Source organism: Murinocardiopsis flavida (assembly GCF_003014485.1).
GTDB lineage: Bacteria > Actinomycetota > Actinomycetes > Streptosporangiales > Streptosporangiaceae > Murinocardiopsis > Murinocardiopsis flavida.
Genome location: NZ_PYGA01000011.1, coordinates 113,848 through 228,902, shown reverse-complemented (window position 1 = coordinate 228,902; position 115,055 = coordinate 113,848). Strand labels below are relative to the sequence as shown.

At 72.7% G+C, this 115,055-nt stretch carries 99 protein-coding genes, 1 pseudogene and 1 riboswitch (2 of these 101 only partly in view); of the genes and pseudogenes, 58 read left to right on the top strand and 42 right to left on the bottom strand.

The window, feature by feature from the left end; translation table 11 throughout:
* The 3 genes from CLV63_RS16850 to CLV63_RS16840 all read right to left on the bottom strand — a co-directional run.
* Positions 1-308, bottom strand: the 5' end (the start) of a protein-coding gene (locus CLV63_RS16850) for a hypothetical protein (RefSeq protein ID WP_106583975.1). 349 nt of this gene lie to the left of the window's left edge; the window shows 308 of its 657 coding nt (coding positions 1-308); it begins with the start codon at positions 306-308; the stop codon falls past the left edge of the window.
* Between the two features lie 271 nt (positions 309-579).
* The gene (locus tag CLV63_RS16845; protein WP_106583974.1) at positions 580-2,367 is read right to left on the bottom strand and encodes a substrate-binding domain-containing protein; all 1,788 of its coding nucleotides are present in this window, start codon (positions 2,365-2,367) and stop codon (positions 580-582) included.
* 332 nt (positions 2,368-2,699) lie between these two features.
* Entirely contained in the window at positions 2,700-4,412 is a 1,713-nt protein-coding gene (locus CLV63_RS16840; protein ID WP_106583973.1) for a substrate-binding and VWA domain-containing protein, read from the bottom strand.
* Between the two features lie 352 nt (positions 4,413-4,764).
* On the opposite strand from CLV63_RS16840, the gene CLV63_RS16835 reads away from it, so the two are divergent.
* Positions 4,765-5,268 (top strand): hypothetical protein, encoded by a 504-nt coding sequence (locus CLV63_RS16835; RefSeq protein WP_106583972.1) that lies wholly within the window; start codon positions 4,765-4,767, stop codon positions 5,266-5,268.
* 186 nt (positions 5,269-5,454) lie between these two features.
* Positions 5,455-6,282, top strand: a complete 828-nt coding sequence (locus tag CLV63_RS16830) for a TrmH family RNA methyltransferase (protein ID WP_106583971.1) — start codon at positions 5,455-5,457, stop codon at positions 6,280-6,282.
* Here CLV63_RS16830 and CLV63_RS16825 read toward each other — a convergent pair whose 3' ends face one another.
* Positions 6,283-7,185, bottom strand: coding sequence for a diacylglycerol/lipid kinase family protein (locus CLV63_RS16825; RefSeq protein WP_106583970.1), 903 nt, complete (start codon positions 7,183-7,185; stop codon positions 6,283-6,285).
* A 271-nt stretch (positions 7,186-7,456) separates the two neighbouring features.
* Here CLV63_RS16825 and CLV63_RS16820 point away from each other — a divergent pair, with 271 nt between their 5' ends.
* Positions 7,457-8,353 carry a 2-hydroxyacid dehydrogenase gene (locus tag CLV63_RS16820; protein WP_106583969.1) on the top strand — a complete coding sequence of 299 codons (897 nt, stop codon included), beginning with the start codon at positions 7,457-7,459 and terminating at the stop codon, positions 8,351-8,353.
* Between the two features lie 780 nt (positions 8,354-9,133).
* On the opposite strand, the gene CLV63_RS16815 is transcribed toward CLV63_RS16820, so the two are convergent.
* Positions 9,134-10,510 carry a hypothetical protein gene (locus tag CLV63_RS16815; protein WP_146165578.1) on the bottom strand — a complete coding sequence of 459 codons (1,377 nt, stop codon included), beginning with the start codon at positions 10,508-10,510 and terminating at the stop codon, positions 9,134-9,136.
* Between the two features lie 273 nt (positions 10,511-10,783).
* Between CLV63_RS16815 and CLV63_RS16810 the strand changes: the two genes are divergently transcribed.
* Together CLV63_RS16810 and CLV63_RS16805 are read left to right on the top strand one after the other, a co-directional pair.
* Entirely contained in the window at positions 10,784-11,809 is a 1,026-nt protein-coding gene (locus CLV63_RS16810) for a glycerophosphodiester phosphodiesterase (RefSeq protein WP_106583967.1), read from the top strand.
* 187 nt (positions 11,810-11,996) lie between these two features.
* Complete coding sequence (locus CLV63_RS16805) at positions 11,997-12,884, top strand: glycerophosphodiester phosphodiesterase (RefSeq protein WP_106583966.1); 888 nt, start codon at positions 11,997-11,999, stop codon at positions 12,882-12,884.
* A 92-nt stretch (positions 12,885-12,976) separates the two neighbouring features.
* On the opposite strand, the gene CLV63_RS16800 is transcribed toward CLV63_RS16805, so the two are convergent.
* Together CLV63_RS16800 and CLV63_RS16795 are read right to left on the bottom strand one after the other, a co-directional pair.
* Positions 12,977-14,587: a beta-N-acetylhexosaminidase gene (locus tag CLV63_RS16800; RefSeq protein WP_106583965.1), complete on the bottom strand. Its 1,611-nt coding sequence runs from the start codon at positions 14,585-14,587 to the stop codon at positions 12,977-12,979.
* 110 nt (positions 14,588-14,697) lie between these two features.
* Positions 14,698-15,597, bottom strand: a complete 900-nt coding sequence (locus CLV63_RS16795) for an Lrp/AsnC family transcriptional regulator (protein WP_106583964.1) — start codon at positions 15,595-15,597, stop codon at positions 14,698-14,700.
* Positions 15,598-15,917: 320 nt separating this feature from the next.
* On the opposite strand from CLV63_RS16795, the gene CLV63_RS16790 reads away from it, so the two are divergent.
* The 5 genes from CLV63_RS16790 to CLV63_RS16770 all read left to right on the top strand — a co-directional run bounded on the left by CLV63_RS16790 (position 15,918) and on the right by CLV63_RS16770 (position 21,950).
* A complete protein-coding gene (locus CLV63_RS16790; RefSeq protein WP_106583963.1) occupies positions 15,918-16,865 on the top strand; it encodes an NAD(P)-dependent oxidoreductase in 948 nt (315 codons plus the stop codon).
* Positions 16,866-17,134: 269 nt separating this feature from the next.
* Positions 17,135-18,619 carry a fused MFS/spermidine synthase gene (locus CLV63_RS16785; protein ID WP_106583962.1) on the top strand — a complete coding sequence of 495 codons (1,485 nt, stop codon included), beginning with the start codon at positions 17,135-17,137 and terminating at the stop codon, positions 18,617-18,619.
* A 580-nt stretch (positions 18,620-19,199) separates the two neighbouring features.
* The gene (locus CLV63_RS16780; RefSeq protein WP_106583961.1) at positions 19,200-20,108 is read left to right on the top strand and encodes a DMT family transporter; all 909 of its coding nucleotides are present in this window, start codon (positions 19,200-19,202) and stop codon (positions 20,106-20,108) included.
* 29 nt (positions 20,109-20,137) lie between these two features.
* Entirely contained in the window at positions 20,138-21,412 is a 1,275-nt protein-coding gene (locus CLV63_RS16775) for a glycosyltransferase (RefSeq protein ID WP_211301346.1), read from the top strand.
* A gap of 127 nt (positions 21,413-21,539) precedes the next feature.
* On the top strand, positions 21,540-21,950 hold the full coding sequence (locus CLV63_RS16770; RefSeq protein ID WP_245928866.1) for a hypothetical protein: 411 nt from the start codon (positions 21,540-21,542) through the stop codon (positions 21,948-21,950).
* Positions 21,951-21,974: 24 nt separating this feature from the next.
* Here CLV63_RS16770 and CLV63_RS16765 read toward each other — a convergent pair whose 3' ends face one another.
* Positions 21,975-22,919 (bottom strand): LysR family transcriptional regulator, encoded by a 945-nt coding sequence (locus CLV63_RS16765; protein WP_106583959.1) that lies wholly within the window; start codon positions 22,917-22,919, stop codon positions 21,975-21,977.
* Positions 22,920-23,057: 138 nt separating this feature from the next.
* On the opposite strand from CLV63_RS16765, the gene CLV63_RS16760 reads away from it, so the two are divergent.
* From CLV63_RS16760 to CLV63_RS16750, 3 genes are all read left to right on the top strand, one after another.
* Positions 23,058-24,362 (top strand): pyridoxal phosphate-dependent aminotransferase, encoded by a 1,305-nt coding sequence (locus CLV63_RS16760; protein ID WP_106583958.1) that lies wholly within the window; start codon positions 23,058-23,060, stop codon positions 24,360-24,362.
* Between the two features lie 173 nt (positions 24,363-24,535).
* Positions 24,536-24,790: a DUF6457 domain-containing protein gene (locus tag CLV63_RS16755; protein ID WP_106583957.1), complete on the top strand. Its 255-nt coding sequence runs from the start codon at positions 24,536-24,538 to the stop codon at positions 24,788-24,790.
* A 197-nt stretch (positions 24,791-24,987) separates the two neighbouring features.
* Positions 24,988-26,448, top strand: a complete 1,461-nt coding sequence (locus tag CLV63_RS16750) for an alanine/glycine:cation symporter family protein (protein ID WP_106583956.1) — start codon at positions 24,988-24,990, stop codon at positions 26,446-26,448.
* Between the two features lie 159 nt (positions 26,449-26,607).
* On the opposite strand, the gene thiD is transcribed toward CLV63_RS16750, so the two are convergent.
* On the bottom strand, positions 26,608-27,432 hold the full coding sequence (gene thiD / locus CLV63_RS16745) for a bifunctional hydroxymethylpyrimidine kinase/phosphomethylpyrimidine kinase (protein WP_245928865.1): 825 nt from the start codon (positions 27,430-27,432) through the stop codon (positions 26,608-26,610).
* A riboswitch (TPP riboswitch) is annotated at positions 27,422-27,517 on the bottom strand. It overlaps the preceding gene by 11 nt.
* Before the next feature lie 115 nt (positions 27,518-27,632).
* On the opposite strand from thiD, the gene CLV63_RS16740 reads away from it, so the two are divergent.
* From CLV63_RS16740 to CLV63_RS16720, 5 genes are all read left to right on the top strand, one after another.
* Entirely contained in the window at positions 27,633-28,022 is a 390-nt protein-coding gene (locus tag CLV63_RS16740; RefSeq protein ID WP_106583955.1) for a hypothetical protein, read from the top strand.
* On the top strand, positions 28,013-28,540 hold the full coding sequence (locus tag CLV63_RS16735; RefSeq protein ID WP_106583954.1) for a DUF6879 family protein: 528 nt from the start codon (positions 28,013-28,015) through the stop codon (positions 28,538-28,540). Before CLV63_RS16740 ends, CLV63_RS16735 begins: the two co-directional genes overlap by 10 nt.
* Positions 28,541-28,549: 9 nt before the next feature.
* Complete coding sequence (locus CLV63_RS16730; protein ID WP_106583953.1) at positions 28,550-29,392, top strand: helix-turn-helix domain-containing protein; 843 nt, start codon at positions 28,550-28,552, stop codon at positions 29,390-29,392.
* A gap of 86 nt (positions 29,393-29,478) precedes the next feature.
* On the top strand, positions 29,479-29,748 hold the full coding sequence (locus CLV63_RS16725; protein ID WP_245928864.1) for a hypothetical protein: 270 nt from the start codon (positions 29,479-29,481) through the stop codon (positions 29,746-29,748).
* The gene (locus CLV63_RS16720; RefSeq protein ID WP_106583952.1) at positions 29,745-29,939 is read left to right on the top strand and encodes a hypothetical protein; all 195 of its coding nucleotides are present in this window, start codon (positions 29,745-29,747) and stop codon (positions 29,937-29,939) included. The genes CLV63_RS16725 and CLV63_RS16720 overlap by 4 nt, the downstream gene beginning before the upstream one ends.
* Before the next feature lie 129 nt (positions 29,940-30,068).
* Here CLV63_RS16720 and CLV63_RS16715 read toward each other — a convergent pair whose 3' ends face one another.
* From CLV63_RS16715 to CLV63_RS16700, 4 genes are all read right to left on the bottom strand, one after another.
* On the bottom strand, positions 30,069-30,383 hold the full coding sequence (locus tag CLV63_RS16715) for a hypothetical protein (protein ID WP_106583951.1): 315 nt from the start codon (positions 30,381-30,383) through the stop codon (positions 30,069-30,071).
* A 276-nt stretch (positions 30,384-30,659) separates the two neighbouring features.
* Positions 30,660-31,601 carry a DUF368 domain-containing protein gene (locus CLV63_RS16710; protein ID WP_106583950.1) on the bottom strand — a complete coding sequence of 314 codons (942 nt, stop codon included), beginning with the start codon at positions 31,599-31,601 and terminating at the stop codon, positions 30,660-30,662.
* Positions 31,602-31,906: 305 nt separating this feature from the next.
* A complete protein-coding gene (locus tag CLV63_RS16705) occupies positions 31,907-33,157 on the bottom strand; it encodes a serine/threonine-protein kinase (RefSeq protein ID WP_106583949.1) in 1,251 nt (416 codons plus the stop codon).
* 2 nt (positions 33,158-33,159) lie between these two features.
* Positions 33,160-34,977, bottom strand: a complete 1,818-nt coding sequence (locus CLV63_RS16700) for an AMP-binding protein (protein WP_106583948.1) — start codon at positions 34,975-34,977, stop codon at positions 33,160-33,162.
* A gap of 392 nt (positions 34,978-35,369) precedes the next feature.
* On the opposite strand from CLV63_RS16700, the gene rocD reads away from it, so the two are divergent.
* Positions 35,370-36,659 carry an ornithine--oxo-acid transaminase gene (rocD, locus tag CLV63_RS16695; protein ID WP_106583947.1) on the top strand — a complete coding sequence of 430 codons (1,290 nt, stop codon included), beginning with the start codon at positions 35,370-35,372 and terminating at the stop codon, positions 36,657-36,659.
* Positions 36,660-36,705: 46 nt separating this feature from the next.
* On the opposite strand, the gene CLV63_RS16690 is transcribed toward rocD, so the two are convergent.
* Entirely contained in the window at positions 36,706-37,818 is a 1,113-nt protein-coding gene (locus CLV63_RS16690) for an SGNH/GDSL hydrolase family protein (RefSeq protein ID WP_245928863.1), read from the bottom strand.
* Positions 37,819-38,277: 459 nt separating this feature from the next.
* On the opposite strand from CLV63_RS16690, the gene CLV63_RS16685 reads away from it, so the two are divergent.
* A complete protein-coding gene (locus tag CLV63_RS16685) occupies positions 38,278-40,248 on the top strand; it encodes an acetoacetate--CoA ligase (protein WP_106583945.1) in 1,971 nt (656 codons plus the stop codon).
* 167 nt (positions 40,249-40,415) lie between these two features.
* On the opposite strand, the gene CLV63_RS16675 is transcribed toward CLV63_RS16685, so the two are convergent.
* Complete coding sequence (locus CLV63_RS16675; RefSeq protein WP_106583944.1) at positions 40,416-40,829, bottom strand: VOC family protein; 414 nt, start codon at positions 40,827-40,829, stop codon at positions 40,416-40,418.
* A 141-nt stretch (positions 40,830-40,970) separates the two neighbouring features.
* On the opposite strand from CLV63_RS16675, the gene CLV63_RS16670 reads away from it, so the two are divergent.
* From CLV63_RS16670 to CLV63_RS16655, 4 genes are all read left to right on the top strand, one after another.
* Positions 40,971-41,522: a TetR/AcrR family transcriptional regulator gene (locus CLV63_RS16670; protein ID WP_106584046.1), complete on the top strand. Its 552-nt coding sequence runs from the start codon at positions 40,971-40,973 to the stop codon at positions 41,520-41,522.
* A 92-nt stretch (positions 41,523-41,614) separates the two neighbouring features.
* Positions 41,615-42,856: a heparan-alpha-glucosaminide N-acetyltransferase domain-containing protein gene (locus CLV63_RS16665; protein WP_245928861.1), complete on the top strand. Its 1,242-nt coding sequence runs from the start codon at positions 41,615-41,617 to the stop codon at positions 42,854-42,856.
* Positions 42,857-43,141: 285 nt separating this feature from the next.
* Positions 43,142-43,996 carry a DUF1206 domain-containing protein gene (locus CLV63_RS16660; protein ID WP_106583943.1) on the top strand — a complete coding sequence of 285 codons (855 nt, stop codon included), beginning with the start codon at positions 43,142-43,144 and terminating at the stop codon, positions 43,994-43,996.
* A 76-nt stretch (positions 43,997-44,072) separates the two neighbouring features.
* Entirely contained in the window at positions 44,073-45,446 is a 1,374-nt protein-coding gene (locus tag CLV63_RS16655; RefSeq protein WP_211301342.1) for an FUSC family protein, read from the top strand.
* A gap of 49 nt (positions 45,447-45,495) precedes the next feature.
* On the opposite strand, the gene CLV63_RS16650 is transcribed toward CLV63_RS16655, so the two are convergent.
* Positions 45,496-46,158 (bottom strand): TetR/AcrR family transcriptional regulator, encoded by a 663-nt coding sequence (locus CLV63_RS16650; RefSeq protein WP_106583942.1) that lies wholly within the window; start codon positions 46,156-46,158, stop codon positions 45,496-45,498.
* A gap of 179 nt (positions 46,159-46,337) precedes the next feature.
* Between CLV63_RS16650 and CLV63_RS16645 the strand changes: the two genes are divergently transcribed.
* Positions 46,338-47,915 (top strand): MFS transporter, encoded by a 1,578-nt coding sequence (locus CLV63_RS16645; protein ID WP_106583941.1) that lies wholly within the window; start codon positions 46,338-46,340, stop codon positions 47,913-47,915.
* A 200-nt stretch (positions 47,916-48,115) separates the two neighbouring features.
* Here CLV63_RS16645 and CLV63_RS16640 read toward each other — a convergent pair whose 3' ends face one another.
* On the bottom strand, positions 48,116-48,586 hold the full coding sequence (locus CLV63_RS16640; RefSeq protein ID WP_106583940.1) for a PTS sugar transporter subunit IIA: 471 nt from the start codon (positions 48,584-48,586) through the stop codon (positions 48,116-48,118).
* 304 nt (positions 48,587-48,890) lie between these two features.
* Here CLV63_RS16640 and CLV63_RS16635 point away from each other — a divergent pair, with 304 nt between their 5' ends.
* Positions 48,891-49,580 carry an HAD family hydrolase gene (locus CLV63_RS16635; RefSeq protein ID WP_106583939.1) on the top strand — a complete coding sequence of 230 codons (690 nt, stop codon included), beginning with the start codon at positions 48,891-48,893 and terminating at the stop codon, positions 49,578-49,580.
* A 1,573-nt stretch (positions 49,581-51,153) separates the two neighbouring features.
* On the opposite strand, the gene CLV63_RS16630 is transcribed toward CLV63_RS16635, so the two are convergent.
* Positions 51,154-51,834, bottom strand: coding sequence for a hypothetical protein (locus CLV63_RS16630; RefSeq protein ID WP_106583938.1), 681 nt, complete (start codon positions 51,832-51,834; stop codon positions 51,154-51,156).
* A gap of 384 nt (positions 51,835-52,218) precedes the next feature.
* On the opposite strand from CLV63_RS16630, the gene CLV63_RS16625 reads away from it, so the two are divergent.
* The 9 genes from CLV63_RS16625 (at position 52,219) to CLV63_RS16585 (ending at position 63,143) form a co-directional block, all read left to right on the top strand.
* Positions 52,219-53,214, top strand: a complete 996-nt coding sequence (locus CLV63_RS16625; protein ID WP_106583937.1) for a substrate-binding domain-containing protein — start codon at positions 52,219-52,221, stop codon at positions 53,212-53,214.
* Positions 53,215-53,296: 82 nt separating this feature from the next.
* Positions 53,297-54,463, top strand: a complete 1,167-nt coding sequence (locus CLV63_RS16620; protein WP_211301341.1) for a galactitol-1-phosphate 5-dehydrogenase — start codon at positions 53,297-53,299, stop codon at positions 54,461-54,463.
* Between the two features lie 2 nt (positions 54,464-54,465).
* On the top strand, positions 54,466-55,977 hold the full coding sequence (locus tag CLV63_RS16615; RefSeq protein ID WP_106583936.1) for an FGGY-family carbohydrate kinase: 1,512 nt from the start codon (positions 54,466-54,468) through the stop codon (positions 55,975-55,977).
* The gene (locus CLV63_RS16610; RefSeq protein ID WP_211301340.1) at positions 55,974-56,975 is read left to right on the top strand and encodes a sugar-binding transcriptional regulator; all 1,002 of its coding nucleotides are present in this window, start codon (positions 55,974-55,976) and stop codon (positions 56,973-56,975) included. The genes CLV63_RS16615 and CLV63_RS16610 overlap by 4 nt, the downstream gene beginning before the upstream one ends.
* The gene (locus CLV63_RS16605) at positions 56,972-58,474 is read left to right on the top strand and encodes a sugar ABC transporter ATP-binding protein (protein WP_106583935.1); all 1,503 of its coding nucleotides are present in this window, start codon (positions 56,972-56,974) and stop codon (positions 58,472-58,474) included. The genes CLV63_RS16610 and CLV63_RS16605 overlap by 4 nt, the downstream gene beginning before the upstream one ends.
* Entirely contained in the window at positions 58,471-59,490 is a 1,020-nt protein-coding gene (locus CLV63_RS16600) for an ABC transporter permease (RefSeq protein WP_106583934.1), read from the top strand. Before CLV63_RS16605 ends, CLV63_RS16600 begins: the two co-directional genes overlap by 4 nt.
* Positions 59,483-60,427, top strand: a complete 945-nt coding sequence (gene deoC / locus CLV63_RS16595) for a deoxyribose-phosphate aldolase (RefSeq protein WP_106583933.1) — start codon at positions 59,483-59,485, stop codon at positions 60,425-60,427. Before CLV63_RS16600 ends, deoC begins: the two co-directional genes overlap by 8 nt.
* A 198-nt stretch (positions 60,428-60,625) precedes the next feature.
* Positions 60,626-62,050, top strand: a complete 1,425-nt coding sequence (locus CLV63_RS16590) for an aldehyde dehydrogenase family protein (RefSeq protein ID WP_106584038.1) — start codon at positions 60,626-60,628, stop codon at positions 62,048-62,050.
* Positions 62,051-62,294: 244 nt separating this feature from the next.
* Positions 62,295-63,143, top strand: a complete 849-nt coding sequence (locus tag CLV63_RS16585) for an aldehyde dehydrogenase family protein (protein WP_106584037.1) — start codon at positions 62,295-62,297, stop codon at positions 63,141-63,143.
* 738 nt (positions 63,144-63,881) lie between these two features.
* Here the strand turns inward: CLV63_RS16585 and CLV63_RS16580 are convergent.
* Together CLV63_RS16580 and CLV63_RS16575 are read right to left on the bottom strand one after the other, a co-directional pair.
* Positions 63,882-64,547 carry an HAD family hydrolase gene (locus CLV63_RS16580; RefSeq protein ID WP_106583932.1) on the bottom strand — a complete coding sequence of 222 codons (666 nt, stop codon included), beginning with the start codon at positions 64,545-64,547 and terminating at the stop codon, positions 63,882-63,884.
* Positions 64,548-64,906: 359 nt separating this feature from the next.
* On the bottom strand, positions 64,907-65,878 hold the full coding sequence (locus CLV63_RS16575; RefSeq protein ID WP_106583931.1) for a phosphotriesterase family protein: 972 nt from the start codon (positions 65,876-65,878) through the stop codon (positions 64,907-64,909).
* A gap of 424 nt (positions 65,879-66,302) precedes the next feature.
* On the opposite strand from CLV63_RS16575, the gene CLV63_RS16570 reads away from it, so the two are divergent.
* Positions 66,303-66,836 carry a GNAT family N-acetyltransferase gene (locus tag CLV63_RS16570; RefSeq protein WP_106583930.1) on the top strand — a complete coding sequence of 178 codons (534 nt, stop codon included), beginning with the start codon at positions 66,303-66,305 and terminating at the stop codon, positions 66,834-66,836.
* A 621-nt stretch (positions 66,837-67,457) separates the two neighbouring features.
* Here the strand turns inward: CLV63_RS16570 and CLV63_RS16565 are convergent.
* Positions 67,458-67,952: a DUF2000 domain-containing protein gene (locus tag CLV63_RS16565; RefSeq protein ID WP_245928860.1), complete on the bottom strand. Its 495-nt coding sequence runs from the start codon at positions 67,950-67,952 to the stop codon at positions 67,458-67,460.
* A 141-nt stretch (positions 67,953-68,093) separates the two neighbouring features.
* On the opposite strand from CLV63_RS16565, the gene CLV63_RS16560 reads away from it, so the two are divergent.
* Complete coding sequence (locus CLV63_RS16560) at positions 68,094-68,588, top strand: Lrp/AsnC family transcriptional regulator (protein ID WP_106584034.1); 495 nt, start codon at positions 68,094-68,096, stop codon at positions 68,586-68,588.
* Between the two features lie 144 nt (positions 68,589-68,732).
* Here the strand turns inward: CLV63_RS16560 and CLV63_RS16555 are convergent, their stop codons facing one another.
* Together CLV63_RS16555 and CLV63_RS16550 are read right to left on the bottom strand one after the other, a co-directional pair.
* Positions 68,733-69,389, bottom strand: coding sequence for a response regulator (locus CLV63_RS16555; RefSeq protein ID WP_245928874.1), 657 nt, complete (start codon positions 69,387-69,389; stop codon positions 68,733-68,735).
* Between the two features lie 88 nt (positions 69,390-69,477).
* On the bottom strand, positions 69,478-70,902 hold the full coding sequence (locus tag CLV63_RS16550; protein WP_211301338.1) for a sensor histidine kinase: 1,425 nt from the start codon (positions 70,900-70,902) through the stop codon (positions 69,478-69,480).
* A gap of 168 nt (positions 70,903-71,070) precedes the next feature.
* Here CLV63_RS16550 and CLV63_RS16545 point away from each other — a divergent pair, with 168 nt between their 5' ends.
* The 5 genes from CLV63_RS16545 (at position 71,071) to CLV63_RS16525 (ending at position 77,255) form a co-directional block, all read left to right on the top strand.
* The gene (locus CLV63_RS16545) at positions 71,071-71,991 is read left to right on the top strand and encodes an ABC transporter ATP-binding protein (protein ID WP_106584030.1); all 921 of its coding nucleotides are present in this window, start codon (positions 71,071-71,073) and stop codon (positions 71,989-71,991) included.
* Positions 71,991-72,791 carry an ABC transporter permease gene (locus CLV63_RS16540; protein WP_106583928.1) on the top strand — a complete coding sequence of 267 codons (801 nt, stop codon included), beginning with the start codon at positions 71,991-71,993 and terminating at the stop codon, positions 72,789-72,791. The genes CLV63_RS16545 and CLV63_RS16540 overlap by 1 nt, the downstream gene beginning before the upstream one ends.
* Before the next feature lie 526 nt (positions 72,792-73,317).
* Positions 73,318-73,920 (top strand): signal peptidase I, encoded by a 603-nt coding sequence (gene lepB / locus CLV63_RS16535; protein WP_245928859.1) that lies wholly within the window; start codon positions 73,318-73,320, stop codon positions 73,918-73,920.
* A gap of 891 nt (positions 73,921-74,811) precedes the next feature.
* Positions 74,812-75,603 carry a purine-nucleoside phosphorylase gene (locus CLV63_RS16530; RefSeq protein WP_106583926.1) on the top strand — a complete coding sequence of 264 codons (792 nt, stop codon included), beginning with the start codon at positions 74,812-74,814 and terminating at the stop codon, positions 75,601-75,603.
* A complete protein-coding gene (locus CLV63_RS16525) occupies positions 75,603-77,255 on the top strand; it encodes a phospho-sugar mutase (RefSeq protein ID WP_106583925.1) in 1,653 nt (550 codons plus the stop codon). Before CLV63_RS16530 ends, CLV63_RS16525 begins: the two co-directional genes overlap by 1 nt.
* Positions 77,256-77,268: 13 nt before the next feature.
* Here CLV63_RS16525 and CLV63_RS16520 read toward each other — a convergent pair whose 3' ends face one another.
* On the bottom strand, positions 77,269-78,768 hold the full coding sequence (locus CLV63_RS16520) for an MFS transporter (RefSeq protein ID WP_245928858.1): 1,500 nt from the start codon (positions 78,766-78,768) through the stop codon (positions 77,269-77,271).
* 88 nt (positions 78,769-78,856) lie between these two features.
* Here CLV63_RS16520 and CLV63_RS16515 point away from each other — a divergent pair, with 88 nt between their 5' ends.
* Positions 78,857-79,564 (top strand): TetR/AcrR family transcriptional regulator C-terminal domain-containing protein, encoded by a 708-nt coding sequence (locus tag CLV63_RS16515; protein ID WP_106584029.1) that lies wholly within the window; start codon positions 78,857-78,859, stop codon positions 79,562-79,564.
* A 97-nt stretch (positions 79,565-79,661) separates the two neighbouring features.
* Complete coding sequence (locus CLV63_RS16510) at positions 79,662-80,984, top strand: HNH endonuclease (RefSeq protein WP_106583923.1); 1,323 nt, start codon at positions 79,662-79,664, stop codon at positions 80,982-80,984.
* Between the two features lie 137 nt (positions 80,985-81,121).
* Here the strand turns inward: CLV63_RS16510 and CLV63_RS16505 are convergent, their stop codons facing one another.
* Positions 81,122-81,967: a TIGR02452 family protein gene (locus CLV63_RS16505; protein WP_245928857.1), complete on the bottom strand. Its 846-nt coding sequence runs from the start codon at positions 81,965-81,967 to the stop codon at positions 81,122-81,124.
* 590 nt (positions 81,968-82,557) lie between these two features.
* Between CLV63_RS16505 and CLV63_RS16495 the strand changes: the two genes are divergently transcribed.
* Positions 82,558-84,267, top strand: a complete 1,710-nt coding sequence (locus CLV63_RS16495; protein ID WP_245928856.1) for a serine hydrolase — start codon at positions 82,558-82,560, stop codon at positions 84,265-84,267.
* Between the two features lie 15 nt (positions 84,268-84,282).
* Here CLV63_RS16495 and CLV63_RS16490 read toward each other — a convergent pair whose 3' ends face one another.
* The 3 genes from CLV63_RS16490 to CLV63_RS16480 all read right to left on the bottom strand — a co-directional run bounded on the left by CLV63_RS16490 (position 84,283) and on the right by CLV63_RS16480 (position 86,700).
* Complete coding sequence (locus CLV63_RS16490; protein ID WP_106583920.1) at positions 84,283-84,687, bottom strand: VOC family protein; 405 nt, start codon at positions 84,685-84,687, stop codon at positions 84,283-84,285.
* A 194-nt stretch (positions 84,688-84,881) separates the two neighbouring features.
* Entirely contained in the window at positions 84,882-86,162 is a 1,281-nt protein-coding gene (locus tag CLV63_RS16485; RefSeq protein ID WP_106583919.1) for a thymidine phosphorylase, read from the bottom strand.
* Between the two features lie 76 nt (positions 86,163-86,238).
* Positions 86,239-86,700, bottom strand: a complete 462-nt coding sequence (locus CLV63_RS16480) for a TetR/AcrR family transcriptional regulator (RefSeq protein ID WP_245928855.1) — start codon at positions 86,698-86,700, stop codon at positions 86,239-86,241.
* An 18-nt stretch (positions 86,701-86,718) separates the two neighbouring features.
* On the opposite strand from CLV63_RS16480, the gene CLV63_RS34600 reads away from it, so the two are divergent.
* Positions 86,719-86,985: a rhodanese-like domain-containing protein gene (locus CLV63_RS34600; protein WP_245928854.1), complete on the top strand. Its 267-nt coding sequence runs from the start codon at positions 86,719-86,721 to the stop codon at positions 86,983-86,985.
* A 276-nt stretch (positions 86,986-87,261) separates the two neighbouring features.
* Positions 87,262-87,582, top strand: coding sequence for a hypothetical protein (locus CLV63_RS16475; protein WP_106583917.1), 321 nt, complete (start codon positions 87,262-87,264; stop codon positions 87,580-87,582).
* 67 nt (positions 87,583-87,649) lie between these two features.
* Here the strand turns inward: CLV63_RS16475 and CLV63_RS16470 are convergent, their stop codons facing one another.
* The 10 genes from CLV63_RS16470 to CLV63_RS16420 form a co-directional block, all read right to left on the bottom strand.
* Positions 87,650-88,051 (bottom strand): cytidine deaminase, encoded by a 402-nt coding sequence (locus tag CLV63_RS16470; RefSeq protein WP_211301337.1) that lies wholly within the window; start codon positions 88,049-88,051, stop codon positions 87,650-87,652.
* Positions 88,052-88,137: 86 nt separating this feature from the next.
* Complete coding sequence (locus CLV63_RS16465) at positions 88,138-89,412, bottom strand: ABC transporter permease (protein ID WP_106583915.1); 1,275 nt, start codon at positions 89,410-89,412, stop codon at positions 88,138-88,140.
* A complete protein-coding gene (locus CLV63_RS16460) occupies positions 89,409-90,848 on the bottom strand; it encodes an ABC transporter permease (protein ID WP_106583914.1) in 1,440 nt (479 codons plus the stop codon). The genes CLV63_RS16465 and CLV63_RS16460 overlap by 4 nt, the downstream gene beginning before the upstream one ends.
* Positions 90,845-92,560, bottom strand: a complete 1,716-nt coding sequence (locus CLV63_RS16455) for an ABC transporter ATP-binding protein (RefSeq protein ID WP_106583913.1) — start codon at positions 92,558-92,560, stop codon at positions 90,845-90,847. Before CLV63_RS16455 ends, CLV63_RS16460 begins: the two co-directional genes overlap by 4 nt.
* A 239-nt stretch (positions 92,561-92,799) precedes the next feature.
* Positions 92,800-93,867 carry a BMP family lipoprotein gene (locus tag CLV63_RS16450; RefSeq protein ID WP_106583912.1) on the bottom strand — a complete coding sequence of 356 codons (1,068 nt, stop codon included), beginning with the start codon at positions 93,865-93,867 and terminating at the stop codon, positions 92,800-92,802.
* A 528-nt stretch (positions 93,868-94,395) separates the two neighbouring features.
* Complete coding sequence (locus CLV63_RS16445) at positions 94,396-95,106, bottom strand: alpha/beta fold hydrolase (protein ID WP_106583911.1); 711 nt, start codon at positions 95,104-95,106, stop codon at positions 94,396-94,398.
* A 203-nt stretch (positions 95,107-95,309) separates the two neighbouring features.
* Positions 95,310-95,675 carry a biotin/lipoyl-containing protein gene (locus CLV63_RS16435; protein WP_106583910.1) on the bottom strand — a complete coding sequence of 122 codons (366 nt, stop codon included), beginning with the start codon at positions 95,673-95,675 and terminating at the stop codon, positions 95,310-95,312.
* Between the two features lie 129 nt (positions 95,676-95,804).
* The gene (locus CLV63_RS16430) at positions 95,805-96,848 is read right to left on the bottom strand and encodes an alpha-ketoacid dehydrogenase subunit beta (RefSeq protein WP_106583909.1); all 1,044 of its coding nucleotides are present in this window, start codon (positions 96,846-96,848) and stop codon (positions 95,805-95,807) included.
* Positions 96,848-97,798, bottom strand: coding sequence for a thiamine pyrophosphate-dependent dehydrogenase E1 component subunit alpha (locus CLV63_RS16425; RefSeq protein WP_245928873.1), 951 nt, complete (start codon positions 97,796-97,798; stop codon positions 96,848-96,850). Before CLV63_RS16425 ends, CLV63_RS16430 begins: the two co-directional genes overlap by 1 nt.
* A gap of 481 nt (positions 97,799-98,279) precedes the next feature.
* Complete coding sequence (locus CLV63_RS16420; RefSeq protein ID WP_106583907.1) at positions 98,280-98,639, bottom strand: hypothetical protein; 360 nt, start codon at positions 98,637-98,639, stop codon at positions 98,280-98,282.
* Between the two features lie 373 nt (positions 98,640-99,012).
* Between CLV63_RS16420 and CLV63_RS16415 the strand changes: the two genes are divergently transcribed.
* From CLV63_RS16415 to CLV63_RS16380, 9 genes and pseudogenes are all read left to right on the top strand, one after another.
* Positions 99,013-99,498 (top strand): Lrp/AsnC family transcriptional regulator, encoded by a 486-nt coding sequence (locus CLV63_RS16415; protein WP_106584025.1) that lies wholly within the window; start codon positions 99,013-99,015, stop codon positions 99,496-99,498.
* Positions 99,499-99,574: 76 nt separating this feature from the next.
* Positions 99,575-100,666 (top strand): helix-turn-helix domain-containing protein, encoded by a 1,092-nt coding sequence (locus tag CLV63_RS16410; protein WP_106583906.1) that lies wholly within the window; start codon positions 99,575-99,577, stop codon positions 100,664-100,666.
* Positions 100,659-101,210, top strand: a complete 552-nt coding sequence (locus CLV63_RS16405; RefSeq protein WP_106583905.1) for a hypothetical protein — start codon at positions 100,659-100,661, stop codon at positions 101,208-101,210. The genes CLV63_RS16410 and CLV63_RS16405 overlap by 8 nt, the downstream gene beginning before the upstream one ends.
* A 141-nt stretch (positions 101,211-101,351) precedes the next feature.
* Entirely contained in the window at positions 101,352-103,070 is a 1,719-nt protein-coding gene (locus CLV63_RS16400) for an acyclic terpene utilization AtuA family protein (protein ID WP_106583904.1), read from the top strand.
* On the top strand, positions 103,067-104,665 hold the full coding sequence (locus CLV63_RS16395) for an acyl-CoA carboxylase subunit beta (RefSeq protein WP_394339785.1): 1,599 nt from the start codon (positions 103,067-103,069) through the stop codon (positions 104,663-104,665). The genes CLV63_RS16400 and CLV63_RS16395 overlap by 4 nt, the downstream gene beginning before the upstream one ends.
* A 237-nt stretch (positions 104,666-104,902) precedes the next feature.
* Positions 104,903-106,201, top strand: a pseudogene (locus CLV63_RS35250) (ATP-binding protein); the annotation flags it as partial.
* Positions 106,202-106,213: 12 nt separating this feature from the next.
* A complete protein-coding gene (locus CLV63_RS35245; protein WP_394339786.1) occupies positions 106,214-107,455 on the top strand; it encodes a biotin/lipoyl-containing protein in 1,242 nt (413 codons plus the stop codon).
* Positions 107,452-108,630 (top strand): acyl-CoA dehydrogenase family protein, encoded by a 1,179-nt coding sequence (locus tag CLV63_RS16385; protein ID WP_106583901.1) that lies wholly within the window; start codon positions 107,452-107,454, stop codon positions 108,628-108,630. The genes CLV63_RS35245 and CLV63_RS16385 overlap by 4 nt, the downstream gene beginning before the upstream one ends.
* A 107-nt stretch (positions 108,631-108,737) precedes the next feature.
* Entirely contained in the window at positions 108,738-109,343 is a 606-nt protein-coding gene (locus CLV63_RS16380; RefSeq protein ID WP_106584023.1) for a TetR/AcrR family transcriptional regulator, read from the top strand.
* Positions 109,344-109,458: 115 nt separating this feature from the next.
* Here CLV63_RS16380 and CLV63_RS16375 read toward each other — a convergent pair whose 3' ends face one another.
* Complete coding sequence (locus CLV63_RS16375) at positions 109,459-111,159, bottom strand: serine/threonine-protein kinase (protein ID WP_106583900.1); 1,701 nt, start codon at positions 111,157-111,159, stop codon at positions 109,459-109,461.
* Between the two features lie 33 nt (positions 111,160-111,192).
* On the opposite strand from CLV63_RS16375, the gene CLV63_RS35240 reads away from it, so the two are divergent.
* The gene (locus tag CLV63_RS35240; protein ID WP_394339784.1) at positions 111,193-111,720 is read left to right on the top strand and encodes a YciI family protein; all 528 of its coding nucleotides are present in this window, start codon (positions 111,193-111,195) and stop codon (positions 111,718-111,720) included.
* Between the two features lie 231 nt (positions 111,721-111,951).
* Here CLV63_RS35240 and CLV63_RS16365 read toward each other — a convergent pair whose 3' ends face one another.
* Complete coding sequence (locus tag CLV63_RS16365; RefSeq protein WP_106583898.1) at positions 111,952-112,608, bottom strand: hypothetical protein; 657 nt, start codon at positions 112,606-112,608, stop codon at positions 111,952-111,954.
* A 263-nt stretch (positions 112,609-112,871) separates the two neighbouring features.
* Here CLV63_RS16365 and CLV63_RS16360 point away from each other — a divergent pair, with 263 nt between their 5' ends.
* Entirely contained in the window at positions 112,872-113,480 is a 609-nt protein-coding gene (locus CLV63_RS16360; protein ID WP_106583897.1) for a methyltransferase family protein, read from the top strand.
* 72 nt (positions 113,481-113,552) lie between these two features.
* Here CLV63_RS16360 and CLV63_RS16355 read toward each other — a convergent pair whose 3' ends face one another.
* Positions 113,553-114,158: a hypothetical protein gene (locus tag CLV63_RS16355; RefSeq protein WP_146165576.1), complete on the bottom strand. Its 606-nt coding sequence runs from the start codon at positions 114,156-114,158 to the stop codon at positions 113,553-113,555.
* Between the two features lie 86 nt (positions 114,159-114,244).
* Positions 114,245-115,055: the 3' end of an acyl-CoA dehydrogenase family protein gene (locus CLV63_RS16350; protein ID WP_106583895.1), read on the bottom strand. 1,160 nt of this gene lie beyond the right edge of the window; only the last 811 of its 1,971 coding nucleotides appear in the window; its start codon lies off the right edge, out of view; its stop codon occupies positions 114,245-114,247.

The window sequence follows — 115,055 nt, the reverse complement described above, 5'->3', positions numbered from 1 at the left end:
AACGGCAGCGTGGTGTAGGCGACGACCGCCACGGTGACACACACCCTGCCCTCGCGTGAGCGGTCTGTGCCCTCGAAGGTCAACCGCCACGGCGCCGCGGCGGTGGCCGGCAGCAGTTGCGCCACCTCGCCGGTGAGCGGGTTCCACACCAGATGGGTGGCGAGCCCCTGGGTGTCGAGCCGGTGGGCGACGGCCTGCGCCGAGTCGAGGGCTGGATCGGAATCGGTGGTCAGCCAGACGGCGCGCGGCGCGCCGCCCTGGAGTGCACCGCCGGCTAGCCGGGAGCGGACCCGTCTTGTGTCCGGCATCCACGCATTGGCCACAGAAGCCACCTCCCAGCGTTCGCACAACGTCCGCACAACCGTGAGTACGCCAAGAAGTTCGGTAAGTCCATAGTTCCCACATCGCGGGCAAGGATGATCTATCCGTCGCGCCTGATCCGCGATGCGGATAAGGCGAGGTAGGGGCGGTTGGCCGATATCGGCAACCCGAATGTCCGGTTTTCCGCCCGGAATCGGGTCCGGGATGCCCGAAAACGCCCGAAAGGCCCCCCGCGCCCCTGCGGCCCCTGCCGTCCGATCAGTTCCCGCCGCCCTGTCCCTGTCCCTGGCCCTTAATCCGCAGCGCGAAGGACTTGAGGAAGATCTCGCCGATCTCGCTGGGGTCGTCGGTGCTGTAGGCCGCCCCCCGCGTCGCCTTGGCGATCTTGCGCAGCGGCTCGGGGTCGACGTCGGGGCCGAACGCGATGGAGATGACGGCGACCGGCCGGCTCGGCGCGAACTCCTCCTCCAGCGTTGCCAGCAGCTTCTTCAGCGAGATGCTGCCCGGGTCGTCGTTGTTGCCGTCGGTGAGGACCAGGATCGTGTTGACCCGGTCCGTCTTGTAGGTGCGCGACATCTCCCGGTGGGCGGCGAGGATGCTGTCGTAGAGCCCGGTGTCGCCGTCGGGCTTGGGTTCGGCGCCGGTGAGCGCCGCGCCGAGGGTGTCCTTCTGGCTGGCGCCGTCGACCTCGTCGTTGAGCGCGCGGATGGGCACGGTCTCGCGGTAGTCCAGGTCGTTGTTGATCCGCACCGAGAACTCCCACAGCCCGATCTCGGCCTGTTCGGGGAACAGGCCCAGGCCCTCGGCCGCGGCCTTGGAGGTGACCTGCATCCTGGTGTAGGGCGTGCCCGCAACGGGCTCGGCCATCGAACCGGAGATGTCGACCAGGGTGAGCATGCGGGTGTTGAGCTTGAGCTGGTTCCACGTCTCCGTCAGGGAGCGGACGGCCTTCTCCGAGGGGGTCGGAAGGCCCTTGGGCGGGGCCTCCTGGAAGCCCATGTCCGCGGGCAGCGCACGCGTGTCGGCGGCGCCCTCGCTGTCGCGGAAGCCCTCGCCGGTGAGTTCCTTGACGGCGTCCTTACCGGTGGCGGCCGCGCGGAACGCTTCGGCGGCCCGCGACTCCAGCGGGTCGGCGGTGCGCAGCACGTACGGATAGTCGAGCGTGTAGGTACCCCCGTTGGGGTAGTCGACGACGGCGGGCGCGTCGTCGTGCTCGGCGTTGTACCGCGTGGCGGCCTGCTCGGACAGGACGAGCGCGGGCATGCCGGAGTCGCCGCCGCCCTTCTCCAGCGCGTCGAAGGCGTCCTCCTCGCTGGCCGCCGAACCCTTCTGCAAGCCTTGCAGCGCTGCGATGAGCTGCGGCTCCGAACCGTCGCCCAGGGCGGCCGAGACAAGGGAGAGCGTGGCGATGCCCGACGAGCTGCGCACCGGGTCGACCACGCGGACGTCGTAGGCGGCCGCCGCCGAGGAGGTCGGCACGAGGGTCTTCCAGGACGGGTCGGCGCCGCCCTCGCCCTTGTCCTCTTCCTTCTTCTTCTCCTCCTGCGGTGTGGCGAGGACCAGCGGGGACTGGGCGAGCGAGGTCCCGGTGTCGGTGACGGTGGCGTCGCCGGAGTCGGAGCTCACGATGTCGGTCCACAGGGAGGAGTCGGGGATCCACACCTGGGAATCGGTGTCGCCCATGGTGGGCCCGGCGCCGGTGATGCCGTAGGCGACGTCCGCGGAGTCGACGCCGCGCACCTCCACGGTGACGCAGCGGTCGTCGACGGCGTGCTCCTCGGCGTTGAACCGCGCGGCGACGCCGCTCAGCGCGGGGGCGATGTCGGGCGACGCGGCGACCTTGAGTGCGATGTCCCGCCCGCCGCAGGTGCCGCTGCTGCCGAACACGTAGAAGCCGACACCCGCGACGGCGACGACGACGGCCACCGCGGCCGAGAGGGCGGCGACGGCGCCGCCGCGGCCCCGCCGACGGCGGTTGCGCCCGGCCCGGCGGCGCGGCTCGGAGGCGGTGCGGTCGTGATCGCGATTACCGCTGTGGCGTGCCAAGGTTCACCTCAAGGGGAGAAAATGGCGGGACGTCGTCCCGGTACGGGCGGCGGGCGGGATGCGCGCGGCCCGGTGCGGCTCTCCGCGCGGCAGTGCTGTGCCAGCGGGGCGAGGAGTTACTCAGGGTGTCTAGTGGAACGGTACCCACCCCCGCATTCGGGGTGAAGCGGGCATAGCGGCGATATGACCGGAATCCGGTGCCGCACCACGGGCAATGTGCCCGCACAGAGGCCCCGGGTGTCCCATTTCGGACACCCGGCTCCGGTCGGCGCACGGCCCGGCCGGCACCCGCTTCCGATATCCAATCGTGACCATCGGAGTGCGGTCGGCCGTCACTCATCGCAGTTGGGTACGCACAGTCGCCGCGAGATCGAACTGAGGAAGATGTCGCCGATCTCGTCGGGGTCGTCGGTGACGTACAGCGTGCCGCTCGTGGCGGCCGCCGCGTCGGTGAGCGTGCCGCGGTCGGGCTGCGCGCCGAACGCGATGATGAACATGGTCACCGGCCGGTCGGGGTCGAACCGGTCCTGCAACTCCGCGACCAGCTCACCCCCTGAGATGTCGCTGGACCCGCCGTCGCGCCCCGCGGTGAGCAGGATGACGCTGTTGATCTTGTCCTCGTCGTAGTCGTCCTGCATCTCCTCGTACGCCGCGAGGATGTTGTCGTACAGCCGCGACTTCCCGCCCTCGACGGTGATGTCGCCGGCGATCCGCTGCAAGCGCTCCCGGCGCGTCTGGTCCGGGGCGTCCGCGGTCCGGTCGAGCCGGCCGAGGTCCTCGACCTCCTTGCGCCCGACCGGGGAGAGCTCCGACGACAGTGTCCACAGGCCCAGGTCGGTCTTGTCGGGGAACAGCGACAGCCCCAGTTGCGCGGCGTCGACCGCCACCTCCATGCGGGTCTGGTCGCCGCCGTCGAGGTCGTCGGACATCTCGCCGGACACGTCCGCGAGCACCAGCGCCCTGGACGGCATCGACAACCGGTTCCAGTCCTCGACCGAGGCGAGCAGCGCGTCGCCGGTGAGGTCGTCGCCGGCCTTCGGCGGCTCGGCGACGATGCCCTCGCCGTCTTCGACGACTCCGCTCGCGGTGCCGTCTGGCTCGCGGAAGCCCAGCTCGCGGAGCTCCTCGCGGTACGCGGGGCCGCTGAGGATGTCGTAGAGGTCGTCGGCCGCCGCCCGCATCCGCGGATCGTCGCTGGTGGACACGAACGGGTAGTCCAACTCCACGGTGCCCTCCTTCGGGTACAGGGCCTCCAGCGGGGTCGGCGGGTCACCGTTGTTGTTGTAGTCCCAGACCGCCTGCTCGGGCAGCACCGTCAGCGGCGCGGACGCCCCGGCGTCCGAGTAAACGGCCTCAGGCTGGATCTCCCCGAACGCGGAGTCGAGCTGGACGTCGCGGACGAACTCGGTCATGGCGGCGTCGGCCTTGTCGCCGGTGCCCAGTTCGCGGCGCGCCGCGAACATGGTCGCCATCCCGTCGGCGCCGCGGTTGGGGTCGACCATCACCAGGGGGCGGTCGGGGCTGCGCTCCCCGGGCAGGACGAGGTCCCAGCCCGCGTCGCCCTGCCCGGGCACGCCCTTGGCGCCCTTGGGCGCCGCGAGGACGACGGGGGAGCTGGCCAGCGACCGGGGCGAGGTCTCGATGGTCTGCGCGCCCGTCTCGGAGATCCGCGCGAGCTCGACCCACGCGGAGGACTCCGGGACCCAGACATCGGGCGTGGTCGTGGACCGCGCGGCCGCGCCGCCGGACAGCCCGGTCATCGCCAGGTGCGGCGGGGTCTCGGCGGCCTGCGCCGACACGCAGTCGCCCGAATACTCCCGGTCGCCCTTGTTGAACTCCGCTGCCGCCTGCTGCACGACCGGCGCGATGCTCAGGGACGCCGAGACCCGAAGGTAGTGTGTCTCCCCGCAGCCCAGGTAGCGCGCCCCGAGCGGCACGGCGATGCTGGCCAGCACGATCAGGCCCACGAGCAGCGCAGTGACGCCGAGCGGGGAGGCCAGTACGGCCCGTGTGCTGGAGGTGTTGCGATGTCGGCCGGTGGCCACTGGAGCTCCGGTCTGTCGGACGAAACGTGTGGTCGCCTGACCCTACTGTCCGGTAACGCCGGGGAAAAGGGCGCGATGCGGTGCGATCCGGACCGAACCAATGGGGCCATGGGTGGCATCCAACCGAATGATGGGTAAGATTCCACACCTGTCCACACGGGCCTACCCGCGTAACAGATCCGGCGCACCACGGTTGCGGCGCGCCATGGCCGGATTCCCCGGATCCGGTCTTATTGCCGTGGCCACCGGTGCCCAGCGCCCCGTTGTGCCGAGCAGATCCGACCGCCAAAAGGGGATCAACGGCGTCCCCCGGCGCGTCCGAGCAATCACCCGTATTCGAAGAGTGGCGGCCATGTCCAAGCTGAACCTCCCTCGAAGGACCTCCGGCGGGCTCGCGCCCGCCCTACTCGGCGGCGCCTGCGTCGCGGGTGCGCTCGGCTACTCCGTGATCGTCGGTGCCTCCCTACTGCCCACCGACCTGAACACCCCCGACGGCGCCCAAGCCGACACGGTGAGCGGGCTGAGCCGGATGTCCGCCGGGCCGAAGGCCGACCTCCAGATCCAGGTGACCGACCGGACTCGCGCCTACATCCAGAACGTCGTCTGCACCGGCGACACCCGGTCCGACCCCGGCGCCTGCGCCGCACTGGAGCGCATCGACAAGGAGGAGGTCGGCGACCCCTTCGAGGAGGTCTCCAAGGCCGCCGTGTGCACCGACCAGACGTACGGGGCGCAGAGCGCCGCCGTCACCGGCACCTGGAAGGGCCGCGCCGTCGACACCCAGCTCAACCGCGAGGGTTCGTGCGAAGAGGCGCGATGGCAGAAGCTCACCCCGGTCACCGACCCGCTGTCCTGAGCGCGCCACAGGCACTGCCACAGGCACTGCCACAGGCACTGCCTCCGACACCGCTTCCGACCCGCAGTCCCGACCCCGCCGCCGACCCACCCTCCGACACCGCCGTTGACGCCCCTCCGCGTCCGGCCCCGGCACCGGCGGGGTGTGGCGGACCCGGTGTCCCGCATCGGGGATAATCAAGTCCTTGTGAAGGTCATCGAGCTTACCGAGGCCGCCGATCCGCGGCTCGCCGACTACGTCCGGCTGCGCGACGTCAACCTGCGCAAGAGCCTGGAGTCGGTCCACGGGCTGTTCCTCGCCGAAGGCGAGAAGGTCATCCGGCGGGCGCTGCGCGCCGGGTACGCCCCGCGGTCGCTGCTCCTCACCGAACGCCGCAGGGACGCGCTGGCGGACCTCGAAGGCGAGGTCGACGCCCCGCTCTACGTGCTGCCCGAGCCCGTCGCCCGCTCCCTGGTCGGATTCGACCTGCACCGGGGCGTGCTCGGCTCGTTCCACCGCAAACCGCTGCCCGCGGTCGCCGACGTCCTCGCGGGCGCCCGCCGCGTCGTGGTCCTCGAGGACATCGTCGACCACACCAACGTCGGCGCGATCTTCCGCAGCGCGGCGGGGCTCGGCGTCGACGCCGTAGTGATGGCGCCGCGCTGCGCCGACCCGCTGTACCGGCGCTCGGTGAAGGTGTCCATGGGAGCGGTGTTCACCCTGCCCTACACCCGCCTGGACGACTGGTTCGGCGGCCTCGAAACGCTGCGCGCCCTGGACTTCCGGCTGCTCGCCCTGACACCGGGGCCCGACTCCGTCACGTTGGGCGCCGCCCTGTCCGGAACCGGTCCCACCGACCGGATCGCGCTGATGCTCGGAACGGAGGGCGACGGGCTCAGCGCCCGCTGGAGCGAACTCGCCGATACCCGCGTGCGGATCCCCATGGCGGGCCGCGACATCGACTCCCTCAACGTGACCGCTGCCGCCGCCATCGCCTGCCACGAACTCCTGCGCACCGCACACCCCGCCAACTAGCTAGCGGTCCTGGCCGCCGTCCGGCCGGGGGACGATGAAGGTCCAGGCGCCGGGGAGCACCCGCCAACTGCGGGAGGTGACCCCCGTCTGGAGTTCGCCGTCGTTGCTCAGCGACACCGCTTCCCCCGAGATGGCGACCGTGCTCACCCGGCGGCGGTGGACGTCCAACTCCAGCGGGTGGGTGCCCCGGTGCATCCGCACGGCGTGGGTGACGCGCCGCCAGAGGCCCCGCGAGCGCGACACCACGAGATTGATGTGCCCATTGTCGGGGGAGGCGTCGGGGTCGAGGATCCCGGAGCCGCCGCCGATGCTGCGCCCGTTGGCGAGGCCCACCAGGAGCACCTTGTTCCTTGTGTCGATGACCGTCTCGTTGTCGGCCTCGACCCGCAGGCGCGAACCCTCGGCGGCCCACCCGGCGACGAGCCCGCCGACGGGGAAGCTCGCCGGCCCCAGCTTCTCCTTCCAGCGGGCGGCCTCGCGGCTGGAGTCGGCCCCGATACCGACGTGGACCGCGTTCACGGTCACCTCGCCCGTGTCGTCGACGAACAGGTCCAGCGGCCGCGCGACGCCGTCCAGCAGGGTCTTCGCGGCGTCCCCAGCGTCCAGCGGGATGCCGAGGCCGCGCGCGAAGTCGTTGCCCGTCCCCAGGGGGATGAGGCCGACCGTGCGCTCGCCCAGCTCCGAGCGCCGGTACAGGGCGTTGGCGAGGGCGTGCAGACTGCCGTCGCCACCGGCGACGACAAGGGTCGGGTCGCCGCGGTCCAGGACCCGCTCGAGCTCCTCGGCGGTACCGCAGGACACCACCTCGATGGACTCGACCCCGGAGAGCGCGAGCTCCCCGGCCGCGGCGCGAATCTGGTCGTCCTCGTTCGAGCCGGCCTGCGAGTTGCTGATGATCAGCACTGGGCTCCTCCAACGAGCGGGGGTGGACCGGGGTGGACCAGGGTGAACCGGGGGCTGAAGCGGCGCGCCCCCGTTCGCCGGTACGGGCACGTTCGCCTAGTGCCCCGTTTGCGGAGTTCTACGCCTGGAACAGGGTGTGAGCAGGGACCCTGGCGCGGGGGCGCGGTGCGTCCGACCGGTAGTGTGCTGCCCTGCCGGGGGACAGCGATCCTAGTGTGCTGCCCTGCCGGGGGGACAGCGAGCCGGGGGACAGCGATCGGAACGGAGGACCATGGGCGCGACCGTGCTTGTTCCATGGGAGCAGAACAGGGAGAACGCTCCCGCGACGGTGACCGCGGAGGTGTACGACGGCACCGGGGAGCCGCCCGCCGACCTCTCCGACGTGGAGTTCTACGTCGTCCCCTACGCGAAGCCCGGCACGGCCGAGCTGATGCGGCGCATGCCGCGGCTGCGCGCGGCGCAGCTCCTGACCGCCGGGTACGAGCACGCGATCGGCCACCTGCCCGACGGCGTCGGGCTGTACAACGGCCGCGGGCTGCACGACGCGAGCACCGCTGAGCACGCGCTCGCGCTCATGCTCTCCGCCCAGCGCGACATGCCCCAATGGGCGGTCGAGCAGCAGGACCACGTCTGGAACCCGCACTACACCCGGTCGCTGGCGGACTCCCGGGTGCTCATCGTCGGCTACGGCAGCATCGGCGCGGCCATCGAGGACCGCCTCACCCCGTTCGAGACCGAGGTCGTCCGGCTGGCCCGCAGTGCCCGCCCCGAACAGGACGTCCACGGGATCGACGCGCTGCACCGGCTGCTGCCCGGCGTCGACATCGTGGTCGTGGTCGCTCCGCACACCCCCGAGACCGAGGGCCTCATCGGGGCGGCCGAACTCGCGCTGTTGGCGGACGACTCCCTGGTCGTCAACGTCGGCCGCGGCCCCATCGTCGACACCGCCGCGCTGGTCGCGGAGAAGGGCCGGATCCGGGCGGCGCTGGACGTCACCGACCCCGAGCCGCTGCCGGCGGACCACCCGCTGTGGGAGGTACCCGGCGTCACCATCACGCCGCACATCGCGGGCGGCTCCGCGACGTTCTACCCGCGCGCCCGCCGTTTCGTCGACGACCAGCTCCGCCGCTGGAACGCCGGCGAGCAGTTGGCGAACAAGGTCCGCTAACCGGTCGTCCGACGTCCGCTTGTCCGCGCGAAGCGTCGGCGCGGTCGCGTCCAACCTGACGGCTCGTGCGCCCGCCTCATCGCGTGCAGCGGCATCGTCGCCGGCTCGCGTCCGGATGAGGAGGTCGCCGAGGCCGACGCGAAGTTCGAGGTGACGCGCGTCGCCCTGATGGACGGCAAGTAGTCATTCCTGCGGCGCACGTGCGGGAACGGGCCGTTCCCTGGGCAGTAGAGGTTCGGCACCTTGCGGCGCCAGGTCCGCTGGGCGGCCTTGTCGTGGGGCGGGTTTCCGGTGGTATGCGGGGAAATCAGCACCAACGGCGAGCGGGCCCCAGCCCGGGCGGCATCGAACCGGGTGCGCCGTGGGGAGGAGCAGCACCAACGGCGAGCGGGTCCCAGTTTCGGTGATTTTGGGCCGCAGGTCGGCTTTTTCAGAAGCCTCCGTGTAGTTATTTCCACTTCGGTCGCGGCGGGTTCAAAGGGTGAGTGCAACACCGGCCTGTTGAAGTGGAAATTACTTCACGGAGGCTGGCCGCCGGGGTGAACGCGGCGCGCTGACACCATGCGGATGACTGCCGACCGGACCCCACCGCCGCCTTTGGTGCTGCCTTTTCCCGCAGACCACCCGCGTGTCGCCCGGCGACAAGGCCGCCCAGCGGACCTGGCGTCCGATCGACGGCATTGCGGGCGTGTTGCTCCCGGAGGCTGGACCGCATACGCGGAGGGGCCCCGCTGAGCGAGGCCCCTCGCGTTCATCCTGCGGAGTCCAGGTGTCCCGGGGTCACGCCCAGGGCAGGAAGCTCCACATGTCGGCTCCCTGGCTGGAGTCGGGGCGCGGTTCCCCGCCCTTGACCGCGTTCTGGTCCTTGTCGGCCGCGGCGTCCTTGCCGGGTTCGGCGGGCGCGCCCAGGTCGACGAGCAGCCGGTCGACCTGCCACTTCTCCAGGTCGAGTTCGCCGGCGCATGCCTCGATCGCCTTCTCGCGGTCAGCGGGCTCGATCTGCTTCCACTGCTCGCTGGTCCACTCGGGGCGCCGGGTCTGCTCGGCGAGGCACTCCTTGACCTTCTGCGCGTCCTTCTCCGAGATGTCCGCGGCGGGCGCGTCAGGTGCCGCGGGCGGAGCCGCGGGCGGTGCCACAGGCGGTGCCACAGGCGGTGCCGCGGGCGGCGCCACAGGCGGCGAGGCCGGGACCGAAGGCTGCGCGGACGGCTGCACCGACGGGCTCACACTCGGCTCGACGGGCGGTGCCGCCGGCGGCTTCGGCTGCTCAGTCGGCTTCGGCGAGTCGGCCGCGTCCGGCGATTCGTCGTTCGGGCCCCGGTCCGGCTTTACCGCCGGGTCGGCCTCCGCCGGGGCCCCGGGCTGGGCGGCCTCGTCGGGCTTGTTCGGCTCCCCGGGCTTGTTGGGCTCGGCGGGCTGGGCAGCCTCCCCGGGCTTGTTCGGCTCGGCGGGCTGGGCAGCCTCCCCGGGCTTGTTCGGCTCGGCGGGCTGGGCGGCCTCTTCGGGCTTGTTCGGCTCCTCCGGCTTGTTGGGCTCGGCCTGCTGGCCGGGCGCCGCCTCTTGGTCAGCCGCGTCCTGGCCGGCCTCGCCGGGCTTGGTCGCCGGGTTCTGCTGCGCCGGCTTCTTCTTGGTGCTCTTGACCCCGGCCGCCATCGCGGCGAGTTCCTTGGCGTCCCACTTGTCGGGTTGCAGGAACACCGCCACCGCTGTGCCCGGCTCCGCGAGCCAGAAGGCGTCGCCGGTCGCCTCGGAGACCAGGCTCTTCTGCCCGTTGGCGTCGACCTCCTTCAGAGAGGCGGCGTCGAGGTGGCGGAAGTGCTGCTCACGCACGTCTTCGAGCGTCTTGAGGCGCTCGGAGCGCACCACCGACACCTTGCCGTAGACGTTGTCGGGGCTCTGCTGCCACGCGATGTGCGAGTTCTGGTTCCCCTGTCTGTCGACCGTTGACTTGGCCGATACCCCGAACCGTTCCAGGCCCGGGGGGAGATGCGTGACGGTGAAGCCGTCCAGCGTGTACGTGGACGCCTTCTGCTGGACGACCGGCCATGCCAGCGGGGCCTCGCCCGCGGCCGCCGGCCCGCTCAGCGCGCCGATCCCCGCTACGGACACGGCGGCAGCGCCCACCAGTGCTGCCCATTTCCTGTGCGACTTGCGCATACTTCGACCTCTCCTATGTGACCACCCAGAGCTGTTGATTAGGCGCGGTTGGTGGCGCTACCGCCCTTCACTACCAAAAATCGCACACAGAGTAATCAAAAGCTCACAACCGGTTGCTCGTGTCGCGCGAAGTCACCGCTTCATTGGTCTTTGCTGGTGAATGACGGGATTTTCCGGGGGCGGCACCAATGGCTCGCCTGGTCGACATCCCGTGCTCACTCTGCGCACTCACACTCGAACCAACGGTGCACAAACCTCTGCTCAGGGAGTGTCATGTTCCGTCGAACGGGTCCCACCGTCGCCGCGGTGACCTGGACCCTGGTCGCCGGCGCCGGTATCGCCGACGCCCTTCCCGCTGACATCCCCCACGTCCTCCCCCCACCGACCACGACAGTCGCCGCCGCCGCACCGGCACCATCGGCGCCGGAGTTTCCCCGCGCCGTCCCGGACGGGGCCGCTTCCGGCATCGTCGAGGTCGCCCACCGCGGCGCCTCGGGATACGCGCCGGAGAACACGCTCGCAGCGGTCGACGAAGCCGCCGCGCGCGGCGCGACCACTGTCGAGGTCGACGTCCAGCGGACCAAAGACGGTCGGCTCGTCCTGATCCACGACCGCACTCTCGAACGCACCACCGACGCCAAGGACCGCTTTCCGGACCGGTCGTCCTACGCCGTCGACGGCTTCACCTACGCCGAACTGCGCACACTCGACGCCGGGTCCTGGTTCGGCGCCGAGTTCAAAGGCGAGCGGATCCCCAGCCTGGAAGAGGGCGTCGACCGCATGCGCGCCAAAGGGCTGAACCTGCTGCTCGAACTCAAGTCGCCCGAGCGCCACCCGGGCATCGCCAAAGACGTCGCCTCCGTGTTCCAGAGCCGCCAGTGGTGGCTCTGGCCCAGCCCTGAGGGGGAGCGGCCCCGGCTGGTGGTGCAGAGCTTCGACCACGGCGCGCTGAAGTCGCTGCACACACTGCTGCCGCGCGTCCCGATCGGGCTGCTCGGCCGGGTGCCGGAGCGGGACCTCGACGCGTACGCCAAATGGGCCGACCAGATCAACCCCAAGCACACCAAGGTCGACGCCGACTACGTCGCGGCGGTCCACGAGCGCGGCATGGAGGTGTTCGTGTTCACCGTGGACAAGCCCGCCGAGGTGCGCAGCGCCGTCGAGAGCGGGGTGGACGGCGTCATCTCCAATCTGCCCGACACGGTGCGTGCCGACATCAGGACGGCTGAGGCCGACACGGCCAAGCGCTCCGCCGCCCCGCCCACCGCGGACCGGACTTCGGCAATGGGCGCTCCTTGATGCCATGCCCTGCGGGAACATCGGACCGCGCGGCACATCGCACCGTCTCCGGCGGCACCGGTCCCGCACCCGTGCCGTACGGAGTTTCCAGGAGGGGCACCGGGGTCTCGTCCCACGGACACCCTCCGATAACCGCCCGGCGTGACGCTGTGGTCGTCGTGCCATCACATCGAGTCAGGGAGAGCCTATGATCAGCCGGATTGGTGTAGTCGCCACCGTTGCGGCGTGTGCTCTGGTCGGCAGCGCCGGCGCCGCGGCAGCGGCACCGGCCGACACGCAGGGCGAGCGGGAGCGGTCCGCCGTTGTCGACGTGGCGCACCGAGGCGCCTCGGCCTACGCACCGGAGAACACGATCGCTGCCATCGACGAGGCGAAGGCCCGCGGCGCGGGCACCGTCGAGGTCGACGTGCAGCGGAGCAAGGACGGCAAGCTGGTGCTGTTCCACGACCTGACCATGGAACGCACCACCGACGTCGAGAAGGTCTACCCCGGGCGCGACGATTACCGGGTCGGCGACTTCACCCTCCGGCAGCTCCGCAAGCTCGACGCGGGCTCGTGGTTCGACGCGTCCTACAAGGGCGAGCGCATCCCGACCCTGGAGGAGGGGCTGCGGCGGCTCAAGCACGAAGGGCTCAACCTGCTGCTGGAGCAGAAGGCGCCCGAGCGCTACCCGGGGATCGAGAAGGAGACCGCCGACCTGCTGAAGAAGCACCCGTGGTGGCTGGCGGGCAACCCGTCGAGCGAGCCGAACCGACTGGCCATCCAGAGCTTCGACCACGCGTCGGTGAAGCGGTCCCACGACCGGCTGCCCGACGTCCCGCACGGGCTGCTCGGCAAGGTCGCAAAGGGCGAGCTGGGCAAGGTCGCGAAGTGGGCCGACCAGGTCAACCCCGACCACAAGAAGATCGACGCGGCCTACGTCAAGGCCGTCCACAAGAAGGGCATGGAGGTGTACGTGTACACGGTCAACGAGCCGGCGGACATGCGCACCGCCATCGGTGCGGGCGTCGACGGGATCATCTCCGACGTGCCCGACGTGCTGCTGAAGGTCATCGAGGAGCAGCGGCTCCCCTGACGCGGGGCGCCGCGCCGGCGGCGGGTCCGCCGTCCCCGGCCGGGGACGGCGGACCCGCCGCTCTTCTCAGGCGGCACCTTCTCAGGCGCTGCTCACGCGCCGGGGTCGTCGGGCGTCCAGGCGAGGTTCCCCGGGGTCCAGCCGGGGATCCCCGGACGCCGCTGCCACGGGTTCGGGCCGTCGAGCGGGCGGTACTCGACGCCGATGGCGTCGAGGCGCTCCAGGTGGTGGCGGAGCCGGGGCAGGAACTCGGCGAAGTCCCGCCGGTGCGGCGACCACACGGTCTCGGCGAACGCCGACAGCCGCGGATACGCCATGAAGTCCACGGTCCGCGGCGAGTCCATGTGCTCGGTCCACACGTTCACCTGGCCGCCGAGGACCCGTTCGGCGGCCTCCTCCGTCAGCTCGGCGGGGACGGGGTCGGCGGCGTAGACGTCCTCCAGGCGCAGCAGCGAGCCCACGGGGATGGGCTCGTCCTCGGACTCCGACTGGCGGTAGTCGAGGTAGGAGGTCGCCGTGGGGCACATGACGACGTCGTGGCCCGCCTTCGCCGCGGCGATGCCGCCCTCGGTGCCGCGCCAGGACATGACGGTCGCGCCGGGCGCCAGCCCGCCTTCGAGGATCTCGTCCCAGCCGAGGAGGCGCCGGCCCTTCTCGGCGAAGTAGCTGTCGAACTGGCGGATGAACCAGCTCTGCAACTCGTCCTCGTTCGCCAGTCCCTCGTCCCGCATGCGCTGCTGCGCGGACTCGCTGGTGCGCCACTGCTCCTTGGGGCACTCGTCGCCGCCCACGCAGATGTAGGTGCTCGGGAAGAGCTCCATCACCTCGTCGAACACGTTGCGGTAGAACTCGATGGTGGCGTCGGAGACGTTCAGGATGGTCGGGTTGACGCCCCATTCGCGCCACACCTCGGTGTCGCCGACCTCGCCCAGTTCCGGGTAGGCGGCGATCGCCGCCTGCGAGTGGCCGGGGACGTCGATCTCGGGGATCACCGTGATGTGGCGCTCCGCCGCGTAGGCGACGATCTCGCGGATGTCGTCCTGGGTGTAGAAGCCGCCGTGCGGCCGGCCGTCGAAGACCTGCCGCCGCGCGCCCACCTGGCTCTCGTGCCGCCACGACCCGACCTCGGTCAGGCGCGGGTACCGCTTGATCTCGATCCGCCACCCCTGGTCCTCGGTCAGGTGGAAGTGGAAGACGTTGAGCTTGTGCATCGCCATGAGGTCGATGAACCGCAGCACGTCGTGCTTGGGCATGAAGTGCCGGGCGACGTCGAGCATGCAGCCCCGCCAGCCGAACCGCGGGCCGTCGCTGATGTGCACGGGCGGCAGCGTCCAGGTGTCGGTGCCGATGCGCGCGCTCCGGTAGGACGCGGGCGGCAGCAGTTGGCGCAGCGTCTGCGCGCCGTAGAACACCCCGGCGGGGTCGTTGCCGACGATGAGCGCGCCGGCGTCGTCGACGATCAGCCGGTACCCCTCGGCGCCGAGCCCCGCTTCCGGGTCGACGGTCAGCCTGATCTGCGATTCGTCGCCGCTGTCGAGGGGGAGCGGCAGTCCCGTTGCGGTCGCCAGTTCCGCGCGCAGCCAGCGCGCGGTGCCGCGGGAGTCCGAGTCGGAGTCGATGCGCGTCGCCTCGGTGAGGGCGAGGCCGGGGCCGTCGCCGCCGGCGATCTGGACGGGACGCGGCACGATCTGGTGTTCGGGCACAGGGGGCTCCTCCGGTCTAGACCAGGACCCGACAATAATCCCATGCCGGGCGCCGGAAGGGGAGGGGTGCCGCCCCTGGGAAAAGCCGCCGGAGCGCTGCTGCGGCGCCCTCAGCCCGCGCCGCCGCCGGCGGCCCCCACGTGGGTCCAGGTGTCCAGGACGCTGACACCGGGCAGCGCGCGCAGCCGCTCCTGGCAGGTGATGAGGTCGGCGGTCGACCGCGCGGTGAACGTCCCCATCAGGTCGGCGCGGCCGAGGCCGCGCGCCAGCGACCGGCTGTGGTCCCACGACGCGATCTCGGCGGCGGTGTCGTCGAGGCACCCGGCCTCGCCGTCCACGCGCAGCGCGAAACCGCCCAGCCTGCGGTGGCCGGCCGCCATGGGGTCGACCAGGGCGGTCACCCGCACCACACCGCCGTCCAGCAGGCGCAGCACCCGGCTGCGCACCGCGCCGGCGGACAGGCCGACCCGCCCGGCGAGCTCGGCGAAGGACGACCGGCCGTCGTCCTGGAGCAGTTTCAGCAGGTGCAGGTCGACGGGGTCGGGCTCGGCCGTCGGCGGGCCGAAGTGCGGCAGCCCGGGGTCCTTCAGCACCTGCGTGTAGACGAAGGTGTCGACCGCGCGCACGCCGCCCACCGTGCGGATCAGGTCGACGGTCTCGGCGAGCTGGGCGAGGTCGCGACCGCGCACCTCGGCGACCAGCGGGACGCGGCCCACGGCCAGGGCGACGTGGGTGACACCGGCGACCTCCGCGACCGCGGCGGCGACCGGGGCGCCGGGCGCCGCCGTGGAGATGGACAGGTGGGCGCTCGCCCCGATGGAGCGCACCGCGGGGTGGACGACGCCGACCACGCGGATCGAACCGTTGGCGAGCAGGCGCCGCACCCGCAGCCGCGCCGCGGCGCGGGACAGGCCGACACGCCCTGCCAGCGATTCGTAGGCGAGGCGGCCGTCCGCCTGCAATTCGCGCACGATGGCTGTGTCGATCGTGTCGAAGTCCAGTCCGCTCACCGGGAAACCACCTGTCATCTGTCGGGGGGATCTGCCCCCAATTGTGCCTAAATGATGGCCAATACCGTGCCGTGGAATCCGCCCGGCGCCCCCGCGGCAGGCGATTTCGTCACCGATAGCCGAATACTCATTGCCGAAAGTGATGTGACGCGGTTCTCACGTTCTGTCGCATTCGGCGCAATCCCTTAAGGCACCGGGCTTCCCGCGCGCCCTTGCCATCACGGTCCGGTCACTGGGCGGATGCGCGGCCTATCGAAAAAAATTGCCCGGCGGTAGCGTCGATGGATCGTGACCGTTACGTGACCGGGAGGAGGTGCCCAGTGGACGATCCCTTTGCCGTCGTCGCGGGGATCCCCGACCCCGCGGCCCAGGCCGCGGCCGGCGTCCTCTCCGCCGCGGGGCTCCCGGTCCGGGTCCTCGACTCCACCGGGCCCGACGAGATCGCCGCCGTCGGCGCCAACGCCAGGGCCCTGATCGTGCGGGGCGCCCGCGTCGACGCCGACCTCCTCGACCGGCTGCCGCGGCTCGGCCTCGTCGTGAGCGTGCGCCCCGCCGACGTCGACGTCGACGCCGCCGAGGCGCGCGGCGTCTGGCTCGCGGGCCCGCGCAAGGGCGAATCCGCCGACCGCCACGCCAGCCAGGCCCTGTCGCTCGTCCTCGCCCAGGTCCGTCGGGTCGACGCCGACCACTGCACCCTGACGGGCACCCCGCGCGGCGCGCACGAGCGCACCCTCGGGGTCATCGGCATGGGCCGCGTCGGGAGCAGGGTCGCCCGCCTCGCCGGGCCCATGTTCGGGCGCGTCGTCGGCACCGACCCCCGCGCCCACCCATGGCGGGCACCCGCCGAGCGCATGGACCTCGACGCGCTGCTCGCCGCCAGCGACGCCATCTCGCTGCACGTCCCGCTCACCGACTCCACCCGCGCGCTGATCGACACCGCCACCATCGCCCGCATGCGCCCGGGCGCCATCGTGGTCAACCTCGCCGACCACGCGCTGGTGCGGCGCGAGGCCATGCTCACCGCGCTGCACAGCGGCCGGATCGCCGGGTTCGGCTCGGGCCCCACCCGCCCGTTCGACGCCCACGCCGCCGAACCCTGCCCGCTGCGCAGCCACCCGTCCGTGCTCATCGCCCCCGACCGCCCCGCGAAACGGCGCGCCGACCACCGCATCGACCACCGCCTCGAGGACCTCAGCCGGCTCGCGCTCAACGTCGTGTCCTGGCACCGCAACGGCATCCCCCTCGACCCCGCCCCGCGCCCGGCCTGAACGTCCGTTGCGCGCGGCCAGGACGCCGGTCCTCGCCGCGGGTACGGGGCCACGGCACATCCGCCCAACGGGGCAAGGGCCGGGCTGCGAGGCGGCTGCGCAGCAGCGACCGCCGAAGCACATCCCGGTTATGACCTGCCTGACCGGCACGTCGGAAAGGTCCACGACCGGCCGGTCCGCCGCCGAGGGCCTGCCGCGCCGCCCGACGGCACCGGCGCGACCCGCCACCGCCCGCCGCCCCCCCGGCGCGGGGGCACTAGCCTCGCCCTGTGAACCGCTACCTCGCCACAGCAGTCGTCATCGTGTCGTCCGCCGCCGTGCTGGTCCTGGAGGTGGCGGTCACCCGGCTCGTGGCGCCGTACGCCGGCGACACCCTGGAGACCTACACCGCCGCCATCGGGGTCGCCCTCGGCGCCATCGCGCTGGGCGCCAAACTCGGCGGCGACGCCGCCGACCGCATGCACCCCCCGAAACTGCTCGGCCCACTGCTGGTGTTCGGCGGGGGCACCACCATGCTCGCCCGCCCCATCGTGCTCGGCCTCGGCCCCGCACTCACCGGCGCCGGGCCCATCACCGCGCTCCTGCTGGTCGCCCTGAGCATCGCCCTGCCCGTGACGCTGCTCTCCGCCGTCACCCCCGTCGTCGTCAAGACCCAGCTCGCCGACCTCGACCGCGCCGGCGGGGTCGTCGGCCGCTTTAGCGCCTGGGGGACCGTCGGCGCGCTCGCCGGCACCTTCCTCACCGGCTACGTTCTCATCGCCGCACTCCCGATCTCCATGGTGCTGCTGGTCACCGGCATCGGCCTCGCCGTCCTCGGCGCGCTCCTGCTGCTGCGCGGCGGCCTGCCGCGGGGACGCTCCGTCCCCGCCATGGCGGTGGTGCTGCTGCTCGGCGCCGGGCTGCTGGTGTCGGTGCGGTCGCCCTGCGACGCCGAGACCGCCTACTTCTGCGCCCGCGTCGAGACCGACCCGGAGCGCGCCACCGGCAGGGTGCTGCTCCTCGACGACCTGCGGCACGGCTACGTCGACCTCGCCGACCCCGCCCACCTGGAGTTCGGCTACACCCGGTGGTTCGCCGCCTCCGTCGACGCCCTCGCCCCCAAGGGCCCGCTCGACGCGCTGCACGTCGGCGGCGGCGCCTACACCATGCCCCGCTGGCTCGCCGCCGACCGGCGCGGGTCGCGCAGCGAGGTCCTGGAGATCGACCCGGCCGTGACCCGGCTCGCCGAGGCGGAACTCGACCTGCGCCCCGGGCCCGCGCTGCGCGTACGCCAGGGCGACGCGCGCACCGCCATCACCGCGTCCCGCGACGACGGCTACGACGTCGTGTTCGGCGACGCCTTCGGCGGCCTGAGCGTGCCGTGGCACCTCACCACCGTCGAGTTCGCCACCGAGGTCCGCCGGGTGCTGCGCACCGACGGTCGCTACGTCGCCAACATCATCGACCGCGGCCCGCGCGACTTCCTCGCCGCCGAGGTCGCCACCCTCGGGCGGGTGTTCGAGCACGTCGCGGTCATCGCACCGGAGGAGTCCCTCGACGCGCCCGAAGGGGGCAACCACGTCGTGGTGGCCTCCGACGCCCCGATCCCCGCCGGCCGCCTCTCCGACGCCGTCGCGGCGGCCGGCGACCCGCAGGGCGCCGACAAGGGCGCCCTCGCCGGCCGCGGCAGGGTCGCCGACTGGGCCGAGCGCGGCACGGTCCTCACCGACGACCACGCCCCCGTCGACCAGCTCCTCACCCCCTACCTGAGCTGAGCGGCCGCACCCCTGGACCCCGGACCCTACGGGCTCGGGGCCGTCGGCGTGCCACCGCCTCCGGGGCGCACCGGGGTCGCCCCCTTAGAACGCCCCGATTTCGTGTGGTGTTCGTTGACCTGTCCGGTGAGCAGGCGTTTCAGTAGTGCCAAGAGCGGCGTGGCCCTGTGCGGCACGGAGTCGATCGGGGTAGGTGTTGGAATCCGCGACACCAACTTTCGGCGAAATATCGCCCTGGTCAGGCCGTCTTCTGGGCGAGGCGCCCGAGGACGGGGATACCTACCGTTCGGAGGGGGACGCAACGGACCCGTACGGGTGCGCGGCGTCCGGGACCGGGAAAGGGGGGCCGCATGGGGCCGGCGGCGGCACGACACGGCAGTGGGGACCCATCGGACCTGCACACCCCCGGTGGAAGTGGGGCTGGCACTACCCCGGTTCGGGTGGTGACGGTATCGCTCCGGTATCCCGCCGATCCGTACCGTTTTCTGCATCAGCGGGGCACGGGCGCCGCACCGGGTAGGGGAGGCGCGATGACGAAGCAAGCGGCGATTCGCGCACTCGGCGGAAGGATGTGTTCGCGATGCTGATGTGGTCCGTTGCCGTCGCGCTCGCCGGCGCTTTCTGCATGGCATTCGGGTCGGCGATGCAGGAGCGCGACGCGGTCCGCGCCCCCGGGGGAAGCGTCGCCCGCGCCGGATTCCTGCTGCACCTCGCGCAGCGCCCCCGCTGGATGATCGGGACGCTCGCGGCAGGGGGAGGGGTCGCCCTGCACCTGGTGGCGCTCAGCGGAGCGCCGCTCACCATCATCCAGCCCATCGGCGTCACCGGCCTGCTGTTCGCCATCGTCCTGTCGGCGGTCTTCAACCGGCGGCGGGTGCGCACCAGCCAGATCCTCGGCGGGCTCGCGGTCATGGTCGGCCTGGCGGGGGTGCTGCTGCTCTTCCCGCACAGCGCGGCGACACCGCACATGACCACCGGTGTCGGACTGATCCTCACCGGATCCGTCGCGGCGATCGGCGGGGCCGTGTACTTCGCGGCGCCGTGGCTCCCCGCTGGCCTGCGCGCGGTGCTGCTCGCCTCCGCCGGCGGCGCGGCGCTCGGCACCACGTCGGCGCTGGCACGCGTGGTCGCCTCCCAGACCGTCACCGACATCACCGCGGTGCTGACCTGGCTGACGGTGCTGGGCATCGCCATCGCACTGTTCGGCGGGCTGCTCCAGCAGAACGCCTACCGCACCGGGCACTTCGCCGCCGCCTACGCCACGCTGCTCGTCGCCGACCCGATCACCGGGGCGGGGATCGGCGCACTGATGCTCGGCGAAGGGCTGCCCACCACACCGCAGGACCAGCTGCTGGCGACCGCGTCCGCGGGGCTGGCGATCCTCGGGACGGCGGTGCTCGCGAGGGCGAAGAACCGCAACCCCGAGGCCGCGCGACCGAGTGCAGTACGACACGAACTCGTCCACCAGAACTCAGGAGAAACGTCATGACCGGGTCAGCCCAGCGATATCTCACCTCGATGAGCCGTGCCGGCCGTAACGGCGGCACCCGCCGCCGCATCCTGATCGCGACCGACACCTACCCGCCCGACGTCAACGGCGCCGGGTACTTCACCCACCGGCTCGCCACCGGCCTCGCCGAGCGCGGCAACGACGTGCACGTGGTGTGCGCCTCCGCCGCGGGACGACCGGCGATCGAGTACGCCGACGGTGTGGTGCTGCACCGCCTGCGCTCGGCGTCCGTGCTGGTGCACCCGACCATGCGGACGGCCGTCCCGCTCGGCGTCCACGGGCACGTCGCCCGCCTCGTCGACCGGTTCGCGCCGCACGTCGTGCACTCGCAGAGCCACTTCACCATCAGCAGGGCCGCGATCCGGGCCGGCCGGCTGGCGGGTACGCCCGTGGTGCTCACCAACCACTTCATGCCGGACAACCTCTTCGCCCACGCCCACCTGCCCGGGCTGCTGCACTCCACCGCGGGCACGCTGGCGTGGCGGGACATGATCCGGGTCGCCTACGAGGCCGACTACCTGACGACGCCCACCGAGCGGGCCGCGAAACTGCTCGCGGAGAAGGGCTACAGCCGCCCCGTCGAGCCGGTGTCCTGCGGCATCGACCTGGAACGCTTCCAGCCGCGCCCCGAGGAGCGCAGCGTCGCGCGCGCCGGGTTCGGCCTGCCGGACCGCGAGACCATGGTGTTCGTCGGCCGCCTCGACGTGGAGAAGCGCATCGACGAGCTGATCCGGGCGCTGCCCCGGGTCGCCGAACGCCGCGATGTGCAGCTCGCGCTGGTCGGCACCGGCCAGCGCCAGGAGGAGCTGCGCCGCCTCGCCCACGAGCACGGCGTGGCCGACCGGGTGTTCTTCCTCGGGTTCGTCCCGGACGAGGACCTGCCGCAGGTCTACGTCGCCGCCGACATGTTCGCCATCGGCAGTGTCGCGGAGTTGCAGAGCATCGCGACCCTGGAGGCCATGTCCACCGGCCTGCCGGTGGTCGCCGCAAATGCGCTCGCACTGCCGCACCTGGTGAAGGAGGGCGAGAACGGCTTCCTGTATCCGCCGGGCGACATCGGGGCGCTGACCCGCCGCCTGCTGGAGGTACTGGAGTCGCCGCGGCGCGCCGAGATGGGCGAGGCCAGCCGCAGGATCGCGCAGACCCACGATCACCGGAACTCGCTCGAACGGTTCGAGGAGATCTACGACAAGGTGCGGTCGAGCCGTCCGGGGCTGGCCCGCCGCGGGATCCTCACCCGGGTGCCCGCGCAGTCGCGCCGCCGCCAGGCCATGGCGGCCTGATCAACGCCAACACAGGGGCGGCCCGCTCTGCGGGCCGCCCCTCGCTTACGACTCCGTTCCGTCACTTTCCGTACTTTTTGCGTCACGTTCCGGTGATGTCGGGCCTGTCCGGGATAGACAGACTGATGTGTGGTTCGTCGGGTCAGGGTCAGCAGGCACAGGGCGCGCGCCGCAGTCCAGCAGGGACGAGGCGCGGCTCCGCCGTGTCGAGGAAGAGGCCGGGGCGCGCGAGTGCTCGATGGAGGTCTTCGGACGCGAGCACGCCGCGGTCGACCGCAAGGTGCGCGAGATCGAGGCCGAGCTCGAAGAGCTGCGCCGCCGCAGGGTCGAGGCATACGCGGAGTGGTGGAACGCCCGCGAGGACCGCGATCGCTCCCTGCACATAGCGCGCAGGCTGCGCCGCCGCCTGGAACGGGCCCGCCGCCGCGGCGCCGACGTGCACCTGGCGCCGGAGCGCCCGGCCGACGTCCCGTTCGACAGACCTATCGACCGCCCCGTCGACCGCACTGTCGACCGTCCCGTCGACGGCTACGGCTGACACCCGCGGCATCGCGGGGCAGGGTCAGGACGCGACGTCGTCCATCGCCGTGTCGAGCGACCGGCGGATCTCGGTCGCCGCGTGGTACAGCGCCTGGACGGTCACGTTCAGCGCCGGGCGGCGCACCCGGGTGGAGCGCGCGACGGCGTAGACGTCGCGCGCCGGAGCGGTGCCCGGGAGCCGGCGGAACACCAGGTCCCCGTTTGCGGACGCCAACGCCAGCGACGGCACGGCCGCGATGCCGATGCCCCGCTCGACCAGGCTGAGGATGGTGCCGAGCCCCTCGAACTCCCACGCCGCCGTGGGGGCGCCCCCGGCGTCGGCGAGCAGCCGGTCGGTGGCGGACCGCGAGGGTTCGCCGTGCGGCGCGGTGATCCACGACTCGTGGCGCAGCCGCTCCAGCACGACGGGGCGCTCGGTGTCCGCGAGCGGGTGCGAGCCCGGTACGGCGAGCACCATGGGGTCGTGCAGCAGGTGGTAGTGCCGGAGCTTGCCCGCTCCGCTGTCGGGGCGCAGGCCCGACCAGTCGTCGATCAGGGCGATGTCGACCTCGCCGCCCGCGACCAGCCGGGTGCCGCCGCCTTCGCCCGTCTGGCGCAGCACGAGCTGCATGCCGTCGTGCTCGCGCATGCGCTGCGCGAGCAAGGGGGCCAGCGCGACGGCCGCCGTGGGGAACGCGCTCACGGTGACCTTGCCCATGGCGATGCCGCCCTGCGCGGCGATCACCGACTCGGCCGCCTCGACCATGGCGAGGATCTGCTCGGCCTGCTCGGCGAGCAGCCGCCCCGCGTCGGTCAGCTCCGCGCTGCGTGCGGTGCGGTCGACCAGCGAGGTGCCGACCTCGCGTTCCAGAGTGGACAGCTGCTGGGACACGGCGGACGGCGTGTAGCCGAGCGCGGCCGCCGCACCGGCGATGGTCCCGTGCCGGGTGAACTCCTGGAGGACGTGCAGCCTGCGCAAATCGAGCATAAGGACAGCTTACGCTCACCATCGAAAAGAATCGCTTGTATTGATGGGTCGGACTGGGCAGTGTAGGTAACAGGTTGGTCACCCGAGACTTGACCAGCCGGTATTCGCGTCATCGGACGATCCGGAGTTGATCTCCCCATGCCAGTAACCGTGTCCGCCACTCTCGCTGTGAACGAGGCACTGGAGCGGAGGCGGCACCAGGGGCTCTCCGTGCTGCCCCTGGGATTCGGCGAAGCCGGCCTGCCCGTCCTCCCCGGCCTGCGCCGAGCGCTCGCAGCAGGAGCCGACCAGAACACCTACGGCCCTGTGGCGGGCACGCCCCTGCTGCGTGCCGCCGCCGCCGGGTACTGGGGGCGCCGCGGACTCGACACCGACCCCGCGCTCGTCGTCGCCGGGCCCGGCAGCAAGCCGCTGCTCTACGCGCTGCTGCTCGCCATCGGCGGCGACGTCGCCATCGCCGCCCCGAGCTGGGTCAGCTACGCCGCCCAACTCCACCTCACCGGCCACCGCCCGTTGCGCGTGCCGACGGCGCCGGGCCAAGGCGGCGTCCCGCGGCCGGACCTGCTCGCCGCCGCCGTCACCGAGGCCCGCGCCCAGGGCCGCGACGTCCGCGCGGTCGTCGCCACCACCCCCGACAACCCCACCGGCACGGTGGCGTCCGCCGCCACCATGCGGCGCCTCGCCGAGGTCGCCCGCGAACTCGACCTGCTGATCATCTCCGACGAGATCTACCGCGACCTCGTCCACGACACCGCCACCGAGGTGCCCGCCCTCGCCGAGTACGCACCGGAGCGCACCGTCGTCTCCAGCGGGCTCAGCAAGAACCTCGCACTGGGCGGTTGGCGCATCGGGGTCGTCCGGCTGCCCGACAGCCCCGCAGGGCACCGGCTGCGTTCCGACCTGCTCGGCGTCGCGAGCGAACTGTGGTCCAGCCCGGCCGGGCCCGTGCAGATGGCGGCCGCCTACGCCTTCGACGAACCGCCCGAGATCGCCGAGCACATCGCACGCAGCCGGCGCCTGCACGGCAGGATCGCGCGCGCGGCCGCCGACCGCTTCGCGGCGGCCGGCGCCCGGCTCGCCGCCCCGCAGGCCGCGTTCTACCTCTACCCCGACTTCGAGGACCACCGCGAGCACCTCGCCGCCGAGCACGGGGTCCGCACCGGGCCGCAACTCGCCGGGATGCTCCTCCGCGGGCACGGCATGGGCGTCCTCGCGGCCTCGGAGTTCGGCGAGGGCGAGGACGCGCTGCGCATGCGGGTCGCCACCAGCCTCCTCTACGGCGACACCGAGGAGCGGCGCAACGCGGCGCTCGACGCACCCGACCCCGCCGCCCTGCCGTGGATCCGCGCCCACCTCGACCGGCTGGCGCAGGTCCTGGACGAGGTGACCGGCGGGCGGTGCACCGACACCGCCGCCGTCCCCATCGGCGCGCCGGCCGGCTGAACCGCGCAGGCGCCACGGGGCCGGGACCGCACAGCGGTCCCGGCCCCGTGGCGTCCCCGGCCGGTCCCGGGGCGCGGCGGCGCGGAACGGACGACTTCGGGCGGGCGCGCGCTAAGGTCGCTGTCGACTCATATGGGCGCGACCGCGCCCTGCGTCAACGCGGAGGGACCACGATGACCCTGTACGAATGGGCCCAGCAGGTCGACACGGAGCTGGGGCTCCCCGACGGCCCCGGCACCACGAAGGCCGACGTGGACCTCATCCTCGACCTCGCGAAGGACGCCGCCCACTCGGTGGCGCGCCCGGCCGCCCCGCTCACCACCTACCTGCTGGGCATCGCCGTCGGCAAGGGGGCCGACCCCGTCGAGGCCGCCGCTGCGATCAGCCGCCTCGCGCTGGCCCAGGGGGACGCGGAGTCCACCACATGACCGGCTGCCGCGCACCGAACCCATAAGAAACCGGCGCGACGGGCAAACGTGACGCCGCTGTGACGCGGTGATGTGACGCTTGCTGAGCGTGCCATCAGCCCCGCCTCTGGCGCGCACGATCGTTTCCGGAGCGGCGCACAGCGCGATCGGTCGCCGGAGAATCCCTCTTATTTTGGAGCCATAGGGAGCTCGTTGAAATGACAGCGTCCATCCAAGCGGTACTGGATTCCATCGTCGCATTCGTGTGGGGCCCGTTCTTCCTGATCCCGCTCCTGCTGATCGTCGGCGTCTATCTCACGATCCGGCTGCGCGGACTCCAGTTCCGCGTCCTGCGGCACGCCCTGTGGCTCGCCCTCGTGCGCCGCACCGAGACCGACAAGAGCGGAGCCAAGGCCGAAGGCGACATCTCGCATTACCAGGCGCTGAGCACCGCGCTGGCGGCGACGGTCGGCGTCGGCAACATCGCCGGTGCCGCGCTCGCCATCGGCGTCGGCGGCCCCGGCGCGCTGTTCTGGATGTGGGTGACCGGTGTCCTGGGCATGGCCACCAAGTACACCGAGGCACTTCTCGGCGTGAAGTACCGCCGCGCCGACAAGAAGGGCGAGATGAGCGGCGGCCCGATGTTCTACCTGCGCCACGGGTTCGCCGAGAAGTTCGGCGCGACCAGCGCTATGGGCAGGGTCGGCCTGGTCCTCGGATTCCTGTTCGCGCTGTTCGGCGCGCTGGCGTCGTTCGGCATCGGCAACATGACCCAGGCGAACGCGGTGGCGGGTCAGCTTGACAGCACCTTCGGCGTGCCGACCTGGGCGTCCGGCGTGGCCATGGTCGTCCTGGTCGCGGCGGTCATCCTCGGCGGCATCAAGAGCATCGGCCGCTTCGCGGCGGGCGTCGTGCCGTTCATGATCATCCTCTACGTGGTCGCCTCGCTGCTGGTGCTCGCCGTGCACGTCGTCGACATCCCGGCCGCTCTCATGCTGATCTTCACCGACGCGTTCACCGGGACCGCCGCTGTCGGTGGGTTCGCCGGGTCCGCGTTCATCATCGCGATGCAGCAGGGCATGGCGCGCGGCATGTTCTCCAACGAGTCGGGCCTCGGCACCGGCGGTATCGCCGCTGCCGCCGCCAAGACCGTTCAGCCGGTCCGGCAGGCCATGGTCTCCATGACCCAGACCTTCATCGACACCATCATCGTCGTCACCATGACCGGCCTGGTCATCATCGTCACCGGCGCCTGGCACACCGAGGCCGACTCCGGCGACGGCGCCCTGATGACCAACTGGGCCATGAGTGAGGCGTTTGGCGGCATCGCGCCGGGCCTCGCGCCCATCGGCGGGTACATCGTCGCGATCAGCCTGATGTTCTTCGCGTTCACCACCCTCGTCGGCTGGTCCTACTACGGCGAGCGCTGCCTGGACTTCCTCCTCGGCCGCGCCGCCGTGCTCCCCTTCCGGATCGTCTTCGTGCTCGTCGTCTACGTGGGCGCCACGACAGAGCTCAACGTCGTCTGGGCGTTCAGCGACGCCGCGAACGGCCTGATGGCGGTGCCCAACCTCATCGGCCTGCTGGTGCTGTCGGGGGTCGCCATCGCGGAGACCAGGAAGTACTTCGCGGAGCCCAACTGGAAGATGCCCGACCTGGTCGACACCAAGAAGGACTGACCCCAGGGCCGAGAAGGCCGCATCCCACCCGCCGATGGCGCCGCGACCACGTCGCGGCGCCATCGGCCGTCCACGCCCCGTGGGCGGGCGGCCCCGCCCGCACGCGCCGGGCGCACGTCCGCGCAGCGGGAGCGGGTACCACCAGGCGTGGAAAGCAGGTCACCACCAGGCGTGGAAGTGGTGGACCGGGCCCTTGCCCTCGCCCACGTGGAGGGAATCGGCGTGGCGGAGGGCCTCGGTGAGGTAGGACTTGGCGTCGCGAACGGCTTCGGGCCAGCCGGGACGCCGGGGGCGCAGCGCGGCGATCGCGGACGACAGGGTGCAGCCCGTCCCGTGGGTGTTCTTGGTGTCCACCCGCGGCGCCCGCAGGACCTCGGGTTCGGCGCCCGGCGCGAGCAGCAGGTCGGTGGCCTCGCGGGTCGGCAGATGGCCGCCCTTCATCAGCACCCGGCCGGCGCCCAGTTCCAGCAGCGCGGCGCCCTGGGCGCGCATGGCGTCCAGGTCGGCGGCCTCCTCGGTGCCGAGCAGGTCGGCGGCCTCGGGCAGGTTGGGGGTGACGAGGTCCGCGCGCGGCAGGAGTTCGGTGCGCAGCGCCTCGACCGCGTCGGCGGCGAGCAGTCGGTCGCCGCTCTTCGCGACCATCACCGGGTCGAGGACGACGTTCGCCAGGCGGTGGGCGTCCACCGCCCGCGCCACGGCCTCGATGACCTCCGTGGTGGCGAGCATGCCGATCTTCACCGCGTCGACCCGGACGTCGTCCAGCAGGGTGTCGAGTTGGGCGGTCACGAACTCCGCGGGGACCTCGTGGACCTCGCTGACACCGGTGGTGGTCTGCGCGACGAGCGCCGTGATGACGGTCGTCCCGAAGCCGCCGAGGGCGGAGAACGCCTTAAGGTCCGCCTGGATCCCGGCGCCGCCACTGGGGTCGGTGCCCGCGATGGACAGGATGATCGGGGGAGTGCGGTCACGTGAGCCGGAAGCCACGAGGCGTCCCTTCGCTAGTACGAACTAGTGCAGGTTCACGGGTCTCATCTCAGCCGGTACGAACCCGGCACCCCGCGCCTTGTCCCCCTCACGCTAACAAACCACCCCCGCCGCGCCCGCACCGCTGCCATGGACCCCTTGACGGCGGCGGACTCCCAACAGACGATCAGCATAGGAGCTAATACGAGCAAACAGGAGCAATGATGCGTATCAGGTTCCTTGGCAAGGAAAGCAAGATCGGTGACTCGCCCACCCTCTACGCCACTGACCGCGACACCTACCTCGTCCAGGGCTACCGGGTGGTGGACCCCGCCCACCTCGACGGCGTCGAAGTGGCCCAGGGGCAGACGTGTGTGCGGATCTATGACCGGCTGCTCGACCATCTCGTCGCCGACGGGATCGAGGGCGCGCTGCGCGGCCGCGAGGCGCCCATCGTGGCCGGTGTCGATGTGGAGTCCTGCATCATCCGCGGGGCGGTCGTTACGGACGCGGCGGTGCGTGCGGAGCTGCGGCTTCCGGAACATGAGGACGTCGTAGAGGTGCCCGCCCGCGACCTCGCGGCGCTGATGAGGGCCGTGGAGTGGAGCTGATCAGCGGGCACGAGCGCAACGCGCTTCTCGGCGGTATCCAGAGGGATGCGTTCCACCTGGAGTTGCGCGATACCTACCACGTTGACCAGGAAGAAGACCCCTACACGGCGTGGTTGCGCGGTGAGCCCGACGACCAGGCATGGATGGCGCCGTGGCTGGCCATGATCCGGCGGCTTTCCCGTTCCGGGCGCGCTGTGCGCCGGGTTCGCGTGGTCACCGAGCCGGTTTCGGACTACATCAGGTTCGAGTACGAGGGCACTCCGGACAACCTCGCGGCGGGCGAGGACATCCGGTGGCTGCCTCGGCACGACGTCCCAGAGGCGCTGGCGATGCCCGTCGGCGGCCGGGACTGGTGGCTACTGGACGACGCAACCCTCGCCGTCGGGCACTTCGACGTCGACGGCCGGGTCCTCGGCTCCGAGATCGTCACCGACGCCGCCACCGTTGCCGAGTGTGTACGGGTCCGCGAATTGCTGTGGTCCGTCGCCATTCCGCACGACGCCTACACCCCCCGGTAAAGTCGTCGGATGTCGAGTCAGGCCCAGCAAGCGCGGGAAGCCCTCGGTGCCCGTCTGCGCGAACTCCGCCGCGACGCGGGACTCACGGGGCGGGCCCTGTCGTCGGCCGTCGGATGGCAGCTCTCCAAGGTCAGCAAGATCGAGCACGGGAAGCAGACACCCACCGAGGCCGACATCAGGGTGTGGTGCCAACACTGCGGCGCCGACGCAGACGTGGCCGACCTCGTGGCCACCGTGCGCGCGGTCGAAGCGATGTGGATGGAGTGGCGGCGCATTCTGCACTCGGGGACCCGACGCCGCCAGCGCACCTCGATCGGCCTGTACGAAAAGGCGCGCCAGATCAGGGTGTACGAGCCGTCGGTGATCTGGGGGACTCTCCAGACACCGGAGTACGCGGCAGCGGTGCTGCGGACGGGTGTGGATTTTCATCAGATCCCCGACGATGTCGAGGCGGGCGTCGCAGCCCGTATGGAGCGGCAGCAGACGCTCTATCGGGGCGACCGCCGCTTCAGCGCGCTCCTTGGTGAGCAGGCGCTCTACACGCGGGTCGGCGGCACCGAGGTCATGGCGGCCCAGCTCGATCGGCTGCTCGTTGCCATGGCCGTGCCGAGGTTGAGCCTCGGGATCATCCCCCTCGCCGGCCCCGCCGAGCACGGCGTACTGCCCGGAGAAGGGTTCGTCATGTTCGACGACCAGGTCGTGATGGTGGAAACGGTGTCGGCGGAACTCACCATCACGCAGCCGCGCGAAATCGCCCTGTACTCGAAGGCGTTCATGTTGCTTCAGAAGTCCGCGGTGTACGGGCGCGACGCCCGGACGCTCATCGCAAGGGCGCGCTCAACACTGTATTGAAGCAAACATAAGCAAAGTTCTCGCGGCAGCGAGGCCGTCACTCGTAGCGTCGTCTCACATCCCCACTGGCGCTGTGAGGTGACGCTATGGCGATACACCCCGGTCAGGTACCGCGCTCTACGGGTACCGAGACGCCGTCGCTGGAGGCGTTGCGGGAGATCTACGGTGAGGCGTACCGGATCCGGCGCACCCGCTGCTTGTGGATCGCGACCCGGCGCGATGACCACCCGGCCCTCCCGTCGACGATCATCGAAGAGGACTTCGAGGAGTTCGTCCGCCGACTCAACCATCGGCCGCCGCGTGCGGGACGCCCACTCCCCGCCGCCTCGCTCGGACTCGATGGTGCGGAGCCATGAGCCGTGAGACCGGCCGCCCGGACACGGCAGCCGCGATCCAGGACATGCGCCGGTATTGGGCCGGAGTATGGGTCATCTCCGACGACGGGTGCACCGCCATGCGGGTCCTGCCCTCGGGCGAAGAGGTGACGAGGACCGCGCCGACCCCCGAAGCGCTCGACACAGCGCTGTACATCGGCCACGGCGACTGATCGCAGCAGGGACGTCCGCAGCGGCCTCGAAGCGAGTCCATGCGGAGAGGAAGAAGGGGAAGAAACGGTCGCTCACGACGAACGCGCCCCGGCACCTCGGGAAGAGGAGACGGGGCGCGGTGCGTGGTTTCAGCCCCCGCTCGGGGAGCCGTGTCCGTCGCCGGTCGGGGCGACCCCGCCGCTCGGGGAGCCACCTTCGTCACCGGTCGGGGCAAAGCCCGCCCCGCCCGGGGAGCCCTCGGTGTCCCCGGTCGCCTGGTAGCCGTCGGCGATCGCCGCCGCGTCGCCCTGCCACTCGGTGCCGGACACCGTTCCCGCCAGTGGGCCGTCCCAGATTTCTCGATTGGGCGATTCCGATTGGCCTGCCGACGCCGCCCCGACGCCGGCTGCGGCGGCAGCTGCGGCGATGGCCGTGACCACGATGGTCCTCTTGATGGCCTTCATGCGTCCTCCGTGTCCCGGGCCCCGGTCGAGTCCCGTCATCTGGTGCGACGTGTGCTCGTCGTGTGATGGTTGCGCGGTGACCGGCAGCGGCCACTCTGCACACGCGCCGCAGGGGGCCGCCCTCTTTCCGCTGTGCAGCCGTGGCGCGACGGACGCACCCCGCTACCGCGCGAAGAGGTGACGACGGCCGCGCTGATCCCCGAAGCGCCGGCCGGCGCTTCGGGGATCAGCGCGGGACGCCCCTCCGTCCCTGGCGCCCCCGCTCCGGCGTCTGCGCTACCGCTGTGAGGCGCGGTGGCGGCCATGGGTGGGGGGTGGTGGCGTGCTCCGGATCTTGATGCGGTGCTCGACCGCGATGATCGCCACGACGGCGGCGGCGCCCAGCAGCGCGAGCCCGATGGCGGGGGCGGCCGCCGCGCCGGGCGCCAGCAGCCCCCGGTCGTCGTCCTGCCAGGGCCAGAGCGCGCGCAGCGAGCCGAGCATGAGCCCCGTCATCACGACCATGGTGGGGTGGTGGTGCCGTTCCAGCAGCCATTGCAGCAGCTTGACGAAGAACGCGAGCCCCAGGACGGCCCCGGCGGCGAAGGTCGCGATGTAGCCGAGGTCGCGGTCGTTGAGCGCCGCCATCGTCGTCGTGTACAGGCCGAACGTGAGCAGGATGAACGAGCCCGACAGGCCGGGCATGACCAGCGCGCACACGGCGACGGCCGCCGCGCCCATGACGACGGGCGGGGTGGGCTGCACGTCCGTCGGCGGCACGCCGCTCAGCAGGAACGCCACGACGGCAACGGCGAGCGCGACCACGTAGTGCCCGGCCCGCCACCGCCGCCCCGAGCTCGAATAGGGCACCCACAGCGACGCGAGGACCAGCCCGAAGAAGAACGCGTAGCTGTGCACCGGGTTCGCCTCCACCACCGGTGCGACCAGCCGGGCGGCCACCAGCACCGCGGCGACCATCCCCGCGAGCACCGCCGCGACGACGCCCCAGTCGGCCCGGCGGAACTCGGCCGCCGCGCGCCCGAAGCCGCGCCCGCGCACCAGGTCCGCCGCCGCGTTCTTGATCCCCGTGACGACGTGCCCGGCCGAGGTGACGAGGTCTTCGTAGACCCCGGTGATCAGGGCGACGGTGCCGCCGCTGATACCGGGGACCACTTCGGCCGTTCCGATCAGCATCCCGCGCACGGTGTTCAGGGTGTGGGTGCCGGTCGTCGAGGTCATAAAGCCCGTTCTGGTCGGGGGATGGCACACCGGTGCGGTGTCCGGTGCGGGAGGGGCGCGCGTCCACAGGGTAGGAGCCGCAGGGCACCGGATATGACCGGATCCGGGCAGCTCAGCGTGTTCTCAGCCGATTCCCGGCGGATGCTCAGGAAACGCGGGCCGCAACGCCGCCGCGGCGCGGCCGGGCCGCGGGGCGGCGAACCGGGGGCGCCCGGGCGAGAACGGGGCCGGGCGCCGGATCCCGTTCCGCGGTGCTGTCCGGTTCGAGGGCACCGAACCCGCGCCGGTCCCGGTGGGCGAGGCGGTCAGGCGGTCGGGAGGTGGTGCAGCATGATCGGCCCAGGGTCCGGAACCGGCCCCGAGGCGTCGTGGATGCCGCTGTCCGGCCTGCTGCCCGAGCCGTTGCCCGGCGCGCCGTCCTCGGGGAACAGCTCCTTCGCGAGGTACTCGACCAGCAGCGGCGCGAGGACCAGGGTGATGATCCCCAGGATGAGCGAGATGATGATGGCCTTCCAGCCGCGCCCGCTGATGTGGTAGCCGTCGTCGACCGGCCGGTGCCCCATGGCCATGTTCGCGCCCGGCGGGAGGGGCACCCGCGCGCCGCCGTGCGCGGGCGTGGGTCCGGTGGGCGACTGGTGCCCGCGGTGCGCCTGCGGGCCCTGCGCCCCCTGCGGACCCTGGGGCCGCGACATGCGCATGTCGGAGACGTCGAGCTGGGTGGGCGTGGGGTCGGGCCCGGTGGTGTTGGCGATGACCTTGGCGAGCGCGGAGTCGAGCGCCGCCCCGGTCAGGCGCTCCTCGACGTCGTGCTGGAGCATGCCGTAGAGGACGGGGCGCAGCGGCCCGGCGAGCACGGTGGCGTCGGGGAAGTCGGTGAGGGGGGCGTTCAGCAGCTCCACGAGGTTCTTGCGGTCGTAGGCCGGCCTGCCCTCCACCGCGAAGTACAAGGTGGCGCCGAGCGACCAGACGTCGGACGCCTGGGTCATCTCGCCCGTGGCGAGCCGCTCGGGCGCGACGAACCCGGGGGAGCCGGGGAGCTTCCCCGTGAGCGTGAGCCGGTCCTCGGCGTCGGACACCGCGATGCCGAAGTCGCTGAGCACCGGCCGGCCGTCGGGCAGCACGAGCACGTTCGCGGGTTTGACGTCGCGGTGCAGGACGCCGTGCTCGTGCGCGGTGCCCAGCGCCGAGAGGAGCTGGCGGCCGATTTCGGCCACCTGGCGCGGCGGCATGGGGCCGTTGTCGGCGATGACCTTGTCGAGGCGCTGCCCCCGCACCAGCTCCATGACGATCCACGGTCGTCCGCCCTCTTCGACGACGTCGTGGATGGTGACGATGGAGGGGTGGCTCAGCCCGGCGCAGATGCGGGCCTCGCGCAGGGTGCGTGCCATGAGTTCGGCGCGGACGTCGGGCTCGAGGTCAGGGGAGACCTTGACCTCCTTGACCGCGACGGTGCGGTGCAGGGTGAGGTCCTCCGCCTGCCACACCGTGCCCATGCCGCCTTGGCCGATCGGCTCCTGCAATCGGTAACGGTCGTTGGCGAGGGTACGGGGCGCCATGGTTACAGACGATAGCGGTCGTCCGGCTCTGCCCGCATCGCCCGCTTCGCGGAGACCGCGTCGCGGGCCGCGGCGGCCGCCCACCGGTAGTCCTGCTTGCCCGCTGCGGTACGGCGGATGCGGTCGACGCGGTGGATGGTGCGGGGCACCTTGAAACCCGCCAGCCTGGCCCGGCAGAACGCGCGGATCTGCTCGTCGGAGGCCGCCGCGCCGTCCGCGCAGGAGACGAGGGCCGTGACCTGCTGGCCGAGCCGCTCGTCCGGGCCGGCGACGACGATCGAGTCGGTGACCTCGGGGTGGGACTTGAGGATCCGCTCGACCTCCTCCGGGTACACCTTCTCGCCGCCGGTGTTGATGACGGACGCGCCGCGGCCCAGGAGCAGCACGGAGCCGTCGGGGCCGACCGTTCCGAGGTCGCCCGACATCACCCAGCGGCGCCCGTCGGGCCCGGTGGGGAACGTCAGCGCGGTCTTCACCGGATCGTTGTAGTAGCCGAGCGGGATCCGGCCGCTGCGCGCGATGCGTCCGATGTCGGCCGCGCCGGGCGGCAGCGGGCGCAGCGCGCCGTCGAGGACCGCCACGCTCGCGCCGACGGTGAACCGCCGGGTGTCGGTCCCCTCGCTGTCGGCGGAGGTCCCGCACACGCCGGTCTCCGACCCGCCGTAGCTGTCGGCGATGACGATGCCGGGCCGCCACGAGCGCCACAGGTCGCGCACCGCCGGGGTGAGCGGGGTCCCCCCGGAGCGCACCACCGCGAGCGGGGCGCACCGGTCGGGGGAGGGCCCGAGCCGTTCCGCGAGCGGGCGGGCCATCGCGTCGCCCACGAGTTGCACCGCGTGCACCCCCTCCCTGTCGGCGAGGTCGGCGACGCGGCCGGGGTCGAATGTGCGGTCGGTGTTGAGCACGACCGTCTTGCCGTTGAACAGCAGGCTCAGCGCGTTCCACTGCCCGGCGGCGTGCATGAGCGGCCCGAGGACCAGCATGCGGTGCGCCTCGCAAGAGAGCGCGCGCTCACCGGCCCACGCCGCGGAGCGGGCGCGCGGCTCACCGGGCCTGCGGCGTTCCAGCGCCGCGTGGAAGATGTCCTCCTGCCGCCACATGACCCCCTTGGGGTCCCCGGTGGTGCCGCCGGTGTAGATCAGGTACAGGTCGTCGCCGCCGGTGGCGGGCAGCCCGTCCGGGTCGGGGTCGTGCGCCGCGAGCGCCGCCTCGTAGTCCGCGCCGGGCAGGGGCGCGCCCCCGGACGCCCCGGCGCCGTCGTCCGTGCCGCCACCCACACCGCCCCCGCCGCCAGTGGCGGGCAGCCCGCCCAGGCCACCGTCCGCCCCGCCACCCGCGCCGCCGTCCGCGTCCTCGATCAGCAGCACATGGCGCAGCCGGGGCAGCTCGGCGCGCACCGCGGCGACTCCGCGGCTCAGCGAGCGCTCGGCGATGAGCGCCACGGCGTCGGCGTCGGCGAGGACCTGGCGCAGCTCCGCCGGGACGTACCGGTAGTTGACGTTCACCGGGACGGCGCCGGCGCGCCACACCCCGAACGCCGACTCCAGCCACTCGGCGCGGTTGTACGCCAGGATCGCGACGTGCTCGCCGGGGCGGATCCCGGCGGCGCGCAGGTGGCGGGCCAGGCGGGTCGCCCGCTCGTCGAGCCCGGCGTAGTCGGTCCGCCGCGGCCCGGCGACAACGGCGGGGCGGTCGGGCACCGCGGCCGCCACCGACGCCAGTAGCCGCGGCAGGGACAGGCCGCTGCCGCCGCGCGCGCCGTGGGCGGCGGCCCCTGGTGTGCGCCGCCCATGGGGCGGCCCGTGCGTTGTGCGAGTCATCGACGCTCCTGACACCGCCGTACCCGTGGCCGGCTGTGCCGACCGATCCTGGCGCTATGGGCCGCGTCACGTACCGGCGGGGGTGCCCCTGCGGAGGACGCCCGGAGGCCGCGCGGAACCCCTGCCGTCGCGGGCCTCCCGCGGCACCGGCCGCCGCCGGGCCGCCCGCCCCGCGGGCGGGGGCGCGGCGCGTGTGGCGGAAGTCTCGGGACACCCCGGCGGCGCGCCCTGTTGTGCGGGGGACGCACTCGATGTTGCGTTGGTCACCCCTTGCGCGCGCATCGGGGTCTCTGTTCCACTTCTGGGGTCCTGCGCGACCAGCGCATTGTGCGTTATTCGCGCGGGTATCACAAAGATCGAACAACGATCAACGGTGATCGGAGGACAACTGGATGAGCGAGATCCGCAGTCTGGGCCAGCACACGGTGAACAGCGGTGACCCCGCCGAAACCGAGAACGCGGCGACGACGACCACGCAGCACATCGGACTCGCCGAGACGCACTCGGCGCACAACTACAACCCGCTGCCCGTCGTCATCGCCGAAGGCGACGGCGCATGGGTGACCGACGTCGAAGGGCGGCGCTACCTCGACTGCCTCGCCGGATACTCGGCGATGAACTTCGGCCACCACCACCCCGACCTGCTCGCGGCGGCGCACCGGCAGGTCGACAGGGTCACACTGACCAGCAGGGCCTTCTACACCGACCAGTTCGCCCCGTTCGTCACCGCCCTCTCCGGGCTCGTCGGCAAGCAGCAGGTGCTCCCGATGAACACCGGGGCCGAGGCCGTGGAGACCGGCATCAAGGTCGCCCGGCGCTGGGGATACGAGGTCAAAGGCATCCCCGCCGACCGCGCCACCATCATCGTCGCCGGGGGCAACTTCCACGGCCGCACCACCACCATCGTCTCCTTCTCCGAGGACCCCGACGCCTACGGCGGCTTCGGGCCCTACACGCCCGGTTTCCGCGTCGTGCCCTACGGCGACGCCGACGCCATCGCGCAGGCCGTCGACGCCACCACAGCGGCGGTGCTGATCGAACCCGTGCAGGGCGAGGCGGGGGTCATCGTGCCGCCCCCCGACTACCTGCCGCGGATCCGCGAGATCTGCGACCGCAACCAGGTCCTGTTCATCGCGGACGAGGTCCAGTCGGGCCTCGGCCGCACCGGCACCGTCCGCGCCTGCGAGCATACCGGCGTGGTCCCCGACGCCTACCTGTTCGGCAAGGCCCTCGGCGGCGGCATCCTGCCGGTCTCGGCCGTCGTCGCCGACGCCGACGTCCTCGGCGTCATCCGCCCCGGCCAGCACGGCAGCACCTTCGGCGGCAACCCGTTCGCCTGTGCCATGGGGTCCACCGTCGTGCGGATGCTCAGTGAGGGCCCCTACCTGGCGGACGCCCGCAGGCTCGGCGAGGTCCTCGCCCGCCGGATCCGCGGGTTCGTCGGCAACGGCGTGGTCGCCGCGCGCAGCATCGGGCTGTGGGCCGGTATCGACGTCGACGACTCGCTCGCCACCGGCAGGGAGATGTGCGAACTGCTGGCCGAGCGCGGGGTCCTGGTGAAGGACACCCACGGGTCCACGATCCGGCTCTCGCCGCCGCTGGTCATCGACGAGGACGACCTCAACTGGGGGCTCGACCAGGTCGAGGCGGTCCTCACCGACCTGCGCGCGGCAGCGGGCTGACCACCCCGGCGCGGGCGGCGGCCGCACGGCCGCCGCCCGCGCCGGTTCAGTCGAGTTCGGCGGCGAGCGTGTCGGGGTCGGCGTTCTCGTAGGTCGCCCGGGTCGCGTACAGCGCACGCCCCGGGCCCTCGTCGATGCGGGCGCGGACCCGCGCGCCCACGGCCTGCTGCCCGGACGCGGTGGGGTGGAAGCTGCTGCGGTCGATCGTGGCGCCGGTGGTGATGTCGCGCAGTTCGACTCCGCGGATCCACGGCTCCTCGGCGCCCACCTCGTGTCCCTTGGTCGTGGAGTACACGTCCACGAACTCCACGCTGCCGGCCTCGCGGTCCTCGCGGATGCCGGAGTCGACGGTCTTCACCGCGTCGGCGATCTGCTTGTTGAACCGCTCGGTCGTGGTGTTGATCCACTCCTGGTCGGCGGTCGTGAGCGTGTAGTACATGCCGTCGGGCTCCTCGGGGAACAGCCGGGGGTAGCCCAGGACGAGGACGCGGGAGTCGGGGGCGCGGTCGCGGACCTCGGTGATGACGTCCTCGAACGTCGACTCGAAGTGCCGCATGCGCTTGTCGATGTCCTTCTCCTGCCCGACGCACGCGCGGCTCTCCAGCAGCGGGACGCGCAGCAGGCACGTCTTGAACACCGTGGTGAACCCGAGGTCGTTGCCGCCGATCCCCAGCGTGACCAGCGAGGTGTGCGGGGAGACCTGCGAGAGCTGGGAGTCGCCCGACTCCAGCGACTCGATCAGCTTGTTGCCGCGCTGGCCGCTGCACGCGAGGAAGGACAGCTCCCCGGCGAAGTCGTAGCTGCCCGCGACACCCTCGGGGTAGGCGTTCGCAGACCGCCAGCAGCCCTTCTTGCCCGTGGTGCCCTCGTGGTACTCGCCCGCGCCGTCGCCCGAGGAGTAGGAGTCGCCGAGAGCGAAGTAGTTGCCCCAGGTGGCGGCCTCTTCGGGGGAGAGCTTGACGTACTTGCCCTTGGCGCCGGGGCGTTCCTGCGGCCAGCCCGGCGCCTCGGCGCAGCCCTGCCCGGTGAGGTCGCACCACGCCTGCTGGACGCCGCCGCGGGTGTAGGGCACGGCCAGCACGATGACGCAGGCGAGGACGGTGACGCAGGCGACGATGCCGAGCACGAGGGTCCGCCTCGGGACCGCCGGTGTGCGCACTGGCCAGCTCCGCCCTTCCACTCCATGGCGCGCGTGCAGGGGGGAAGCCCGCAACGGATCGCCCATGACCGCCGCATGTACCGGAGCCCAGGCTACCCGCAGCCGCGGCGCGCGCACGGGAGTCCGCGCCCGCCCCGCGCCCCGCGGCGGCGCCGGCCCGGAGCCGGGACCGCCCGCGGTGGCCCCGGTCCCGCCGGCGTCCGCACCGCCCGCCGAGCCCTCGCCGTCCCGCCGCCCGCTCGCCTCCCGCCCCTGCCGCCCGCCCGCGCTTCTCACCCCCGCATCCCAACGGTGCTGCTCAACGATGCGGCGCAGCGCGGGGGCGCGGCGGCGGGCCGGAGCGCCGTGAGGTTAGATTGGCCGGAACCAGAGGCGGTCGGCGGGCCGGCCCCGTCCCCGTTGACCGGGGCGGCGCCGCGCGCGGCCGTTCGCCGTGTCGGTCGAGAAAGGCGCGAGGTCGTGACGCAACGCACGCAGCCACCGGTCCTGTGGGAACCAGGACCGGAGCGGCGCGAACGGGCCAACATCACCGCGTTCACCCGGTGGGCGCGCGCGAACCGGGGGGTCGAGGCCGAGGACTACCACGCGCTGTGGCAGTGGTCGACCACCGACCTCGACGGGTTCTGGTCGGGGATCTGGGAGTACTTCGACGTCCGCCCCGACCGCCCCTACGACCGGGTGCTTGCGGAGCCGGCCATGCCGGGGGCGCAGTGGTTCCCCGGCGCCGAGCTCAACTACGCCCGGCACATCTTCCGCGACCGCGACGACGACGCCGTCGCCATCCGGCACGCCTCGGAGCTCCGCGTGCTAGGCGAGTGGACGTGGGGCGAGCTGAAGCGCCGCACCGCCGCCATCGCCGGGGGCCTGCGCCGCCTCGGGGTCGGCCCGGGCGACCGGGTGGCGGCCTACCTGCCCAACATCCCCGAGGCCGTCGCCGCGTTCTACGCGTGCGCGTCGATCGGGGCGGTGTGGTCGTCGTGCTCGCCCGACTTCGGGGTGCGCAGCGTCATCGACCGGTTCGCGCAGATCGAACCGAAGGTGCTGCTGGCCGTCGACGGCTACCGCTACGGCGGCAAGGACTTCGACCGCCGCGACGTGCTCGCCGCGCTGCGCGACGGACTGCCCAGCGTCGAGCACACCGTGGTACTCGACTACCTCCGCGACGCACCGGTCGAAGGCGCGCTGAACTGGGCCGACCTGGAACGGGCCGGTGAAGGCGACCCGCTGCGGTTCGAGCCGCTCGACACCGACCACCCGCTGTGGGTGCTCTACTCCTCCGGCACCACGGGCCTGCCCAAGGCCATCGTGCACGGGCACGGCGGGACCCTGCTGGAGCAGCTCAAGCACCTCAACCTGCACCTCGACGCCCAGCAGGACGACCGGGTCTTCTGGTTCACCACCACCGGCTGGATGATGTGGAACTTCCTGGTCAGCGTGCTGCTGACCCGGGCGTCCATCGTCCTCTACGACGGCAGCCCCGCGCACCCCGGTCTCGGCGCGCTGTGGGACCTCGCCGAGCGCGCGAAGGTCACCGTGTTCGGCACCAGCGCGGGGTTCCTCACCTCCTGCATGAAGGCGGAGGTGCACCCCACCGAGGGGCGCGACCTGTCGGCGCTGCACGCCATCGGCTCCACGGGCTCCCCGCTGAGCCCCGAAGGCTTCGACTGGTGCTACGCGGAGTTCGGCTCCGACCTGTGGCTGTTCTCGACCAGCGGGGGCACCGACGTGTGCAGCGTCCTCGTCGGCGGGGTGCCCACCCTGCCGGTGTACGAGGGGGAGATCCAGGCGCCGGCGCTCGGCATGGCGGTGCAGGCGTGGGACCCCGACGGCAGCCCGCTCATCGGGGAGGTCGGGGAGTTGGTCGTCACCCGGCCGGCGCCGTCCATGCCGCTGTTCTTCTGGGGCGACGCCACGGGGGAGCGCCTGCGGGACAGCTACTTCGCGATGTACCCCGGGGTGTGGCGGCACGGCGACTGGATCGAGATCACCGAGCGCGGGACCGCCGTCATCTACGGGCGCTCCGACTCCACGATCAACCGCGGCGGGGTGCGCATGGGCACCAGCGAGATCTACCGCGCGGTGTACGGCCTGGCCGAGGTCGAGGACGCGCTGGTGGTCGACGTCCCGCAGCGCGACGGCGGTTCGCGCATCGAGCTGTTCGTGGTGATCGGCCCCGGTGTCAGCCTCGACGACGACCTCACCCGGCGGCTGGCCCGCGCCATCCGCGAGGACTGCTCGCCGCGGCACGTCCCCGACGCCGTCCGCGCCATCCCCGCGGTGCCGCGGACGATGTCGGGCAAGGTCCTGGAGGTGCCGGTCAAGCGCATCCTGATGGGCGAGGCGCCGGAGAAGGTCGCCAGCCGCGACTCGCTCGCCAACCCGGAGGCCCTCGACTACTTCAGCGGACTGGCCGGCGGGGACCGCGGCTGAGGGTGCGGCCGCCCGGCACCGCCGGATCCGGGCGGCCCCGCGCCCGGCGGGCCCTGACCGTGACCTGGTCCCGGCCCTGGCCCGGTCCCTGGCTCCGGCGCGTCCGTCCGGGTGCGGCCGGTCCCTGGGACGGGGGTCGGCCGCACCCGCCCCGCGGGGCTCCGCCGTCACGCGAGGTAGGCGGCGGCGAACGCCTCGGACGGCTCGATCGGCGTGATGACGTCGATGAGGACGCCGTTGGGGTCGGCGACGATGAAGTGCCGCTGCCCGAAGTCCTCGCTTCGCAGGGGGAGTACCGCCGGGAGCCCCGCCTCGTGGACGAGCCTGCGGTACTCGGCGTCGGCGTCGGCCACCTCGAAGTTGAGCAGCAGGCCCTGCGCGGTCGCGGTGTGCCCGGCGGGGAGGGTGGGGTGGCCGGCCTGGAGGATCGCCAGTTCGGCGGGCGGCCCCTCGGGGCGGTGCAGGCTGACGTACCAGTCGGTCTCGAACGTCGGAGCGAATCCGAACAGCCCGGTGTAGAAGTCGCGGGTCGCCGCGACGCGGTCGGTGCAGATCACGGTGTAGAAACCGGTGAGTGTCATGGGTGGTGGCCTCGAATCACTTTTCACGTACCGTCGGTATGTATCGCTACCATAGATACGTACCATCGGTACGTCAATGTGTGCGGGGACACCGAGGAGGACACCGTGCCGCGGACAAAGGCCCAGCAGCGCGAAGCGACCATGCGCGCCCTCGTCGACGAGGGCACCCGGCTCTTCGCCGAACGGGGCTATGCCGCGGTCGGCCTCGCCGAGATCGTCCGCTCGGCGGGCGTCACGAAGGGCGCCCTCTACCACCACTTCGGCAGCAAAGAGGAGCTGTTCCGCGCGGTGCTGCGCAGGGTGCAGTCCGACGTCGCCGACCAGGTCGCCGCGGCGGCCGACGCCGAACCCGACACCTGGACCCAGCTCACCGCCGGATGCCGCGCGTTCCTCACGGCCAGTTCCGGCCGCTCCGCCCGGCGCATCATGCTCATCGACGCCCCCGCCGTCCTCGGCTGGAACGAATGGCGCGCGATGGACGAGGCGGCGTCGGCCCGCCACCTCGAAGAGGCCCTCGCGGCGCTGGTCGAGGACGGCTCGATCCCCGACCAGCCGGTCGCGCCGCTGGTCCGCCTGCTGTCCGGCGCGATGAACGAGGCCGCACTGTGGATCGCCCAGTCCGACGACCCCGGCGCCCTCGACGCCACCGACCGGGCGCTCACCCGGCTGCTGCACGCCCTCCGCGCCGACTGACGGCGCACGCCCCCGCTGCGGCGGGGGTGCGCGACCGCACTGCGGCCGGGCGCGGATGGGACGAATGGGGCACGGCACCCTAACCTGGGTACGTGTCTCGAACCCTGCCGGCCGGTGCCGCACGCACCCCGGTCTTCTCCCCTGGCCGGATCGTCGGTGTCGACGTCGCCCGGATGCTCGCCGTCGCCGGGATGTTCGCCGCGCACCTCGGGGCGGGAACCATCGGCCTCCTCGACGGCGACGCCGCCGAACTCGCCTACGAACTCGCCAGCGGCCGCTCCTCAGCCCTGTTCGCCCTCCTCGCAGGCGTGTCCCTGGCACTGATCTCCGGCGGCGCGACACCGTTGCGCGGAACCCCCCTGCGGCACGTCGCCGTCCGGGTCCTGGTGCGCGCGGTGGTCCTCGCCCTGCTCGGGTTCCTGCTCGACCTGATGGGCACGCCGGTCGCCGTCATCCTGAGCTACTACGGCGGCTACTTCGTGCTCGCCCTGCCGCTGCTGCTCCTGCGCGCACCGGCGCTCACCGCCGTCGCCGCGGCGATCGCCCTGGTCGGACCGCAGGTGTCGTTCGTGCTCCGCTCGCTCATGGGCGACCCCGGCCTGCCCGAGGGCTCGATCGGCGGCCTCGGCGACTTCTTCCTCACCGGCTATTACCCGGCGGCGACCTTCATGGCGTTCGTCGCCGCCGGCATGGCAGTGGGCCGCCTCGACCTGCGCGCCGTCCGGGTGCGGCTCGGCCTCGCCGGAACCGGCGCCGCACTGGCCCTCCTGGGCTACGGCGGGTCCCGGCTGGTCATGGACGGCTTCGACGGAATGGGCCGCCTCGGGCTGGCCGCCTGGCCCGAGGCGCCCGCCATGGACTACGCCCGGACCCCGCCGGAGGTGCGCGGGGTCTACCGCGACGCCGTCGCCGAATGGGCGGGCGACCTGCACGGGACCGTCCCCGTCGACTCCGTGTGGTGGCTGCTCGTCGCCACGCCGCACAGCGGGACGACGCTGGAGATCCTCGGCGCCACCGGCACGGGGCTCCTTACCCTCGCGTGCTGCCTCGCGCTCGCCGACCGGTTGCGGGTCGCCCTGTACCCGCTGGCGGCGGCGGGCTCCATGGCCCTCACGGTCTACGCCGGGCACATCGTCGTGCTCGCGCTCCTCGGCACCCAGCCCGACGACGTCGCGCCCTACCGCCTGGAGTTGTTCATCCTGGGGGCGCTGGTGTTCGCCTCGTGCTGGCGCCCGCTGCTCGGTACCGGGCCGCTGGAACGCGGGCTGTCCTCGCTGTCCGCCGCCCTCGCCGACCGAGTGGCCCCCCGGACCCCCGGCCCGATCCCACCCTGAACCCCGCCCGCCCCGGGCGGCAGCCGGACCGCGCATTTCCCGCATGCGGGCGACCACGCGGGGCACGAACGGCGTGTGAGAGGTGGGTGCGTTCGGTGGGCGTGGGCGGCAGCGGGGGGTGGCTGCCGTCGCGGCTGCGAAGCACCCGGCGGCACGAAGCACCACGCTGAAGCTCTCCCGCCAGACCGGGGTACCGCGAGCGGCAGCCCGTGTCGGCCGTGTGCACTCCGGTGACACCACCATGGCTTCCGGTTTGCCTTGGGAAGCCGGGGGCAACCGACGGTCATGAACGCGCGCAAGAGCAGATCGTGGAAAGGACTCACACCCCGCGCCAAGGCGAGCAACGCCGGACACGACGCCGCGGGAAGCACCTGGCTGGTCACCGCCGCACGGGCCGGGCTCGCGGCAAAGGGCCTCTTCTTCCTGCTGATCGGATTCATCGCCCTCCAAGTGGCCTACGGGGACAGCGGCGGCCGCAACGCCGACAATGCCGGAGCGCTGCAAATGGTCGCGCAGAACCCGATGGGCACGGCGGTCCTCGCCGCCTGCGCCGTGGGGCTGGCCGGACTCGCGCTCTGGCAGGCGCTCATAGCCGTCCTCGGCCGCCGCGCCAACGCCCGCACGGCGGCCGAGCGGCTGGGCTGCGCCGGCCGCGCCGTCGTCTACGCGGCCCTGTGCACCACGATCGCCACGTTCCTGCTGGGCGGCGGCACGACCTCCCAGGACCAGCAGTCCGCGTCCCTGACGGCCCAGGCCATGAAGCTCCCCGCGGGCCAACTGCTCGTCGGCGCCGTCGCCCTCGGCTTCATCGGTGCGGGCGGCTACTTCTGCTACAAGGGCGCCAGCAAGCAGTTCCTCAAGGAGATCGCGCTGGGCGGCACCTCCCGGGGCGTCCGCACGGCCGTCACCCGCCTCGGCCAGGTCGGCCACGTGACCAAGGGCGTCGTCGTGATGGTGGCGGGCGGCCTCATCGGCTACGCCGCCGTCACCTTCGACCCCGAGAAGGCCCAGGGCCTCGACGGCACCCTGCGCGCCGTCGCCGACGCGCCCTACGGCCCGTGGCTGCTGACCTTCGTCGCGGCCGGTGTCGCGGTGTACGGCGTGTACTGCTTCTGCGAGGCCCGCTGGCCGCGCGTGTGACGCCCGGCGCATGACCGCCGCCGTTCGGGTTAGTGGACACCGGTACGGGAGGTGCGGGCGTCGGGCGGAGAGGTGAATGGGGCGGAACACGGCGGAACGGGGGGCGGACCGCTCCGCCCCCGCTGACACCGGATGGTGGGCGCGCGTCGGGCAGTGGCTGGTGCGGGCGCGCGGCTCCGACGGGCACGAGCGCCACACGCTGCTGCTCGTCCTCAAGAGCGCCGTGGCCGCGACCATCGCGTGGTTCGTGGCCGACACCCTGATCCAGGCGCAGTCGCCGGCGTTCGCGCCGTTCTCCGCGGTGCTCATGGTGCAGGTGACCGTCTACCAGTCGGTCGTGCAGTCGCTGCGCTACGTCCTCGCCGTCGCCGTCGGGGTGGGACTCCAGGCCGTCCTCGGCTTCATGGCAGGACCGGACCTGCTGACCTTCGCCATGGTCGCCCTGGCCGCGCTGACGCTCGCGCGGTGGCGGCGGCTGGGCGCGCAGGGCTCGCAGGTCGCCACCGCGGCGTTCTTCGCCTTCTCCACGTTCATCACCACCACGACAACGGTCGACCGGCTCGCGGCGCTGGGCCAGATCGTCGTCCTCGTCCTGGTGGGCTGCGCGATCGGCGTCCTGGTGAACCTGCTGCTCTTCCCGCCCATGCGGTACCGCAGCGCGGAGTACGGGGTGCGGTCGCTGGCGCACTCGCTGTGCGACCTCCTCGGCGACATGGCAGGCGCGCTCCGCGGCAGCGAACTGGAGGAGGAGCGCACGGACCAGTGGCACTACCGGGCGACCCGCATGGGTCCACTGGTGGCGCGGGCGCGCAGCTCCGTCGAGACCGCGTCGGAGAGCGTCTACTACAACCCGCGCCAGCTGCTGAGCCGCGGCCGGACCCGCCCGACGTTCAGCGGGTACGAGGCCGTGGTCGACGCGCTGGCGCGGATGTCGGCCCAGCTCGAATCCGTCACGCGCACACTGGCCCAGCAGCGGGCGGAGTTCGCCGAGCGGGCCGGGTCCGGTGACGGCGGCTTCCTCCGCCGCTACGGCGACCTGCTCGCCGCCATCGGCGACACCGTGCGGCTGCTGAGCGCGATCGACGCCGACCGGCTCGGCGAGCAGACCGCGGAACTCGACGATCGGGTCCGGGAGGCGGGCTCCTCCCTGGACCGGCTGACCGAGGACGGGTCCGTGCCCGGCGGCGATGGCCACACGCGCACCTACGGGGTCCTCATCGTCGACGCGACCCGGCTCATGGACGAGACCCGCTACACCTGCGAGGTGCTGCGGGAGAGCGTCGAGGGGTCTGGCGGACGGGCGGGGGACGGCGGGAACGGATCCGGGAGGCCCGCCGAGCGTGATGGTGGACAGTGGGACGCGGGCTCCGGGCGTGGCAACGGGCACGGGAGGTCCGCCGCCGGGCGTGACGGCGGGCACAGGGGTGCCGCCGGCGGCGAAAACGACTAGCGGCCGCGCGGAGCGGGCTGGAAGAATCGCCCGGTGCAGCACAAACCATTCATGACGGCGGCGCCGTTGCGCCGGGGCGGTCGTGCCATGGTCCGGTGAGGGCGGGCCCGAGCGCGTCGAAGTGACGCTCGATGGTGCGTACGGCCCCGTGAACGCCGTCCGTGCCGCAGTTCATCCAGTAGCAGACCGCCGCGTGCATCGTTGCGCCGAACGCCGCCGCGACCAGGCGCGGCCGCAGGTCGGTGACCGGGTCGATGCCGGTGCGGCTGGTGATGACCGCCACGATACGGCTCTCGTACTGGGCGCCGTTGCGGAGGCGGCAGGCGAGGAGCTGCGGGGTGCTGTCGTACAGCTTCGACAGCAGGACCTGGGAGCGGAGTGCCCGTTCGTCGAGTGACTGCCATGTCTCCACGGCGGCGGCGCGCAGCGCCTCCAGCGGGTGGATCGCGGGGTCCTTGGCGAGGAAGCGGGCGAAGAAGTCGTCGTCCACGGCATTGTGGGCGGCGCTGACGACCTCTTCCTTGGTCGCGAAGTAGCGGAAGAAGGTCCGCTGCGAGACCCCGACGGACGCGGCGATCTGCTCCGTGGTGGTGGCGGCGAACCCGTGCTGGTCGAACAGCCGGAGCGCGCTGTCGATGAGCGCCTCGCGGGTCATGGCCTTCTTGCGCTCGCGCAGGCCGCCCTGAGGCTCGGCAACTGCCGGTCGGGTCATGGCGCCATCGACCTCCTTCGTTCGCGGGCATCCTACCGCCGCCGCCACAAAAAGTCAGCGATTGCCATTTGTCAGTCGCTGCCATAACATTCTCGCGGTCCCGCCGCGCCCGCAGCGGCCGCACCACAACGACGAACATCCGACCCGCACCTGCGGGTCACGGGGGACAAGGGGAGCCCATGACCGCGACCGATACGGCCGCACCGCCCGAGAAGAGACCCGCGCGCCAGGGCGGCGGACCGTGGGGCACCCTGGTCGCCATCGCCTTCGGCGTCATGATGGTGGCGCTCGACGGCACCATCGTCGCGGTCGCCAACCCCGCCATCGGGGCCGACCTGAACGCCACCCTCGCGGAACTCCAATGGGTCACCCACGGCTACCTGCTCGGCCTCGCCGTGTTCCTGATCACGGCGGGCAAGCTCGGCGACCGCTACGGCCACCGCAAGATGTACATGATCGGCGTGGTCGGCTTCGTGGCCGCCTCCGTCGCCATCGCGCTGTCCTCCGGCATCGTCTTCCTGGTCGCGTTCCGCATCCTCCAGGGCCTCTCCGGCGCCGTCATCACCCCCGCGGCCATGGGGCTCCTCCGGGCGAGCTTCCCCGCGCACAAGCTCGGCCGGGCGTTCGGCGTGTTCGGCAGCCTCATCGGCGGCGCGACCGCCGCCGGCCCCATCGCGGGCGGCATCCTGGTCAGCACGTTCGGCTGGCAGTCGGTGTTCTACATCAACGTCCCGGTGGGACTGGCCGCGATCGTCCTCGGCCTGTGGCTGCTGGCACCCAACCGCGCGACGGACGCGGCGTCGCGCTTCGACCTGCCCGGCGTCATCCTCCTCAGCGTCGCGATGTTCGCCCTGGTGTGGGCGCTCGTCGAGGCACCGGTCGTCGGCTGGACGCACCCCGAGACCCTGGTGGTCCTCGCGGTCGCCGCCGTCTTCGGCGTCGCGTTCCTGCTGGTGGAGCAGCGCGTCGCGGACCCGCTGCTGCCGCTGGGGATCTTCCGCTCCATGTCGGTGTCCATCGGCACCGTGCTGATGATCCTCATGGCGCTCGGCCTCATGGGCTCGCTGTTCTTCGTGACCTTCTACCTCCAGGGCGTCCACGGACTGAGCCCGTTGCAGACCGGCCTGCAACTCCTGCCCCTCACCGCGACGATGGCGGTGTGCTCCACCCTCGCCGGGCGGCTCATGGACGCCGTCGGCACCCGCATCCCCACCGCGGTGGGCCTGGTCAGCGCCGCCGCGGGGCTCCTGCTGCTCTCCCAGCTCAGCCCCGACACCGGAACGGTCTTCATCTCGGCCGGGTTCGTGCTGCTCGGCGCGGGCCTGAGCGTCGTGATGACCGGGGCGACGGCGGCCATCATCGGCAACGCGCCGGTCGCCTACGTCGGCGTCGCCGCGGGCGTGCAGCAGGCGGCGATGCAACTCGGCGGGTCCCTGGGCACGGCGGTGCTCGGCGCGATGATGTCGGTCACCATCGCCACGACGCTGCCCGGCCACTACACCGACGCCGGGCTGCGGGCGCCAAGCGGTGAAGAGCTGACCGCGATGCAGAGCATCGTCACCCAGGGCGGCGCGCTTATCCCCGACGGCGCCTCGGCCGCGGTGGCGGCGGCCACCACCCGGGCCAGCAACCTGGCGTTCATGGACGGCATGCACCTGGCGTTCCTGACCGCCGCGGCGGTCATGGCGCTCGCGGCAGGGCTATCGCTGCTGATGAAGCCCGCGCCGCGCACCGAAGAGCCCGTGATGCACATCTGAGCCGAGGGGCCCGGGAGCGGTGCCGTCCCCGGGAGCGGCGGTGCCGTCCCCGCAGAGCGGTGCTGCCTTCGCGCGGCGGTGCCGCCACCGCACGGCGGTGCTGCCCTCGCGCGGCAGTGGTGCTCCCGTACGGTTACGGCACCGCTGCCGCCCCGGCCCGCAGCAGCGGGCCGGGGCGGCGGGCGGGGTTCAGGCCGGGTTCAGGCCGCGTCGGCCTCATAGTCGGTGATGAGGGCGTGGACCTCGGCGGGGTCGGCGGCGTCGGTCAGCGCCGCCAGCCGGGCGGGGTCGGCGAGCATGCGGGCCAGTCGCGCCAGCGCGCTGCGGTGGCCGTCCTGGTCGACGGCCGCCAGGCCGACGACGAGCCGCACTGGGTCGTTCTGCGGATGCCCGAACTCCACCGGCTTCGCGAGCGACGCCCACGACATCGCAGTGCGCAGCACGGCAGGCGACGGGCGCGCGTGCGCCAGCGCCAGACCGGGCGCGATGACGATGTAGGGGCCGTGGGTGTCGACGGTCGCCAGCATCTCATCGGTGTACTCAGCGGTCGTCGCGCCCGCCCCGACCAGCAGGGCGCCCGCGGCGCGGACGGCGCCGCGCCAGTCGTCGGCCGTGGTCCCGGTCGCAATGGAGTCGGTGGGCAGCAGTTCCGCCAAGGTCGGCTCCGGCATCGGGCTCCTGTTCCCGCCGCGTCGGCGCGGCGCTTGTGCGGACATCTGGACCTGTCACCGGCCACTTTATGCGCCGCCTACGCCCTCCCACGTGCGGGGCCACACCGAGACCGCGCCGGGCGCCCCGTACCCCCGGATCCGGGACCCGGCGAACCACGGACTCGGGCCCCGGCGAACCGGCGGACCCGAGGCTCTGGGAATCACGGACCCGGGGGCGGCGCCGGGCCCGCGGCGGTGGCACGATTGCGGCCGAGCGGACCGAGCGGACCGAGCGGGGCCGGACACAGAGCCGGAAGGGGATGGCATGGCGGCGCACAACCTGATCTTCGACGCGGACGACACGCTGTGGGAGAACAACGTCCTGTTCGAGCGCGCCATCGACGCGTTCATCGCGCACGTCGACCACCCCACCCTCCCGCCGGAGGAGGTCCGCGCGGTCCTCAACGACATCGAGCGCGCCAACTCCGTGGCCTACGGCTACGGCGCCGCCGTGTTCGAGCGCAGCCTCACCGACTGCCTCGCCCGGCTGCGCGGCACCCCTCTGGACGACGCGGACCGCTCCGCGGTCCGGGCGGTCAGCGCGCCGGTCCGCGAGCACGCCATCGAACTGATCGACGGCGTCGCCGAGACCCTGGCCGCGCTCGCGCCGCGGCACCGCCTGTTCCTGCTCACCAAGGGGCCGCGGGCGGCTCAGCAGGCCAAGGTCGACGCGTCCGGGCTGGCGGGGCTGTTCCAGGGCGTGGAGATCGTGCCGGAGAAGGACGCCTCGGTCTACCGGGCGTTCACCGCCGAACGCGGCCTGGACCCCGCCGGCACCTGGATGATCGGCAACTCGCCGCGCTCCGACGTGCTGCCCGCGCTGGAGGCGGGATTGGGCGCCGTGTTCGTCCCCCACCCCATGACATGGAGCCTGGAGCACGCCGACGTTCCGGCGGCCCACGACCGCTTCCACGAGGTCGCCGCGATCAGCGCCCTCGTGGCGCTCTTCGAGTAGTCCTCCGGCAGAGGGGCGCCGGGTGGATTCCGGCAGGTGAGCCGGGCGAACTCCGGCAGGTGGGCCTGGCGGACATCGCCGCCGGGCGGCACACCGTCGTCCTGGTGGCAAGGTCGGCAAGGTCGGCAAGGACGGCACTGACGGCGGCGGGTGGGCCCGGTGGGCGGTCGTGTTCGGGCTTCCTGAACGGCGGTCGTGGTGCCGGTCCGGTTTTCGGCCGAGAGGATGTGTGTCGGCGGTCGCTGCTGCGCAGCCGCCTCGCAGCCTTGCCCTGTCCCCATGGGGCCAAGGTGGTCTGGCCCCGCACCCTCGCAGCACTCCCCGCCGGGCCGCTGGCCCGCAATCCCGCCGCGAGCACGCCTCACCCAGCGCTTCCCGCTCCGCCGGGCCGCTGGCCCGCAATCCTGCCGCGAGCACGCCTCACCCCAGCACTCCCCGCCGCGAGTCCATCGTCGCGACGGGAGGCGGGCGGGGCGGGTCTGCGGTCGGATGAAGCGGGTCCGCGGTCAGGCGGGGCGGGTGGTCGCCGTGAGGGGCCGGGTGGCCGCATTGGGGGGTGGGTCCAGGGCGCCATCGGCCACTGGGGGCGATGGTCGGGCTGCGAGGCGGCTGCGCAGCAGCGACCGCCGACACACATCCCGGTCGGGACCAGCCAGGCAGGCACCCCGACAGCCTCCGAGGGACGCCCGCACACGACCGCGCGCCCCCGCGCAGCGAAAAGCACGGCTACGTGCGCAGAGCTCCACCCGGGGAGGGGGATTGGCGGCCTATGTCCGTTATGGTGGCGTGTTTCGCGGCGGAGGGGTGCTGATTCGGGTCCCGCGCCAAGATCATGTCCATCATGCGGACGAGCAATCGGGCGAGACCGCATGCACGTGCCTGGATTGCGGCGTGGTGTCCGGTTTTCGCGGGGGGTGCGGGCCTGCGGGGTGGCGGGGTGACCACCCCGACGTCATTCGGGTGCTGTCTGGGTTGTCCCTCCCATCGCGTTCTCACCATGTGAGACGCCTGGGGTGGTGGAGCGCCACGTCCGAGTCGCTGACCTGCCCTTTTGTGCGGGTTTCCGCACCGCGGCGGCCCAACCCCCGAGCCCGTACGCAGCGGTGGCCTATTGCGCGCACCCCGGCCCACCACCGACCGTCGCTGCCGCCGCCCACCCCGGCCCCCGCGCACCCGATCCGATCCGACCGAGCCCGACCCCTCGCCGCCGTTGGCGCTGCTTCTGACCACAGATCACCCGCAGGAGGCCCGGCGGGAAGGCCGCCCAGCGGACGGGCCGACCCCAGAATCCGGTTCGATACCGCCGAAGCCCCGGCCCCTCGCCGCTGTTGGCGCTGCTTGTGACCACAGATCACCTGTACGCCGCTCGGCGACAAGGCCGCCCAGCAGGCGTCCGGCCCAAGAAGCCGAAAGTCCAGCCACGGGTGAAGGAACCGTCTCCTCAGGATCAGCGAAGGAGGGGACGCGCTGCGGCGAGGCTGCCCGGACCAGCCGTTGGTTCAGCTGCCCGGACCAACTGTTGGTCCAGCTGCCCGGACCAGCCGTTGGTTCAGCTGCCGGTCAAACAGTCGGTTCAGGTGTCGGTGCGGTGGATGTGGGCGGCTGTGCGGTCGCGGTGAGCCAGGGTGTCGCTGGTGGTGCGGCTCTGCGCGCGCATCAGCCGGCGGGCGTCGTCGGCGGCGGCGCGCGCGGCCTCGGGCCGTGCCGCCTGCCCGCGCCGCTCGGGGGCGTCGGTCGGTTGCCCGATGTTCTCGGGCAGCCCGGCGCGGCCCACGATGCGCAGTTGCGCGCTCTCCTGCGCCGACGACGGGCGGATGTCGCCGTTGGGGGTCTTCCAGCAGTCGAGGCGGTGCCGCAGGCCCATCGTGCCCTGGTACTCGGGATCGCGCGGCCAGGCGATGCCGTCGGGCCGGTGGCCGAGCGCGTGCAGGAGGTCGGCGGAGGACCACCCGGCGGCGAAGAATCGGGCGGCTTCGTCGCGCAGCACCGCGAAGTCGACCCCGCGCAGCGACGGGTCGCGCTGCCGCAGCACCTCGCACGCCCGGTGAACGTCGCTCTTGGTGTGCACGGGCAGGTTCATCGGGTCGGGCTCGGGCCGCCGCAGCAGCGCGTCGTCGATGGTGACCAACACGCTGCCGTCGCGGTTGTCCCAGATGCGGACCTGGTCGCGCGGCCAGCCCTGTGACTCCACCAGTCCGGCGGCGAGCCGCCGCAGGTCCATGTCGTCGTCGGAGGAGATCCGGAACTCCGCCATCGCCGCCTCCCAGCGTCCGGAACGGTCGAACGCCCAGCTTAGGCACGAACCGCGCCGCGCCGCACGGTTCGCGCCCCGATGCCGGACGCGGGCCGGTCGGCCCTATGACCGCCCGGCGCCCATGGTCACCCTTCGTGCGCGGTCGCGGCCGGGTCCCGGTGTCCGCCGCGGCCGCGCGGCGCCGCCTCCGGGTGGTGCGGATCACGCCGGAAGCCGTGCCCCGCAGTGCAATCCGTTCCGATCGGCACGCGGTGGAAGCGCAACAACGCAGGTCACGATCATGATCAAAAAATTCTGCTCATAAGAGCAAATAGACCAACATGTGTTGCCACGTGAGCTGGGGCACGTTTAGCGTTCCGTCCAGGTTCACATCTGGAGGCCCCAATGCGTACAGAGCGCATCATCGGTATCTCGCTCGCGGCAGCCGCCGCGCTGGCCCTCACCGGCTGCTCGCTGTCGACCTCGCCCGGCGGCGCCGGGGCGAAGGGCGGCGACTCGGACGGCAAGATCTCCATCGGGTTCAGCCAGGCGACCCAGCAGTCCCCGTTCTACGTCCAGCTCAGCGAGGGCGCGGAGAAGGCGGCGAAGGACGCCGGTGCCGAACTGCACGCCGCCGACGCTTCGGGCGACGTCACCAAGCAGAACGACGACATCCAGGACCTCATCACCAAGCAGGTCGACGTGCTGCTCGTCAACCCCGTCGACCCCAAGGGCGTCAAGGCCGGGATCACCGCGGCGGAGTCCGCCGGGATCCCCGTCGTCACCGTCGACCGGCCCGTCCCCGACGGCGCGGCCGCCCACGTCGGCCGCGACAACAAGTCCATGGGCGCCCTGGTGGGCGAGCGCCTCGCCCAGGAACTGGGCGACAAGGGCGGCAAGGTCATCGAGATCCAGGGCGACGCGGGCGGCGCCGTCGCGCGCGACCGCAGCGCCGGCTTCCACGAGGCCGTCGAGGGCAACGACAAGATCAAGATCGTCGAAGGCCCCTACTGCGACTACATCCGCTCCAAGTCGGTCACCGCCATGCAGGACCTCATCCAGACCAACCCCGACGTCAAGGCCGTGTACGCGCACAACGACGACATGGCGCTGGGCGCGCTCCAGGTGCTCGCCGAGAACGACAGGGACGACGTCCTCGTCGCCGGTGTCGACGGGCTCATGGAGGCCGTCGAGGAGATCAACACGGACGGCGGGAACTACATCGCGACCGCCCTGAACGACCCCATCTCCCTCGGCGACACCGCCATCGACACCGCCATGAAGGTCCAGAAGGGCGGCGACGTCGAGAAGAACGTCGACGCGGGCACCGGCCTGGTCGACACCGGCAACGCCGCCGACTACGCCGGCGACGGCACCTTCGCCCCCGGCAAGCCCCAGTAGGACGCGCCCCAGTCGGACCCGCGCGGGCCCACCCCGGCCCGCCACCCGGGCCCGCCACCGTGGAAGGAAACACGAGGACACCATGCCGGAAACCCAGCCGGAGACCACGCGTCCGGAGACCGCTCTCCCGGAGACCGCTCTCCCGGAGCCTGCTCTGCCGGAAAGCGCTCTCCCCGAGACCGCTCTCCCGGAGACCGCCGTGCCGGACACGATGCGCGCGGCCCTGCTGCACGGACCGGGCGACATCCGGGTCGAGCAGGTGCCCGTCCCCGAACCCGGACCCGACGAGGCGCTCGTCCGCGTCGCGGCCTGCGGGGTGTGCGGCTCGGACATCCCCAGGATGCTGCGCCCCGGCGGCGCCTACCACCTGCCGCTGATCTGCGGCCACGAATTCTCCGGACACGTCGTGGGCGTCGGCGCGGACGCGGCGGGGGCCGTGCGCGAAGGCGACCTCGTGACGGTCCCCCCGCTAATCCCGTGCCGCCGCTGCGCGCCCTGCACCCAGGGCCACTACAGCCTCTGCGAGGACTACGACTACTTCGGCAGCCGCCGCCCCGGCGCCTACGCCCAGTACGTCACCGTCCCCGCCGGGAACCTCATGGTGCTGCCCGCCGGCCTCGACCCGCGCGCCGCCGCGATGCTCGACCCCGCGGCGATCGCGCTGCACGCCATCTGGCGCACCAAGCTGCGCACCGGACACCGGGTCGCCGTCATGGGCGCGGGCCCCATCGGCCTGTTCGCCGTCCAGTGGGCGCGCGCAGCAGGGGCGTCCGAGGTGCTGTCCATCGACGTCAGCGCCGAAAAGGCGGAGATGGCGGCCGAGGCCGGCGCCACCAGCACCGCCACGACCCCCGAGGAGGCAGCGGCGGCCGCCGGCAGCGGCTACGACATCGTCATCGAATCCGCGGGCGCGCCCGCGGCCATCGACCAGGCCGTGTCCCTGACCGCCCGGCACGGCCACGCCGCCTTCATCGGCATCCCGCACGACCCCGTCGTCCTGCCCAAGGCCACGTTCAGCGGGTTCCTGCGCCGCGAGGTCACCCTGCACGGGGCGTGGAACTCCTTCTCCGCGCCGTTCCCCGGCGACGAATGGCGCACCGCCGCGCAGGCCATGGCATCGGGCGACCTCGCCTGGAAATTCATGATCACCCACGAGCTGGGCCTCGACGCCCTCCCCGCGACGATGCGGCAACTGGGCGAGCGCTCGGTCTTCAGCTCCAAAGTGCTCTTCATGCCCAACGGGGAGTGACCGTGACCGCACTGCTCGCCATCGACCTGGGCACCGAGAGCGCCCGCGTCGCCGTCTACGCCCGCGACGGCGCGCTGCTCGGCGAGGGCGACGACGGCTACCCCACCAAATTCCCCCGCCCGGGCTGGGCCGAACAGGACCCGCGGGACTGGTGGCGCGCCGTCGTCACCGCCACCCGCGCCGCCATGTCCGCCGCGGGCGAGCCCGAGATCGCCGGGGTCGGCGTCGCCACCACCGCGTCCACCGTCTCCGTCGTCGACGCCGAAGGCCGCCCGCTGCGCCCGGCGCTGCTGTGGATGGACGGCCGCGCCGGCGCCGAATCGGACCGCACCGCGGCGACCCGGCACCCCGTCCTGAAGTACGCGGGCGGGTCCGACGCCGTCGAATGGCTCGTGCCGAAGGCCATGTGGCTGGCCCGCAACGAGCCCGCCACCTACCATGCCGCCGCGCGCATCACCGAGGCGGTCGACCACCTGGTGTGGCGGCTCACCGGCGAATGGGCCGGGTCGCTGATGAACGCGGTCTGCAAGTGGAACTACGACCCGCGCGGCGCCGGGTTCCCCGACGACCTCTACGCCGAACTCGGAGTGCCCGACCTGCGGGACAAGCTGCCCGACCGGGTCGTCCCCGTCGGCGACCCCATCGGGGCCCTCACCGCGCACGCCCGCAGCGAGCTGGGGGTGCGCGGCCCCGCCGTCGTCGCCTCCGGCGGCATCGACGCCCACCTGTCCCTCCTCGCCGTCGGCGGGCCCGAACCGGGCCGGGTGTCCGCCGTGTCCGGCACCTCCACCGCGTTCGTCACCGAGGTCGCCGACCCCGTGTTCCCCCCGACCATCTGGGGGCCCTACCCCGACGCGCTCACCCCCGGCTCCTGGCTCATCGAAGGCGGCCAGGTCAGCTCCGGGTCGGTCCTCACCTGGGCCGGCGAGCAGCTCCTCGGCCGGGCCCGCGCCGACCTGCCCGAACTCATCGCGGCCGCGGCCGCCCAACCGCCCGCGGCGCACGGCCTGCTCGTCCTCGACTACTTCATGGGCAACCGCACCCCGCTGCGCGACCCGCGGCTGCGCGGCGCCGTCCTCGGCCTCACCCTCGGCACCACACCCGAGCAGGTGTACCGGGCCGCCGTCGAAGGCGTCGCCTACGGCACCCGGCAGGTCCTGGAATCCTTCGTCGACGGCGGCGTCCCCGTCGAGGAGGTGTTCGTCTCCGGCGGCATCCGGCACAACCCGCTGTGGTTGCAGACGACCGCCGACGCGCTGGGACGCCCGCTGCGCCTGGTCCACGGCGACAACCTCACCCTGCGCGCCTGCTCCGTCGCCGCGGCCACCGCCGCGGGCCAGGTCACCGGCCTCGCCGAGGCCGCCGCCGCGTTCGCACCCCAAGTGCGCACCATCGAACCCGACCCCGCGGGCGCCGCGGCCCTCGACCGCGGCTACGCCGACTACCGCCAGGCCACCGCCGAGACCCGCGGCATCGCCCACCGGCTCAGCGACCCGGAACGGAGCGCGCCGTGACCGACACCGACTACGAGAACCTGCTCTACCAGGTCGCGTCCCTCTACTACGAGCACGACCGCACCCAGGAGCAGATCGGCGCCCAACTCCACTACACGCGCTGGAAGGTCGGCCGCATGCTGGTCGAGGCGCGCGAAGCCGGGATCGTCACCATCGAGGTGCACCACCCGCAGGCGCGGGTGCGCACACTCGAACGGCGGCTCCGCGAGGAACTGGGCCTGCGCGACGCCGTCGTCGTCGCCGCGCGCCGCCCCGACGACGAAGAGGACCTCCGCGACCAGGTCGCCGGCGCCGCAGCCGACTACCTGGCCCGGCTCAGCCCCGCCCCCCGGCTCCTCGGCGTGTCCTGGGGCCGCACCCTCGACCTCGTCGCCGGGCACCTCGCCCACGGGTGGGCCGACGGCGTCAACGTCGTCCAGATCAACGGCGGACTGAGCAGGTCGCGGCGCCCCACCTCCGCGCAGGACATGGCCAGCCGCATCGCCCACCACGGCAACGGCACCGTCACCCTGCTCCCCGTCCCCGCGATCGTCGGCAAGGAGAGCACCCGCGCCGCGCTGGAGGGCGACGACGCCGTGTCCGACATCCTCCGCATGGCGGCGGGCTCCGACGTGCTGCTGTTCAGCCCCGGCGGGATCAGCACCGAGTCGGTCCTGGTCGGCTCCGGGCACATCGACGCGGCCGACATCACCCGCCTCGCCGAGTCGGGCGCTGTGGGCGACGTCCTCGGCCGCTTCGTCGGCGCCGACGGCGCCGTGGTCGACCCCGTCCTGGACGCCCGCACCCTCGGGCTGCCGCCCGCGGCGCTGCGCGCGGCCGACGTCTCGATCGCCGTCGTCTCCGGCCCCGCCAAGCACGCCGTGTGCGCGGCCGTCGTCACCAGCGGCATGTGCAGCACCCTCATCACCGACGACCGCACCGCCGCCACCCTGCTCCGCGCCGAAGGAGACGACGGAGCCGATGGAGCCGATGGAGCCGAAGGAGGCGAGGGACGATGAGCGGCGACCCGGCGCAGCCGCGCCTGCACATGTCCGGCATCGTCAAGCGGTTCCCCGGGACCCTGGCGTGCGACGCCACCGAACTGTCGGTGCGGCCCGGCGAGGTGCACTGCCTCCTCGGCGAGAACGGCGCCGGCAAGAGCACCCTGATGAAGATCCTCGCGGGCTCCTACCAGCCCGACGGCGGCGAGATCCGACTCGACGGGCAGCCCGTCACCCTCACCAGCCCGCAGGCCGGGATCGCGGCCGGGATCGCGGTCATCTACCAGGAACTCGACCTCATCCCCGACCTGACGGTGGCGCAGAACCTGCTGCTCGGCCACGCCCCCGCGACGGGCCCGTTCGTGCGCAAACGCCGCCGCCTGGAACTGGCGCGCGCCGCCGTCGACCGCGTCGGCGGCGAATTCCCGCTGACAGCGGCGGTACGCGACCTGCCGATCGCCGACCAGCAACTGACCGCCATCGCCAAGGCGCTCACGGGCGACGCCCGCATCATCGTCATGGACGAACCCTCGGCGACACTCGGCGAGAACGACCTGGCCAAGGTCTTCGAGGTCATCCGCTCCCTCGCCGCCGAAGGGCGCTCCATCGTCTACATCTCGCACCGCATGGACGAGGTGATGGAGATCGGCGACCGCGCCACCGTCCTGCGCGACGGCGGCACGGTCGGCGTGTACGACATCGCCGAGACGGGCCCCGAACGGCTCGTCGCCGCCATGATCGGCGAGTCCCGCGAACTCGTCCGCCCCGTCGAAGGCGCACCCCCCGAAGGGGAGCCACTGCTGGAGATCGACAGCGTCCGCGTCCCCGGCCTCATCGACATCGCGGGCATCGAGGTGCGCCCCGGCGAGATCGTCGGCCTCGCCGGGCTCGGCGGCGCCGGCCGCACCACCCTGCTGAAGACCCTGTTCGGGGTGTCCGGCGGCGCCGTGTCGGCGCGGCTCGGCGGCACGCCGCTGCGCGTGCGCACCCCCGCCGCCGCGGTGAAGGCCGGGCTCGCCCTGGTCCCCGAGAGCCGCAAAGAGCAGGGCCTCATGCTGGGCCTGTCCGTCGGCCGCAACACCGCCGTCACCGCGCTCGGCCGCCCGCCGTGGCTCGCGCCCCGCCGCCTCGGGCGGCGCCTCGGCGCCCCCGTGCTCGCCGACCTGGGCGTCAAGTGCGCCACACCGGACCAGCCCGTGGGGGAGCTGTCGGGCGGCAACCAGCAGAAGGTCGTCCTCGCGAAATGGGTGACCCGGGGCGGCGTCCGCGTCCTGCTCCTCGACGAACCCACCCGCGGGCTCGACGTCGGCGCGAAAGCCGACCTGTACCGCCAGGTCCGCCGCCTCGCCGACGACGGCGTCGCGGTGCTCCTCGCGAGCAGCGAACTCACCGAGCTCACCGCCAACGCCGACCGGATCTGGGTCCTGCACGAAGGGCGCAACGTCGCCTGCTTCGACCCCCGGACGGCAGCAGAGAACACCATCGCGCACACCGTCATCACAGGAGTGACGCCATGACGGCATCCACCAGTCCCGCCGCAACGGCGCCCGCGACAGGGCCGGCCGGAGGGCCGGGCCGTCCGCGCGGCCGATTCGGTGCGGACCTCATCGTCCGGTTCAACCTGCTCATCGTCTTCCTGGCGCTGTGCGTGGTCGCGACACTGCTCGCGCCGGAGTTCCTCACCACGCAGAACATGGCCAACCTGCTCCAGCAGTCGGCCCTCACCGGCATCGTCGCCATCGGCATGACCCTCGTCATCCTCACCGCGGGCATCGACCTGTCCGTGGGGAGCACCGCCGCGTTCGGCGGCATGACCGTCGCCCTGCTCATCGACAAGGACATGAACTTCGTCCTGGCGATCCTCGTCAGCCTCGCGGCGGGCGCGGCGTTCGGCGCGGTCATGGGCGGCCTGTCCGCGTACCTGTCGCTGCCCGCGTTCATGACCACCCTCGCCGGGCTCACCGCCATCCGCGGCCTCACCTACCTCCTCACCGACGGCAAACCCGCCGGAGGGGAGATCCCCACCGCGTTCCAGCTCCTCGGCGGCGGCTTCCTCGGCTACGTCCCCGTCGTCGGCATCGTCTTCGTCGTGATCACCGTCATCGCCGCACTCGTCCTGCGCGGCACCACCTTCGGCGAGTACGTGTACGCGGTCGGCAGCAACCGGGAGGCCGCACGGCTGTCCGGGCTGCCCGTACGCGGCGTCATCACCGCCGTCTTCGCCATCTCCGGGATGCTGTCCGCGCTGGCCGGGGTGCTGCTCACCTCGCGGCTGACCATCGGCCAACCCACGGCGTTCAACGGCATGGAACTCGACGCGATCGCAGCGGTCGTCCTGGGCGGCACCAACCTGTTCGGCGGGCGCGGCGGCGTGTTCGGGACCTTCGTCGCGGTGCTGCTGCTGTCGGTCCTGCGCAACCTGTGTAACCTGCTCGGGCTCGGCTCCTACTTCCAAATGGTCGTCACCGGACTGATCCTGGTGGTCGCACTTATCCTGAACATGGTCATAGAGAAGCGAGGCGCTCGTGCCTGACACGGCATACGCGTCCGATACGGCGGCGTCGAACACGTCGCTGCGGGCGTACCTGTACGGACTTCCCGGTGTCGACGAAGTCGGCGCGCAGGCGCGCGCGGCCGACCTCTCGACCCGGTCGATCAAGACCACCGCCAAACGCGCCGCCATCGACCTCGCCATCAGCATGGTCGACCTCACCACCCTCGAAGGCGCCGACACCCGCGGCAAGGTCCGCGCCATGTCGGCGAAGGCCGCGCACCCCGACCCCGCCGACCCCTCGGTCCCGCGCGTCGCGGCCGTGTGCGTCTACCCCGACATGGTCGAGACCGCCGTCGCGGCGCTGCGCGGCACCGGCGTGGGGGTGGCGTCGGTCGCCACCGCGTTCCCGTCCGGTCGCGCGCCCCTGGAGGCGAAGCTCGCCGACACCCGGGCGGCCGTCGCGGCGGGCGCCACCGAGATCGACATGGTCATCGACCGCGGCGCGTTCCTCTCCGGCGACCTCCGCAAGGTCCACGACGAGATCATCGCGGTCAAGGAGGCGTGCGGCACCGCGCACCTCAAGGTCATCCTGGAGACCGGCGAACTCGCCACCCTCGACAACGTGCGCCGCGCCTCCTACCTCGCGATGCTCGCGGGCGCCGACTTCATCAAGACCTCCACCGGCAAGGTCGCGCCCGCCGCCACCCTGCCGGTGACCCTGGTGATGCTGGAGGCCGTGCGCGACCACCACGCAGCCACCGGCCGCCGCATCGGCGTCAAGCCTGCCGGTGGCATCCGCACCACCAAGGACGCCATCAAGAACCTGGTGCTGGTGAACGAGGTCGCCGGGGCCGCGTGGCTCGACCCCGCCCTGTTCCGCCTGGGGGCCTCCAGCGTCCTCAACGACCTGCTGATGCAGCGCACCCGGCTGACCACCGGCACCTACCCGGGTCCCGACTACTACACGCTCGACTGACAGGGCCCGGCCGGCAGGGGTCGGTCACCAGAGTCCGACCAGCACGGCTCGGGCACCAGGGCTCGACCACCCCGGGCCCGGTCACCAGAAGCTCGATTACGGGAGCCCGGCTACCAGGGCTCGACTACCAGAGAGGGCGGAACCGTGGCAGACGACGACGCCACCACGGCCGGGAACCGGCCCGCGCTCGGCACCGCGCTGGAATACGCGCCCGCGCCCGAGTCGCGCTCGGTGGTCGCCATCCGCGACAGCTACGACCTGTTCATCGACGGCGTGTTCACCCCGGCGAAGAGCGGCGAGCGCATCACCACCGTCAACCCCGCCGACGAGCAGCCGCTCGCCGAGGTCGCCGCGGCCGGAGAGGAGGACGTCGACCTCGCGGTCGTCGCGGCCCGCCGCGCCTTCGACGAGGTGTGGGGGCCGATGCCCGGCGCCGAACGCGGCAAGTACCTGTTCCGCATCAGCCGCATCCTCGCCGAGCGCGCCCGCGAGTTCGCCGTCCTGGAGTCGCTCGACAACGGCAAACCCATCAAGGAGACCCGCGACGTCGACATCCCGCTAGTCGCCGCGCACTTCTTCTACTACGCCGGGTGGGCCGACAAGCTCGCCCACGCCGGGTACGGCCCCGACCCCCGCCCGCTGGGCGTCGCCGCGCAGGTCATCCCGTGGAACTTCCCGCTGCTCATGCTCGCGTGGAAGATCGCCCCCGCGCTGGCGACCGGCAACACCGTCGTCCTCAAACCGGCCGAGACCACGCCGCTCACCGCGCTGCTGTTCGCCGAGGTCTGCCAGGAGGCCGACCTCCCCGCCGGTGTCGTGAACATCCTCACCGGGGCCGGTGCCACCGGCCGCACCCTGGTCGCCCACCCCGGCGCCGACAAGGTCGCGTTCACCGGCTCCACCGCCGTCGGACGCGAGATCGCGCGCGTCGCAGCGGGCACGGCCAAGCGCGTCACCCTCGAACTCGGCGGCAAGGGCGCCAACATCGTCTACGACGACGCGGCGCTCGACCAGGCCGTCGAGGGCATCGTCAGCGGCATCTTCTTCAACCAGGGCCACGTGTGCTGCGCGGGTTCGCGGCTGCTCGTGCAGGAGTCCGTCGCGGACGAGGTCCTGGAGCGGCTCAAGACCCGGGTGTCCCGGCTGCGGCTGGGAGACCCGCTCGACAAGAACACCGACATCGGCGCCATCAACTCCGCCGCGCAGCTCGACCGCATCCGCGACCTCGCGGGCACCGGCCAGGCCGAAGGCGCCGAAAGCTGGTCGCCAGCGTGCGACCTGCCCGAGCGCGGCTACTGGTTCCCGCCGACCGTGTTCACCGGCGTCAGCCAGTCGCACCGCATCGCCCGCGAGGAGATCTTCGGCCCCGTTCTGTCGGTGCTGACCTTCCGCACCCCTGAGGAAGCCGTCACCAAGGCCAACAACACGCCCTACGGGCTGTCCGCCGGGGTGTGGACCGAGAAGGGGTCGCGCATGCTGTGGACGGCCAACCGGCTGCGTGCCGGGATCGTCTGGTCCAACACGTTCAACAAGTTCGACCCCGCCAGCCCATTCGGGGGCTACAAGGAGTCCGGCTACGGCCGGGAGGGCGGACGCCACGGTCTGGAGGGCTACCTTGTCTGACGCCGCGAACGAGAAGGCGACCCCCGCCACCGGGCGCGCCCGCCTCAAACGCGACGCCGAAAAGGCCGCGGCGAAGGCGGCCGGCGACAGCGCCGCGGTGCCGCCCGGCCCCGACGGCGCGACGGCGAACGCGGGCGGCGACCGCGCCGCCGCAGACACCCGCACGGGCGGCGCAGCGGCGTGGTCCGACGCCGGTGGCACCGGCCCGGAGGCCCGCGCGGGCGGCGCCTCCGCGGCTCCCCGGCTGGCCGTCCGCAGGACCTACAAGCTCTACGTCAACGGCGCGTTCCCGCGTTCGGAATCGGGCAGGAGCTACCCCGTGACCTCTCCCGACGGCGACCACCTCGCCAACGCCTCGCTCGCCTCCCGCAAGGACGCCCGCGACGCCGTGACCGCGGCGCGCAAGGCGTTCTCCGGCTGGTCGGGGCGCACCGCCTACAACCGCGGCCAGATCCTGTACCGGGCGGCCGAGATGATGGAGGGCCGCCGGTCCCAGTTCGCCGACGAGGTCGCCGCGGCCGACGGTGTGCGCCGCACCCGAGCCGAGGCCCTCGTCTCGGCGGCGATCGACCGGTGGGTGTACTACGCGGGCTGGACCGACAAGATCGTGCAGGCGGTGGGCGGCGCGAACCCGGTGTCCGGGCCGTACTTCAACCTGTCCACGCCCGAACCCTCCGGCGTCGTCGCCGTCCTCGCCCCGCAGGACGCCCCACTGCTGGGGCTGGTGTCGGTGATCGCGCCGGTCATCGCGACCGGCAACACCGCCGTCGTGATCGCCAGTGAGCGCGCCCCGCTCCCCGCCATCACCCTCGGCGAAGTCCTCGCGACCTCCGACCTGCCGGGCGGCGTCGTGAACATCCTCACCGGGCGCACGGCCGAGATCAGCCCGCACCTGGCGGCACACGCCGACGTCGACGGCCTCGACCTCACCGGCGCGGGCGACCTCGCCACGGACCTGGAAAGCGCCGCGGCCCAGACCCTCACCCGGGTACGGCGACCCGCCCCCGGCGAGGACTGGACCGCCGACCCCGGCACCGGCCGCATGACCCCGTTCCTGGAGACCAAGACCGTCTGGCACACGATCGGCGTCTGACCGGCCACCCCCGTGAGGAGGAGCCGCGGCGGCGCAGGACCTTCCGGCCGAGCCCGGACCCCCTGCCCTCCGCGGCCAAAGACGGATCACCTGCCCGCAGCGGCCAAGGACGGCGTGTTCCACGCCCACCCTTCGGCCCTGCGACGCCCAAGGGCGGGACCGCAGCACCGCCGAGTCAAGGGCGCCACGTTCCATGCCCACCCTTCAGTCCTGCGATGTTGAAGGCTGCCGCTCCGCGCGAAGCGCGAGCGGCGCGCAATGCCGGTGACTCTGAGGGCGGGCTTCGGCCGTGGCCTGGCGCAGGGGGTGAGGGCCGAGAGCGCCCTTTCCCACAGGGGACCTGGGCAAGGCTGCCGGGGAGCCTGCGCAGCAGCGACGGCCGAAGCAGACCCCAGGGTTCGATGCCAGGCCCCGCCCAGGCTCTGATAACGCGGGCGGGGGTGCTGGGGTGTTGGCGCGCGCTGGGCGCCTGGGCGTGATTGCGGGGGATTCCGTGCGGCGCTGAGCCCGGCGGTCAAAGTGCGGGATGTGCATCGGCCGTCGCTGCTGCGCAGGCTTTCCGGCAGCCTGGCTCCTGTCCCCTGGGGTCGAGGACGCTCTCGCCCCGGACGGCCTCGTCTCCGGATTCCTGCGTCCGCTCCGCGCAGCGGCCACCCTCCGATCACCCAATCCACCAGAGGCGTGAAGGGCGTCCGCACGCCCTTCACGTCAACGGCTTTGGGGCGGGCGGCGGCCCTGTCAGGGCGCCGCCAGTTCATCGAGGGTGCGCAGCGCAATGCGGCCGGGCGACGCCGCGCCGGGGGCCGCGCCCGGGGCGAGGAGCACCGTGCACCCCGCCGCCTCCGCCGACGCGGCGCCACTGGGGGAGTCCTCGACGGCCCACGCGGCGCCCGGGTCCACGTCGAGCAGCTTCGCCGCCGTCAAGTACGGCTCCGGGTCGGGTTTGCGGCGCACCACATCAGCGGAGGTGACCACCGCCGCGAACCGGTCGCCGCCGATGTGCGGCAGCACCAGGTCGGTCACCTCCCGCGGCGAACTGGTCACCAGCGCCATGGGGACACCCTCCGCGTGCAGTGCGGCGAGTGCGCGCATCGCACCGGGCAGCGGCTCGACCCGGTCGCGCAGCAGACGCAGGACCCGGCCCACCACGTCGTCGTGCCACTCGTCGAGCACCGCGTCCGGCACCGGCCGCCCGAGGTGGTTGGCGATCACCCGCATGGTCGTGCGATCGTCCGTGCCCACCACCGCGAGGAGCACTTCGGGGGTGAGGGTCGCGCCGTGCTCCCGCACGAACTCCTCCAGCGCCTCGCCCCACAGGGGTTCGCTGTTGACCAGCGTGCCGTCCATGTCCCACAGGACAGCCTTCGGCGGTTCCGCCGATCGGGCATCCGCAGCAGTGCGCATCGGGTGCTCCCGTTCCCTTCGCTCGTGGTGGTCCGTTCCGCACGGGACGGCGCTCCGTACCGCGCGTCCCGAGCCCCGCAACCCGCACCCTCTACCGTCCCCGGCGCACCGTACTCGCGCCGGGAACGCTCCTGACCCGGTGCGCCGAGGGCGCGGGCACTGGGTGGGCGCCCGGCCGCGGCGCCCGGGATTACCCCGCTCCGGGGGACGCGGGCACCGGGTGGGCGCCCGGCCGCAGCGCCCGGAATTACCCCTCTCGCGGCCGCACCAGGGACTCGGCTGCCCCCGCGCCTACGCTGCGCCGTGCCGGGGATGTCCCCGCCACCGCCCAGTGCCAAGGGCGGCGGTGTCTGACGCCACTACGCTGCGCCAGAGGCGGCGGCGTCCCACGTCAGCCACCTGGCCGGGTTCGCGACCAGTGCCGCGGTCGCGACATCGGCGCCGACCTCGGCCGTCACCCGGGGCAGGAAGCGCAGCGGCAGGTAGTCCAGGCCGGGCAGCCCGCCGTAGGCGCGGTAGCGGCTGCGCCGGGCGACGTCACCACCGATCAGCACCTGGTCGGCCCCGGCGCGTTCGACCGTGCCGCGCAGGCAGTCCAGCAGTACCGAGTCGGGGTGGGTGCGGTGCCGCGCCATCCCGTCGTATCCGACGTAGGCGCCCCGGCCGCACACCTCGGCGTGCAGTCCGGGGTCGGGGTTGCGGTCGAGATGCGCCAGTGCCACGGCGGAGGCGGGTACCCCCTCGCCGCCCAGCACGTCGAGTACCTCCAGCGCGGCGCTGCCGTGTTCGAGGTGCACCATGACGGGCGCCCCCGTGGCGCGGTGGGCCGCCCCGACCCCCGCGAGGACGCGGCGCTCGAACGCGCTGATCGACCAGTAGCCGATCCCCGCCTTGAGCAGCCCGGCCCGCACCGGCGCCCCGTGAGGACCGGGAGGGGCCGGAACCGCGTCCGAGGGGTCGGCCGCGGCCGTGGTGAGGTCGCCGGTGAAGCGGCGGCCCAGCGTGTCGGCGGAGTCGTCGATGAGTGGGTCGCCCAGGAGGTAGTGCGCTTCGCGGTGCGCGCCCGTGGTCAGCACGATGTGCATCCCGGTCGCCGCGGCGACGCGCGCCACGCCGCCGGGGTCGCGGCCCAGACCGACGGGGGTGGCTTCCACCATCGCGTCGATGCCGGCGGCGTGCAGGGCGCGCGCCTCGGTGGTGCTCGCCGCCTCGTCGTCCAGTTCCTCGCCGGGCAGCAGCGGCGTCGACTGGAACAGGTGCTCGTGGTAGTCGGTGCGGCCGAGCCGCTCGGGTGGGATGTCGCCGAGAACGGTGCGGATGATGCCCGTCATCTCGACTCCTCTCTACAGGGCCGGCGCAGACCGCCGACCGGGTGGAGACCGGACCCGCGGGGTTCGTCGCGCCCCGCGTCGCCCATCCCACACCACACCCCCGCGCCGCGCGAACCCGGGGGCTGGCAGTGGCGGCCGTCCCGGCGGCCTCTCGTCGTCACCGGGTGTGGGTGTTGCGGGTCGCGCGCGGAGGTGTCCCGGCGGCCTCTCGTCGTCCCCGCGCAGTCGCCCGGGTCCTGAGCGCTCCGGGTCTTGTGTGCTCCGGGCCGCGCCGCGCGGCAGCGTGCCGGTCGGGCTCCCGTCGGCCTCCGTGTCGGTGCCCGGCGGGGCCGCGCCCGGACGGGAACCGGCAGGAAGGCATACTGGCCCTCGTGACCTGCCACCCCCTCCGGAGGCGGACACGATGCCGAACACGAGGACGGACATGAGCCAGAACGGAACCGCCCGCACAGCGCGCTGTGCCCCGGAACTCGTCCGGCTCGACACCGGCTCCGAACGCGCCGCCGGACTCCGTGCCGCAGTCGTCCGGCTCAGGCTCGGTCCCGGCCGACACTTCGCCGACCCGGCCCACGAGACCCTGCCCCGCGCCGACGCAGACCCGAACCGGGTCCCCTTCGCCGTGGTGAACGAAGGCGAGGCCGTCGGGTTCGGCATCCTCGACCGGCGGGGCAACCTCGCCGAACTCACCCCGCACCCCGAACGCGCGGTCCTCCTGCGCGCGTTCTACATCGATCCGGCGCGGCAGGGGCTGGGTCTGGGCCGCGCCGCCTGCAACGCACTCGACCCGATCGCCCGCGACGTCGCGCCCGACGCTGACACGGTGCTGCTCACCGTCAATGAGCGCAATCCCGCCGCCATCCGCGCCTACCTGGCAGGCGGCTTCGACTACACCGGCGACCGCTACCTCAACGGCGACATGGGACCCCAGTTCGTACTGCGCAGGCCCATAGCCCGCTGACCCTCGGCCATTTCCCGCAGCCTGCCCGCGGTGCACCCCACCGTCACCGGTACGGCGGCCCGGGTTGGGGCCCATGCGGGGGCCAGTGCGAAGGAGGCGCCTGCGGTGGGTACGGACCTGGAGGCGGTCCCTGGGGCGGGTGCGGACCCTGTGACGGGTGCGGGGCTCCCGGGCGCGGCGGAGCGGCGTTCGGGAGCCCCGCAGTACTGATGCTGCGCGGGTGCGGAGAAACGCCCGCCGGACCCCGGCCCCGGAGATCGGCGCCCGCGCTGTCGGTCGCGGAGCGCGGCTTGCTTGGCGGCGGTCTCACGCCGCATTCGCACCGCAAGCCGCACGTACAGCATCCCGACGCCCACCATGAGCGGTCCGACCACCCAGCCGAATGTGAGGCCGTCGATGATGGAGTACCAGAAGCAGACTGCGGCGATGCCGAAGAACATGACGGCACCGGTGACCCTGCCGAACGTGCTCGGAGGGTGCTGACTCCGGCCCGGGTCGGTGCTCATGCGGGTCGCGTTTCAGCGGTTCGGTTCGGCGCGGGGGCGAGCCGCGCCACGGATTCCGGGGCGGAACACCGCGGACCGCGCGGCCCGGAGTAATCCGGAGTAAGACGCTACCCGTTCAGCGCAGCAGCGGAAGCCTGCCGACGAGCTTGGCGATCCGGTTGCGCGGCCCGACGACACTCACAGCCAGGTACTCCACCTCGTCGTGTCCGGTGTGTGCCATCGCGTCGAGGTACTCGTTGTAGACGCTGGTGGCCTGGGCCGCGCGCGGCATGTCGACGACGAGCACGCCCTCGGCGCGCGTGGCGGCGCCCCGCAGGGCCTGGAGTTGGTCGCCGTCGGCGGCGAGAACCAGGCAGCCCGTCCACGGCAGCCCGCTGTGCACGTCCCCCGCGCCGTCCGCCGCATCGGGGCCGACCAGGCCGGGCGCGGCCTTGCCGACGGCCGCGGCCATGCACGCGGCGGCGTTCGCGGCGAGCCCCGCCGGCAGCGACCGGTCGACGACGATCGCCCACCGGAGCTTCTGGCTGCGGGTCGGCTGGTCCAACGCGCCCACGTCGTCGGGGACGGTGAAGGCGGCGGGCATGGTTTCGGCCGGTGCGGTCTGGGACACGGCGCGGCTCCTTGGGTTCTCCGGACGCGGCGCACGGCTGGTGCGCATTCGTCATAGGTTCGGTGGTTTCCGGGATAACTTAGGTATCCATGCTGGCTATGTCGAACGTCGGCGAACGATATGAGGGAGATCGCGGTGTCCATGGAATTTGATGCGCTCGACTTGGCGCTGCTGCGCGCGTTGCAGAACGATGCACGGCAGACCAACCGCGACCTCGCCGCCGCGGCCGGCGTCTCCCCGTCGACCTCGTTGGAACGGGTGCGGGCACTCCGCGAACGCGGCGTCATCCGTTCCTACCGCGCCGAAGTCGACCTCGGCGCGGTGGGCCGCCCGGTTCAGGCCCTCATATCGGTGCGGATCCGCCCGCCCTCACGCGCGATGATCAGTGGTTTCCGCGAGTGGGCGGCGCGGCTGCCCGAGGTCATCGGCCTGTTCGTCACATCGGGCAGCCACGACTTCCTGATCCACGTGGCCGTGCCCGACACCGACGGGCTGTACGCGTTCGTCATCGACCGGCTGACCGAGCGCCGCGAGGTCGCCGACGTGCAGACCTCCGTGGTCTACGAGCACGTCCGCTCGCCCCGGATCGACCCCGTGCCGCCCACCCGCACGCGCGCCCACGGCCCGCCCCGCTGACCGGGCACACAGCATCCGGTCGTCCCCGCGCTTCCGGTCCAGACCTCGGACGACCTGCCCTTGGACGACCTGCTCGTGGCCAATCTGCCCGTGAACAGCCTGCCCGTGGACAATCTGCCTGTGTCCAGGGGGCCATGCCGGGCGTCAGCGCTGCGCGGCCGTGACCACGCCGCCCTCGTACGCGATGATCACCAACTGGGCGCGGTCGCGCGCGCCGAGCTTGCGCAGCAGGTGGCCCACGTGCGTCTTGACGGTGCCGTGGCTGAGGTGCAGGCGGGCGCCGATCTCGGCGTTGGACAACCCGCGGGCGATGAGCACAAGGACGTCCCGCTCCCGCTGGGTCACCCCGTCGAGCTCCGCGCGCGGAGACGCGGGAACCTCGGGTGCGCGTGCGAACTCCGCGATGAGCCGGCGCGTCACCGAAGGTGCGAGCAGCCCGTCGCCCGCGGCGACCACCCGGATCGCATCCAGCAGCTCCGCCGGAGCGGCGTCCTTGAGGAGGAACCCGCCCGCCCCCGCCCGCAGCGCCGCGTACACGTATGTGTCCAGGTCGAACATCGTCAGCATGAGGATCCGGACACCGGCGAGATCGGGATCGGCGCAGATCCGCCGGGTCGCCTCGATCCCGTCGACCTCGGGCATCCGGACGTCCATCAGCACGACATCGGGGCGCTCGCGTCGGGCCAGGTCCACGGCGCGCGCCCCGTCGGCCGCCTCGCCCACAGTGGTGAGTCCCGGTGCCGCGTCGATCAGCACGCGGAAACTGCCCCGCAGCAGTGCCTGATCGTCGGCGATCAGCACCGTGGTCGGCCGCGGTTCCCCTGCGTGCGGCGCGTTCCCGGCCGGGTCCGCCGTGCCGCCCGGCGCCACCCCGGGCGCCGCGTCCGTGTCACCCACTCGCTCCACCCCGCCCACCCCGCCCGCCGCCTCTGCTGCCCGGCTCGGCCCTACGGCCATGCCCGCTGCTCCGCCGCCCATCTTCGCCGCCTGGTTCTCCACCGGCTGCTTCTGCGCCGCCTGTTTCTGCGCCGGCTGTTTCTGCGCCGCCGACCTGCTGTGTCCGCACATCGGCGCCCGCAGGAGGTACCGGCGTCCCGCCCGCTCCCGGCAGCACCACCGCGACGCGGAAGCCCCGACCGGGCCGCGGCCCGGCGGTGAAGGTCCCATGATGCATCGCCACCCGCTCCGCCATGCCGATCAGCCCGTGCCCGGCGCCGGTTCCCCGGACGTCGGGCAGTGTGCGGGCGCCGGGGCCGTCATCGGCGATCTCGACCCGGACGTCCCCGGAATCGGCTGCGACCAGCACCGAGGCACGCGCCGGCGCCGCGTGCCTCGCGACGTTGGTCAGTGCCTCCTGCACGATCCGGTACACCGTGAGCGCGACTCCCTCGGGCAACCGCACCGGCACGTCCACCTCCAGGTCCACCCGCACCCCCGTGAGCGCCGCCCGCTCGGCGAGAGCGGGCAGACCCGCCAGATCAGGGGCCGGCGGCGCCGGCGCCGCCTCCGCTTCGGAGCCCTCCGCAGGGGAGCGGAGCACGTCGAGGACGCGGCGGAGCTCGATGAGGGCTTCGCGGCCGGTGCTCTCGATGACCCGCAGCGCGTCGCGGCCCTCCTCCGGCCTGGCCTGCGCCACGTGGTTGGCGACCCCGGCCTTGACGGTGATCAGGCCCAGGCTGTGCGCGACGACGTCGTGCATCTCCCGCGCGATGCGCAGCCGCTCCTCCGCCACCGCCTGCTCGGCGTGCTGCCGGGCGAACCGCTCCGTGGCCAGCCGCCGGTCGCGCGTGCCCCGCCCCAGCGACCAGGAGAACGCCAGCAGCAGCACCCCCACCCCCACGGACATGTCGGCTTCGATCCCCGGCCCGCGGGACGGGCCCGACAGCACGAGGAGGACCGCGGCGGCGGCGCTCAGCGAACCGACGATCCACGCGGGCACCCACGAGCGCCGGGCGTCCGCAGCCGCCATGGTGTACAGCGTCAGCGCGGCGCCCACCATGGGCTCGCGAACGACACCCAGCAGCGCCGCCGCCACGGACAGCGCCAGGACGCCCCAGAACACCGGGACCGGCCGATACCGTCGCAGCGCGACGGGCACACTCATGCCCGCCACAACGACTAGGTCGGCCCACAACGGCAGCCCCGAGGCGCCGTCGCCGACCCGCGCGAGCACCTGCCCGGCCAGGACGGCCAAGTACACGACCGCGGCGACGGCATCGCCCAGCACCAGCAGCGAGTGTCCGGGTGACCCGCCGGTAGCCCGCCCGCCGGTGGCCCGCCCGCCGGTAGTCTGCCCGCCGTCGATTCCGCTCACGCGGGCAACGGTATCCGGGCCACCGGCGCGGCGCCTCGGACCGCAGGCCGACATCCTCGAGGCAGAGCCGCGGCGCTCAGGCCGCCCCCTGCTCGGCCCGTGGTCGCGGCCGAAACCGGGACACCGGTCCGATCCGCTGCACGCCCGCGGCGGCCGACCATGGGGCGCATGATCGAAGTACGCGAACTGACGAAGCGCTACCGCGGCACCACCGCCGTCGACGGGCTGACGTTCACTGTCGAACCGGGACGGGTCACCGGTTTCCTCGGACCCAACGGAGCAGGCAAGACCACCACGATCCGGGTCCTCCTCGGCCTGGCCCGGCCCACGTCCGGCCGCGTGCTGGTCGATGGCCGCCGCTACACGGAGATCCGCCGCCCCCTGCACCGGGTCGGCGCGCTCCTCGACGCCGACGCCGTGTCCCCGGGCCTCACCGCACACGACCACCTCCGCTGGCTGGCCCGCAGTAACGCAATCGCCGCCGGCCGGGTCGCGGCGGTCCTCGAACAGGTCGGCCTCGCGGGCGTGGCGCGCACCCGGGTCGGCGGATTCTCACTCGGCATGAAGCAGCGCCTCGGCATCGCCGCAGCCCTGCTCGGCGACCCCCGCGTGCTCGTGTTCGACGAGCCGGTGAACGGGCTCGACCCCGACGGCATCCGGTGGATCCGCGGGCTCCTCAGGTCGCTGGCAGCGGAGGGGCGCACCGTTCTCCTTTCCAGCCACCTGATGAGCGAGATGGCGATGACAGCGGAGCACCTGGTCATCGTCGGCGACGGGCGGCTGGTCGCCGACACCACCGTGCGCGAGCTGACGGGGCGCTTCGACCCGGGCATCCTCGTGCGCACGCCCCGCCCCGACGAGTTCGCCGGCGTCCTGCGCGCCGCAGGGGCCGAGGTGGCGGCCGAAGCCGACGGCGGCCTGGGCGTCAAAGGGCTCGACGTCGACGCGATCGGCGACCTCGCCCACCGTCACAGCATCCCCCTGTACGAGACGGCGCGCCGCGAGACCAGCCTGGAGGACGCCTACCTGCGGTTGACCGCAGCGAGCGTGCGCTTCCGGGGACACACCGACAACGCGAAGGCCGCCTGATGATCGACACGATCGCCGCCGAATGGGACAAGACCCGTTCGGTCCGCTCCACCCGCGCCGTCCTCGCCGTCGTCGCGTCCCTGATCCTCGCCGGGGTCCTGTTCATGGTCATGGCGAACAACGTGTGGGACGGGCTGCCCCCCGAACGGCGGGCCACCTTCGCCGCCATCCCGATGGAGCGCTACCTGCTGCCCATGATCCAGCTCTGCTTCGGCGTGTACGGCACCCTGGCGATCGCCGCCGAGTACGCAACGGGGATGATCGGCACCAGTATGGCCGCGACACCGCGGAGGGGCCGCCTGCTCGCCGCGAAGACCGCGGTGGTCGCCGCGGTCTCCCTCCTCGCTGGGACGGCGGCCGTGATCGCCATCCACCTCAGTACCCGGTGGGTCGTCGGTGACCGGCCCCTCCCGAACCACACCGCGTCGTTCACCGACGAGCTCCCGATGCTCCTGGCCTCCGGGCTCTCGGTGGCCCTCATCGCCGTCCTCGGGCTGGGGATGGCGACGGCGCTCCGCTCGACGGCGGTGCCGCTGGTCGTCCTCAGCGCTCTGCTGTTCGTCGTGCCGACCTTCACCCAGTTCCTCCCGGAGGCGTGGGCGGACGAAGCCGCTTCCATGATGCTGCCGGCGCTGCCGGGCCAGCTCGCCTCGGTCGCACGGGAGGGTCCCAACCCCGTCAGCGGTCCGTTCGCCGACGCCGGTGTCCTGTCGCCCTTAGCTGCCACGGCGGTCATGGCGGGCTATGTTGTGCTGGCGGTCGGGGTTGCGTCGCTCGCCATTTCAAGGCGCGACGTGTGACATCGAGGAGGGGATTGCCATCGGCGTTACGGGTTCCAGCGGCGGAGCGGAATCGGGCGGCGGAACGGGTTCGGGTAGCGGAACGGGTTCGGGCGGTGGGTCGGCGGGGCCCGGCGGGGAACCCGACAAGGCGGAGGGGGCGCCTGGCATAGGGTTGGCCCAGTCGGAACGGCGCGGGCAGATCCGCAGGGAGGCGCCCCCGGAGAATGCGGGCGACACGCCCGGGGCGGAACGGTTCCCGGATCGCGATCCGAGCGCGGGGCGGGCGGCGAGAGAGTCGGATCGGGGCCGCGCGCCGGGCGGTTCGGACATGGGCGGGCCGGGCTCCGTCGGCGGACCCGGCTCTGGTCCGGCCTCCGGTGCCGATGGCGACACGGGGCCGGGCACGTCCCCGGGGTCCCCGGAGCCCCAGGAATCCCTGGAGTCTCCGGAGCACTCGGAGTCCTCGGAGTCCCCGGGATCCTCCGCAGAGGACGCAGGGAAGGACGCAGGGAAGAAGGGCTCGGACCGCACGTCCTGGCGGGAGATGGCGGTCATCGCCGCCATAGGGCTCGCGCTGGCGCTCGTCGTCCAGACCTGGATCGTGCAGCCGTTCTCCATTCCGTCGGGGTCCATGGAGAACACGCTGCTGATCGGGGACCGGGTGTTCGTCGACAAGCTGTTCTACCGGGCGAACGGGGTGCAGCGCGGCGACGTGATCGTGTTCAGCGGCGACGAGTCCTGGGACAAGCCCCCGGGGCCGGACCCGTGGGAACCCGCCGACCTCGTCCCGTCCGGCGGCATCCTCGGATTCTTCAGCGGGACGGACTACACCAAGCGCGTCATCGGGATGCCCGGCGACACGGTGGAGTGCTGCGACTCCGAGCGCCGCCTCCTCGTCAACGGGGAGCCGCTGGACGAGCCCTACCTGTTCCCCGACAGCCTCTCCACTCATCAGGAGTTCGGCCCGGTGACCGTCGGCGAGGGCCGCCTGTGGGTGATGGGCGACCACCGCGGCGCCTCGCACGACTCGCGCGGGCACAGCACGGACCCGGGCAGCGACGGGACCATCCCGGAGTCCTCGGTGATCGGCAAGGCGTTCATGATCCACTGGCCGTTCGATCGTTTCGGGCGCCTCCCGGACTCCTGAGGGCCTTTCCGGACTCGGGACCGACCCCGGGACCGTGGCCGGCCCAGGCCGGCCCAGGCCGGGCTTGCGAGGCCGCCGGGTTGGAGGCTGTTCCGGGTCGGGTCGGGTCGTCCCGGTCCGGGCCGTTCCGGGACGGGTGACGCTCCTGGGCCGAGCTGGTCCGACCCGGTGCCATGGCCGGCGCCTGCCCCGGCTGCCGAGCGGGGCCCTGGGCCGAATGCCGATCCGGATACCGATCCGGGTTCCGGCTCGAATTCCGGTCCGGGTGCGGCCGCGGGCGACGGCCCGCTCCGCCCGTACGCGGGCGGAGCGGGCAGCGGGCGGGAACGACCTGCCCGCGCCGCGTCCCATGGCTCGGACGGGGACGAGAGCGGGGCGCGACCGTGCCATGGGACGACCGGCTTGCGCCGAAGCGTCTGCCACCCCGCCCGTCCCGCCACCCCGCCCGTCCCGCCACCCCGCCCGTCCCGCCACCCCGCCGCCCGCTGGCGGGAACGGCCCGCCGGGGCGCTCCCTCGTGACAGTGGGGCGCCTGCGCTGGTTTTCCACAGACTCCCGCGTCGACATTGCGGAACAGGCTCGACAGGCGCCAGGATTTCAGCGCGGGTCGGTTCGAGGGTGGTCTGCCCCCGGAAGGGGTGGGGCATGCTCTCTCTCCGGCAGGCTCGCCCCACTATCGCCCCTACCGCCGCACATCCGCCGCACCTTCCGCCCTACTCCCGAGCCACCGCGCCACCCCCGCCCCACTGCCACTCACTCCCGCCCCGCTCCGACCTACTCCCACCCCGGTCCCACCCCGCCACCACCCGCGCTCCCGCCCCAACCCGCCCCAACCCGCCCCAACCCGCCCCAACCCGCCCCAGTCCGATCCCGAGTCGAGGAGACCAGCCAGTGACCAGTAACCCGCACCACACAGCCCAGCAGGCAGCCGATGAGCTGCGGTCCCGTACCGGGGTCGATTCCTACGACGTGGCGTTGGTGATGGGTTCGGGGTGGGCTCCCGCGGCCGATGCGTTGGGCGACGGCGTGGAGTTCCCCGTTGCGGAGCTTCCGGGGTTCATGTCGCCCGAGGTCGGCGGGCACAAGGGGGTGGTGCGCAGTGTCGGGGGCGAGCGCAGCCTGCTCGTGTTCTTGGGCCGCACCCACTTGTACGAGGGCCACGGCACGGACGCGGTGGTGCATAACGTGCGCACTGCGGCCGCGGCGGGCGCCTCGGCGGTCATCCTCACGAACGCGGCGGGGTCGTTGCGGCCCGATTTCGCGGTCGGCACCCCGGTCCTCATCGCGGACCACTTGAACATGACGGCGTGTTCGCCGCTGTCGGGTGCGAGTTTCGTCGATCTCACCGACACGTACACGGCCTCGCTGCGCGCGAAGGCCCGGGACGCCGCGGCAGATCTTCCCGAGGGCGTGTACGCCGCAATGCCGGGCCCGCATTTCGAGACCCCGGCCGAGATCCGCATGCTCCGCGCTATGGGCGCCGATCTTGTCGGCATGTCCACGGCGTTGGAGGCCATCGCGGCCCGCGAGGCGGGGGTCGATGTCCTCGGCATGTCGCTGGTCACCAACATCGCAGCAGGCCTGTCCGGTGAGCCGCTGAACCACGGCGAGGTGCTCCAGGCGGGCCGCGCGGCCGCGGCCGATGTCGGTGCGCTGCTGGCTGCCATCGTCGGGCGGCTCTGATGTCGGAGACGCTGCGCGCGCAGGCCCGGGCCTGGCTCGCTCAGGACCCCGATCCGGTCACCCGTGCCGAGTTGCAGGCGCTGCTCGATTCCGGCGACCCCGCTGAGCTGGCGGAACGTTTCGGTTCGCGGTTGCGATTCGGCACGGCCGGCCTGCGCGGGGCCCTGGGGGCGGGCCCCAACCGGATGAACCGGGTCACGGTCATGCGCGCGGCTGCGGGGGTCGCCCGCTGGCTGGGCGGTGGGCGGACGGTCGTCGTCGGCTATGACGCCCGGCACCGGTCGGCCGATTTCGCGCGCGACACCGCCACTGTCCTCGACGGTGCCGGGCTGCGCGCGCTGCTGCTCCCGCGCCCGTTGCCGACCCCGGTCCTGGCGTTCACGGTGCGCGCGCTCGCGGCCGACGCCGGCATCATGGTCACGGCCAGCCACAACCCGCCCGAGGACAACGGCTACAAGGTGTACGTGGGCGGTTCCGGCCCCGACGCGGGAAGCCAGATCGTGGCGCCGGCCGACACCGAGATCTCCGCTGCCATCGACTCCACCGGGCCGGTCGACTCCCTTCCGCTGGGCGGCGCCCCGGAGGTCCTCGGTGAGGACGCCGTCGACGCCTACCTCGCCGCGGTCACGGCGCTGCCGCTGGGCGCGGCCCGCGACGTCTCGGTCACCTACACCCCGCTGCACGGTGTGGGCGCCGCGACCCTGCTCGCCGCGTTCGAGCGCGCGGGGTTCCCCGCCCCGGTGCCGGTCGCCGAGCAGGTCGAGCCCGATCCCGACTTCCCGACCGTCGCGTTTCCCAACCCCGAGGAGCCGGGCGCCATGGATCTCGCCATGGCGGCGGGCGAGCGCAACGGCAGCGACCTCGTCCTGGCGAACGATCCCGACGCCGACCGGTTGGCGGTGGCCGTCCCGGGGCATGGCCTGCTCACTGGCGACGACGTCGGGGGGCTCCTCGCCGAGCACGTCCTGCGGCACACCAGCGACCCCGGGCGGTTGGTCGCCACGACCATCGTCTCGGCGGGCCTGCTCCCCGAGATCGCCGCCGCGTACGGTGTGCGCAGCGCCGAGACCCTCACGGGGTTCAAGTGGCTGGTGCGCGCCGGCGGCGCCGCGCACCCCAACGTCTTCTGCTACGAGGAGGCACTGGGGTACTGCCTCGGCGGCGACCACGGCCGCCCGGTCGCCGACAAGGACGGTATCGGGGCGGCGCTCGCCCTCGCCTCGATCGCGGCCGATGCCAAGGCCGGCGGGCGTACCCTCCTCGACCTCCTCGATGACCAGGCTCGCCGTTTCGGGCTGCACGTGACCCGCCCGCTGTCGCTGCGGGTGCGCGACATCGCGGTCATCGACGCCGCGATGGTCCGCCTGCGGGGTTCCGCTCCGTCGGGTATCGGCCCGTTCCGTGTCGAGGCCGTCGACGATTTCGCGCAGGGACTCGGGGGTCTCCCGCCCACGGACGCCGTGCGGTACCGGCTCGGCGGCCCCGCAGCGGGACGCGTGGTCCTGCGGCCGTCGGGCACCGAGCCGAAGCTCAAGGCGTACCTGGAGGTCGTCGTGCCGCCCGCCGCCGATCCCGCGGCCGCCCGCCTCAAGTGCGACGCCCTGATGGGGGAGCTGCGCGAGGGCGTCGCCGCGCTCATCGGCGCCGGGTGACCCCGGGCGCCGGCTACCCGGCGCCGTTCGGCCGGTCGCGCCGCAGCACCAGCCCCGCGATGACCGCCCCCGCGAGGGCGCACCCGGCGGCGGTGAGCATGGTCGCGGTCTGCGCCGCTGTGAACGCCGCGCGGGCGGCCGCCGCCGTGTCGGCGCCCCCGGCCCGTTCGGCGGCGTAGTCGAGGGTCGCCGCGAGGGAGCCCGCCACCCGGTGGGGCACCGCGTCCGGGAGCCCGGTGCGGTAGACGGCCGCCAGCAGGCTGCCCATGACCGCCACGCCCATCGCGATGCCGAACTGCTGGTGGGTGTCGTTGAGCGCCGACCCCATCCCGGCCCGTTCGGTGGGCACCGCGCCGAGGACGGTGCTGGTGGCGGCGGGGCCGGCGAATCCGGTGCCGCAGCCGGCGAGGAGCAGCCCGGCGGCCACCAGCAGGTACGGGCTGGTCGGGGTCAGCGCGGCGAGGAGGACGAACCCGGCGGCCGTTGCGGTGAAACCGAGGACGATCGGGGCGCGGTGGCCCATGCGCTCCGGGGCGCGGCCGCCCGCGATCGACCCGAGCACGGTTCCGGCGGCGAGCGGCATGACGCCCACCCCGGCTTCCAGCGGGGAGTACCCGAGGACGAGTTGCAGGTGCTGGGTGAGGACGAACAGCGCACTGCCGGTTCCCACGGTGAGCAGGGCGACGGCGGCACTGCCCCCGGCGAAGCGGCGGTCGCGGTACAGCGACAGGTCCACCATCGGTGCCACCGAGCGGGCCTGGCGCCGGGCGAACACGGCCAGCGCCGCTGCCGCAGCGGCGAACCCGATGGCGACCGCCGGAGCGGTGGGGCCGTGCTCACCCATGACGATCACCGCGGTCGTCAGCGCGACCATCCCCACGGTGACCATTGCCGCGCTCAGGGGGTCCACGGGCCGGGCGTGCGGGTCGCGCGACCCCGGCACGAGCCGCACGATCGCCGCGACGGCGGCGGCGACCACGGGCACGTTGATCAGGAAGACTCCGGCCCAGCTCCACGCGGCGACGAGGAAGCCGCCGAGCACCGGCCCCGCCGCCATGGCGACCGAGGCGACGGCGGCCCACACCGCGAGCGCCCTCGGCCGTTCGCGGTCGGGGAACACCTGCATGAGCACCGCGAGCGTGGCGGGCATGACCAGCGCGGCGCCCACCCCCATGAGCGCGCGCATCGCCACCAGCCACCAGACCGACCAGGCCACCGCGGCGGCGGCCGACGCCGCGCCGAGGAGGACGAGCCCGGCCAGCATGGCGCGGCGGCGGCCGTATCGGTCCGCGGCGGCGCCGGCGGCGATCAGGAGTCCGGCGAACACCACCACGTAGGCGTCGACGACCGCCTGCTGCTCGGCGGTTGAGGCGCCGAACGCCGCTGCGATCGACGGCAGCGCGACGTTGAGCACCGTGTTGTCGACCACGATGACCAGCAGCGCGGCGCAGATCGCGACCAGGATCAACCAGCGCCGCGGGTGCCCCTGTGCCCGGTCCTCTGTCGCCGCCATGCCCATCGCTATCCTCCTACGAGTGTTGATTACTCATACACTGTAGGTGAACCCATTGCCGTAGGAGACGCGGGGTACGGTGGAGGCCATGACTTCCAAGCCGACCCAGGCCGGCCCGGCGGTGCCCGGAGCCGTGTGGCTGCGCGAACCGCGCCCCGCCCGCCACGCGCCCGCGCTCACCCGCGAACGGATCGTGACCGCCGCGGTCGCCGTCCTCGACGGCAGCGGCGAGGCCGGGCTGAGCATGCGCCGCCTCGCCGAGACCCTCGACGTCCACGCCACCAGCCTCTACTGGCACGTCGCCAACCGCGACGAACTCCTCGACCTGGCCCTCGACGCCGTGTTCGGCGAGATCGACCTCCCGGCGGCCCACGCCGCCGCCTGGCGCGACGACGTCGCGGCCTTTATGGGGGGCCTGCGCGCCGCGCTGCTCGCACACCCCTGGTCGGCGGCGCTGGCGGGCAGCCGCCCCCTCATCGGCCCCAACGCACTGGCGCGCTCCGAGTTCGTCTACACCGCCCTCGCCGGTGCCGGCTTCGACGGGCCCGACCTGTCCGCGGCCGCCGCAGCGGTGTCCCACCACGTCATCGCGGCGGCCGCCACCGAGACCGCCTGGCGGCACGGCGACCCCGCCACGGCCCGGCGCGCCCTCAACGACCACCTCCGCCGCAGCGCCGCGCACTACCCGACCCTCGCGGCCCACGCACCCTCACTGCGCAACGACTGGGAGGACCACTTCGACCGGGCGGCGGCCTTCCTGCTCGACGGCCTCGCCGCACATGGAGGACACACCTGAACAACCGCGTTTTCGCAGGTAGAAGGGTTTTTATCGGGTGTCCACAGGGCGTCGAGAATTTCTTTCGCGCGGGGGTGCGGGTGTCTACCGTGGAGGTATGGAGAACACGTCGAGCAGAGCAGCGTTCGCGCCGGGGTCCCGCCCGGCGCGCATGCTCGGCATGCTCGACACCGCGGCGGCCCTCGCACAGGAGGGCGCCGAGGCCGACCTCCCGGCCGCGGCGGCCGACGAGCTCGGTGCCGAGATCACCGCCCTGGCCGGGCGCATCGACCGCCTGCATCTCGCCATGGCGGCACAGGCCGCCCGCTTCGCCGCCAGCGGTGCGCTCGCCCGCGCCGGGCGGCGCAACCTCGCCGACTGGATCGCCACCACCACCGGCCGCCCTATGGCCGAGGCCACCACACTCGCGCGCATCGCCGAACACGGCCCCGACTACCCGCTCGCCGTCGCGGCGGCGCACCGCGGCGACCTCTCGATCGCCGCGGTCGGCGCCATCATCGCGGCGGTCGAGAACGCCGTGCCGCACTACCCCGCCGACCAGTTCGACGGCCCCGCCGAGTTCCGCACCGCGTGCGAGGAGCACCTGGTCCCGGCCGCCATGGCCGCAGGGGTCACCTTGCGCGACATCCGCCGCCTCGGCGCCGAGATCCTGTCCCGCGTCGCCCCCCGCACCCGCGAGGAGCAGTACCGCGACCGCTACGCCACCCGCGGCGCACGCTTCGCGCAGTCCCTCGACGCCGGGTTCCACCTCGAAGCCTGGGGCGACGAAGGTTCGGCGCTCACCTGGCGCAGCGCCGTCGAGATGTTCCAGTGCCCGCCGGGGCCCGACGACGACCGCACCGCCCAGCAGCGCTACTTCGACGCCATGATGTCCATGGCCGAGCACGCCTTGGCCCACGCCGACACCGCCCCCTCGGGCGGAGGCGCGCGGCCCCACATCAACCTCGGCGTGAGCCTTGAGCGGCTGCGCGATACCGACGGCGCCGAGCCCGCGCGCACCGACCACGACACCGACGTCCCCGGCTCACTCGCCCAGGCGCTCGCCTCCGATTGCGTCCTGCGCCGGGTCGTGATCGATCCGGTCACCGGCGACCCCATCGACCTCGGCCGGGCGCGCAGGCTCTTCCCCAAGCGCATCAGGGACGCCCTGCTGGAGCACCACACCACCTGCCAGTGGCACGAAGGGTGCGGGGTCCCGGCGCGCTGGTGCCAGCTCGACCACCGCATCCCCTGGTGGCGAGGCGGCCGCACCGACCTCGCCAACGCCCAGCTGCTCTGCGGGCGCCACAACCGCCTCAAGTACATGCGCGAGGCTGCGCATCACGGAACGGCGGGCACCGATCCTCCCGGAGGCGCCGATCCCCCCGGTGGCACCGACCCGCCCGACCACACGGGTCCGGCCCCGCCTATGGCGGCCTGACCCCGGCGCCCATAGTTCCCGCGCTGGGAGGAGCGCCCGCGCCGGGGGAGCAGCGCCCGCGCCGAGCACCTCGCAGAGTGCCCCACCTCTGCGAGGCCCTCGGCATGCGCACCCGCGGACCCGGGGCGCTCCGGCGGTCAGCCGCCCGTCTCGAACGCGTCCCTGAACGCCGCCACCGTCGGCCCGTCCGGCCGGTCGAGCACCGCGAACACGACCTGTGCGAACGCACCGGCGAACTCCGCGGCGAGATGCGCGCGGAACACCTCGGCGACCTCGGCGGGCACGTTGCCGAACACCCCGCACCCCCACGCGCCGAGGACCAGCCGCGTGCACCCGTTCGCCGCGGCGACGGCGAGGACGCCGCGCGCACGCTGCCGCAGCGCCGGCAGGACGCCGTCGGCGAGGTGCGGCGTGTTGCGTTCGATCATCCGCCTGTTCGGCGCCGCGGCCGTCAGGAAGTCCACCAGGTAGGGCTCCGGCAGCCACGCGCCATTGTCGTCGCGGAACACCGGGACGCCGGGGGAGTAGATGATCCGGTCGGAGTAGCGGAGGTCGCGCTCCGCCCGGTGGTGCTCGTAGAACGCGGGACACCGGATGAGGCTCTCGTACAGCGCACTCGACCGCGCCAGGCTCTCCTCCTGGGCACGGGCGCCGTTGACGACCCCGCCACCGGGGTTGCGGGCCGAGGCGAAGTTCAGCGCCGCGACACCGCCGGACACTGCGAGCCTGCGGGCGGCTGCGAGCGTCGACTCGGTCGTGACCTCGACCGCCGTGCCCTTTTCGGCCGCGGCCGCGGCGGCGGGTCCGGCGGCGGGTCCGGGGTCCGGCAGGGCCGCGATGTCCTCCGGCCGGTACAGCAGGGTCCCGCGGCGCATCGGGCCGAGGGACGGGTTCAGGGCGACCTCCCGCCCGTCGTAGGTGTAATACCCCCGCTGGACGGCGGCGTTGGTCTCCCGCCATCGGGCGCGCAGCATGGTCGACACGGGTGGGGCCTCCGATCACGGACGAACCGGCACGCTACCGGAGCAGGCGCACTCCGGAACAGCGGGTTTTCGGGCGCACGGCGGGTTTCAGGCGCACGGCGGGTCTTTGGGCGCACGGCGGGTTTGCGGTGGCACCGGGGGTCATCCGGGAAACGGCGCTCGTTCGGGCACAGGGTGCCCCCGGCACTGGCGGCGCTGGGGGCGCTGGGGGCGCTGGGGGCGCTGGCGGCACTGGCGGCGCTGGGGGCACCGGGGGCAATGGGGGCACAGGCGGCCCCGGAAAGGGGTTCTCGGCGCGGCACGTTCGTCGGCCGCCGTCCGCCCTGAGGAAAACCACACCCGAACCGTACGGCGGCCACCCTGGGGCCGGGGGCGGCAACAGGGCGAACATGTCCACCATGGCCGCCGCCCCGTCACCTCATCCGACACCCGCCCCGCCGTCCCCACCCGCACTCGGACCGGCACTCACACCTGGAGCCGCACCCGCGCCCGGAACGGCACCCGCACCTGGAATGGCACTGTCAGGTGCGGCCCGAGCAGGTGCGCGCTCACCTGCCCCGTCACCTGCCCCGTCACCTGCACCGCCCCCTTTGCCGTCACGTGCGCGGCGCCGGGTCCGCGCGCTGCTGCCGCGGGTCGCCGCCGCCGGGCTCGCACTGGCCTGCGCCGCCGGGGCGGCCGTGCCAGGGACGGCCCGCGCCGACACCGCCTCCGGCGGCCTCACCCCCGAGGCGGTCGACGCCTACATGGCGGAGTACCTCGACTCCACCGCGCTGCCCGGCGCGACCGTCGCCGTCACCAAGGACGGCTCGGTCGTGCATACCGCGGGCTATGGCACCGACTCGGCGGGGGAACCGTTGGCGGCCGACACCCCGATGGGCTTGGCGTCGGTCAGCAAGGCGTTCACCGGGGCAGCCGTCATGCGGTTGGTCGAGGACGGCCGGGTCGGCCTGGACGAGCCGGTGCGGACCTACCTGCCCGAGTTCACCACCGCCGACCCGCGCAGCGACCGGATCACCGTCCGCCACCTGCTCACCCAGACTTCAGGGCTCTCGGACAGCGGGTTCAGGGAGAAGTCGGAACCGGCCCCCGATTCGCTGAAGGGCGCCGTGGCGCGGTTGAGCGGGGTCCGGCTCGTGGCGGACCCGGGGACGGAGGAGAACTACCACAACCCCAATTACCACGTCGCCGCCAGGATGGTGGAGGTCGTCTCCGGTGAACCGTTCGCGGACTTCCTGGACGACGCGGTCTTCACCCCGCTCGGCATGGCCGACACGGTCACCGTCGACACCGCCGCCGACGTCGCGGCGTCCGGCGTCGCCGACGGCCACGTCGCGGTCCTCGGCGTGCCCGTGTCCCTCCCCGAACCGGAGAGCTTCTTCAACGGCGCCGGGGGCATGGCCAGTACCGCCGACGACATGGCGGCGTGGCTCGCCGCCCAGCAGAACGGCGGGGTCGGGCCCGGCGGCGGGCGCATCCTGTCCGCCGAGGGCATCGAGCAGACCCACACTCCCAACGGCACGGAACCGGGGGAGACGAAGGCTCTCGGCTGGGAAGTGGGCCGCACCGGGCGGGGCGCGCCGACGATTCAGCACGGCGGCATCCAGTTCACCTACACCGCGGAACAGGCACTGCTGCCGGAGAGCGGGTACGGCATCGCCGTCATGGCGGGCAGCGGACTGGGCCGAGGCGACGCGGTTGCGATCATGGCCGGCCTCATCGCGCTCTCCGAGGGGGCCGAGCCTCCGGCGCCGCCCGCTGCCGCCCTGATGGCGGTGGACGTCGTGCTGCTCGCGCTCGGCGCCCTCACCGCGCTGCTCGGCGTCCGCGGCCTCTGCCGCGCAGCCGTGTGGGCGCGGCGCCGCTCCGGCAGTCCCTGGTGGGGCGCTGCCCTCCGGTGCCTGCCGTACGTGTCGACGGTCTTCGCGGCCCTCGCCGTGCACCGCCTGTCCGCCCCGCTCGCCGGAGGACGCGACCTGCCATGGATCGGGGCGGTGTACACCGCGCCGACACTGATGCTGTTCCTGCTCGTCGCGGCGATCTCTGGCGCCGCCGTGCTGGTCGCCCGCTGCGTGCACCTGCTCCGCGGCCGCCGGGCCCGCCGCGGTGCCGCGGCGGGCGGAAGGGCGGCAGGCGAGCCGACGGGGGAGCCTATGGGGGAACCGACAGGGGAGACGAGGCGGGAGCCGAGGAGTGAACCGACGGGGGAGCCGTCAGGCGGGCCAGCGGGCGAGGCGACGGAGGCGGGCAGCACGGCTGAACGGGAACCGGCCGCTGCGCCGCCCCGGCTCACACCGTGACCGGCGGCTGCGCTGTCAGCTCCCCGGGGCCTGCGTCGCGAACAGCATGATCGGGTGGCCGTCGGGGTCGGCCACATAGGCCATCCGCTCGCCCCACGGCATGTCCGCCGGATCACGCAGGACGGTCGTGCCCGCAGCGCGCAGCCGGGCGACCTCCGCGTCGACGTCGTCGGTCGCCAGACACAGTTCGAAAGTCGCCGGACGACTGGACGCGGTCACCGGGCCGCCGTGCGCGGGGTCGACGGGGCGGCCCAGCCCCAGTGCGGATCCGTCGAGGACGAGTTGGCAGAACTCCACGGGCGCCGACGGGTCGGCCGGGAACCGGTACGCCGTGTCGAACCCGAACATCCCCGTGTAGAAGCGGGCGAGCCGGTCGACGTCCTCGGTGTACACGAGTGGGAACGGGGTGCGGAACGGCATCGCGGCATCTTCTTCCGTGCGGTGGTATCTCCGGTACAGCCATTTCCGGTACGGCCTGCTCCAACACCGCTTGCTCCGGCACCGCCCGGCCCGGGCGGACGGGCGGGGGAGCGGCGGGGTGGGCGGACCGGGGAGAGCGTGGGACGGGAAGGGGGACGAGAAGGGGGACGGGAAGGGGGCGGGGCGGCCCGCGGTCAGGCGGTCGCGCCGACCTTCTCGATGACGAGGGGGAGTGGTTCGTGGCGCCCGTCGATGTCGAAGGACGTGGCGAGCAGTTCGGCGGCGCGCTCGAACCGGGCGGGTTCGTCGGCGTGCAGGGTGAACAGGGGCGCCCCGGCACGCACCTGCTCGCCGGGTTTGGCGTGCAGGGCGATCCCCGCGCCGAACGAGACCGCGTCCTCCTTGCGGGCGCGGCCGGCGCCCAGGCGCCACGCCGCCACCCCCACGGCGTGCGCGTCGAGCCGGGTGAGCACGCCGGTCGACGGCGCGAGGATCTGGGTGCGCTCCGCGGCGACCGGCAGCGGGGCGTCCGGGTCGCCGTCCTGCGCGGTGATCATGCTCCGCCACGCGTCCATGGCGGAGCCGTCGCTCAGTGCCGCGGCGGGGTCCTTGGCGCCGTCGAGTCCCGCGGCGGCGAGCATCTCCCTGGCCAGCGCCACCGTCAGCTCGACGACGTCCGAAGGGCCGCCGCCGCCGAGGACCTCCAGAGCTTCGGCGACCTCCAGCGCGTTGCCGACCTGCCGCCCCAGCGGTGTGTCCATGGCGGTCAGCAGCGCCGACGTGCGCACGCCGTTGTCATTGCCGATGTCGACCATGGTGCGGGCGAGTTCGCGCGCGGCGTCGACGTCCTTCATGAACGCGCCGCTGCCCACCTTGACGTCGAGCACCAGCGCGCCGGTGCCCTCGGCCAGCTTCTTGGACATGATGGAGCCCGCGATCAGCGGAATGGACTCCACGGTCCCGGTGACGTCGCGCAGCGCGTACAGCTTGCGGTCGGCCGGGGCGAGCCCGGATCCCGCGGCGCACACCACCGCGCCCACGTCCTCCAGGCAGCGGCGCATCTCGGCGGGCGACAGCGCGGCCCGCCACCCCGGAATGGACTCCAATTTGTCCAGCGTCCCCCCGGTGTGCCCGAGCCCGCGCCCGGAGAGCTGGGGCACCGCCCCGCCGCATGCGGCGACGAGCGGGGTGAGCGGCAGCGTGATCTTGTCGCCGACCCCGCCCGTGGAGTGCTTGTCGACGGTGGGCCGCGGGAGGTCGGTGAAGTCCAGCCGTTCACCGGACGACAGCATCGCCTCGGTCCATCGGGCCACCTCCGGCCGGGTCATGCCGCGCAGCAGGATCGCCATCGCCAGCGCCGCCATCTGCTCCTCGGCGACGTCGCCCTTTGTGTAGGCGCCGATGACCCAGTCGATCTGCGCGGGCGACAGCTCGCCCCCGTCGCGCTTCGCGGTGATGATGTCGATGACGTCCATGGGCGCTCCAGGCGTGGTGTCCGAACCGGTGCCCGCGACCCTAATCCACCATCACCCGCCCGCGCGCCCCACTGCGTCAGGCCGCGACCGCGGCGGCAAGGCGGGTGATCGCGGCGCGGAGGCGGACCTCGCCGAGGTGGCCGAGGACACCGGCCACGTGTTCGGCCGACAGCGCCGCGAGCAGGGTGTGCGCGGTGCCCGCGGGGTCGGGGTCGTGTGCGGCGTCGAGCAGGATCGTGGTGTGCCGGTGCCAGAAGCGGTACGCGCCGATGCGGTACCGGGCGCCTGCCGTGGCCGTCTCCGACATCCGCACCAGATCGATGTGGGCGAGCAGGTAGTCCAGGTAGGCGCCGGTGAACGCGGTCAGCCGTTGGGCGGCCGGCGCGCCGGGCCCGAGCGGCGGCGGCCCCGACAGGATCGCGCCTTGGAGTTCGCGCTCGCGCTCGTCGAGGAGGGCGACGGCGAGCCCGGACTTGTCGGTGAACCGGCGGAAGAGCGTGCCCTTGCCGACGCCGGCCGCCGCGGCGATCTGGTCCATGGACACGTCCTTTACCCCGTGTTCCGCGAAGAGCCGCGCCGCGGCGTCGAGGACTGCGGCGCGGTTGCGTGCGACGACGTCGACACCAAGGCGCCGACACTGCTCCCAGACCGCGGCGCCGCGATCGTCACCTACTGCGCCAACCCCGCCTGCCCCAACCCCGCCTGCCCCAACAGTGGACAGGTCGCCGACCGCCTCGTGCGACTCGGCTACACCGACGTCCGCAAGTACCGCGAAGGCATCGAGGACTGGACGGTGGCCGGGCTGCCGACCGAACCGGCCTGACCGTCCTACCGGGCCGGCCCTCGGCGCCGTGGTGCCGTAGCCGGTGGCGGTCGGGTAGCGGGCCGGAACCGGGTCGGGACGGACACGGTTCCCGGCAGGGGTCCTGGAGCGGGCCGGGGGTGCACGGTACCGGAACCGGGCGCCCGCCCGGCCCGTCCGAGTAGGGGCCGATGCGGACCAGCCGGGGATCGGGGAACGGGGTAGGCGGCGATGGGCTCAGCCAGGAGCAGGCGTCGGCGGCGCGAACATCCGGGGCGGGCGCCCACCGTGGTCAAAGTGGGGGTCGTGCTGGCAGGTCTTGGCCTGATCACGATCGTCAATGTCTTGACAGACACCCTGTCCACCAGGCGCCACGAGATTCCTGACAGCGGATGGCTCGATGTGCTCTTGGTGGTGCTGGGCTTGGTGGTCGGCGGTGCGGGGGTCGGCCTGATCCATGTCTTCGGGCGGCGAAACGGGGAGATCGTGTCCGACTGGATCGTGCACCCCGAATCGAAGTGGAGCCCCGCCCGCGACCTGCCGCACGGCTTCAGCCCGGAGCAGGTGCACAGGAACGGGCCCCGCCCGTCCCCGAACGACCCCAGGCCGCCAAAGTGACCGTCCGGCCGAGAGTCCGGCAGGCAGGCTCGGTACGCGGGACGGGCGGCCGGGCCCGCCCGGGGACTCAGCGGGGCAGGTCGGCCGGGCCGAACGCCTGCGGCAGCACCCGGTCCAGGGTCATGACCCCTTCGGTGGTGTCGACGAGCAGCTCGCCGCCGCCGTGCTCGAACAGGAGCTGACGGCAGCGCCCGCACGGCATCAGCCGCGCACCCGCCCCGTTGCAGCAGGTGAACGCGACGATCCGGCCGCCGCCGCTGGTGTGCAGCGCCGAGATGAGGCCGCACTCGGCGCACAGCCCCAGGCCGTAGGACGCGTTCTCGACGTTGCAGCCGGTCACCACCCGCCCGTCGGCGACCAGCGCCGCCGCACCCACCGGGAACCCGGAGTAGGGCGCGTAGGCGCTGACCATCGCCTCGGCCGCGGCGGCGCGCAGGCCATCCCAGTCGATCGGGCCGTTGTGGTCCATGGGTTCCTCTCCCGCGCGGATGCCGGATCCCGCCCCGGCCGCTGTGCTCGCCCCTGAATCTGCGCTGTCCCCTGAATCGGTCTGCGTCACGAACTCCCCTTGCGCCATTGCCGTCCGACGGCCGCTGGTGCGCGCAGCCGTTGCGCGGCCAGCGACAGTACCAGGAGCGTCGCGATGTGCGGGCTGTAGGTCACCAGTTGGCTCGGCAGCGTGTCGGTGGTCAGGAACACCGCGAGCAGCGCGACGGCGGCGACGGCCGCCGCCAGCGCCGTCTTCCACCGCCGGTGCCGGAACCACTGCCAGAGCGCGGCCGCCACCAGCGCCAACGCGATCAGCAGCAGCAGGGAGTGGACGCCGGCCCCCGAACCGCGCACCTGCACCGCGTCCGTGTAGCCGAACAGGCCCGCGCCCATGGCGAGCCCGCCCGGGCGCCAGTTGCCGAAGATCATCGCCGCGAGGCCGATGTAGCCGCGACCGCCGGTCTGGCCCTGCTGGTACACCGAGGACGCCACCATCGCGAGGAACACCCCGCCGAGGCCCGCGAACCCGCCCGAGACGAGCACGGCCACGTACTTGTAGCCGTAGACGCGCACCCCCAGCGACTCCGCGGCGTCGGGGTTCTCGCCGCAGCTCCGCAGCCGCAGCCCGAACGTGCTCCGCCACAGCACCAGGTACGTGGCGGGGATGAGCAGCAGCGCGATCAGGGTGACGACCGACATGTCGGTGGTCAGGCCCACGACGAGCCGGGCGAGGTCGGACACCAGGAACCACCCGCCGGCCTGCACGGGACGCAGCAGGTCCGCGATGAACGGCACGCTGACCTCGGGGAACTCCGGCAGTTGCGGTGACTGCGACGCCCCACCGCGGGACCCGTCGACCTCGGCGCCCACGAAGTACAGCAGGGACAGGTACCGGGTGGCGCCCAGCGCGAGGATGTTGATGGCGACACCGGACACGATGTGGTCGACGCCGAAGGTCACCGTCGCCACGGCGTGGATCAGGCCGCCGAACACCCCGCCGAGGATGCCCGCCGCGAGCCCCGCCCACGGGTTGCCGGTGGCGTAGGCCGCGAACGCGCCGAACCACGTCCCGAAGATCATCATGCCTTCGAGGCCGATGTTGATGATCCCGGCCCGCTCGGCCCACAACCCGCCCAGCCCCGCCATGCCGATGGGCACGGCGAACACCAGCATCGTGCGGATGGTCCCCGCCTCGGTCAGCGAGTCCTGCCCGGTGAACGCCCGGACCCCCGCCAGCGCCACGAACGCGGCGAGGACGAGGCTGACCACCCGCCACCGGTTGCTCGGGCGCCGCGCGGGCGCGCTCGCCGGGGCCGCAGCCCCGGTCATCGTCTGGCTCATGCCGACACCCCCGCCCGGCCCAGCTCCGCCCCGACGAGCTGCTGCTCGTAGCGGCGGCCCCACCGGTGCACGACCTCGTACACGACGACGACGGTCAGCACGATCGTGGCCTGTGTGACCACCGCGATCTCCTTGGGGATGGGCGGATCCTGGAAGTCCAGGATCTGCGAGGACTGGTTCAGGAACGCCCAGAACAGCGCCGCGAGCGCGATCCCGACCGGGTGGTTGCGGCCCAGCAGGGCGATGCCGATGCCGATGAACCCGAGCCCGGCGGGGAAGTCCTGCGCATAGTGGTGCGAGTAGCCGAGCAGCTGCGGCACGCCCACCAGCCCGGCCACCCCGCCCGAGATGACCATCGACCAGACGACCATCTTCTTGACGTTGACGCCGCTGGCGAGCGCGGCCGTCGCGGACATCCCGGTGGCGCGCAGGTCGAACCCGAACCGGGTGCGGTTCAGCAGCACCCAGTAGCCCACGCCGACGGCGATGGCGAGGAACACCAGCCCGTAGATCTCGGTGTTGGCGCCCATGAAGCCGGTGGGGATGCCCGGCACCTGGCCGGACTCCGGGATGGGCTTGGTGCCGATGTTGTTGGTGCCCAGTTCGACGGCGAGCCGGTCGGTGTGCAGCAGGTACGCGGTGATCCCGGTGGCGATCGAGTTCAGCATGATCGTGGAGATGACCTCGGACACGCCGCGCGTCACCTTCAGGTACCCGGCGATCCCCGCCCACATGCCGCCGACCGCGACCGCCACCACGATCACCACGACCTGGTGGACGACGGGCGGCAGCACCCACTGCCCGCCGACGGCGGCGGCGAGCAGCGCCGCCAGCCGGTACTGGCCGTCGACGCCGATGTTGAACAGCTTCATCTTGAAGCCGATGGCGACGGCGACGGCCGACAGGTAGAACGTCGTCCCATCGTTGAGGACCTTGACGAGGCTGTCCGGCTGGACACCGTAGCCCAGCATCTGGCTGAAGGTGAACAGCGCGTCCACCCCGGTCGCGGTCAGCAGTACCGCCGTCACCAGCAGGGACAGCACCACGGCCGCGGCGACGGCGACCATCGCCAGCGCGAGCGTCGCCGGGATCCTGCGGTGGACCAGCGGGCCGACAGCGCCGCCGGCCAGCGCGCCGATCCCGTAGGCGACGGCCTCGATCAGCCACAGGTCCAGCACAGCGGCGGTGAGCAGCCCGGCGATGAGCCCGGACGCGAGCGCGGAGGCGGTGACGACCACGCGCATCCCCGCGGGCTCCGCGGGCCGCCCGCTGGGCAGCAGCCACAGCGACGCGATGAACGCCGCGGCCGCGCCGATGAGGAGCGCGGCCCACGCGAGCAGCGCGAAGTCGAGGAGGACCGTGACGGCGGCGGCGAGCAGCGCCGGGGCGGCGACCCCGTACGGGCCGCGGAGGAACCCGGTTGCGGTGTTGGTCATGCTGGGTCCTCGTCGTCGGGTCGCTGCGTGCCGGTATCCGGGGTGCCGGGGGTGTCCGGGGCGGCTGGATCGGGTCGGTCCGACCGGTCCGGTTGGTCGGACCGGTCGGGCTGGTCGGACTGATCCGCCCCCTCGCCGGTTCCCTCCTCGACGCTTTCCACGGTGCCTTCCCCGGTGCCCTCGTCGAGACCGGCGCCTGTCATGGCCGAACCGAGCCGCTCCGGGGTGACCGTCGCCGGGTCGGCCTCCGCGACGAGCCTGCCGCGCAGGATCACGTGCAGGGAGTCGGACATCCCGATGAGCTCGTCCAGGTCGGCGGAGACCAGCAGCACGGCGAGCCCCTGCGCGCGCGCCCGGCGGAGGTGCTCCCAGATGGCGGCCTGCGCCCCGACGTCCACGCCGCGCGTGGGATGCGCGGCCACCAGCACCCGGGGCTCGCCGCTCATCTCCCGGCCGACGATCAGTTTCTGCTGGTTACCGCCGCTCAGCGCGTCGGCGAGCACGTCGACACCGGGGGTCCGCACGTCGTAGGCGTCCACGATGCGCCGGGTGTCGGCCTTCGCCGCCGCGGCGTCGATCCACACCCCGTTGGCGGAAGGGCGCCGGGTCTGGTGGCCCAGCACCCGGTTCTCCCACAGGGGGGACTCCAGGAGGATGCCGTGGCGGTGCCGGTCCTCGGGGACGTAGCCCACACCGGCCTCGCGGATGCGGCGGGTCTCCCACGCCGTGATGTCGACGCCGCCCAGGGTCAGGGAGCCGCGGGCGGCGGGCCGCATGCCCATGATCGCCTCGATCAGCTCCGACTGGCCGTTGCCCTCGACACCGGCGATTCCGACGATCTCGCCGCGCCGGATCGACAGGCTGAGGTCGTCGACCGCGGCGCGCCCGTCGGCCGACTCGACGCGCAACCCCTCGACGCGCAGCATGACCTCGTCGGTGACCGTCGACTCGCTGAGCTCCGGTACCGGCAGCTCCCCGCCGACCATCAGGGTGGCGAGTTCGCGGGCGGTCACATCGGCCGGCGCCACCGTGTCGACGGTCGTCCCGCGCCGGATCACGGTGATGGTGTCGGCGACCCCCAGCACCTCGTCCAGCTTGTGCGAGATGAAGATGACGGTGAGCCCCTCGCGCTTGAGTTCGCGCAGGTTCCCGAACAGCTCCTCGACCTCCTGCGGGACGAGGACCGCCGTCGGCTCGTCCAGGATGACGATGTTCGCCCCCCGGTAGAGGACCTTCAGGATCTCCACCCGCTGGCGGTCGCCGACCCCCAACTCCTCCATCAGCCGGTCCGGATCCACGCCCAACCCGTACTGCTCGGACAGCGCTCGGATGCGCTTGCGCGCCGCCGCGCCGATGCCGTGCTCGCGCTCCGCGCCCAGCACGACGTTCTCCAGGACGGTCAGATTGTCGGCCAGCATGAAGTGCTGGTGCACCATGCCGATGCCGTGCCCGATGGCAGCGGCGGGGGAGTTCAGGTCGACCCGGGCGCCGTTGACGGCGATCGTGCCCTCATCGGGCCGGTGCATCCCGTACAGGGTCTTCATGAGGGTCGACTTGCCCGCACCGTTCTCGCCGACGATCGCGTGCACGGTACCGGCAGCGACCTCGATGTCGATGTCGTGGTTGGCAACGACCCCGGGGAACCGCTTGGTGATACCGCGCAGCTCGACCGCGGGAGGTGCCGCCCCGCGCCCGGTCTGAGTGCCGCTCATCGCACTCCCTTGTGGAATGGGGGCGGCCGTGGATCGCACAGCGCGCCGCCGAGGGTGGAGGACGGTGCGCCGGCCCGGTAGGTGCCCCGCGGAAGAATGAACACGACCCGCGGGACCACGGCACGGTACGGCACACCGGTGCCGCCCCAGGGCACGCTCCCTGGGACGGCGTGGTCGACGACCGGTTCCGTGCGCGGCCGGGCCCGCCTCGCGGCGGCCCGCCCGCGCACGGGCGAAGCCTACTTCTCGGGCTTCGTGGGGACCTTGATGTCCCCGTCGATGATCTTCTGCTGGAGCTCGTCCAGTTCCTTCTCGACGTCGCCGATCTCGTCCTTGTTGGACTTGGTGTAGCTGACACCGCCGCTGGCGAGGTCGAAGCGCTGGATCCCGGCCTGCGCCTTGCCGTCCTGCACCGACTTGACGAACTCGAACACCGCCTTGTCGACGTCCTTGACGGCGGAGGTGAGCACGTACTTCTTCCGGTCCTCCGGGGCGGACTCGTACTGGTCGCTGTCGACCCCGATGAACAGCTTCTCCTGGTCGGCGGCCGCCTCGAGGATGCCGTTCCCGGACGCGCCGGCCGCGTGGTAGATCACGTCGGCGCCCTTGTCGTACTGGCCGAGCGCGACCTCCTTGCCGCGCGCCGGGTCCTGGAAGCCCTTCATGTCCGGCGGCTGGGAGAGGTAGGTGTTCTCGATCTTGATCTTGGGGTCGATCTCCTCGACACCGGCGATGAAGCCCGCCTCGAACTTCTGGATCAGCGGGGTGTTCACACCGCCGATGAAGCCGACGTGGTCCTCCTCGGTCTTCAGGGCGGCGGACGCCCCGGCGAGGAACGACGCCTGCTCCTCCGCGAAGACCAGGCTGGTGATGTTGTCGGCGCCCTCGATCTCGGAGTCGACGACCGCGAAGTTGACGTCGGGGTAGTCCTTCGCGACCTCCTTCATCGGCTCGGCGTAGGCGTAGCCGACCCCGATGACGACGCCGTAGCCCTCCTCGGCCATGAGCTTGAGGCGTTCGACCTTGTCGGCGTCCGATTCGCCCTCGGAGGGCTCCAGGTCCTTGGCGTCGGTGACGCCGAGTTCCTTCTTGACGCGCTCCAGTCCGCGGTAGGCGGAGTCGTTGAACGACTTGTCGCCGCGCCCGCCGATGTCGTAGGCGAGGCCGACGCGGAGCTCGGAGTCCTCTCCGCCGCCCTTCTTCCCGTCGTCTCCGCTGGGGTTGTCACAGGCCGTCATGCTCAGACCCAGGACCCCCGTTGCCGCGACGGCGGCGAACCGGGTCAGGATCGTGCGGTTGCGCTTCATTGCTGTCTCCCGTTCGACACCCTCGGCGGTCCTCCCACGGACTGGTTGTGCGATTCATACATCGCAGACATTTCGCCGGGTCATTCAGCCGGACGATATCCCGTTCGGCAAATGTCACCCATCCATAACCGGCGGTTGTTATGAAGGCGAGAGCGGAGTGCAACGGACGTTACCAAGTCGCGGGTCGACGCGTGTCATCGCCGTTGCCGACCGTAGCCGCGCGGCACCCGACCATGGCAACTGTTGCCAAAACGCGGAGCGCCCGGAGCACTGGAACGTGCACCGGGAAGGACGAGGTGGAGGGGGTGCGGCGGAGCGCCGGAGGGTGCGGTGGGGAGGACCGGTGGAGGGGGTGCGTTCGGGAGGGCGCGGCGGATTACCGGAGGGTGCGGCGGGGAGCGGTGGAGGGGGTGCGTTCGGGAGGGCGCGGCGGATTACCGGAAGGCGGGGAGGGGCGCGGCGGACGGCGTCCGAAGGCCCCGCCGCGAAACCGGACCGCGACCCGTGCCGCCGCCGGTCACCCGTCGTTCAGCCGCTGAGGAACTCCACCGCCGCGCGCTTGAACGCCTGCGCCGAGACCGCCGTGCGGTGGTCGCGCCCCGGCAGCCGCACCACCTCAGACCCGGCGCCACCGGCGCCACCGGCGGCGAGGTCCTCGACCCCGTCGGCGAGGCCGTCGCCCTCGGCGGCGACGAACAGCAGCGGCGCCGTCGGCACACCGGCCGCCGCGTCGAAGGGGTGCGCGGCCTGCCCCTTCGCGCACGCGCGCAGCGCCTCAATGTCGTTGCCCGGCAGCTGTGCGGCGAACGCGATCGCCGCGACGAACGCGTCCGGGTCGTCCTCCGTCAGCGGGCGCGGGCCGAACCCGCCCAGCACCGCCCTGCGTACCCGCTCCGGGTGCCGCACCGCCAGCTCCCACGTGAGCCGGGCGCCCATCGAGTAGCCGACGACGTCGACCTGCGCCGCGTCCACGGCGTCGAGCACCGCCACAAGGTCGCCCACCAGGGCCTCGGGAGCGTACGACGCCGGGTCGTGCGGTTTCGCGCTCGCCCCGTGCCCGCGGACGTCCACCCCGATGATCCGGTCGGCGGCCGCGCGCAGCGCCCACGGCCAGCCCGGCGCCTCCCAGTTCATCGCGTAGTTGGAACCGAAGCCGTGCACGAGCAGCACAGGGCGATCACCGGAGCCGGCCGTGACCGTGAACGACAGCGCGCCGTCGCGCTCGATGGTCTGCGGCATCCTCGGTCTCCTCGCGGTGGGTGCGGTGCGGTGCGTGCGGTGGGTGCGGTGCGGTGCGGTGCGGTGCGTGCGGTGGGTGGTGGTGCGGTGGGTTCGGGCGGGCGGGTGGCTGGTGCGGTGCGTGCTGCGGTGGCCGGGCCCTGCGCGAGCCCGGTCGGGGCGCCGAGCCTGAACCGCGGTGCCCGTGCCGCGGACTACCCCTCCTACCCCTCGTCGGGCGGCCGCAGCCGGACGCGCCGCTGCGGCTTCGCGTCGTCCACCGGAACGGTACCCACGATCCCGGCGGCGGGGGCGCCCGCGACCTCGAATGTGACGAGGTCCGCACCGACGGCCAGCACCGCGCCCTCCTCGGCGTGCAGCGCGGCGACCGTCCCTGCGTGCGGCGAGGGGATCTCCACCGCCGATTTGGTGGTCTCGACCTCCACCAGTGGCTGGTTGCGCACCACCTGCTCGCCGGGCGCGACCAGCCAGGTGAGGACCGTCGCCTCGACCAGGCCCTCGCCGAGGTCCGGCAGGGTGAAGGTCGTGGTGTTCGAGGGCTGCTGCGGCCCCGTGTTCGGCTGGTTCATGCGTGCTGAGACTCCGATGTGTGCGGTGGTCGGTGGTGGTAGGCGGTGGTCGAGGAGTGGTCGGCGGTGCTGGCAGTGCGGTTCCGGCAGTGCGGCGCCGTGGTGCGGTGCCCCGCTCACACGGCCGGTTCAGGCCCGCTGGAACTCCAGGGTCCGCTGGACCGCGAACAGGATCCGGTCGACCGACGGCAGGTACTGCCGCTCCAGTGGACCAGCGGGATACGGCACGTCGTAGCCTGCGACACGCTCGACCGGCGCCGCGAGGGAACTGAACGCGTGCTCGCCCACCAGCGCCGCCACCTCTCCGCCCAGCCCTGCCGTCAACGGCGCCTCGTGGACGACCACGGCGCGGCGGGTCCGCCGCACCGACTCCGCCAGGGTGGCGGTGTCGATGGGCTTGAGCCAGCGCAGGTCCAGGACCTCCAGGTGGACGCCGTCCTCCGCGGCCAGCTCCGCGACCTGCAAGCAGCGGTGCACCATCGACCCCCACGCGATGAGCGTGGCGTGGCGGCCCGGCCGTACGACGCGGGCGGTGCCGATGGGGTCGGCCGGCTCGGTGGCACCGATGGGGGCCCGGTCCCAGTAGCGGGCCTTCGGCTCCATGAAGACCACGGGGTCGTCGGCGCGCACGGATTGCAGCAGCAGGCGGTACGCCTCTCCCGGGTCGGCGGGCACGACCACCTTCAACCCCGGGACGTGCGCGAACAGCGCCTCCAGGCTCTCACCGTGGTGCTCAGGGGCCTGGATGCCGCCGAAGCTGGGCAGCCGCAGGGTGATCGGCATCGGGGCGGCGCCGCGCGTCCGGTAGTGCATCCGCGCCATCTGGTTCACGATCTGGTCGACGGCCGGATACGCGAACCCGTCGAACTGGAGTTCCGGGACGGGCCGCCAACCGTTCATGGCGAGCCCCACCGCGACGCCGACGATCGCGGACTCCGCGAGCGGGGTGTCGAACACGCGGTGGTCGCCGAAGCGCCGCTGGAGGCCGTCGGTCACCCGGAACACGCCGCCGAGCGGCCCCACGTCCTCGCCGAACACCAGGGTCGTGTCGTCCTCCTCCAGCGCGCGTGCCAGCGCGAGGTTGATCGCCTGCTGCATCGACACGGGCGTCGGCGGCGCGGCCGGCCCCTCGCGCCGCTCTTCGGGGTCCGGGCGGAGTGCGAGCTCCGTCATCACAGGGCCTCCTGTTCCCAAGCGCGCCGCTGGCGGGCCAGCTCTTCGGTGGGTTCGCGGTAGACATGCTCGAACATGTCCGAGGGGGCGGGTTCGGGGGCGGCGCTCACCGCGTCGCGGATCCGTTCGGCCTCGGCGCGGGCCCGGTCCTCAACGGACGCGAAGAACGCGTCATCGGCCAGCCCGGCGGTCCGCATCGCCGCGCCCAACCGGTCGATCGGATCCTGGTCGCGCCACTGCCGCTCCTCGGCGGGGTCGCGGTAGCGTCCCGTGTCGTCGGAGGTGGAGTGCGGCGCCGCGCGGTAGGTGAACGCCTCCACGATGCTCGGGCCGCCGCCCCCGCGCGCCCGTTGCAGCGCCTCGGCCGTCGCCTCGTACACGGCCTCGACGTCGTTGCCGTCGACCCGCACACCGGGCATCCCGTACCCGGCGGCGCGCGCCGCGACCGACCCGCCCGCCACCTGCCGGTCGAGCGGCACCGACAGCGCCCACTGGTTGTTCTGGCAGAGGAACACCACGGGCGCGCCGAACACGCCGGCGAAGTTCATCGACTCGTGGACGTCGCCCTCCGAGCTGGCGCCGTCGCCGAAGTACGCGAGGGCGCACCCCCCGCTGCCGCGCAGCCGCTCGCCGATCGCCCAGCCCACAGCATGCGGTACGGGGCCGCCCACGACGGCGTTCACCGACCCGAACCGGGAGGCGATCGGGTCGTAGGTGCCGCCGTGCCACAGGGCGCGGTGGCTGGCCATGTAGCCCACCATGTCCACGCCGAGGGTGAGGGCCGCCGCCATCTCCCGGTAGGTGGGGAACGCGAAGTCGCGCTCGCGGTCGAGAGCGGCGGCGCTGCCCACCTGGGCGGCCTCCTGCCCGCGCAGCGACACGTAGGCGGGGAACACCCCCTGGCGCTGCAAGGCGACCGCTTCGTCGTCGAGCAGGCGGGCGGTGCGCATCAGCTCGTAGAACCGGTGTGCGGGCAATGTTGGAGCGTCGGGTGCGGGCGGCGCCCCGGGTACCGATCGAGGCTGGGACATTCGGCGACCCCCTTGGACCGTCCCGCTGTGTGACCGGCGGGGACGCGGATGGTGTGTGCACGATTCTCGACTCGCGATCGACACCAGCGCTAGATCCAGGTGAAAAGTCGATACAGATGTGTTCCATGTAGCCGATTCGGTCCGCTTTCGTCCAGAATAACGTGAGTGGGGGCGGTGCAAACGACACACTGTGCCGAGGCCGGGCGCTCGGGACACCATCGCCCGCCGCGCGTCTCCGGACGATGCGCGGCGGGCGATGGTGCTGGGGGACGGGGGACTGGGGGACTGGAAGAAGGGATGGGGGCGGGTGCTGTCGGAGGGGATGGGTGTTGGGGGATCTGGGGATCGGTGGTGGGGGACTGGGGGACTGGGAAGTTCGACGTCGTCGCGGCGGTCCGGACTACAGGTCCGCGAACGGGTCGGGCGGCATCGCCTCGCGCCCCAGAAGCTCGGCGTCGGCGGCGTTGATGACGGGCACGTATTCGTCGTCGACCTCGAACTGGCGCCCGCCCAGCTCGAATACCGGCGTGAGATTGGTGTCGACCGGGCCAATGCGCACGCCGCGCGGGAAGACGTGCCAGATCGCCTTCAATCGGGTACGCGACATGATCCCGGTGGAGACGACGGTGACGGATGCTTCGGTGACCACCACGAAGAAGAACGCGGTCTCGTTCCACGACGCGGGGAACATGTAGGAGATCTGGGCGCCCGCGGGAAGGAAGCCCCTGATGCGTTCACGCACGGATGAAGGAACCGGCATGCTGACTCCTCATCGGCGGCCGGCGGATCCGGCCTGCGACGATCCTAAGCCGCACACCCGGGCGCGGTATAGACGCCTGTATGAAATGAACCGAAGGGAACCGCAATGACGCACGCGGCTTTCCGCCAGGCCCTTGAATCTCACCGGCCGCATATGACTGTCTTGAGGTGCACGCGTGACACCAGGGGCACGCGTGGGCGAAGCGCGCACCCGCAGGGCACGGATCTGCACCCGGCGGGCGCGCGACGGCACGACCAGTAGTGACGGCCGGTGGCGATGAGCAGTAGCGACGAGTGGCAGTGATGCGGATCTGCCACGCGGAGCCGCGACCGACGGACAACCCCGACGCGGTGTGAAAGGCGAGCTGGAGCGCATGGGCAGTGAAGACCATCGGCGGGCGGGCCGCGGACCCGACTCCACCGACCGGGCGATCATCAACGCCCTCACCGACGACGCCCGAACCGGGGTCACCGAGATCGCCGCAATGGCGAACGTGTCCCGGGCGACGGCCTACAACCGCATCAAGCGCCTAACCGACGACGGCGTCATCCGCGGCTACTCGGTGGTCGCCGACCACGCCCGGATGGGCCTCGGCGTCACCGCCCTCATCCTCATCTCCGGCAGCCAGCCCGACTGGCGCGCCAACCGCGAGATCCTGTCGTCCTTCCCCGAGGTCGAGTACTGCTGGTACGTGGTCGGCTCCGCCGACATCGTGCTCCTCGCCCGCGTCGCAGACACCGACCAGCTCCGCGACCTCATCCTCACCCGCCTCCAGGCCCTCCCCGGCGTCACCGCCACCCAGACCCTCACCGTCATCGACGAGGTAGTCCACCGCCCCGTAGTCAAGATCCCCGAATAGGTTCAGCCAGCCGTAAGGAGCGCGAATTCCGCGAGTATGATTCCCATCACCCATCGATTGTGCGATCATCGCACACATGGATGAGCAGCTGAGTTGGGCCATCGTCGGTGAGCGTGTCCGGCGGAGCAGGGCCGCCGCGGGCCTGTCCCAGCAGCAGCTTGCCGAGCTTGGTGGCCTGGAACGGAGCATGATCTCCAAGCTGGAGAGCGGTGACCGCCGGATCGACGCAATCGAGCTCACCCGGCTCGCCCAAGCGCTCGACGTTCCCCTCAACCATTTCCTGCACCAGGCCCCCGAAGTGGTGTCCCGCCGTGCAACGGCTGTCCTCGACATCGGCGACGTCGGCGAGACACAGGTCGACCGCGATGCCTACCGCACGGAGGTACTGCTCGCGGAGTGGCTCCGCGACGTCCGACAACTCACCGAATCAGGACACCTCACCCTCCAACCCATGCTGCGCTACCCACGAAAGGTCACCGGCTCCGCCGACGCGCATGCAGCGGCGCACTGGCTCCGGGACCGCTTGGGAATCGGGCGGAATCCAGTCGAATCCGTCGCCGACGCATGTGAAATGGCCGGCCAGTCCATCGCAGTCATACGGATCCCATCCGACGGCGCGGCACTCGTCGACGGCGATACCGCAGTTGCGGTCGTCGACCTCGCCCAGCAACCCGGCAGGCGGCGCTCCACCGCCGCGCACGAACTCGGCCACATGGTTCTCGGCGACGAGTTCTCCACGGACTTGGGGGTGCATGCCTCCCGGGACACGCGGGAGGCCGTTGTCGAGGAGTTCGCCGCGGAGTTCCTATTGCCGCACGCTGTCACACGCGGCATCGCCGACCAGACTGCGGAAGAGGGGAAACGGGAGGCCCTCATACGCCTGTCTGCGATCTACCGTGTCTCCTGGAGTCTCACACTGCACCAGGCGAAGAACGCGCGGGTGATTGACACCACCCAAGCCCGGAGGTTGAAAACACGGGTACCGACATTCGCGGAGTTCCAGGACGCGTTGGGTTGGAGGCCGCAGCCGGACCTGGACTCGGTGCGGGTACCCCCCCGATACGCCTCCGCCGTGATGCAGGCGTTCAAGGCGCACCATGTCACGGCAACCCGCGCAGTGGAGATGCTGCGGGGCCAGATCTCAACCGGTGACCTGAGCGATGACTAGCGGCGGATCGCCCTCATCCGACCGCCTCATCTTCGACGCCTCGCCTCTGCTGCACGCGGCCCGAGCCGATCGTCTCGACGTCCTCGGCAGCCTGGTCGACGGCAGGGAATGCGTGACCACCCAAGCGGTCATGGACGAGATCCGCAGGAACAGCCAAGAGGCGCACACTGCCGTCGCCGAGGAAAAGTGGGTGACCGTCGTTCCGTCGGACTCCTTGCCGTTCCTGGTGGAGTTCTCGAAGTGGGCACAGCGCATGGGGCTGAAAGACGACCACAACATCGGGGAGGCCACCCTGTGCGCCTACGCGTCGCTCCACGGCGGGACCGTCGTCATGGACGACAGGGACGCGCGCAGGGTCGCTCGGCAGTACGGCGTGCGGTTGCAGGGCACACTCGGCCTGCTGGCCGAATCATGCAGCCGCGGGCACTGCACCAAAACGGGCGCTTCGGCATTGGTCGACGCGCTCTCCGCCTCCGGAATGAGGTTGCCGTTCACCCGCGGTGAATTCGTCTCCTGGTGTGAGCAGAAAGGGCTGCTTCCCTGACCTTCAATCGGGCCGCGGTGAGACGGCAACCGAGCGCGGTCACGCCCGCACCGCGAAAACCGGGCGCCAGCCAGAAAGCGGGGGGTGGAGAACAAGCAGGCATGCTTGTTTTCGGGGGGCCGTGGTGGGACGCTCTGGCGCATGGGCACCAGACCGCTGCGCGTCGGCAACGCCTCCGGCTTCTACGGCGACCGGTTCAGCGCCGTCCGGGAGATGCTCACCGACGGGCCGCTCGACGTCCTCACCGGCGACTACCTCGCCGAACTCACCATGCTCATCCTCGGCCGCGACCGGTTGAAGGACCACCGGCTCGGCTACGCCCGTACTTTCCTCGCGCAGATGGAGGAGTGCCTCGGCGTCGCACTGGAACGCGGCGTCGCCATCGTCACCAACGCCGGCGGGCTCAACCCCGCGGGGCTCGCCGACGAACTGCGCGCCCTCGCCGACCGGCTCGGCCTGCACGCGCGCGTGGCCCACGTCGAAGGCGGCGAACTGCGCCACCGCGCCGCGGAACTCGGCCTCGGCACCCCAGTCGCCGCGAACGCCTACCTCGGCGCTTTCGGCATCGCGGAATGCCTGCGCGCCGGCGCCGACATCGTCGTCACCGGGCGGGTCACCGACGCGTCACTCGCCGTCGGACCCGCGATCGCCCACCACGGGTGGGGCCGCGGCGACCTCGACCCGCTCGCCGGGGCCACCGTCGCCGGGCACATCATCGAATGCGGCGCGCAGGCCACGGGCGGCAACTACCCGTTCTTCACCGAACTCCAGGACGACGGCCGCGACCTCACCCGCCCCGGCTTCCCCCTCGCCGAGATCCACGCCGACGGCTCATCCGTCATCACCAAGCACGACGGCACCGGCGGCGCCGTCACCACCGGGACCGTCACCGCCCAACTCGTCTACGAGATCGCCGGGGCCCGCTACCCCGGGCCCGACGTCACCGCGCGCCTCGACACCGTCCGCCTGGCGCAGGAAGGACCCGACCGGGTGCGCGTCAGCGGCGTCAAAGGCGAAGAGCCCCCGCCCGACGCCAAGGTCATCGCCAACACCATGACCGGATACGCCAACGACGTCCCCCTCGTCGTCACCGGCCTCGACACCGAAGCGAAAGCGCGGCTCGCCGAACACCAGATCCGCGCCGCACTCGCCGGGAGCGGACCCGCCGACCTGCGATTCGAACTGGGCGAGCGGCCCGTCATCGACGCGTTCACCCAGCAGGCCGCCGGAACCCCGCTGATCGTCCGTGGCCGCGACCCCGACCCCCGCGCCGTCGGCCGCACCTTCACCGCCGCGGTCATCGGCACCGTTCTGTCCGGGTACCCCGGCTGCTACGCGGCCGCGCCACCGGGCGACGCCCGCCCCGACGGGCTCGCCATCGAAGCGGCGTCCATCCCCGCCGCCGACGTCCCCCACACCGCCGTCCTCCCCGACGGCACCCGCACCCCCATCGACCCGGCCCCCCGCACCCGCACACTCCTTCCCGTCGCAACCCCCGCACTGCCGAGCCCCCCGCAGCGGGGACGGTTCCGCAGAGTTCCCATCGGCACCCTCTTCGGCGCCCGCAGCGGCGACAAAGGCGGCGACGCCAACGTCGGGATCTGGGCGCGCGCCGACGACGCCTGGCGCTGGCTCGCCACCGAACTCACCGTCGAACGGCTCGGCGGGCTCCTCCCCGAAACCGCGGCACTGCCCGTCACCCGGCACCTGCTGCCCAACCTGCGCGCCGTGAACTTCGTCGTCGAAGGGCTGCTGGGCGGCGGCGCCGCATCCGGCCACCGCCCCGACGCGCAAGCGAAGGGCCTCGCCGAATGGCTCCGCGGACGCTACATCGACGTCCCCGAGGTGCTGTTGCCGTGACAGTCCTCACCACAGCGGCCGACACCGGATCAGCGGCGTTCACCGCCAACGCCGACGCCATGCGCGACGCCCTCGCCGGAATCGACGCCGAGCACGCCAAAGCCCTCGCGGGCGGCGGCCCCGCGTACGTGGATCGGCACCGGGCGCGCGGCAAACTCCTCGCACGCGAACGCATCGAACTGCTCCTCGACCCCGACTCCCCGTTCCTGGAACTGTCCCCGCTCGCCGCGTGGGGCTCCGACTACCCCGTGGGCGCCGGCGTCGTCACCGGGGTGGGCGCCGTCGAAGGCGTCGAATGCGTGATCGTCGCCAACGACCCCACCGTGCGCGGCGGCGCGTCCAACCCGTGGACCGCGAAGAAGACCCTCCGCGCCATGGAGATCGCCGAGCAGAACCGGCTGCCGCTGATCAACCTCGTCGAGTCCGGCGGCGCCGACCTGCCCAGCCAGAGCGAGATCTTCATCCCCGGCGGGCGCCTGTTCCGCGACCTCACCCGGCTCTCCGCCGCCGGGATCCCCACGCTCGCGCTGGTGTTCGGCAACTCCACTGCGGGCGGCGCCTACGTCCCCGGCATGTGCGACCACGCGGTCATGGTGCGCGGACGCTCCAAAGTGTTCCTCGGCGGGCCGCCGCTCGTACGGATGGCGACCGGGGAGACCAGCGACGACGAATCCCTCGGCGGCGCCGAAATGCACGCCCGGACCTCCGGCCTCGCCGACCACCTCGCCGCCGACGAGTACGACGCCGTCCGGATCGGCCGCCGCATCGTCGCGCGGCTCAACCACACCAAGACCGGGCCGGGCCCGCAGGCGCCGGCGGCAGACCCGCTCCACGACCCCGGTGAACTGCTCGGCATCGTCCCCGCCGACCTCAAGACCCCCTTCGACCCGCGCGAAGTCATCGCCCGGGTCGTAGACGGGTCCGAGTTCGACGAGTTCAAACCCGACTACGGCGCCGGGCTGACCACCGGGTGGGCGCGCCTGCACGGCTACCCGGTGGGGATCCTCGCCAACGCCCACGGGGTCCTGTTCAGCGCGGAGTCGCAGAAGGCCGCCCAGTTCATCCAGCTCGCCAACAGTTCGCACACACCGCTGGTGTTCCTGCACAACACGACCGGCTACATGGTGGGCCGCGAATTCGAACAGGGCGGCATCATCAAACACGGCGCGATGATGATCAACGCGGTGTCCAACAGCACCGTCCCCCACCTGTCCGTGCTCATCGGCGCCTCCTACGGCGCCGGGCACTACGGGATGTGCGGGCGCGCCTACGACCCCCGGTTCCTGTTCGCGTGGCCGAGCGCACGCTCCGCCGTCATGGGGCCGGCCCAGCTCGCAGGGGTCCTGTCCATCGTCGCCAGGGAGTCGGCCGCCGCGAAAGGGCGCGAGTACGGCGAAGAGCAGGACGCGGCGATGCGCGCCATGGTCGAGCAGCAGATCGAGGCGGAGTCCATGCCGATGTTCCTGTCGGGGCGCGTCTACGACGACGGCGTCATCGACCCGCGCGACACCCGCACCGTCCTCGGGATGTGCCTGTCCGCCGTGCACAGCGCCCCGGTGCGGGGCACCGACGGCTTCGGCGTGTTCCGGATGTGAGGGGGAGCGTGATGGGGGCGGTGGTGGGTTCGGAGGCAGCGGTACCGGACGGCTGGTGGTGAGGGCGGTGGCGGGTCTGGACTCAGTGGAACCGGGAGTGGGGTGGGAGCCGGGGCCGGAGCCGGTGGTCGACACGGTGGACGGTTCCGTGCTCGGGTCGGCGCACCGGGACCTGCTGCACCGGCTGCACCGGCGGCACTGGCGGGTCGCGACGTGAGAGGCGGAGGCACAGGCGCGATGATCTCCACACTGATGGTCGCCAACCGGGGCGAGATCGCCCGGCGGATCTTCGCGACCTGCCGCAGGCTCGGCATCGCCACCGTCGCGGTGTGCACGCCCGAGGAGACCGGTGAACCGCATGCCGCGGCAGCCGACAGCGTCGTCGTCCTGCCCGGGACCACACTCGACTCGACCTACCTCGACTCCGCGGCGCTCATCGACGCCGCGCGCGCATCCGGCGCCGACGCCGTCCACCCCGGGTACGGGTTCCTGTCCGAAGACCCCGGGTTCGCGGCCGACGTGATCGCCGCGGGCCTGACCTGGGTCGGGCCGCCGCCCGACGCGATCGCCGCCATGGGCGACAAGGGTGCGGCGAAGCGGCTGATGGGCGACGCTGGGGTGCCCGTGCTGAGTGGCGTCGATCCCGGCTCCGTCACGGCCGCCGACCTGCCCGTGCTCGTCAAGGCGGCGAAGGGCGGTGGCGGGCGCGGTATGCGGGTGGTCCGCGACCTGGCGGAACTGCCCGAGGCGGTGGCGTCGGCGCGCACCGAGGCCGCCGCGGCGTTCGGCGACCCGGAGGTGTTCTGCGAGCCCTACCTCGACCCCGCGCGGCACATCGAGGTGCAGGTGCTCGCCGACGCGCACGGCACGGTGTGGGCCCTGGGCGAACGCGACTGCTCCGTCCAGCGGAGGCACCAGAAGATCATCGAGGAGACCCCCGCGCCGGGGATCGGCACGGGCCTGCGCACGGACCTGCGGCGGGCCGCCGTGGACGCGGCACGGGCCTGCGGTTATGTCGGCGCAGGGACCGTGGAGTTCATCGTCGCGGCGGGTGCGGGTGCGGGTGTGGGTGCGGGTGCGGGTGCGGGTGTGAGGGCGAGTTCGGGGACGGGCGCAGGATCAGGTGCAGCGGCAGATTCAGAGGCAGGTGCAGCGGCAGCGGCAGAGACAGAGCCGGGTACTGAGGCGGGCGCGAGGGTCGGCGGGGACGGACACGAGGTAGAGGGCCACGCGGACGAGGGACGCGAGGGAGCGGGACGCGCGGACAGCGGGACCGAAGGGGAGCGCGCCGCCAGGGTTTCCGGAGCTGCGGCAGGGCATGACGACGGTGGGCCCGCAGGGGGACCCCTTGCTTTAAGCAAAGCCGCTCGCGACCTTTCCCCGCCGCCACAGGACCCTTACCTGTGGACGGGCGCATCATCCGCAACGGGGCGGTTCGCTTTCCTGGAGATGAACACGCGCCTCCAGGTCGAGCATCCGGTGACCGAGTGCGTCACAGGTCTCGACCTGGTCGAGTGGCAGCTCCGGATCGCCGAGGGTGAGCCGCTCGTGGGTGGGCCGCCGGAGCCGCGCGGGCACGCGATCGAGGCGCGGGTGTACGCCGAGGACCCCCGCCGCGGGTGGGAGCCGCAGCCGGGCACGGTCCACCGGTTCGAGGTCGGCGGGGCCGTGGAGTTCGCGGCCCCGGTCGGCGGCGGGATCCGGGTGGACAGCGGAGTCGTCGGCGGTTCGCGGGTCGGTGTGCGCTACGACGCCATGCTCGCCAAGGTCGTCGCGTGGGCGCCGAACCGCGCCGACGCGCTCCGCAGGCTGGCAGCGGCGCTGAGCGGCGCCCGCATCCACGGTCCGGTCACCGACCGCGACCTGGTGGTCAACGTGCTGCGCCACCCCGAGTTCGGCAGGGGAGCCGTGCACACCGGCTTCCTCGCCGCGCATCCCGACCTCGCGGAACCCCGCGCCGACGACGTGGTGCGGCGGCTGTCCGCGCTCGCCGCGGCCCTCGCCGACGCGGCGCACCACCGGTCGGCCGCGCAGGTGCTGGGTTCGCTGCCCGCGGGGTGGCGCAACCTCCCGTCGCAGCCGCATCTGCGCCGCCACCTCGACGCCGCAAGGACAACGCGCCCCGACCACGACCCCGGCGACGTGATCGAGGTCGGGTACCGCCACAGCCGCCCCGGGATCGTTGCGGTGGGGGTCGACGGAGTCGCGGTCGTGGCCGTCGCGCCCGACCAGGTGACCCTGGACGTCGGCGGGGTGCGCCGGGTGTTCGACGTGGCCCGCTACGACGGGTTGGTCTGCGTCGACTCGCCGCTCGGGGCGGTGGCGCTGGTCCCCCTCAGCAGGTTCCCCGAACCCACCGCGGCGACGGACCCGGGGCGGCTGGTCGCGCGGCTGCCGGGGACGGTCCGACGTGTCGCGGCAAGCGACGGCGACCGCGTGGGCGCGGGACAGCTGCTTCTCACAGTGGAGGCGATGAAGATGGAGCACGAGCTGGCCGCACCGTTCGCCGGAACCGTGGCGGGCGTCCGGGTGCGCCCCGGCGACCAGGTCGGCACGGGCGACGTCCTCGCGGAGGTGGTCCCCGATGCGGAAGTGGTCCCCGACGCGGAAGCGGCGACTCGTGGCGATGCGGTCGGCGGAACCGGCGGGGGAGCGCACACGGCGGCCGGGGCGGATACCGGCCCTGATCCCGATTCTGTCTCCGCACCCGGGTCCGACCTCGATTCGGACGCCGCGAAAGCACCGACCCAGGACCGACCGGCCGCCCCTGCGGAGAGGACGACCACATGAGTTTCGTCGAATCGGACGAGCGGCAGGCGCTGCGCGCGGCCGTCAGCTCCCTCGCGGCCCGATACGGCCCCGCGTATTACCGGGAGAAGGCCCGCTCCGGCAAGTACCTGAGCGAGCTGTGGACCGAGGCGGGCGAGCTCGGGTACCTCGGGGTGAACCTGCCGGAGGAGTACGGCGGTGGCGGCGGCGGGATCGGCGATCTCGCCGCCGTCCTGGAGGAGTTGAGCGCCGCCGGCTGCCCCACGCTGATGGCGGTGGTCTCGCCGGCGATCTGCGGGACGGTGCTCTCCCGGTTCGGGACGCCTGAGCAGCAGCGCCGCTGGCTGCCGGGCATCGCCTCCGGACGGCAGATCTTCGCCTTCGCCATCACCGAGCCCGACGCCGGTTCCAACGCGCACAACATCACGACCACCGCGCGCCCCGACGGCGACGGCTGGGTGCTCAGCGGGCGCAAGACCTTCATCTCGGGTGTTGATGTCGCTGACGCCGTGCTCGTCGTGGCGCGCACCGAGGACGCCGGCAGCGGACGGCTGCGGCCCGCGCTGTTCGTCGTCCCCACCGGCACCCCGGGGTTCGAGGCGCAGCGGATCCCGATGGACCTGGTCAGCCCGGACCACCAGTTCGGGTTGTTCTTCGACGACGTGCGGCTGCCGTCCGACAGCCTCGTCGGCGAACCGGAGTCGGGCATGCTGCAACTGTTCGCCGGGCTGAACCCCGAGCGCATCATGGCCGCGGCGCTGAGCTCCGGATCGGCCCGGTTCGCCCTCGATCGAGCCGTCGAGTACGCGGGCCAGCGCGAGGTGTGGGGGGTGCCGATCGGCGCCCACCAGGGGTTGGCGCACCCGCTCGCGCAGATCAAGGTCGAGGTGGAACTGGCCCGGCTGATGACAGGGAAGGCGGCGTTCCTGTACGACTCCGCTGACGCGGCGACCGTGCGGGCGGCGTCGGTCGACGCGGGTGAAGCCGCGAACATGGCGAAGTACGCGGCCGCGGAGGCGAACGTCCGGGCGGTGGACCAGGCCGTCCAGACGCTCGGCGGCAATGGGTTCGCTTCGGAGTTCGGGCTGGGGGCGGCCATCGTGACCGCGCGCCTCGGCCGTATCGCGCCCGTCAGCCGGGAGATGGTGCTGAACTTCGTCGCGCAGCATTCACTCGGCCTGCCGAAGTCCTACTGACGGGCGGGGCGGGGCGCGGGGACGCGGGGGCGCGGGCCTGGGGGACGGGGAGCAATGCAAAGGAGCCGACAGAAACGGGCCGGGGAAAGGAGCCGGGGAGGGTGTCGATGGAACCGCGCCAGGAGCGTAGCCGTGCCACACGGCGGCGGCTGCTCGACGCCGCGATCCTGTGCCTCGCGGAGGTCGGCTGGTCCGGCAGCACAGTGGCGTTGGTCGCCGCGCGGGCGGGTGTGTCGCGGGGGGCGGCACAGCACCACTTCCGCACCAGGGAGGACCTGTTCGTCGCCGCGCTACGGCACGCGGGTGCCGCGAGGGTCGGTGAGATGCGGCGGCACGCCGCAGGGCTGCCAACGGGCCGTGAACGTACCGAGGCTGTCGTGGCCATGCTGGTCGACGCCTACACGGGCGCGGAGTTCGCGGCCGGTGTCCAGTTGTGGGCCGCGGCGGCGAACGCCCCGGCGCTGCGCGCGCAAGTGCTCCCGCTGGAGGAGGACGTCGGCCGCCAGGCACACCGGGCGGCGGTGGAACTGCTGGGCGTGGACGAGGGCGCGCCCGGCGTCCGCGAATCCGTTCAAGCGTGCCTGGACTTGGCGCGCGGCCTGGGCCTTGCGGGTCTGCTCACCGATGATGGGCCCCGGCGTGAGCGCGTGGTGCGCCAGTGGGCCGTGATGCTCGACGCGGCGGTCGGCGCCGCCCGCTCCCCTGTTCGCTGAGAGCGAACACGCTCCTCCGGGTCGGCGGCCGGGCTCGTCCGGGGCGGTGAACATGCTCTTCCGGATCGGCGGACGGGCGGCGCGGCGCGGCGCGCCAACCGTCACTCCTTAGCCGTCACTCCTCCACGGGGTCCAACGCGGGGACCTTCACGGCCGGCTGCTGCCCGCCGCGCTGGCCCTGCTTCGCCGACGGTGTCCGGTATACCTCGACGCTCATCTGCTTCTTCCTGTTCAGGGAGATGACAGCGGACGAACCGGGGCACTCGTCCTCGTCGCCTTCGGCACTGGTGAAGTAGCGGCGTTCGCCCTGCTGGACGACTGCCTCGCGGATCTCGAAGTCGTAGGAGCAGCTGTCGTCGCCGTCGTCGCTGAGGTCCGCGGTGCGCTCGCCCTGGTCGACGTCGAGCGTGTAGATCCGCCCGGCGACGGCGCCCTCCCACTCGCCGGAGAAGTCCTCGGTGAATTTCGGGACCGCGGCGCCGGTGTGCTCGGCGGCCTTCTGCCGGTCGACTGTCGGGGGCGCCGATTTCGACGGGGTGGGAGAGGCGTCGGCGTCCGGGCCGCCGGGGCCGCCCTGCCGGCCGATGGCGTAGGCAGCGAGTCCGGTCAGGATGAGGATGAGGACGACTGCGATCCCGCCGACCACCAGGGCGGCGGAGCGCTTGCGCGGGGCAGGCGCCCCGGGCGGCGCCGAGCCGTTGGCTCCAGGGCCGTTCGGACCCGACGCGTGCTGACCGGTGAGCGCGGTCGCGTTCAGGGTGGGGTCGGTGTTGGAGCCGGAGCCGGAGCCGGAGCCGGGAACGGGGCCAGGGCCGGGACCCGGTGGCCCGTGCGGCGAGGCGCCCGCGACCGTCGGCGCGTCGGCGGCACTCGCGGCCGCGGTGGTCCCCGTACCCGCGGTGGTGCCCGCGGCCGCGGTGGCTCCCGCGACCGCCGCTGCCCCGGCCGTTCCCGCCCCCGCGGATTCGCGCAGGACGGCGGTCACCGCGTCGTGCCCGGCGGGGCGCTCCTTGCGGCCGAGCAGCCCCATGAGCAGGTCGACCGATGACGGGCGCGCGGCGGGGTCCTTGGCCAGGGCGGCGATGACCGGTCCGCGCAGCGGCTCCGGTACCCCGCTCACATCGGGCTCGACGCTGAGGACCTGGTGCAGGATCGTGGGGATCGACGGGCCCTGGAACGGGGAGACCCCGGTGGCGGCGAAGGCCATCACCGCGCCCCACGCGAACACGTCCGCCGCAGGGGACAGCGACCGGCCCTCGATCTGTTCGGGGGCCATGAACGCCGGTGTGCCGATCGAGGAGTTCGTCAGGGTGCCCACACCCCGGGTGTCCTGGGCGATCCCGAAGTCGATGACCCGGGCACCGCCCGGGCCCAGCAGCACGTTCGCGGGCTTGAGGTCGCGGTGCACGATCCCCGCCTCGTGGATCGCCACCAGCGCGTTGGCGATGGCGACCGCCAGCCGGTTCAGGTCGCCGGGGGCGAGGGGCCCTTCGCTCTCCACCCGCTGCTTCAGCGACGGGCCTTCGACGAACTCGCTGACGATGTAGGGCGGGTGGGCGTCGAAGTCGGCGGCCAGCACCGCTGCCGTGCAGAACGACGCCACCTGGCGTGCCGCGTCGGCCTCGCGGACGAAGCGCTGCCGCATGGCGGGGGAGTCCACGGCCTGGCCGTTGAGGGTCTTGATCGCCACCCGGTCGCCGTCGGGGCCCTCGCCCATGTAGACCGTGCCCTGGCCGCCCTCGCCCAGGCGGCCCAGGACGGTGTACCGGCCGAGCGCCGCCGGGTCGGAGTCGTGTAGGGGATCGGCTTCGTTCATCGGCTTGGCCCTTCCACGGGGGATCGGAGAACGGTGCTGCGACACCCTTCGCTGCTGAACGCTACCCAACCGGGTCGGGCGCCCCGGACCTGGGCGGGTCGCGGACTTGGCCGGGCCGTGGCCCTGGGGTGGTGTCGTGTTCCTTCAATACACCGGAGCCGGTGGGCGCCACTCTGGTACGGAAAGTCGGATGTGCGATCGATCGGAGGTGCGGACGTGCGGTTCGCGTTGGTGAGCATGGAGTCCCCTGCGTCTCGGAGGAGTATCCGGGAGGACAGGGAGCGCCACCGCAAGCGTATCGAGGGGTGGATGCGCGACCAGGCCGAGGCGGGGACGCTGGTCGGCGGGGAGGCGTTCGAGACGGAGTCGGTGGGGCCCGTCACGGTCCGCTCGGACGCGGCGGGCCGGACGACCGTCACTGAGGGGCCGTTCGCCCCGGGGGAGGAGACGCTCGGCGGGTTCGTCCTTGTCGAGGTCGCCGACCGCGCCGAGGCGATCCGCGCGGCGGAGTCGTGGCCCACGGGCGAGACCATCGAGGTCAGGCCGATCTGGGAGGGGTAGCGCCGCGGACCTGGCGACCTGCCGGGCGGTGAACCGCGGACTCGGTGACCTGTCGAGGGGTGCGCCGAGCGCCGCCCCCCACACGTGGGGGGCGGCGCGTTTGTGCCGTCGGCGTGCCGCCGCGGCTGCGCGGACCGGCCCCTGCGGCAGGAGCGTGGGCCCTCCGGCTACGTGCCGCGGCCGCGGGCGGACCGGCCCTGATCGGCCGACGCCCGCCGCGCCCGGGAGTGACTACTTCGCGTCGGACGATCCCTCGTCGGCGTCGGCGAACGTGAACACGTCGCCCTTGACCCCGTTGAGGTAGGAGTACGAGCCGATGCTGACGACGCCCTCGCGCTCGTCGGTCTTCCAGCTGTCGTCGGCGCGGCCCCACTCGCAGGTGGTCTGCTTATCGCCGTCCGGGTCGATCACGTGCACAGGGTCCATGTCGCAGCGCACGGTCTCGGAGTCCACCTCCAGCCGGAGCTCGTCCTCCACGATGTCGCGGACGACTTGGCGCCCCTTCGGCTTCAGCTTGTAGGAGCTGACGAACCTGCCCCCCTTGATGGCCACGTCCCACTCGGCCGGTGTGTCCATGTAGGTCACCGTGCAGGTGATCGTCGAGTTCCTGGTGCGGTCGACCTCGGGGCACTCGGCCGTGGACTCCGGGTCGAAGCTGCGTGCGAACCGGTTGGTGTCCGCGAGGACCCGCCATTCGATCTTCTCCCCGAACGGGGCGTCCCTGCCCGGTTCCTCGGGCAGGTCGGACTCCGGCATCTGCTGCGTCTTCTCGGGGATGGCGCCCGACCGAAGCCGGTCGAGGTCGGGGCCGCCGCAGGCGGCGAGGGGGAGTACGGCGACGAGGGTCAGCGCCGCACGCAATGAGGTGGTCCGGTTCAGGGGACTCATGGTCTTCCTCTTTCCACACGGGCCCGCGCCGCACGCAGGGGGAGGGCCCGCTCAATGTTCGGACTGTTCGTCCTTGATTGTGCCGGTGAATTCACCTGTCGCGGCCCAAAACCGGACGGGCCCGGCGGATGGGACGGCCCACGACGGCCCGGTATGCGGCGGTCCGGTACGGGGCGGCGAGGGAGGGGACGGGACGGGTGCTGCGGCGATACTGGGGAGACGCACGGCTCCGGCCCATCGGCCCGGCGAGGGAGGCGCGTCCCATGGCGATCGCGGCGCTTGTCCTGTTCGTTGTGTTCCTGCTGCTGTCAGGGCTGGTCCGCGGCTGGATCCAGGCACGGCGGACCGGCGACCACGGGGATCGGCGCGCCGCCGCCCGGCAGAACCCGGTGCAGCGGCGGATCGACGCTGTGGCGGCGGTGGGCGCCCTCGGCGTCGGTGTGGTCGCACCAGTGGCCGCGGCGACGGGCCTGGACGCGCCCGGGTTCGCCTACCGCCCGCTCGTCCAGGCGTGCGGACTCGCCGTCGCGGTCATCGGGATCGCAGGGACCTTCGCCGCCCAGTCGGCGATGGGCGCGTCGTGGCGGGCTGGTGTCGACCCGGCGGAGCGCACCGAACTCGTCACGTCGGGGCTGTTCACGATCGTGCGCAACCCCGTCATCACCGGGGTCTTCGTCTTCTGCGCCGGTCTCGCGCTCATGACCGCGAACGTGGTCGGCGCCGTCGCGTTCGCCGCGGTGCTCGCCGCCAACCAGGCGCTCATCCGCTTGGTGGAGGAGCCGCACCTGTTGCGGGTGCACGGGGCGGCGTACCGGGCGTACGCGGCGCGGACCGGGCGGTTCGTGCCCGATGTCGGCCGGCTCCGCCGGTGAGTGCGCGGGTGCGGCATGACGAGGCCGGCCAGGCGTCGCCTGGCCGGCCGGGTGGACGTCGTGCGTGCGTGCCTACATGCCGGGCTGCATCTGCATGGGTTGGGGCTCGGGCAGCAGCAGGAACGCCGCGCCGCCGGCCGCGACCGCGACGACCCCGACGATGATGGCGGCGGTGGCGACCCACTTCGCCCACCGGTGGGTCGCGCTGTTGGACAGGATCAGTGAGACACCGCCGAGCAGCACACCGAGCAGTGCGGTCCCGGCGTCGCCGAGGATCACGTTGGCGATGCTGGACACCTGGTCGGCGGGGTCGGCCGTGATGCTCGCCAGGAGCTGGCCCATCCGGGTGCCGATCATGGCCAGGCCGGTGAGCAGGATCGCGGCGACGGCGAAGGTCTCCGCCGAGAAGGTCCCGCCGGGCTTGGGTGCCGGCGCGGCGGCGTCCGCGTACTCCTGGTCGGCGTACTCCTGGTCGGCGGAATCCAGGTGGTCGTCCTCGTGCGGGCCCTCGGGGTCGAGCGGGTGCGCGCCGCCGACCTGCGCGCTGCCGTTGGAGCTGGGGCCGTCGCCGTTCTCCGGGAGAGCGGTGTCGCCGTCCGTCACCGGGTCTGCCTGAACCGGTTCCTTCACGGGCGGCACGTCTTCCTTGCGGGCGTTCTCTCCGGTGCTGGTATTCATGATGCCCGCCAACGTACCCCCTATAGCAGACCGCATGTGACTGACCGTCACGGCGGGTCGCACCGATTCCGGGGCGGCGCCCGGCCTCACCCCCGCAGGGCGTCCTCCTGCACTTTCCGGCGGCGCTCCTCGGCGCCCAGCGCGATGGGCGCGGCCAGCCATTCGTCGTTCAGCCCGAAGGAGTCGACGAGGTCGCGGGCGTGCGGGCGCAGCGTGCGGCACAGGGTGTTGACGGCCTCGGTGACGGCCTTGGCGCGGGCCGGGGTGAGGCGCCCGTGCTCCAGGAACCAGGCGCGGTCCTCCTCGAGGGTCGACAGGACGAACAGGTCGCACAGGCGTTCCAGGACGGCCTTGGCGCCGTCGTCGGCGCAGCGCTCGATCCCGGCGACGAACGCCTCCAGTACCACCCGGTCGATGTGCGCCCGGGCGGCGTTGAGCACGTGGTCCTGGGCGTTGTTGAACACCTCGAACGCGTCGGCGCCGCTGGACCCGGCGCGGCGCAGCCGCCGCGCGAGCCCTTCGACGATGTGCTTCTCGCGGTCCTCCAGCAGCTTGCACTGCCAGCCGCGGCTGTACAGGTCGGCGTCCTCGTCGCGGCCCGGCGCGGCCTGGACGAGGCGGTCGATGAGCCCGCGCGCGGCGGTGCGTTCCACGACGGTGTCGAGGACCTGCCCGGCGACGAACCGCACCATGCCGAGCTGGTCCAGGCTGCCGAACTCCTGCTGGTAGTTGGTGAGCAGGCCCTTGGCGACGAGCTGCATCAGCACCGTGTTGTCGCCTTCAAAGGTGGTGAACACGTCGGTGTCGGCCTTGAGCTGCGGGATCCGGTTCTCCGCGAGGTATCCGGCGCCGCCGCACGCCTCGCGGCAGGTCTGGATGGTGCGGGTCGCGTGCCAC

Excerpts from the sequence above, each read along its gene's own strand:
- CLV63_RS16835 (WP_106583972.1), top strand. The coding sequence starts at position 4,765 with ATGTCCAAGCTGAACCTCCCTCGAAGGACCTCCGGCGGGCTCGCGCCC.
- CLV63_RS16820 (WP_106583969.1), top strand. The coding sequence starts at position 7,457 with ATGGGCGCGACCGTGCTTGTTCCATGGGAGCAGAACAGGGAGAACGCT.
- CLV63_RS16815 (WP_146165578.1), bottom strand. The coding sequence starts at position 10,510 with ATGCGCAAGTCGCACAGGAAATGGGCAGCACTGGTGGGCGCTGCCGCC.
- CLV63_RS16810 (WP_106583967.1), top strand. The coding sequence starts at position 10,784 with ATGTTCCGTCGAACGGGTCCCACCGTCGCCGCGGTGACCTGGACCCTG.
- CLV63_RS16805 (WP_106583966.1), top strand. The coding sequence starts at position 11,997 with ATGATCAGCCGGATTGGTGTAGTCGCCACCGTTGCGGCGTGTGCTCTG.
- CLV63_RS16780 (WP_106583961.1), top strand. The coding sequence starts at position 19,200 with ATGCTGATGTGGTCCGTTGCCGTCGCGCTCGCCGGCGCTTTCTGCATG.
- CLV63_RS16775 (WP_211301346.1), top strand. The coding sequence starts at position 20,138 with ATGAGCCGTGCCGGCCGTAACGGCGGCACCCGCCGCCGCATCCTGATC.
- CLV63_RS16765 (WP_106583959.1), bottom strand. The coding sequence starts at position 22,919 with ATGCTCGATTTGCGCAGGCTGCACGTCCTCCAGGAGTTCACCCGGCAC.
- CLV63_RS16760 (WP_106583958.1), top strand. The coding sequence starts at position 23,058 with ATGCCAGTAACCGTGTCCGCCACTCTCGCTGTGAACGAGGCACTGGAG.
- CLV63_RS16755 (WP_106583957.1), top strand. The coding sequence starts at position 24,536 with ATGACCCTGTACGAATGGGCCCAGCAGGTCGACACGGAGCTGGGGCTC.
- CLV63_RS16750 (WP_106583956.1), top strand. The coding sequence starts at position 24,988 with ATGACAGCGTCCATCCAAGCGGTACTGGATTCCATCGTCGCATTCGTG.
- CLV63_RS16740 (WP_106583955.1), top strand. The coding sequence starts at position 27,633 with ATGATGCGTATCAGGTTCCTTGGCAAGGAAAGCAAGATCGGTGACTCG.
- CLV63_RS16730 (WP_106583953.1), top strand. The coding sequence starts at position 28,550 with ATGTCGAGTCAGGCCCAGCAAGCGCGGGAAGCCCTCGGTGCCCGTCTG.
- CLV63_RS16725 (WP_245928864.1), top strand. The coding sequence starts at position 29,479 with ATGGCGATACACCCCGGTCAGGTACCGCGCTCTACGGGTACCGAGACG.
- CLV63_RS16720 (WP_106583952.1), top strand. The coding sequence starts at position 29,745 with ATGAGCCGTGAGACCGGCCGCCCGGACACGGCAGCCGCGATCCAGGAC.
- CLV63_RS16715 (WP_106583951.1), bottom strand. The coding sequence starts at position 30,383 with ATGAAGGCCATCAAGAGGACCATCGTGGTCACGGCCATCGCCGCAGCT.
- CLV63_RS16710 (WP_106583950.1), bottom strand. The coding sequence starts at position 31,601 with ATGACCTCGACGACCGGCACCCACACCCTGAACACCGTGCGCGGGATG.
- CLV63_RS16705 (WP_106583949.1), bottom strand. The coding sequence starts at position 33,157 with ATGGCGCCCCGTACCCTCGCCAACGACCGTTACCGATTGCAGGAGCCG.
- CLV63_RS16700 (WP_106583948.1), bottom strand. The coding sequence starts at position 34,977 with ATGACTCGCACAACGCACGGGCCGCCCCATGGGCGGCGCACACCAGGG.
- rocD (WP_106583947.1), top strand. The coding sequence starts at position 35,370 with ATGAGCGAGATCCGCAGTCTGGGCCAGCACACGGTGAACAGCGGTGAC.
- CLV63_RS16675 (WP_106583944.1), bottom strand. The coding sequence starts at position 40,829 with ATGACACTCACCGGTTTCTACACCGTGATCTGCACCGACCGCGTCGCG.
- CLV63_RS16670 (WP_106584046.1), top strand. The coding sequence starts at position 40,971 with ATGCGCGCCCTCGTCGACGAGGGCACCCGGCTCTTCGCCGAACGGGGC.
- CLV63_RS16660 (WP_106583943.1), top strand. The coding sequence starts at position 43,142 with ATGAACGCGCGCAAGAGCAGATCGTGGAAAGGACTCACACCCCGCGCC.
- CLV63_RS16655 (WP_211301342.1), top strand. The coding sequence starts at position 44,073 with ATGGGGCGGAACACGGCGGAACGGGGGGCGGACCGCTCCGCCCCCGCT.
- CLV63_RS16650 (WP_106583942.1), bottom strand. The coding sequence starts at position 46,158 with ATGACCCGACCGGCAGTTGCCGAGCCTCAGGGCGGCCTGCGCGAGCGC.
- CLV63_RS16645 (WP_106583941.1), top strand. The coding sequence starts at position 46,338 with ATGACCGCGACCGATACGGCCGCACCGCCCGAGAAGAGACCCGCGCGC.
- CLV63_RS16640 (WP_106583940.1), bottom strand. The coding sequence starts at position 48,586 with ATGCCGGAGCCGACCTTGGCGGAACTGCTGCCCACCGACTCCATTGCG.
- CLV63_RS16635 (WP_106583939.1), top strand. The coding sequence starts at position 48,891 with ATGGCGGCGCACAACCTGATCTTCGACGCGGACGACACGCTGTGGGAG.
- CLV63_RS16630 (WP_106583938.1), bottom strand. The coding sequence starts at position 51,834 with ATGGCGGAGTTCCGGATCTCCTCCGACGACGACATGGACCTGCGGCGG.
- CLV63_RS16625 (WP_106583937.1), top strand. The coding sequence starts at position 52,219 with ATGCGTACAGAGCGCATCATCGGTATCTCGCTCGCGGCAGCCGCCGCG.
- CLV63_RS16620 (WP_211301341.1), top strand. The coding sequence starts at position 53,297 with ATGCCGGAAACCCAGCCGGAGACCACGCGTCCGGAGACCGCTCTCCCG.
- CLV63_RS16605 (WP_106583935.1), top strand. The coding sequence starts at position 56,972 with ATGAGCGGCGACCCGGCGCAGCCGCGCCTGCACATGTCCGGCATCGTC.
- CLV63_RS16600 (WP_106583934.1), top strand. The coding sequence starts at position 58,471 with ATGACGGCATCCACCAGTCCCGCCGCAACGGCGCCCGCGACAGGGCCG.
- CLV63_RS16580 (WP_106583932.1), bottom strand. The coding sequence starts at position 64,547 with ATGCGCACTGCTGCGGATGCCCGATCGGCGGAACCGCCGAAGGCTGTC.
- CLV63_RS16575 (WP_106583931.1), bottom strand. The coding sequence starts at position 65,878 with ATGACGGGCATCATCCGCACCGTTCTCGGCGACATCCCACCCGAGCGG.
- CLV63_RS16570 (WP_106583930.1), top strand. The coding sequence starts at position 66,303 with ATGAGCCAGAACGGAACCGCCCGCACAGCGCGCTGTGCCCCGGAACTC.
- CLV63_RS16560 (WP_106584034.1), top strand. The coding sequence starts at position 68,094 with ATGGAATTTGATGCGCTCGACTTGGCGCTGCTGCGCGCGTTGCAGAAC.
- CLV63_RS16545 (WP_106584030.1), top strand. The coding sequence starts at position 71,071 with ATGATCGAAGTACGCGAACTGACGAAGCGCTACCGCGGCACCACCGCC.
- CLV63_RS16540 (WP_106583928.1), top strand. The coding sequence starts at position 71,991 with ATGATCGACACGATCGCCGCCGAATGGGACAAGACCCGTTCGGTCCGC.
- lepB (WP_245928859.1), top strand. The coding sequence starts at position 73,318 with ATGGCGGTCATCGCCGCCATAGGGCTCGCGCTGGCGCTCGTCGTCCAG.
- CLV63_RS16525 (WP_106583925.1), top strand. The coding sequence starts at position 75,603 with ATGTCGGAGACGCTGCGCGCGCAGGCCCGGGCCTGGCTCGCTCAGGAC.
- CLV63_RS16520 (WP_245928858.1), bottom strand. The coding sequence starts at position 78,768 with ATGGCGGCGACAGAGGACCGGGCACAGGGGCACCCGCGGCGCTGGTTG.
- CLV63_RS16515 (WP_106584029.1), top strand. The coding sequence starts at position 78,857 with ATGACTTCCAAGCCGACCCAGGCCGGCCCGGCGGTGCCCGGAGCCGTG.
- CLV63_RS16510 (WP_106583923.1), top strand. The coding sequence starts at position 79,662 with ATGGAGAACACGTCGAGCAGAGCAGCGTTCGCGCCGGGGTCCCGCCCG.
- CLV63_RS16490 (WP_106583920.1), bottom strand. The coding sequence starts at position 84,687 with ATGCCGTTCCGCACCCCGTTCCCACTCGTGTACACCGAGGACGTCGAC.
- CLV63_RS16485 (WP_106583919.1), bottom strand. The coding sequence starts at position 86,162 with ATGGACGTCATCGACATCATCACCGCGAAGCGCGACGGGGGCGAGCTG.
- CLV63_RS16480 (WP_245928855.1), bottom strand. The coding sequence starts at position 86,700 with ATGGACCAGATCGCCGCGGCGGCCGGCGTCGGCAAGGGCACGCTCTTC.
- CLV63_RS16470 (WP_211301337.1), bottom strand. The coding sequence starts at position 88,051 with ATGGACCACAACGGCCCGATCGACTGGGATGGCCTGCGCGCCGCCGCG.
- CLV63_RS16465 (WP_106583915.1), bottom strand. The coding sequence starts at position 89,412 with ATGAGCCAGACGATGACCGGGGCTGCGGCCCCGGCGAGCGCGCCCGCG.
- CLV63_RS16460 (WP_106583914.1), bottom strand. The coding sequence starts at position 90,848 with ATGACCAACACCGCAACCGGGTTCCTCCGCGGCCCGTACGGGGTCGCC.
- CLV63_RS16455 (WP_106583913.1), bottom strand. The coding sequence starts at position 92,560 with ATGAGCGGCACTCAGACCGGGCGCGGGGCGGCACCTCCCGCGGTCGAG.
- CLV63_RS16450 (WP_106583912.1), bottom strand. The coding sequence starts at position 93,867 with ATGAAGCGCAACCGCACGATCCTGACCCGGTTCGCCGCCGTCGCGGCA.
- CLV63_RS16445 (WP_106583911.1), bottom strand. The coding sequence starts at position 95,106 with ATGCCGCAGACCATCGAGCGCGACGGCGCGCTGTCGTTCACGGTCACG.
- CLV63_RS16435 (WP_106583910.1), bottom strand. The coding sequence starts at position 95,675 with ATGAACCAGCCGAACACGGGGCCGCAGCAGCCCTCGAACACCACGACC.
- CLV63_RS16430 (WP_106583909.1), bottom strand. The coding sequence starts at position 96,848 with ATGACGGAGCTCGCACTCCGCCCGGACCCCGAAGAGCGGCGCGAGGGG.
- CLV63_RS16425 (WP_245928873.1), bottom strand. The coding sequence starts at position 97,798 with ATGCGCACCGCCCGCCTGCTCGACGACGAAGCGGTCGCCTTGCAGCGC.
- CLV63_RS16420 (WP_106583907.1), bottom strand. The coding sequence starts at position 98,639 with ATGCCGGTTCCTTCATCCGTGCGTGAACGCATCAGGGGCTTCCTTCCC.
- CLV63_RS16415 (WP_106584025.1), top strand. The coding sequence starts at position 99,013 with ATGGGCAGTGAAGACCATCGGCGGGCGGGCCGCGGACCCGACTCCACC.
- CLV63_RS16410 (WP_106583906.1), top strand. The coding sequence starts at position 99,575 with ATGGATGAGCAGCTGAGTTGGGCCATCGTCGGTGAGCGTGTCCGGCGG.
- CLV63_RS16405 (WP_106583905.1), top strand. The coding sequence starts at position 100,659 with ATGACTAGCGGCGGATCGCCCTCATCCGACCGCCTCATCTTCGACGCC.
- CLV63_RS16400 (WP_106583904.1), top strand. The coding sequence starts at position 101,352 with ATGGGCACCAGACCGCTGCGCGTCGGCAACGCCTCCGGCTTCTACGGC.
- CLV63_RS16385 (WP_106583901.1), top strand. The coding sequence starts at position 107,452 with ATGAGTTTCGTCGAATCGGACGAGCGGCAGGCGCTGCGCGCGGCCGTC.
- CLV63_RS16380 (WP_106584023.1), top strand. The coding sequence starts at position 108,738 with ATGGAACCGCGCCAGGAGCGTAGCCGTGCCACACGGCGGCGGCTGCTC.
- CLV63_RS16375 (WP_106583900.1), bottom strand. The coding sequence starts at position 111,159 with ATGAACGAAGCCGATCCCCTACACGACTCCGACCCGGCGGCGCTCGGC.
- CLV63_RS16365 (WP_106583898.1), bottom strand. The coding sequence starts at position 112,608 with ATGAGTCCCCTGAACCGGACCACCTCATTGCGTGCGGCGCTGACCCTC.
- CLV63_RS16360 (WP_106583897.1), top strand. The coding sequence starts at position 112,872 with ATGGCGATCGCGGCGCTTGTCCTGTTCGTTGTGTTCCTGCTGCTGTCA.
- CLV63_RS16355 (WP_146165576.1), bottom strand. The coding sequence starts at position 114,158 with ATGAATACCAGCACCGGAGAGAACGCCCGCAAGGAAGACGTGCCGCCC.